We start from the raw sequence: 96118 nt of genomic DNA, 5'->3' as shown, positions 1-96118 counted from the left end.
CGCGTTGATTTTCTGATTGGTGATCGGCTCGTAGTACAGATCGACGGCAAGCAGCACGAAAAGGCGCAGCGTGTATCTGACCGCGCGCACGACGCCGAGCTTATGAAGCGCGGCTATTTCGTGATTCGGGTCGGGTATGCCGAGGTCGTGTACGACTGGAGCACAGTAGAGACGGTAATCTTGGACGCCGTGGCACGCAAACTACACCTTGCGCGCTAACCTCGAAGCAACGCTTCGGGCATCGATCCAGCGTCGAGCATCAGTTATCTCAGATTCTTGATGCTTGACGCGCGATTGATAATTTCGCTTGGTCAAGGAGGTGCTATACCTAGCGAAGAAACAACAAATGCCTCGCTCCGAAGAACGAGGCAGATGTTGAAGTAAAAACTTAGACCATCTTGGTGACCTGGTCGAAGCCGAGCTCGACCGGGGTTTCGCGCTCGAACAGCGACACCAGCACGGTGAGCTTGCCCGATGCGGCGTTGATCTCGCTGATCGTGCCGGGCAGGCCTTCGAAAGAGCCCGACTTGATGGTGATCGTCTCGCCGACCTCGAAGTCGATCTCAATGTTGCCCTGAGCAGCGGCCGTAACTGCTGCCTTGCCCTTGCCCTCGCCTGCGACCTGCTCAAGCTCGACGGTGCTCTTGAGCATCTCGAACGCCTCGTTGATGCGCAGCGGCACCGGGTTGTGAGCGTTGCCCACGAAGCCGGTCACACCGGGGGTGTGACGCACAACCGACCAGGTGGTCTCGTTGAGGTTCATGCGCACCAGAACGTAGCCGGGAATACGCACGCGGGTGACCATCTTGCGCTGGCCGTTCTTGACCTCCATGACATCTTCCATGGGAACCTGAATCTCATAGATGTCATCAACGGCGCCCATGACCTCGCGACGGTTCCACAGGTTCGAGCGAACTTTGCGCTCGTAGCCGGCGTAGGTGTGAATCACAAACCACTTGCCCGGGCGGCGACGCAGGTCCTTCTTGAACGCCTTGTACGGGTCAACCGCCTCAGCCTCTTCTTCGGACTCTTCGTCGACGATTGCGTTAGCGGCCGCGGCTGCCTCTTCTTCGCTGTCGATCACGAGAGCGTCTTCGACGGCCTCGTCGGCTACCGGGTCAGTCGACTGCACCAGCGCGTCAAGGGCCGCGTCGAGGTTGGCCTCTGGGTTGTTGCTGTTCTCGCTGGTCATGGTGCTTTCCTTAGCTCGAGTGAAGACGGACGCGCTGTGCTAGCTAGGAGCCGTTTCCGAAAGTAAATATTGTAACGAAGCCGAAGAGCTGATCGAGGCCCCAAACGAGTGCCATCATGATCACCACGAAGGCGATTACCACGAGCGTGTAGTTGATGAGCTCTTTGCGGGTCGGGGTGACGACCTTCTTCAGCTCTGCAATGACCTGCTGAATGAACAGCGCAATACGACTAAACAGATTGCGCTTTGCAGCACGATCGGAATTGGCGTGATCGACGGGGCCGCTGCCTTCCTCGATTTCAGTGCTGCTCACTCGGGTGTCCTTTCATCTGCCCCACCGGGCACGTCGGACGCCCGGCGGGATCTGGCAGGGCGGACAGGACTCGAACCTGCAACCTGCGGTTTTGGAGACCGCTGCTCTACCAATTGAGCCACCGCCCTTCGGAAATTGACGCATTTCTAAACCGAACAGGCATAGAAAAGTTTGGTAGACGTCAACTACCGAGGTTTACGATACGCGAATCTCGGGCCATTGTCGAACTGGGGGCACCTGAGTCGGTGTGTCCGCGCGTGTCGAGCCCGTGTGCGCGGGCGTAGCGAGCCTTCTACGCCCACGCACACGAGTTCTGATTTCGGTCAGCCTCGTCGCGTTCGACGACGGAGCAGGGCTGCGCCGCTCGCGGCCAGGAGTGACGCTATCACCGCGAGCGTCCACACCCCCGTGGCACCCGTCTCAGCCAGTTCACCTGAGCCTGCCGACGGTCCACCTGCTGCGCTCGACACGTCTGCCGTGCCACTGCCACCATCGTCACCCTTCGGGTTTTCGGTTTCGTCGGTCGCGCCGCCCGAACCACCATCTGCGGTGCTATCATCGCCGCCGCTGTTGGCTTCACCGCCACCCGGCGTCTCGGTTGCCAGTGCTTCAGAGAAGGCTCGGGCGGCGGCGGCGAGGCCACTCTCGGCAGCATCAATAGCAGCCTGGGAGCGGTTCAACTCTCCCAGCAGCGCCAGCGCCTCACGGTGCGCAGAGACCATTGTTTGCGCTTCAGCGAGCGTACTGTCGCTTGCCTTGGCGACCAAGTCGGCGTGCGACTGCACCGCAGCTTGTAGCGCACTCCGATTTACGTCGACCGCGAAACCAGCCAGCCGCGCTGTCGCCTCGTTCAGCGTCTGTGCCGCCGCGTCGATGCTCTCCTGCGTCAAAGCGTCTGAGCTCGCAGCGGGGTTCACAGAGTCGCCCTGTACATGTTCCACGCCTATCGGTGCTGCGGCGATGAGTGCACGTACCTCTGCCACAGCGTCGGAGGCCCCTGCTACGTCTTCGATGAAGAGCGCGTAGTCAGCGGCAACCGCCGGGGTCAGTACGCCGAGCACCCTCTCCACCGTGTTCGCTTGCGTCACGGCCGCGGTAACCGCGGTCACGAGTACCGAGCGATCCAGCACAGACTCTTCGAACTCTTGGAGTGCGGTCGCGAGCCGCTCCGTCGCTGCATCGATGTCGTCCTGTGAGATGTTGAGCGCGCCGAGCATCTGCTTGGCGTCTGCAACTTGCGCTTGCAGCGCTTCGCTCGCGACTTCGGTACCAGCGAGTGCCGCCTCGGCTTCTTCAACAAGGCGCTCCAGAACGGTGCGCTGAACCGGCGTGAAAAGTGAGTTCAGCGATTCCAGTTGCTGCTGCGCCCGCGCAACGGCACGGTCGAGCTGGCTTTGAGCCACATACTCTTGCGCAAACAGGCCGGTGAGCGAAGTTGCAAGTTTCTGAGCCTCAGCAAGGTCTGTGACGTGGACCTGAAAGTCCTGCGGCTGGGCCTGGTCTGGCTCTCCGAGCACACGACTGAGCCGCGCAATCACTGGGCTAGCAAGTTCTGTAACCGCATCAAGCGCGTCGCGTTGTATCTCCATCTGAGCTACAAACGTGAAGCTGCGTGACGGGCTTTTGTTTCCGTACGAATCGTAGGCGACGAGCGTAGCTTCGTAGCGTTGGCCTGCCGTGAGCTTCCGATCAATCGGCTGCCCAACCTTGTTATCTTTACGCACCTGCAACGGCACCTGCAGCGTCGCTTGTCGCGGCGCAAACACATAATCGGCCGAAATTCTGCCGTTGGTCGGCAACAAATTCACTGCCTCACCGGTTTCGACGTCGGTGATCTGCAGCGAGTAGTCCTTCACGTACTGGTCATCGACCGCCTGCGGCAGCACCAGCATCAGCCCGTTTTCAGTCGCATCCACTGATGGTTGTTCAGCTGTCCACTCGGGTGCGACACCATTGCGGTTCTGGGCGGTATAGCGAAACTTTGATTTCGTCTCTTGCGGTGTGTCGCCGCGTTCGATCACCCAGCTTGGTCCGGCGAGAGTTCCCGTAGAAGAGAACGGCGGATTCTGTTGAAAACTCCAGGCGCCCTCGGGTGTGTATGTACGTCCGTGATCGGCCGCATAGTTAATCCGGTCGATCTCGATTCGATCGTCGTACACCTCGACGAGCACCGACTGCGCGGTCGGAATAGTGTGTTCTTTCGCGAGACCGTTGCCAAACGTTTGAAACACGCTGTCGGTTTCTTCGTATGACATTGAGCCCTCGTTGACGGAGGTAAACGTGTCTTGGTGAATCGATCGTTCATCGGTGATGTTGAGGTGCGAGTGCCCCGAGAAGAACACGACCTGCGGAAAATCGTTGAGGTTCGATTTCAATCCCGCGTTTGACGCCTGAGCACCATCCCAGACGGTGTTAGGCAGCGGCTTATGACCAAACACGAAGATCGGCTGTCCCTGTGTGGCGGCATCTTCGGTGAGCTCGGTAAGGCGCTCGTACAGCCACGTCGCTTGGGCGCTCCCCCAGGATTCAGTGTTCACGATGAACGCTGGGAACCCACCAATTGTGGTCTCGTAGTAACCCTTTTCCGATGGAAACCACTCGCGCGGGTAATTCTCAAACATGCGGTTGACCCGGTCATCATGGTTACCAAACGTCATCAACACGTCGGTGCTGTCCATACCGGTACGTGCGAGGTTTGATTCAAACATCGCCCGCGGATACTTGTGATCGCTCGCCGTGTTGTAGTTGTTATCGTTGATCTGATCACCATTCGAAATGATCGCATCGGGGTTCGGCATGATGCTGGTCAGCGTGTCAAAGTACTGCTGCCACTTCTTATCGAGTGCGTCCGTGCTAGAAGACAGGTGAATATCGCTCATAACGGCGAACTGTGCCGCTGGTTCCTCAGCTGTTTTGATAATCAGTCCACGCATCACGGGCTCGCTTTGCGCAGTGCCCATGAACGCCACAGCGGTGAGGTTTACCGAGGCCTCGATCTGGATCGGCGCCTCGTAGAGCGCACTTGCCCGGGTGGGCTCGGTACCGTCGAGGGTGTACCGAATTTCGGTTCCCGCGGGCGCCGTTAGTGTGACGGTTTGGGCGTCCACATACCGACCGCTCTCGAGACTCACTTCGGGGGCGGCAAGGCCAATGTCGCTGGCCCAAGCTTTTACAGTTGTGTCGGCTATCGCCGCTTGCCCGCCGAACAAGATAATCCCGCCGAGCGCTAAAGCGGTAACTCTACGCTTTCGCGTCATGTCTGATGTAGTCCTCTCGAAGAAGTGGTGCCTCTGTGGCACCACTCAACGTTTTCAGCGTCAGGTGACCCACAACAGAGCAATACATTTCGCTGGTCTTAATCTTTTTCATGCGCGGTTCATACTCATTTGTCTGCGCGTCACAGTCTTTGGGGCGTCGGCCGCGCTGCTCCTGCCAGGGCTCTCGAGTAGACTCGTCACGTGACCCAAAACACTCGTCTCTCAAAGAAGATTGCAGCCATCGCTGAGTCCGCCACCCTTAAGGTCGACGGTAAGGCAAAGGCGCTTCAGGCCGAAGGCCGCCCGGTGATTAGCTACGCTGCGGGCGAGCCCGATTTCCCCACGCCCCCGCACATTGTGCAGGCGGCGCGCGAGGCCCTCGATAACCCCAACAACTTCCGCTACACCCCCGCGGTCGGCCTGCCCGTTCTGCGCGAGGCGATCGCCCGTAAGACGAAGCGTGACTCGGGTCTCGATATTGCGCCGAGCCAGGTCATCGTCACCAACGGCGGCAAGCACGCCGTCTACTCGGCGTTTCAGACGATCTTGAACCCCGGCGACGAGGTCATTCTTCCCTCGCCGTTCTGGACAAGCTACCCCGAAGAGATCCAGCTCGCCGACGGCGTCGCCGTAGAGGTCTTCGCCGGCGCTGACCAGGGCTACAAGGTGACGGTCGAGCAGCTCGAGGCCGCTCGCACCGACAAGACCAAGGCGCTGCTGTTCTGCTCGCCCTCAAACCCCACCGGTGCCGTCTACTCCCCCGAGGAGACCAAGGCGATCGGCGAGTGGGCGCTGAAGCACAACCTGTTCGTGGTGAGTGACGAGATCTACCAGAACCTCACTTACGACGGCGTGCGCGCGGTCTCGATCGTCGAGGCGGTGCCCGCCCTCGCCGAGAACACGATCCTCGTCAACGGCGTCGCCAAGACCTTCGCGATGACCGGCTGGCGCATCGGCTGGCTCGCGGGCCCCGCCGACCTCATTAAGGGTGCGGCGAACCTCCAGTCGCACATGACATCAAACATCAACAACGTCGCGCAGATCGCCGCGGCTGCCGCACTCGACGGTGACCAGGCACCGATCGAGGAGATGCGTCTCGCGTTCGACCGCCGCCGCAAGCTGATCGTCGAAGAACTCAACAAGGTGCCGGGCTTCCACTGCCCCACCCCCGAGGGCGCGTTCTACGCGTACGTCGATGTGACGGCCGCACTCGGCAAGGAGATCGCGGGCACGACGCCCACGAGCTCACTCGAGCTCGCCGATCTGATCCTCGAAAAGGCCGAGGTTGCCGCGGTACCCGGTGAGGCGTTTGGCCCCTCGGGCTACCTGCGCTTCAGCTACGCGCTCGGCGACGACGCGCTCGTCGAGGGCATTCGCCGCATTCAGGCACTGCTCGGCGCGTAAATCCGCGCACGCGAGTTCGTGTTCAGCCTCAGGCCGGTCGAGATCATTTTCGGCCGGCCTGTGCTGTGCACGGCCGCTTTCGATCCGGATCATGTTGCCGTGCCGCCGCGCGCCGCGCTCTCGCGCGCGTAGGATTCAGGCATGACAAACACCGTAGTTTCTGGACCCGAGGTTTCGGGGCGGGCGGGCGCCCGCGGCGCGCTCATGCTCGTGCTGAGCAGCGCGATCGGGGCGTGGTTGCTGTTCGTGGCGGGGGTCTACGTCGATTTGCAGGGCGCCGGGGAGCCCGCGCGGTACACGACTGAGCTCGGCCCCACGCCGCTGTCGTTTGCGCGGTTCGTGTTCTTCGCGGCGGTCGCTGTGTTGGGGTTGGGCTCGCTCGTGGCGCTGCGGCGTACATCGGCGATGCGGGCGGCCGCGACCAGCTCGCAGGTGCCACTCACCTCGCTTGCGCGGCCCGTGCAGTTGTTCGCGGCTACCTCCCTGATCGTCGCCACCGCCATCTCGGCGTTCACCTGCATAGGCCTGTTTTTTGGCGGGTTTATTGGCGGCGGCTCGCCCGCGACGCCACTCACGCAGACTGTCAACCTGTATCTGCCGATCGTGTTGCACACGGCGCTCGTGGTGACGCTCGTGCTCGCGGGGTTTGTGTTCACGCCGCGTGCCAACAGTCAACGTGCAGTCGATGTATCGCGCGTTGCCGCCGCCCCTGCCGCTACTCCTGACGAAGGCGACACGCAGCGCACCGCGGCACTCGGGTTTGCGGTGCCGGTGATCACGGCCTCAGCCGCGCTCATCGCGGGGCTCATCGTGGCAGACGTCACCGGCTCTGCCACGCAGGTGTGGCTGTGGGCCATAGTGCTCGCCGTGATCGGTGCTGGCATTGTCGCGGGCACACGGGCAGCGCAGCGTGCTATCGCGCAGCAACCCGATCCGCTGCGCCCGCGCGGCGCAGCCGTCGGTGCGAAGAACCTCAACTTTGTGTTGTCGATCGTGCTCGTGGCCGCGGCGAGCGTCATGTCACTGGGCTACGGCGCATCGGCCGTGGGGTCGCTACGCTCCTCACCGTGGGTATCGGGTGGCGTGTACGACGACGCTTCAGCTGACACCAACACCAGTATGGAGTGGTCGGCGAGCGGCAGCGACCTGCGCGCGGGCAGCACTCTCACCGTCACGCTGCTGCCGGTCGGCACCGACAGTGGCGGCACCGAGCTTGCCACCGGCACCGTAGACCGTGACGGCTGGGGCGACGCCTCGGGCCCGCTCGACCTGCAGGATGCGCCCGGCGACTACACGATTGAGATCACAGCGCTCGCGCGCGACGGCCGTGAGGTCACCTCGCGTGTGCCCTTCACAATTACCGAACGCGGCCTGCTCGAACAAGACGCGAGTGCAGACACGTACACTGACTTTGCCTCGGTGCTGACGCCCGTCACTGCGCGCTGGGTGTTTGCCGACCTCGTGCCGGCTGGGCTGCTGCTCGTCATCGCGGCGGCGGTCGTCGCACTCACGGTGACGCAGCGCGCCCGCGAGTACGACGCCTCTCAGCCTGGAGGCCGCTCGCCCGCGCAGCTCGTCTAGGCCGTCTGCATCACCTGGTCGAGCACCTCGTCGATCGCCTGGTCTGGGTGAAACAGCAACCAGTCGAGCGTGGCGCCCGCGAGCGCACCGAAGAACGCCGCGCCCGCCGTCACAGTGATGCGCTCCGCGTCGCGGGCGCTTACGCCTGCCGCGACGCGGGCGGCGCGCAGCACGTCGCGGTAGCGCACCGCGACCTGGCCGCGCGCGAGCTGCATCGAGTCAGCCCACGCGCGGTCGGTGCGAAACACCTCGGCGGCCATGAGTTTGGCCAGGTCGAGGTTTTCGCGCAGGGTTTCGAGTGTCGCACCGGCGACCGCGCGGGGGGCCGCGGCGGCGTCTGACACGGCCGAGGCCGCATCGATTGCCGCCGCAAGTCGCTCAAAGCCCGCCCGGATCACCTCTTCAAAAATCGCGTCTTTCGATTTGAAGTTGTAATACAGGGAGCCCTTCGCGACCCCCGCCGCCTCGGCGATCTGATCCATTGAGGCACCGCTAATGCCGTGCTGCGCGGCGACCCGCACCGCCGCCTCGGTGATCAGCTGCTTCGTGCTCACTCTTGCCATGTCTCTAGTGTGGCCTAGATCGCGAGCTCGGGGTGCAGGCGCTTAATCGTCCACACCTTCTGGCGGCGCGCGGCGACGGCGCTCACCGCGAGCGATCCGATGAGAATGCCGGCCATCACGAGCAGCGACCCCCAGAATCGAGCATCGATGCCGCCGCCAATGAGCTGCCGCAGCCCGCTCACCACGTACGACGCGGGCATGTACGGGTGTAGCGCCTGGAAGAAACCGGGTGTCGTTTCGACCGGGTACGTGCCGCCCGACGACGACAGCATCAGCATCAGCAGTACGAGGCTCACGACGCGGCCCGCGGCGGTGCCCAGCAGCGCGATGAACATCTGCTGCAGCGCGAGGAATGCGAGCGTGGTGAGCAGCATAAACGCCGTCATGCCCACCCAGTGCACGGGCCGCATGCCGATCGCAAACACGAGCACCGCCATCATGATCGCGACCTGGCCTACGCCAATCAGCGCGGCGGGCCAGAACCCCGCGAGCACCGACCGCAGCCCCGACACGTTCGACGCGAACGGCCGGCGCGGCAGCGGACGCAATATGAGCCAGGTGATGAGCGCGCCCACGAACGACGCGAGCGCGATGAAGAACGGCGCGAAGCCCTCACCAAAGCCCTGCACCTCGTTCGAGGTGGCCTCGTCGAGCTCGACCGGCGCCGCGAGCGTCTCGGCGATCTTGCTTGCCCTGTTGTCGTCAATCTCGGGGGCTTCGGCTGCTCCGGCCGCGAGCTCGGTCGCGAACGTTTTCGCGCCGGATCCGACCTTGCTCGCCCCGTTCGCCAGCTCACCCGACTTCTCGCTCGCCTGCTGCGCGCCGTCGTCGAGTTTCGATGCGCCGGCCGCGAGTTCCCCCGCGCCCGCTGCGAGCTTGTCGGCGCCGGTCTGGGCCGCCTGCGCGCCCTCGGCGAGAGTCGTGCTGCCCGAGGCGACCTCGTGTGCGCCACCGCTCAGCGTCGTGAGGCCCTTCGTCAGCTCGGTGCCGCCGCGGTGCGCGGTTTCGGCGCCCTCGGCGAGTGTGCCCGCGCCAGCAGACACCTTGGCTGAGCCACCCGCGAGGGTGGAGGCGCTTGTCGCGAGCGTGCCCGCCCCGGTCTCGAGCTTGGCTGCTCCTTCTGAGAGCTTGCCCGCCCCCGTCTTGAGCGTAGTAGCACCTTCGTCGACGCTGGCGGCTCCCTCAGCGAGGGTTGCAGCGCTTGTCGCGGCGGCCTCGGCCGACGTATCAAGCGTGGTGAGCCCCGCGGCGAGATCGGTCGCGCCCGTGCTCACACCCGTTGCGCCGTCACGCACCTGCCCTGCCCCTTGTGCGAGGGCTGCGAGCGAACTGCCCTGTGCCTGCAGTGCGGCGTCGAGCTCCGCAAGGGTCATTGCGGGGTTTTGCGTGGCAAGGCCCGCGATCTGCTCGGTGGCGGTGGCGACCTGGCTGGCGCCACCGTTCAGCGATTCTGCGCCGGCCTGCAGGTTGGCGGCTCCGGTTGAAGCGCCTGCGACCCCCGTCGAAAGCAGACCCAGCCCGGTCGACAGCTCGGTCGCGCCGGCCGACAGCGCGGTCGTGCCAGTCGCGAGGGTGTCTGCTCCCGTCGCGAGATCGGCGATGCCGCCTGCGAGGGTGGTGACACTCTCGGCGAGCGTGCCCGCCCCGGTCGACAGTGCTTCGCTGCCGGTCGCGAGCTCGCTTGCGCCGTTCGCGAGGGATCCGGCGCCGAGTTGCAGGTTGCCGAGGCCGTCGCGCAGCTCGCCTGACTTGGTGGCCGCGGTGCCCGCGCCTGAAGCGACGGTGCCCGCGCCTGAGGCGAGCTTCGCGCTGCCGTCACGCACGATCGCAAGTCCCCCCGCGAGATCTGAGGTGCCCTTGGTGAGTTCGGGCGATTTGGCGACGAGCTGCGCCGTGCCGTCGGCGAGTTCGCCGAGGCCCGCCGTGAGCGCTTCGGTGCCGTCGGCGACGGCCTTCGTGCCGTCCTTGAGGGTGCCCGCGGCGTCTGAGGCGTCGCGCGTGCCGTCGGTGAGTTTTTGCACGCCGACGAGCAACTCATCGGCGGCGGTCTGTGTGGCCTGCTGTGCGACGGCTTCGCGCAGCTGCATCATGGCCTGCTTGCCGAGCGTCGAGGCGAGAAACGAGTTGTTGTCGTTGTAGGTGACGCCAATTTGGCCCGCGGCGGGGTTATCTTGCAGCCCCGCGAGCGTTGACGAGAAGTCTTGGGGAATCGTGACCCCAAAGTAGACGTCGCCGTCGGCGATCGCCTGCTCGGCCTCGCTCGCGGTCATCTCGCGCCAGTCGAGCTCTTTGCCGTCGCGCAGTTCTTTAATGACGTCGCTACCCGCGGTGAGTTTGCCACCGCCGGGCTTCTTGGCTGGCTCGTCAAGGTTGGTGATGGCGACGGGCAGCTGGTTCATGTGGTCGGTGGGCGCCCAGAACGCCCACAGGTAGAGTGCGCCGTAAATGAGCGGAATGACGAGCAGCACGACGAGCGCGATCTTGGGCATGGTGCCCTGTTTAAACCGCGAAAGCTCGGTGCCCCGGGTGAGAAATGACATGTTTTGCGTTTCGTTTCGTGAAGTTTGGCGTGGTGACGTGGTGTGTGGTGCGGTTACAGGCTGATGCGCGCGGGCTCGTCGAATAGCGCCGCGTCACGCGCGTCGCTTGTCGCGATGACGACGGGCACAGTGCGCGAGATTTCGCGCAGGCGTGCGGCGACCCGAGCCCGGTCTGCGGGGTCGCGCAGCGCGTCAAGATCGTCGACGACGAGCAGCTCTGGCCGCGCGATGAGCGCGAGCGCGATGCGCACGAGCAGGTCGTCGGCGGGGCCGAGCTCACGACACAGCTGCGAGGCGTCGGGGTGCGGGGCGGCTTCATTGGGCTGACGTGAGCCAAAAGAGGGGCCGAACGCGGGGGCGAGCAGCTCGTGCGCAACCTCGGCGGTGATGCGCGGGGTGCGACGCCACCAGGGCAGCTCCCACGAGAGCCGCTCGCGCAGGGTCGCTGCAAGCGTGACGGCGGGCTCGAGCTCGTCAATGCCCGCAAACCCGGCGATGCCGGTGATGCGCCGAATCTCGCCGGTGCGCGTCTCGCGAAGCACCTCGACCGTGCCGCCCTCAGGTTTCATACGCCCCGCAATGGTGAGTAACAGCGCGGTGCGGCCAGAGCCACTCACACCCGTCACCAGGGTGACCGGTGCTGCGGTAGACGCGTCGAGCGGGCCGAACACTCGGCCGCGCGGGCCGTCTACGCTCGTGCCCGCGAGGCGAAGTACGGGGGCGGTAGCGGTGTCTGCGCCGCTCTGGGCAAGGGTGGGCGTGTGCACGGGGCTCCTCGAGGGACTCAATAACTGAACTGACTAGTCAGTCTAAGTCGAGTTTCTGTGCACGTCAAACTGTGCTGGGGCGCCCATGGCAGCAGGGGCTAACGCGTCGTACCGTGGATTTTTGGAAGGGCGCCACCCGCCGCAGTGTTGCGGTCGGGGCGAAAGCTCGAAAAGTCGAACCCATGCAACCCCTGCACGAGCGCGAGCTGCTCTTCAATGCGCGACGCTTCCCAGTCCTCAGGCCCGACCAACGGTAGCCGCACTCGGGGGCTACCAATCTGCCCCAAACCATGCAGAATGTATTTCACCGCAACAGTTCCCGGCACAAAGTCCATGGCGGCTCTCACCAGGGGCTCGAGCAGCATGTGCTGCCTGGTTGCGGCCGCGAGGTCTGCACGATTAACAGCATCGATCATTTCGCGGTACGGTGCTGGCGCGATGTTTGCCGTCACCCCGATAACCCCTGCGGCACCAATAGCCAAGTGCGGCAAAACATTGGCGTCATCGCCAGAGAAATACATGAGATCGCTCTGATTGAGCACACGGCTTACCTCCGCAAAGTCACCCTTTGCGTCTTTCACCGCGACCACATTGGGGTGGTGAGACAGCCTCATGATCGTTTCGTAGCCGATTGGCACGCCCGCACGACCGGGAATATCATAGAGCACGACCGGCAGGTCGGTGGCGTCAGCAATCAACCGAAAGTGGGTAAGAATGCCCGCCTGTGTGGGCTTGTTGTAATAGGGGGTGACGACCATGATCCCGTCAGCGCCTGCTTTTTCACTCGCCCGATACAGCTGTATTGCGTGCGCGGTTTCGTTCGACCCACCACCTGTGAGAATCTTTGCGCGCCCCGCAGCCACGTCTTTGCCGACTTCTACGAGCCTAATCTTCTCGTCGTCGGTGAGCGTAGAGGTCTCCCCTGTCGTGCCAGTCACAACGATGCCATCGGCGCCATCTGCGATGACCCGGTCTATGTGTGATGCGACCGCGGGCCAGTCCACTTCGCCCGCTGGTGTCATGGGGGTGACAAGCGCGACGAGTACCTGCCCGAAGGGATTTTGCGATGTTGCCATGGTGAGTCTACTTTCTACTGAACTTCATGATGGACGAATGCCGATGGGATCCGGCGTTTGCCTCCGCAGAAGCAAGCACCGGATCCCATCGAGCGCTCAGTGAGAGCGAATGCGCGCGAGCGACTTAGGCGGGCTGTGCGGGCTCCTGCACCCGATCGTCCTCGTGCAACATGCTCTTACCGGCGGTCTCTGGCATCTTGGTAGCGATCACGATGATGAGCGCTACTACCGCGATGGCCATCATGTAAATACCCGGGGCCAGCAACGAACCGGTCTGGGAAATCAGCCAGGTGGCGATCAGCGGGGCGGTTCCACCAAACAGCGTGTACGCCATGTTGTAACTAATCGTCGCGCCGCTGAGACGGTTGCGCGTGGGGAAGAGCTCCACGACAGTAACACCGAAGACGCCCCAATACATTCCGAAGATCACCGCGATCACGAGTTGGCCCAGCATGGCCGTCCACAGGTGACCGGTGCCTACAAGCCAGAACGCTGGCAGGTACAGCACGATGGCGGCAATAATGATGGCGTAGAGCACCGGTCGGCGACCGTATTTGTCAGAGAGCGCGCCACCAGCCCAGAAACACATGAAAGCAATGAATAGTGCGACACCGTTCGTGAGCAGCGCTTCGCTCTCGGGAAGCTTCGCCCCCGTAGTCAAGAACGTGACCATGTAGCCACTGAGAGTGTAAAACCCGAGGCTCGAGAGCGCAGCCAATGCTAGGGTCTGCACGACCGCCTTCGTTGACGATTCCTTCTTCTCGGGCACTGCTGCAGCTGGCAGTGCTTTCTTGGCGTCCTTCGCCTCCTGAGCAGCCTCAAACACAGGCGACTCGTCAACCTTCGCACGGATATAAAAACCAACCAGAGCCATCGGGCCACCGATCAAGAATGCGATGCGCCAACCCCAGGCGTCGTAGACCGGTTCTCCGAGAACGTTGATCAAGAACAGTACGAACAGCGCCGCTACGACCGAGGGCACGGTCGAAAAGCTGTATGTAAAGGCGACGTACAGACCGCGCTTGCTCTTGGGGGCGTGCTCGGCCACGAACGTGTTGGAACCGACGGTCTCACCCGCGGCGGAGAAGCCCTGAATCATACGGCACAGCACCAGCAAGATTGGGGCGAGGATGCCAACAGTCTCGTAGGTGGGCAGCAGACCAATGCCCATCGTGCCGGCGCCCATCATGATGATGACGATCACAAGCAGTGAGCGCCGCCCGATGCGGTCGCCAAGCAAACCGAAAACGATTGCGCCGAGCGGCCGCATCGCGAAGCCGACCGCGTACACTCCAAAGACCGAGAGCACACCGGCTACGGGATCGTCTGTGGGGAAGAAGAGCTTGGCAATGATCGTCGCCGAGTAGGCATAGATGACAAAATCGTACCATTCGACGAACTGGCCGATGGCGGACGACGCGATGACGCGTCGGAGGGAACCGGGGATGATGTTGATGCCGGTGACTGGCGCTTCGTTGCGCGAGGGCTGGCTCATGATTAACCGTTTCTAATCGGTGAAACTTGTGGGGTGCCGCGGGCCTTCAGGTGAGGCCCGCGGCGGTGGCCGGTTAGCGCAGCGTTGTGCTGACCGGAACGGGGTTCGCGATCGTGTCGCGAATCGGTGAGGTGTCCTCTAGCGCGCGTACCAGCTCTTCAAGCTGCTCGCGTGTTGCGTCAGGGCTTTCGATGTCAACGTCGACCGAGATGCCCTTTGCGCCCTTACGAACGTCTGCGTCGATGCCCAGGAAGCCACCGAGGTCGATGTCGAAATCGAGCGACATCGACACCGAGTCAAGCGTGATCCCGCGCATGGCAGCGAGTGACGCGAGCGTCACCGTGTAGCACCCGGCGAGCCCGGTGAGGATGTACTCTGCCGGGCTCACTCCTGTGTCGTTGCCCATCAGCGAGACGGGCTCATCGCTGGTGAGCGTAAACTTGCCCTCGCGTGCCACGTCTGGGGTGCCTGCCTGCACAAGGCTGCCCGTGTGCACGGCGGCCGACAGCCCGCCTGTGGACTGCGCATTCACCTTGAACGTGACGTTACCAAGTGACCTGTTGCCGGCCACCGCTGCTGCTGTCTGTTCGATAAGTTCTTTGTCCGCCGACGCCTGGCGAGAAGTTGCGGTCGTCATTATTTACTCCCTGGAAACGATTAGTGGTGGAGGTTTGAGGCGGTCACGAAGCCGATTCCGGCTCGGGTGAGCGCTTCTGCGGTCTTCTGAATCGAGTCGTGCTTATCCATGTACAGCTGTTCCATCGCTGCCAGGTCGCCGCTCGAGACGAGGTCTTCCTTGCTGCGGAAGTAGTCAAAGAAGTCTGACTGAACATCGCGCTGCATTTCGGTTTCGGGGTCTCCACCCTCGTGCTTTGCCGCAATGTTTGCGACCGTCTGTGCTACCTCGACGATCTCGTCACGACGCAAGTACGGCTGGCGCACCGTGCTCTTGTAGGTTTGGGTGAGGTGATGCTCGATGCGCACCTGGTCGCGGTACCCAAATGTGTCTCGCACTGCGGCGATGTGCCGAATCGTGTCTGCGTTCACTGAGTTGATGATGTTCAGCCCGATGAGTGGCGTGGTGCCATCCGCCGCTTCCATGAGCTTGGCCATCATGAATGTGTACACGGCGCCATAGGCATTCTCGTGGCCGGCAAACCACACGGACACCTTGAACTCGGTGTGAATGCCGAGCTGGTTAAGCCAGTAACCGAGAAGCAGCTGGCCGGGCGTAATGTTGAGCACCTGGCGCACGCCATTAACAGTGTAGTGATGCAGGTACTCATCAACCCATTCGAGCGGCTGTTCGTTGGGCATCTGAATGCCAGCGAAGTAACCAGCGAGCACTTCAGGGCCGCCGATGTTCACGTTCGAACCATCAGTGCCCCGCGTGTTCAGCGTTTCTACGTAGCTCGCCCCGATGATCTGCATCGCGGCCGCGAAGGCGAGCATGTCACCCTGGTCTTCGAGTGACTCGTTCATGTCGCGCACGCGAATAAACCGGCCGGGCATGATCTCGCGCTCCTGAATCGCACGGCGCGCCTCTTCCATGAGCCACGGGAAGAAGTTCATGACGCTAATCTCCAGCGTCACGGCGTTCTCACCGTTACGGATCGGAGTGGCCCCCTCGCCCAGAATGCGCTGCGTGTACTCGTCGAGTCCGACGAATGCGCCGCTGTCTCGCTGCTGCTCGAGCCACTCCAGATCGGCGAGGTACGGTGAGTTCATGTCGGCGAGACGCTGCTTCAGATTCTCAAGCTTGCGTGCCTCGGCAGCCTTCGCGTTGATCTCCTCGGGGGTGCCGTGCTTGGCAACGACCGCGAGGAAATCTTTGACTAGCGGATTCTCGGGATCAGACAGGAAGGTGTTGATATTGTCAACCGCTGCCGGGTTGCACGTCAACACAGTCTGTGCCGTCAGTGTGGGGTTCATCGTATCTCCTTTGATGGATTTGTGTGCCAGCGAAGCTCTATCACGCTTTCGCCGACTGAACTTCCGGTGCATTCATATAGTCCCAGCCACTCACCACTAGTTCGATATGTTTGACCGCCACACTTGCTAAGACCTCATGTGTCAGATCAACATGGGTTCAGCGGGAGATGTGCCCTCCCGGGCAAGAACATCAGTAATTAGTCGAGCAGACCGTGTTCACGCAGACGCCACAGCTGGAGTGCGATATGAATGTCGAGCGCTCTACCACCACGTCGCCAATTCCTACCGAGGATCCCATCAATGCGGTCCAACCGCTGGCGCATCGTGTTGGTATGAATATGGAGCCGTTTCGCTGACTCCGCTTGGGCAGAATCAGCGTCCAAGAACACCCACGCGGTGTACATCAATTCGGTGCCCCGTTTTTGGTCGTACTCCAGAAGCGGGCCCAGCTGTGCAGCAAGCAGGTGCCGCGCAAAGCTTCTGTCTGTACTTCCGAGCAGCATGCCGGCCGTGCCCAGCTTCGGCATGTCTGCGGCCTCACCGTAACGCTCAAGTGCGACCAGCGCATTGTGCACGGCGCGCGCTTCGAGGAAGGACTGTGGAAGATGCGCGAGACCACCATGGGGCGCCGACGCCCCAACCGTTGCGGTAATCCCGTTAGCTTGCAACACATCAATGATCCAGCATCCATCGTCATCACGGCCGGTCTGCGGAACTGGTTCGATCACGCACACCGTATCGGCGTAGGCCGCCACCACCCGGCTCGAAGGAGAAACACTACGCAGCAGCGTCACTGCGCGAGTGCGGTCTACAGACGCCGTTCCGACGACCCGCACGCTGAGTTCGGCTTCAGTATCGACGCCAAAACGACGGGCGCGATCGCGTAGCAAATCTGTGATCTCGGTGCGGGGGCTGAGTAGTTCATCGACGAGTTCACGCTGCATCCGATACTGCGCATCGCGCAGTGTCCGATCAAACAGCATCGCCGCGCTGAGAACGAGCGCGCTGCGCTCGAGAACGGACACCATCGTCGCATCACAGTCTCCCTCGATCACAATGACCGCGAGGTGCTGGTCTGCCGCAATGGCCGACATCACACCGTATGACGCGTTGTTGAGAGAATACGAGACCGGCGTACGCGCCGCACGCGAGGCCGTCGCAGCGTCCCGCAGATCGGCACCGCGAAAATCTCGCGACGCTGGCGCATCGCCGATCGGAGCTCCGCCCGGGTCGAGAATCCATACCTGTGCTCCGAGGGTTTGAGCGATGAGTTGCCGCAGGCTGAGAATAATGTCTTGTGCGGCGAGCGTCTCCATGAGCGACTGGTCGAGTGAGGCGAGCGCTTCGAGCGATCGCACCTGTTCGAGGTTCTCGCGCTGCGCGTCATGGAGTTGGTCGAGCGTTCGCGTCATATCAGTAAACAGGCGCGCATTCTCAAGCGCCACCGCCGCGTGTGCACCGATCGACTCGATCAGGCTAATGTCACTACTGTTGAAGTCATGTGCACGCCGGTCGGCCACCATGAGGGCACCGATAACTCGGCCTTCGGCCCACAGAGGCACTCCCATGATCGCCTTCACGCCCTCACCAATGACAGCAGCATCGCTATCTGGAAAGTGGGTCTTCGTCATATCTTCGGGATAGTTGGCGCTCTGCGCCGGTGCAGCTCCAGTTGCCACGGCGCCCAGCACGCCACCGCCCAGCGGCACCCGAATGTTTCTAAAGGCTGAGGTCGTCGCACCGTCAGTCACCCTGACATACGATTCCCCGCGCTCGTAATCGTTCAAGCTGAGGTACGCAATGTCGGTGCCGATGAGGCTCCGCGTGCGCCGCACAATCGCTTTGAGGATCACCTCGACATCACGAATACCGATGAGGTCGGTAGACGTGTCGTAGAGCAGGCGCAACAGGCCCTCGCTCCGACTCGCGCTGGCGAGCTGCTTCTGCAGGTCGCGCAGCGATGACACTTCGGCGTCGGTCAGTTGGCCTGCAGCCATGGCCGCGGCGGCGTCACGCTCCCAGTCGGCGCCCGGCTGCTGCTGGCCGACCCCCGTCAACAGGCGGCTCAGCGCAGAACGATGCTCTTCTTCGACCATTTGCTCATGCTACTCCGCACGTGCAGCACTCGCGAGCTCCCTCAAGCGCTGCCAGACGGCATCCGCAACATCGATCCCTGCGGTCAAGTTCTTCTCGCGCGTCACCCGCGCCCGATCGCCAGGCACGAGCACAGGATAGTCCGGATCAGCGGGCGCAGTAGCGCGCACGCCCGCAAGATATTTGGTCACGAGCCCCAGCGTGCCCGCGGGCTCCGCCACAATAAACACATCGCCCTTATTGCAGACCTGCGTTGAGTCGAGCGTGCCTGCCACGTCGCGGCCGGTCGCGCTCGCCGTGAGGCTCGCAACGAGTACCTCAAATGCCAGACCCAGTGCGTACCCTTTGGGGCCGCCAAAAGGCGCGATGGCACCGTCCTTGGCCGCCGCAGCGTTGGTCGTGGGCTCACCCTCAGCGTCGAGCGCCCACCCGATGGGAAGCGACTCACCGCGGTGCGCATAGTCGTGCACCTTGCCCATCGAGACGAGCCCCGTCGCCATGTCGAGCACGAACGGATACGGCTCAGCGGGTACACCAATCGTGATCGGATTGGTGCCCACCATCGCGGTTCGACCGCCCCACGGGTGCACGAGAGCCTCACTCGTAGTCAACCCAATCAGCACCTGCCCTCGCCGCGCGATCTGCTCGGCATACAGCGCGAGCATACCAATGTGGTTGCTGTTTGAAATCGTTGCAATTGCAACCCCGGTAGTCCGTGCTCGCTCAGAAATCTCTTCAAGGGCGCGGTGAGCGACCACCTGGCCGATACCGCGCTGCCCGTCAACGCTTAGGTGGGCCTGCGCCGTCCAGGTGTGCGCACCGCTGCTATTGGCATCTGCGACTCCATTGTGGATGCGCTCAACCATGCGTGGCAGTCGAAGCAAGCCGTGGGAGTGCAGGCCGCGCAGCTCTGCCTCGATCAGCGCGTCGACAATGACATCGCGATTGGGCTGCTGTACTCCGGCGCTAGCCAGCGCCGATGCCGCAACCACGCGGGCTTCTTCAACGGAAACGTGCATGATGACTCCTCAAATTCGATGTGTGTGGTGTGTGGTGTGTGCGGCCCGCCACTCCAAATGTATGGGTGTGACAGCCTCGTTCACTAGGCCAGGATCGAACGCTGTGGTTCGGCGGCTTTCACGCTCGCGGCGACGGCTGGCATTACCCGGGGATCCAGCGGGCTTGGAATGATGTACTCGGGTGACAGGTCATCACCGACGAGATCCGCAAGCGCCTGTGCGGCAGCTAGCTTCATTTCTAGCGAGATCTTTGTTGCGCCCGCGTCAAGCGCACCGCGGAAGATGCCGGGAAACGCGAGCACGTTGTTAATCTGGTTGGGGTAGTCGCTGCGGCCCGTTGCAATCACCGATGCAAAGGCTTTTGCTTCAGCCGGGGTGATTTCTGGGTCGGGGTTCGACAGTGCAAACACGATCGCATCAGCCGCCATGTGCCGAGCGTCAGCAGTCGACACTTTTGCAGAAGACAGCCCGATAAACGCGTCTGCGCCCCAAAGCGCCATGCTCATGCCCCCAGAAATCCCTCGCGGATTGGTGCGTGCCGCGAGCGCCGTCTTATGCGGTGAGAGGTCTGCGCGGTCGGCCGAGAGGATACCCTGCGAGTCAAGTACTACGATGTCGTGCGCCCCTGCAGCCAACAACATCTCCGTCACCGCTACCCCGGCCGCGCCAGCCCCCGAGATCACAATGCGCAGCTGCGACAGTTCTTTACCCACCACCCTGATCGCGTTCCACAACGCGGCCAATACGACGATCGCTGTGCCGTGCTGGTCATCATGCATCACCGGTTTCTCAAGCGCCCGGATAAGCCTTTGCTCGATCTCGAAGCAGCGCGGAGCCGAGATGTCTTCAAGATTAACTGCCCCGAAGCTGGGGGCGATCCGTACGATCGTTTCGACGATCTCATCAACGTCTGAGGCATCCAGCACAATGGGAATCGAGTTGAGGTCAGCAAATCGTTTGAACAGCGCGCACTTGCCTTCCATCACGGGCAGGGATGCGCTGGGGCCAATGTCCCCAAGTCCCAGCACCGCGCTGCCGTCAGAGATCACGGCGACCAGCCTCGACGCCCACGTGTGTGTTTCGGCAATAGCCGGGTCTGCGACGATCGCACGGCTGACCTGTGCGACGCCCGGCGTGTAGGCGATCGAGAGGTCACGCTTTGTTTCGAGGTCGTAGGTGAGACTCAGTGAGAGCTTACCCCTCTCATGCTTCGCAAAAATCTCATCTTCGAGAATCGGGGCCTGGTCGGCAGTGTGATTCAGCATGGTGTGTAACGCTTCCTATTTGAGTGCCCGCTACCGGGCTAAATTCTGGGGACTACACGTTGAGTGAGATGTATTGTTCTTCAAGGAACTCCAGGATTCCTTCGGAGCTGCCTTCTCGGCCGAGCCCCGACTGCTTCATGCCACCGAAGGGGGCGGCCGGGTCGCTGACGACACCGCGGTTGACGGCGACCATGCCCGCTTCGAGTTGCTGGGCGACGCCCACGGCTTCCCGTTCATCACCAAAGACGTAGGCCATCAAACCAAACTCGGTGTCGTTGGCAAGCCGTACCGCCTCGTCGGCATCGTGCACACGCACGACTGCCGTTACCGGCCCAAATATTTCACTGGAGTTGATCGTGCTGCCGTGCCGCACGTCGGTGAGCAACGTCGCCGGATAAAAGGCCCCGCTCCCCGCGGGCACTTCACCGCCGAGCCGCACGTTCGCGCCTTCTTCAACCGCGCTGTCAACCAGAGCGGCAACCTTGTCGCGCTCAGCGACCGAGACCATGGCGCCGAGTTCGTTCTGCCGTTCCAAGCCACTGCCGACGGCAACATCGGCAAGACGGGCGTGAAATCGCTCTACAAACGCATCGTGCACGTCGTCATGCACATAGAACCGGTTGGCCGCGGTGCAGGCTGAGCCGCCATTGCGCATCTTTGCGAGAAACGCACCGTCGACTGCTTCATCAAGATCTGCGCCCGGAAGCACGATCACCGGCGCGTTGCCGCCAAGCTCCATCGACGAGCTAACCACCGTATCGGCGGCGGCGTGCAACAGCGCACGGCCGACTTCTGTGGAGCCCGTAAAGGAAAGCTTTCGCACGGCCGGATGCTGCAGCATCTCGTGCACGATCGGGCCCGTCGGAACCGGTGTGACAAGGTTCACGACCCCCCTCGGTACGCCAGCTCGCTCCATCACGTCCACCATGTAGGCAGCAGTGAGAGGCGTCTCACGCGCGGGCTTCAATATGACCGTGCAGCCTGCTGCAAGCGCGGGAGCCATCTTTCGAGTCGCCATAGCCGCAGGAAAATTCCAGGGGGTAATCAGCAGCGACACTCCAATAGGCTGGTGCGTCACCAAGATGCGCTTGTCCCCCGAGGGCGACAGGCGATATTCACCCGGGATGCGCACGGCTTCTTCTGCGAACCAGCGAAAGAACTCCTTGGCGTAATTGGCTTCACCCATTGCGTCGGGCCAGGCCTTGCCGTTCTCGCGCACGATGATCTCGGCAAAAGTTTCGACTTCGTTGGTCAAGATTTCATATGCTCGACGCAGAATTTCGCTTCGCTCTCGGGGCGGGGTCTGTGACCACGTAGGCAAAGCTTGTTCGGCGGCGTTTACCGCCGCCATTGCGTCATCCAATGTTGCGGCCGCGAACTGCGCAATCTCGGACCCGTCATACGGATCAATCACGGGAAAGCTTCGGGCGTCTGAACCAGCTCGCCACACACCATCGATGTAGAGCTGCGAAAAGTAGGACATATCGTGGGTTCTTTCTCTTAGTGGCGAAGCCGAGCTCGGTCGCCGGCTTGTGCTGCCTCGATGATTCGTGTAACCAACGCCAGATCGACGGCAATTGGGGCAATGTTGGTCAGACGCTGTGAGGCAAGGGTGAGCTCGGCGATGCCGGGCACGTCGCTTCTCGCTACACCGATCTCTTGAAGAGATGACGGAATGCCAATGTTCTTTACGATCTCGGCGATCCGGTCAATTGCGCGTGCCGGATCGGCTCCTACACCGAGTGCCGTACCGACCGCGGCGAGACGCTCACCAATGGCGGGCGCACAAGCTTCGAGCACGTATGGCAGCATGAGGCCCGTGCCGAGCCCGTGGGGCGTGTGGGTGAGAGCGCCGATCGGGTACTGAATCGCGTGTGACAAGTGAGTGCCCGTGCTACCAAATGCCATGCCTGCAAGCAGGCTTCCTCGAGACATCGCTGCTCGCGCTCCCCTATCGTCTGGGTGCGCTACTGCCGACTCGAGTGCCCCTCCGATCAGCTGCACGGCTTGAAGCGAGATCGTTTCGGTGAGCGAGTTGCGGCCAATGAAGACGGGCAACTGGACGGCAAACGACGGCTCGAGATCAGCGGCGGTGTACGACTCGATAGCGTGCACTAGGGCGTCTATGCCTGAGTAAGCTGTCACTGACGCGGGCGCACCGAGTGTTAATTCTGGGTCGACAATCGCGACTTGTGGGATCAGGTGTGGGCTTGAGACACCCACTTTCAGTTCCCTGGTCGTGTCAGAAATGACAGCTACCGGTGTCACTTCCGACCCTGTGCCGGCGGTGGTAGGTACGGCAATGAGCGGCAAGACCGGGCCTGGTACAGCGTTTTCACCGTAGTAGTGCGACAGATCACCGCCGTGCGCCACGAGCAGTGCGACAAGTTTTGCCGCATCGAGTGCGCTGCCTCCGCCCCACCCGATGATCACATCGGGGCGAAAACCTGTCGCAATGCTGGCAACTGCGTGGAGCGTTTCAACGGGCAGCTCGGGCTCGATTTCTGTGGAAAGCATGACCGCGATGCCACGATCCCGCAGTTCGCGCTCTACTTCGTGAAAGTGTTTGGTCGTGGCAAGAAATGGGTCGACGATAATGAATGCACGCTGGCCATACATTTGGACCGTGGGAGCGATTGCTGAGCGTGTACCGTAGCCAAAGTTAATGGCTTGAGGCAGTCGCAGTACCCCCGTAGTGGCCGCACTCGTTGAGTTTTGCGGCGACAGCGCCGAGCGCCTCGCAGCGGCGCTAATGCGGTCATTACCAAGTTCGTCGATGAGAGTGTGACTGACATTCATTTCGCAGAATCCTTTGTTCGGCTGGCAGTGGGTACGCCTTAAGCTGCCGCCATCCTCGCAAGCACGCTCAACTCTTTGTATGTACTTGAATGCCATAGTTTCTACGGTTATATGTCACCGATTAGTCAAAGGGGCTACATCATCCCCTTTGCCATTACATGCACATGCATGTAAACTAGGCACATCGGTCCCCAATCCGCAGGAGCACACAACATGGAATTTGGCATCTTCTCGGTCTCAGACGTGACCCGTGACCCCGTCTCGGGGTACACCCCCAGTGAGGCCGAGCGCATTCAGGGGCTCGCCCGCATCGCCACCCACGCCGAAGAAGTGGGCATGGACGTGTTTGCGATCGGCGAGCACCACAACCCCCCGTTCTTTTCGTCCACCCCCACCACGTTTCTCGCGTACATCGCGGCAAAAACGAAGACACTCAAGCTCTCCACCAGCACCACCCTCATCACCACCAACGATCCGGTGCGCATCGCCGAAGAGTACGCGATGCTGCAGCACCTCGCCGGTGGCCGCATGGACTTGATGCTCGGCCGCGGCAACACCGCCCCCGTCTACCCGTGGTTTGGCAAGGACATTCGCAGCGCGCTGCCCCTCGCCCTCGAAAACTACAACCTGCTGCACCGCCTGTGGCGGGAGGACGTCGTCGACCACGAAGGTAACTTTCGCACCCCGCTGCAGGGATTCACGAGCACCCCGCGTCCGCTCGACGACGTCGCACCGTTTGTGTGGCACGGCTCGATCCGGACCCCCGAGATTGCCGAGCAGGCCGCGTACTACGGAGACGGGTTCTTCTCAAACCACATCTTCGCCCCGAGCGAGCACTCGCTGCGGCTCATTAATTTCTACCGCGAGCGCTACGAGCACTACGGTCACGGCAGCGCGAAGCAGGCGATCGTGGGGCTCGGCGGCCAGACGTTCATCGCGAAGAAGTCGCAGGATGCACTCGACGGGTTTCGCCCCTACTTCAACGAGGCGCCCGTGTACGGCCACGGCCCGCGCATGGAAGACTTCATGCGGCAGACACCGCTGTCGGTCGGCAGCCCGCAAGAGGTCATCGACAAGACCCTCAGCTTTCGCGACATCTTTGGCGACTACCAGCGCCAAATGTTCTTGATTGACCACGCCGGCCTCCCCGAGAAGACCGTGCTTGAGCAGCTCGACCTGCTCGGCAGCGAGGTGCTGCCCGTGCTGCGCCGTGAACTCGCCGCACGCCGCGACCCCGAAGTGCCCGAGACGCCCAGTCATGAGACCCTGGTACGTGCAAAGTACGGCGATGCCGAGCCGCGCCAGCCACGGCCAGCCGCCAACCGGGGTGACAACGTCACGGGCGGATCGCCCTATTTAAACCCCGCCGCCAGCAACTAACACCGAAGGACCCACCATGACGAGCCCCACCCGCAACGACGTGCGCCTCGCAAACCAGTCGTGGGAGGCGCTCATGACCGCGCACGCCACGCTCATGGAGCGCTTCGCGGGCGAAAGCATGTGGCACGACGTGAACATGCGCGAGTACGACGTGCTGTACACGCTCGCAAAAGCCGACGAACCCCTGCGCCTGTGCGAGCTGCAAGAGGGCGTGCTGCTGAGCCAGCCAGCACTGTCACGCATGGTCGACCGGCTCATCACGCGGGGCCTCCTGGCACGCGCCCAAGACCCCGCCGATGGGCGCGCGGTGCGCATCTCGCTCACCGCGCTAGGCGCCGAGGTGCAGCGCGACGCGGGCCGCGCGCACGCCCGCAGCATCGCCCGCGATGTGGGCGGTGTGCTCACCACCGAAGAGCTCGGCGAGCTCGAACGCATCTGCAAGAAGCTGGTTTCTTAGGTTCCGGATCGGTTTGCTTGCGGCCGCGTTCGGGGTGGGGTGCCGCCGCTCGCTTAGAGCGGGGGACCCCTCGCGTGTCGCTTCGCGCCACGCGGCCCCGATGCGCTCGCTGGCGGCACCCCACCCCGAACGCTCTACCCGTCCTCAATCTTGAAGGAGCACCGACATGAACGCACCCCTCGATGGCGTCGCCCCTGTTGCAACGCCCGCCTCGATTCCCACCACCAGCACCGTGAATCTCGCGGTGGTGACCGCGGGCACGAGCGACCCCTCGACCACTACAATGCTGGCCCAGCGCGTAGCCGACGCCGTGACGAAGCTCGGCGCCCAGCAGGGCATCACGGTGCAGGTGCGCGTCGTCGACCTGCGGCTTATCGCCGGCGACATCACCGCCGCGCTCGTGTCTCGGCACGAGTCTGAGGCGCTCACAGCGGCGAGCGAGATTCTGCGCGACGCCGACGCCATCGTCGCGGCGACCCCTGTGTACAAAGCTGGTGCGAGCGGACTCTTTACGTCGTTCTTCCAGGTGCTCGACAACGACCTGCTCATCGGCACCCCCGTCGCGCTCGCGGCCACAGCGGGCAGCGCCAGGCATGCCCTCGTAATCGATGACCAGCTGCGCGGCCTTTTCGCCTACCTGCGCACCGTGACAGTACCCACCTCGGTGTTCGCCGAACCCGCCGACTGGACGAGCAACGACCTCGGCAAACGCGCCGATCGCGCCGCCACCGAGCTGCTCGCCCTCGTCACGGGCGGGTTTCGAGGCGCCGTGCGCGGGCAGGCATGGGGCGCCTACCAGCACTCATACGGTAGCGCCGGCGGCACCGAGCTCGGCATCAACCTCGACTCAGACCTGATGCGACTGGCGACCGGCGGTTAAAGGGCGCTATGCCGGGTGCGCGTCTTGCCACTGTGCGGCACGTGCCGACAGCAGGCCGGCCAAGCGTTGCAGCTCGCCAGGCTCCACGCCGTCGGCCGACGCGCGGCCGAGCGCAAGGCCCAGCAGAAACGTGCTGAGCGGTGCGGCCGGTCGCGCGACCGCGTGCGCCACGTCTTTGGCCACGTCAAGCACGACCGGTATCGAGACCTGACCGGGCTCAAGCCCGAGCTGGGCCGCCGCCGCGACGAGCCACTCGTCGAGCGCCTCGGGAGGCAGGTGTGTCGCCATTGTTATGTCCCTTCAATCGGTGGAACCGCTCGAGCGCAGCCGGGCCGCGGCCAGCGACTCAGGCGTATCAATATCGGCGGCGAGCGCCGTTGGTACGCGCAGTTCGCGCAGTTTCATCCCTGCAAGTGCGCGGCGTACGGGCGCATCGACGACCTCGTGTCCCATCCCTGCACAGGCTGCGGCGAGCGCTTGGGCCCGGTAGTTTGCGGCGAGCCACTGCGGTTTGCCCGCGCCGTCGACAAGCAGGGTGCCGTCGGCTTCGCTGTCTGCTCGCGCTTGAGTCTGCGCTAAAGCGTGGTCTTTACCGAGTACGGTGCACACGCGTTCGGGGTATTCGAGGTCACACGCGAGCACCCACACCCACGGTGCGGTCACCTCGGAGATGCCAGCGGCGATACCGGCGAGCGGCCCCGCAAACTCGGGGTTCTCGCGCAGCACGACATCTGCTCCGGTGCCGGCCGTCTGCGGGCCGACAACGATCACGCGCGCGGCGCCTGCGATCCGGCTCGCACGTACGACCCGATCGACGAGGCGTTCGCCCGCGAGCTCCAGGGTTGCCTTGTCGACGCCGCCGAGCCTCGACCCGCGGCCGCCAGCGAGCACGATCGCGTCGAATGTCGCGCCGAACCCGGCATCGTGCGCCTGAGTCTTTTCGTACACTGCAGCCTCCGTTCGGTGGCATAGCCTGAGACCACTATGCCGCATGATCGGCCACTTTGCAGGCATTGATGCCGCGCGTCAGTGTTATTAACGCCGCGCGCCAGCGTTACGGTGTGACCCGCACCACGGTGACGCGATCGCCTCGCCCAACGTCGCCGGTCTCGGGCCCGACGAGCGCGTAGCCCTCGGCAGCACCAAACCCGCCGACCGAGTGTGACACCCGCCCCGCGTGCACGGCGGGCTCGCACCAGAGATCGGCCTGTGTCGCGGTCTCGGCGCCCGGCTCGGCGCCCGGCTCGGCGCCCGGCTCGGCGCCCGGCTCGCTCACCGCCTCAACGAATCGCACGGGTAACACCTGCAGCCTGCCTGCGGCGCCCCGCCATTCCGCCGCGGCGTACGCGGTGAGACGCTGCCTCGCCGTGTCTGCGCACCCCTGCATGGCGCGCAGTGCCGGGCGCACGAAAAGCTCAAAGCTCACGGCGGCGCTCACGGGGTTACCGGGCAGCGCAAACACCATAGCCCCCGCTGCAAGTCGGCCCGTGCACTGCGGCTGCCCGGGTCGCACGGCCACTCGTACGGCACGCACGCCCGGTTCGCTTTCAAGCGCGATGCGCATCACGTCACGGGTGCCGGGGCCGACCCCGCCCGTCGTAATGATCGCGTCGTAGCGCGTCCCCAGATCTTGTAGTCGCGCGCGCACCGCCGCTACGTCATCGACGCTGTGCTCGATGTGCACATCGGCAAACCCCGACTCGGCGAGCAGCCCGCCCACGAGCAGTGAGTTTGACTCGACGATCTGGCCGCGCTCGAGCGCAGTGCCCGCGGGGCGCAACTCGGCCCCGGTTACGAGCACGGCAACGCGCGGTACCGGGCGCACCAGCACGTCCGCGATGCCGGCCGCGGCGATCGCCGACGCCCGGGCGGCCGTGAGGGTTGCGCCTGGTTCTGCCACGAGGTCGCCCGCGGCCAAGTCTTCGCCGGCACTGCGCACGTCTGTGCCCGGGGCGACCTGCGTGGTCACCCGCACCGCGCGGTCGGCCCAGGCGTGCGCGGCACGATCCGGCGCAGCGGTACGGTCACCAGCAGCGGTACGGTCGCCAGCCGCGCGGTCGCCGAGGGTCGCCTCGACCCGCACGACCGCGTCGGCGGCGGTAGGCAGCGGGGCGCCGGTCATGATGCGCACGCACTCGCCAGCGGCGAGCGGCGGGTCCCAGGCCGAGCCCGCCGCGACCTCGCCGAGCACCGTGAGCTGCGCGGGAGCCTCGGCGGTCGCGCCCGAGGTGTCTGCCGCCCGCAGCGCATAGCCGTCCATCGCAGAGTTGGGCCACAGCGGCAGCGCGTGCGCCGCGTGCACCGGCTCAGCGAGCACGCGGCCGAGTGCCGCCGCGAGCGGACGCCGCTCAGTGGGCAGGGGGGTGACCTGCTCGAGGATCCACGCCAGGTGAGTTTCGGGAGAAATTGCCACGCTCGCCGCCTTTCGATCTACTCTTGAAGTATGCCCCGTCGCATCGAGGATTACCGCGGACTCACCCAGCTCAGCCGCGTCAAGCTGATGCATGCCATTCAGCGGCGCCCAGGCCGACTGCTCGCCGAGCTCGCCGAAGAGGTGGGCATTCACATCAACACGGCCCGGGATCATGTGCGCGTGCTCGAAGCCGAGGGGCTCATCACGAGCCGCCCGGTGGCTACCGGCGTGCGCGGTAGACCGCCCGTCGTGTTTGATCCCGTCGAGCGGGCGCACGAGAACCCTGTCGCCGCGCAGCGCACTGAGAGCGCCTGCGCGCAGGGCGACATGCTGCGCAAGATTGCGCCCCACCTCGATCAGACCGCTGAGCTGCCCGCTGCGGCGGCGCACCAGGTCGACACACTATACACGCACCTCGAAGACGTGGGGCTCGAGCCCCAGATCACTGGCGACGGGCTCACAATCGATGTGGCTCCCTGCAAATTCGCGGGCATGCTCGAGGCCGAAAAACGCACCATCTGCAGCGTGCACGCGACGCTCGTGCGCGACCAGCTCACGCACGTCGACGGCCCGCTCAAGCTCGGTCGTTTGAGTCCCTTCGTCACCGAAGATCTGTGCCGGATCGAGCTGTGCCACAAGCTGCCGACTGGCTACCGGCCCACCGGCCGCGCCGCCACCGAGTAGGGGCGGGTGGCAGGGGCTGGGCCCTCGCGGCCCGTACCTCGCGCCAAAATGTTAAGGTGTACCCAATCGGATACGGGGGCATTTATGTTGATTCAACAGCTGCATGCGGCGCGTGAAGCGCACGGAGACACCGTCTCTCAGCTTGCCAAACGGGCAGGAACCTCTCGATCGACGCTATCCAACTATGAGCGGCACGTGAAAATACCGCGTGTTGATACGGCCGAACGTATCGCCGAGGCGCTGGGCCTCGAGTTGATTGCGCTGAAAACCGGGCCAAAACAGGCCTACCTAGATCGTGGTCTCGTGGCACGTTTGGACGCGCTGCACCTCTCACCCGGAGTGGCGGTTCGAACTGCAACACGAGAACTTGCCATGCTTGTTGACGCTGACGTGAACGCTGAGCGCCTCTCACTCTCATGGGGCGCAGTGAAGACACGGGTTGAGGGCACCACCGTGGGGAGCGACGATGATGACCCACTGGAGTTGTACAGGTTAGGCGAGATCGTGCAATCGGCGCAGACCGCAATACAGCAGTCCTCCAATCAGGGCACGCTACCCACACTGGCGGCAAATGGGCGCGTGATTTCTCCATACGAACAGTTGGAGCCCGCGCACCAAGCCCTCGACCTGCTCGTACGCGCGGTGTCTGCAGGCGCTGACCCGACGCTTGCCCGACATCTCATTAATAGCTATCTACTCCATAAAGGGTTTCCCTGGTTGTACGTGCGACACAGCCTCGTGAGCGAATATCGGCAAGCCGTCGTGTCGTGCCTGCGAACGGGCAATGGCGACCGCATGGTAGACGTACTGCTGGTGGGCGCAGAAATGTTCATGTCCAGGGCAACAGTATGAGCGGCTCAGACAACGAACGCCAGGAGTCATGGGAGACGACACTCAGACGTTACCCTTCTCAACAGGGTGAGGTGATTGCAATACCTGAGCCCATTTGGGCTGACCTAAGCAGTGATGTGAAGCACATCACACCAGCGGGTAGGGCCAGAGCGGTTGCTCGTTATAAATTGCGAGAATCTCGCACACTCTATAGCGACGCACGCCTGGAGGGGTTTGCCTTCACCGAGCCCGAGATCATCACGCTCATATCGGGCGGACACGTCGCTGGCCACACGGTCGGAGAAGAGAATCAGGTCGCCGGACTCAAACAGGCCAGTGATTACATGCTGAGTCAGGTCGAAGCCGGTGATCCTATCGAGCCCAACCAAAGCATCTCTGACGACTTACATCTCTTCATCGCGGCGAGCCTAGGCTTGAAATCAATTGCATTTCGTGGAGATCAAACTCAACAATACGAAGGGCCGATGGTACAGCTTCTAACTTGACGGAAACAAGCGCGCAGGGCGTTACACGATGAACTCAGTGCTCATGTCGCACGGGTACGACGCAATATTGGTTCCTGACTCCCTCAAAGCGCAATATGAAGATGCGCTTGTCATTACATATCGAACCGGTGACCTCACTCCGCACATCAGATTTCTGATCGAACGCTACAGCGACGACTAGCAGCTGCGGCCGCTACCGCGTACCGCGCAGCATGCCCGCCACGACGAGCGCGAACGCCCCCACCAGCACCAGCAACCACAGCCCCAGCGAGTACGAATTTGACTCGGGATGATAGGTCGCGCCCATCACGAGCGGCGGAAAGTACCCGCCGAGTCCGCCGGCCGCCGCCACCACACCGCTCACCGCGCCCACTTTCTCGGGCGGCGTGGACGGCCCGATCCAGGCGAACACCGCCCCCATCCCGAGCCCCATAGCTGAGGCCATCAAGATGAACGTCGCGCCCGTGAGCACACCCTCGGGCGGCTGCTGGCCGACAATGTAGGCGAGCGACACGATCGATGCGAGTGAAACGAGCGCCACAATCTTGGGCCCAAACTTGTCTGACAGCACACCACCGATGGGGCGGGCAATGACTGCTGCAACAGCGAACAGTGCGGTGCGCGTACCCGCGCCGACGGGGTCAACTTCGCCCGGGTAAATCGTTACGAGGTACTTCGGCAAAAAGTTTGAGAACGCGACAAACCCACCAAACACGATGCCGTAGAGAAACGCCATCTCCCAAGTAACGGGCAGCTTCAAAGCTCCCCACACTTTGGGAATGAGGGGCTGGCGGCTCGATTTCCATACGGGTGATTCACGCAAAAAGAACCAGACGAGCGCTGCTGTCGCCACCATCAGCACCGCAATGAACACGTGGGTTTCGACATAGCCGAGCTGCCGCAGCAGCCTGGGCGTAAAAAACGCAGAGACAGCGGTGCCGATCATGCCCATACCAAACACACCGTTTGCAAAGCCCCGCCGCTTCGGCTCATACCAGGCGCTCGCAAAGGGTACGCCGACCGCAAAAATCGTGCCCGCTACCCCGAGGTAGGTGCCCGCTACGATGAGCAGCGCAAAACTGCCGATCGACCCCGCGAACGCCACAAGCAGCACGGCCGGCGCCGCCCCGAGCAACACGGCCGTAAACATGATGCGGGCACCGAAGCGGTCAGTGAGCGCTCCCACCACGATGCGGCCGAGCGCGCCCACGAGCACCGGGGCGGCGAGCATCAGCGAAATCTGCCCCTCGTTTAGGCTCATGCCCTCCGCATAAAACCGCTGAATCGGCGAGATCAGCATCCACGCCCAAAACCCGACGGCGCTCGCAAATGTTGCGAGCAGCAGCTGCGGCAATTGCCCACGCAGGCTCTCGCTCTGGTGGGGTTGTACAGCTTGCTCCGGTGGAGTCTTCGTCGTCACGTTGCGCCTCGCGATCTTAGCCGCGAGCGATTTCCACTCGCGTGAATACGCCAAATACGCAGCGACTGTGTGACCCACACCCGTTGCCAAAATTTGGCGTTGCACAGAGAATAACCCGGTCACCCCCACGGGGCTAGCGCAATGACCGTGTTTATTTCATATGATGATCGGGTGTTTTCTCTTTTAGAACAAAAAGATAATAAACACGGTGAAAAGCTTGCATACCTCCCCTTCACAGGGCGATGCTGGAGACATCCGCTACAGATGGGAGCTTTTGTCATGGCCGAAACCCCGCACCCCGCCACTGACGGCGCGCTCGCAGACACACTGCTGAATATGGGGCGGTTTATGCGCCGGGGAGAGACGAGCCCCGACTTGCGCGCCATGTTTCTCGAGGGCGGGCGCAAGGGCGATGTGTTCTACCGCGACCGCTGGTCGCACGACAAGGTGGTGCGTTCGACCCACGGCGTGAACTGCACCGGATCATGCTCATGGAAGGTGTATGTCAAGGACGGCATCATCACGTGGGAGACGCAGCAGACCGACTACCCTTCAGTGGGCCCCGACTCCCCCGAGTACGAGCCGCGCGGCTGCCCCCGCGGCGCGGCGTTTAGCTGGTACACCTACTCCCCCACGCGCGTGCGCTACCCGTACATTCGTGACGTGCTCGCCGAGCTCTACCGCGACGCGAAGGCGCAGCACCCCGACCCCGTCGACGCCTGGGCGTCAATTGTTGAAGACCCGGTGCAGGCGAACCGCTACAAGCGCGCCCGCGGCAAGGGTGGCCTGATTCGCGCCACCTGGGACGAGGCGATGGAGATCGCCGTCGCCGCCCAGGTCTACTCCGTCAAGAAGTATGGGCCCGATCGCATCGCGGGCTTCTCGCCTATTCCGGCCATGTCGATGGTTTCTCACGGCGCCGGATCACGGTATCTCAACCTCGTCGGCGGCACGATGCTCTCGTTCTACGACTGGTATGCCGACCTGCCGGTCGCGAGCCCGCAGGTGTTTGGTGACCAGACCGACGTACCCGAGTCGGCCGACTGGTGGAACGCGGGCTACCTGATCATGTGGGGGTCTAACGTGCCCGTCACGCGCACCCCCGACGCCCACTTCATGACCGAGGCCCGCTACCGCGGCCAAAAGGTCGTGACGGTATCGCCCGACTACACCGACAACACCAAGTTCGCCGACGAGTGGGTGGCCCTGCACCCCGGCACCGACGCCGCGCTCGGCCTCGCCATGGGGCACGTGATCTTGAAGGAGCACTACGTCGAGAAGCGCACCGCACGCTTCGAAGACTACATGCGCCGGTTCACCGATTCGCCGTTTCTCGTAGAGGTCGATGCGCTCGAAGGCGACGCTGCCGCCGCGTTCGACCCCGCCACCGGCAAGCTCGTACCCGGCAAGTTCGTGACCGCGGCCGACCTGGGCGGCGAAGCAGCCGCCGCCACCAACGCCGAGTTCAAACCCGCACTGCTCGACATCTCGGGCGAAGCCCGCGTGCCAAACGGTTCGCTCGGCCACCGCTACGCGCAGTCCGACAAGGGCAAATGGAACCTCGACCTGGGCGACATCACCCCGGCACTATCGGTCGCCGACCTCGCCACATGGCACGGCGAGGCCGTCGAGGTGTCGCTGCCCCGCTTTGACCTCGCGCCCGAGGAGGGGCAGGAGCACGCGGGCGGATCCGGCGTTGTAACAAGGGGCGTGCCGGTGACGCGCGTCGCCGGAAAGCTGGTGACGACGGTCTTCGACCTGATGCTCGCGCAGTACGGTGTGGCGCGCGAGGGCCTGCCGGGCCGGTGGCCCGCGGGCTACGACGACGCCGCGACACCGGGCACCCCGGCGTGGCAAGAGGAGCACACGAGCGTGCCCGCCGAGCAGGCGATACGCATCGCCCGCGAGTTCGCCGACAATGCCGACCGGTCGGGCGGCCGCTCCATGATCTTGATGGGCGCTGGCACCAACCACTGGTTCCACTCAGACACGATCTACCGCACGTTTCTCGCGCTCACGATGATGACGGGCTGCCAGGGCGTGAACGGCGGCGGCTGGGCACACTACGTGGGGCAAGAGAAGGTGCGCCCGCTCACCGGGTACCAGCAGTACGCGGCCGCCGCCGACTGGCAGCGGCCGCCTCGGCACACGATCGGCACCGCGTTTTGGTACCTCGCGACCGACCAGTGGCGCTACGACGGGCTGCCCGCCAACTCGCTCGCCTCACCGCTCGCGCGCGGCCAGTTCGACGACCGCACGACCGCCGATTGCCTCGTCGAATCGGCGAAGCGCGGCTGGATGCCGAGCTACCCGACCTACAACCGCAACCCGCTCGACCTCGCCGACGAGGCAGAGCGGGCGGGCAAGGAGCCTGCCCAGCACGTCGTCGACTCGCTGAGCGACGGCTCGCTCGCCTACGCGTGCGAAGACCCCGATGCGCCCGAGAACTTTCCGCGCGTCGTGCTGATCTGGCGCGCCAACGTCTTGGGCTCGTCGGGCAAGGGCAACGAGTACTTCTTGAAGCACCTGCTCGGCACCGACGCGGCCGTGCGCGCTCCCGAAGCGGGGCCGGGCGAGCGGCCCCGCGACATGGCCTGGCACGATGAAGCACCCGAGGGCAAGCTCGACCTGCTCGCGACCGCCGACTTCAGAATGACGAGCACCACACTGTTCTCTGACATCGTGTTCCCCGCCGCGACCTGGTACGAGAAGTACGACCTGTCGTCGACCGACATGCACCCGTTCATTCACTCGTTCAACCCGGCGATCGCGCCGCCCTGGCAGACGAAGACCGACTTCGAGCTGTTTGGGCTGATGGCGCAGCGCTTTGGCGAGCTCTCTGAAACGCACCTGGGGGTGCGCAAGGACATCGTCGCGACACCGCTGCAGCACGACACCCCCGACGCGATGGCAACCCCCAAGGGTCGCGTGCCAGAGGGCGCGCCGCTCATACCGGGCGTCACGATGCCTAAGCTCACCGTCGTCGAGCGCGACTACCCCGGCATCTTCGATCGCTGGCGGTCACTCGGCCCGCTCACGAGCGAGCTCGGCATGATGACGAAGGGCATCAAATACCAGCCGGATCCCGAGATCGAAGCCCTCGCGCACGTGAACGGCACGGTGCCAAACGGGCCGTGCGAGGGGCGCGTGCGGCTCGACACCGACAAGCGGGCGTGCGAGATGATTCTCGCGTTCTCGGGCACGAGCAACGGGCGCCTCGCAACACAGGGCTTTCGCCAGCTCGAAGAACACACGGGCCAGAAGATGGCGTTCCTGTCTGAAGAGCACGAGGGCTCGCGCATCACATTTCATGACGTGCAGGTGCAGCCGCGCAGCGTGATCACATCGCCCGAGTGGTCGGGGTCTGAGCACGGCGGCCGCAGGTACACCGCGTTTGCGATCAACGTCGAGCATTTGAAGCCCTGGCACACGCTCACCGGCCGCCAGCACTTCTACCTCGACCACGACTGGATGCAAGAGCTCGGCGAGCAGCTGCCCGTCTACCGCCCGCCGCTCGACATGCACCGCCTGTTTGGCGACGCGAAGCTCGGCCGCACGAGCACACACGAGTCGGGTAACGCCGAGGTCGCGGTGCGCTACCTCACCCCGCACTCGAAGTGGTCGATTCACTCTGAGTACCAAGACAACCTGTTTATGTTGTCGCTGTCGCGTGGCGGGCCCACGATCTGGATGAGCCCCGGGGACGCCGACAAAATTGGGGTGCGCGACAACGAGTGGATCGAATCGTACAACCGCAATGGCGTGGTTGTAGCCCGCGCGATCGTGTCACACCGCATGCCCGAGGGCACGGTCTACATGTACCACGCGAAAGATCGCACGATCGACGTGCCGATCGCCGAGACGAGCGGGCTGCGCGGCGGCATACACAACTCGCTCACCCGCATTCTGATGAAGCCCAGCCACCTGATCGGTGGCTACGCGCAGCTCGCGTGGGCGTTCAACTATCTGGGGCCCACGGGCAACCAGCGCGACGAGGTGACGACGATTCGTCGCCGCAGCCAGGAGGTGCAGTACTGATGAAGGTCATGGCGCAGATGTCGATGGTAATGAACCTCGACAAGTGCATCGGTTGTCACACCTGTTCGGTGACGTGCAAGCAGGCGTGGACCAACCGCTCGGGCGTCGAGTACGTCTGGTTCAACAACGTTGAGACCCGGCCGGGCGTCGGCTACCCGCGCGGCTACGAAGACCAAGACAAGTGGCGCGGCGGCTGGGTGCGCGACAAGAAGGGGCGGCTGCGGCTGCGCGACGGCGGCCGGCTGCACAAGCTCAGCCGCATCTTCTCGAACCCTAAGCTGCCCGAGATTCACGACTACTACGAGCCGTGGACCTACGACTACGACATGCTGCTCAACGCACCCAGCGGCGCGCACACCCCCGTCGCGAAACCCAAGAGCTTACTCACCGGGAAGGACATGAAGATCGGGTGGTCTGCGAACTGGGATGACAACCTAGGCGGCTCGATCGAGACGATGCAAGACGACCCGATCCTCAAAAAGATGAGCGAGCAGGTCGAGGCCGAGTACCAAAAGGCCTTCATGTTCTATCTACCGCGCATCTGCGAGCACTGCCTCAACCCGTCGTGTGTCGCATCGTGCCCTTCTGGTGCAATGTACAAGCGTCAAGAGGACGGCATTGTGCTCGTCGACCAAGACGCCTGCCGCGGCTGGCGCATGTGCGTGTCTGGCTGCCCCTATAAGAAGGTGTACTTTAACCACCGCACAGGCAAGGCCGAGAAGTGCACGATGTGTTACCCGCGCATCGAGGTGGGGCTGCCCACTGTGTGCGCCGAGACCTGCGTGGGGCGACTGCGCTATCTGGGGCTCGTGCTCTACGACGCCGACCGTGTCGCCGAGGCCGCGTCTGTTGAGAACGAGCACGACCTGCTCGAAGCACAAAAATCTGTGATTCTCGATCCCTTCGACCCCGAGGTCGTGGCGGGCGCACGCGCCGAGGGGATCCCCGAGGACTGGATCACGGGCGCTCAGAAGAGCCCCATCTACAAGCTCATTAAAGAGTATGAGGTCGCGCTCCCGCTGCACCCCGAGTACCGCACGATGCCCATGGTCTGGTACATTCCGCCGCTGTCGCCCGTCGTCGATGTCGTCACCGGCTCTGGGGCCGACGGCGAAGACGCGCGCACGCTGTTCGCTGCGATCGATAAGCTCCGGATCCCTATTGGGTACCTCGCCGAGATCTTCAGCGCCGGTGACCCCGCTCCCGTCGACCTCGCGCTGCGCAAGCTCGCAGCGATGCGCTCGTTCATGCGGGGCGTGTCAATCGATGATGTGCGTGACGAACGCATCGCAAACGCGGTGGGCATGTCGGGCGCCGCGATCGAAGAGATGTATCGGCTGCTCGCGATCGCAAAGTATGAGGAGCGGTACGTGATTCCGTCGGCCCACGCCGAGCAGGCCCACGACCTCGAAGAGATGGGGTGCTCGCTCGAGTTCGACGGCGGCCCGGGCATGGGCGGCGCGGGCCCCTTCGGCTCGTCGAGCGGTGAGCCCGTCCCCGTAGCGGTCGAGAACTTCAACGCGCTCAAGAACCGGCAGACCGCAGACCGACCGTCGACACCCGGCCGCGTAAACCTGCTCAACTGGGACGGCAACGGCAGCCCCGACGGGCTCTTTCCACCCTCTGGCACCCCCACCACGCTGCCAGAGGGCGACCTCGGGCCCGTGCGCAAAACCGGCAAGCAGGGCCGAGAGCGGGGGCAGGCGTGATCACGAAACTGCTCAATCGTGTCACGCCGAGGCGCCCGCTGCCGGGCACCCTGGCGCCTGTGACGCTTACGCGCGAGGAGCGATCCGGAGCGCACATGCTCGCCTCGCTCTTGCTCGATTACCCGGGCCCCGAGTGGTTCGCGCGCTTAGACACGCTCGAAGCCCACGCGCGCACGCTGCCCCCCGTGCTGTCCCAGCTTTTCACCGAGTTCATCGACCTTGCGCGGGCGGCGGGCCCCACCGAATGGCAGCGGCAGTACGTGGTCACGTTCGACCTGAAACGCAAGTGCAGCCTCTACCTCAGCTACTTCGCGACCGGTGACACCCGCAAGCGCGGCACCGCGCTCGTCACGTTCATCGAAGCGTACCGCGCGGCAGGGTGGGAGATCGCTCCAGACGAGCTGCCCGACTATCTGCCCGCTGTGCTCGAGTTCTCGGCACGCTCGGGCGACCCGATTGCCGAGGCGCTGCTAGCCGCGCACCTCGAGGGCATCGAGGTGCTGCGCGCCGCGCTCGAAGCGATCGACAGCCCGTGGGCGGGCGTCGTGCGCACCGTCACGCTGTCGCTGCCGCAGGTGGACCGCGAAACGCGCGAACGCGTGCTGGCGCTCGTGAGCGAGGGGCCACCCACCGAGACGGTGGGTCTCAGCTTCTTAGGTAACCTACCGCCGTTCAGTCCGAGGGGGGACGTATGAGCACCTTAGACATTTTGTTGTGGGTGGCGCTGCCGTACGCGTGCGCTGCCGTCTTCATTGTCGGCCATATTTGGCGCTATCGCTACGACAAGTTTGGCTGGACCACCCGGTCAAGCCAAACCTACGAGAACCGGCTGTTGCGCTGGGGCTCGCCCATGTTTCACTTTGGTATTTTGATGGTGATCGCGGGCCACGTCGTGGGTCTGCTAATTCCGCGAGAGTGGCTCAACGCGATCGGCATCAACGATCACATGTACCACCTCGGCGCCGTATGGATGGGCTCGTTCGCGGCGGTGCTGACGCTGGCCGGCCTCGCAATCTTGATCTACCGCCGCCGCACCGTTGGCCCCGTGTTTCTTGCGACCACGGTGATGGACAAGGTGATGTACGTGTTCTTGGGCATGACGCTGATCTTTGGCACGCTTTCGACGGTCGTCTACCAAATGTTTGGCGAGGGGTTCACCTATCGCACCACAATCTCGCCGTGGATCAGGCACCTGATCATCTTTCAACCAGAGCCAGAGCTCATGTCGACGGTGCCGCTCTTCTTTCAGCTGCACATCATCTCGGCTTCGCTGCTGTTTGCGCTGTGGCCATTCACGCGGCTGGTACACGTGTGGTCTGCGCCCTTCCCCTACCTGTTTCGCCCGTACATCGTCTATCGATCGCGCGATGCTGGCCCCACCGGTATGCGCCCCGTGAGGCGTGGCTGGGATCCGATCACCGAGCCGCCAGACCCCAAACGCTTGAACCGGCCATAACGATAGGTTACGGTTCGCCATACGTCGGATGCGCGTCGCCATCCCCCCATAAACGACGCGCATCCGCCGACCTATTTACACGCGCCTTCGCAGGTGTAAGTGAAACAGGCTTTGTGACAGTACCACAGCGCGGGGCGCTGCTCTGTCTCTCCACACGATAGCCCCACTGTGCTACAGATGTCTATAGTGCGTTTTGGTGGTCGAGAGTACCGGCTACGGCGTTTGCAGGTCCGCTAGTTCGCGCAGGTCAATGGGATCGGGCACGTTAGGAAACTCGACCGGACGCTGCGAGAGCTCTCGCACGTTGTCAAGTCGGCAAGCGAGTCGCGATGCTCGCGTACCGCTGCACGTTTCGTCGCCGCTGTCGTCAGTGTCGCTGTCGTCAGTGCCGCTGTCGTCAGTGTCGCTCTTCGCGTTCTGCTCCTTGGGGGCGTACTGCCCGATCGCGTCATACTCGCCCGGGAGCACGGGCGCCATGACCGCCCCGCAGGCAAATGACACGATCAGGCAGGCCGCGAGCACGGCCCCCGCCGCGGGCGACCACAGCGCGGGGGGCCGCGTATTGACCAACACGGTTCCTTCAAGCTCGGTGCGAGCCCGCTGCTCGGCGAGCCACACCGTGAACCACCCGACGAGCGGTGAGAGCACCATAGCCGACGTCGACAGCAGCACGATCGCCGCCGCATCGCCCCTGCTCTGTGCCCCTCCAGCCGCGCTATACATTACGCCAAACAGCAGCCACAGCCCCACCGCTTCAAGGCAGCGCAGCCTAATGAGCACCACATGATTGCGCCGAAAAGCAGCCAAGCGTACGACCGTGTCTCGGTCGACAATGCCGCCCTCGACTCGACGCACGCGGGCTAGGTAACCAAGTTGCCACGATAGTGAGCAGGCGAACGCCACGACGACGAGCAAGCACAGCGCCACCACGAGCCAACGCACCACGACCGCATCGCGTGACGTCGCTGCGATCGTGACCGCGGTCGCTCCGATCGCGAGTAAGACGCCAAGAACAGCCCACTCACCCCGCCGGCGGGCGAGGTCGATCGGGCCGGATCCGGCCACGTACGCACGAAAGCTGCGCGGTATGCGTTTGCTGAGCGCCCCAAAGCGCGCCCACTGTATGCCTCCCAAAATGAGCGCGATCACCCACCACACCGCGACGAGTCTGGGATCAGCTGTGCCACCGGCAAAACCGGTCAGCACACCGAGCGCGACGATCGCGGTCAGATACACCGGCGCGTCAATGCGCGTCATGAACCGAAACCAGAGCTGCGCAAACAGCGCGGCACGCGCATTGCGGTGCTGCGGGTCGGCGGCAAGTAGCTTGCCCATCTCAACCGCGTACACGATCTCTTGCTCCATCGCGCCGTGCCCGGTCGCGGGGGTGTTGACCGTGGTGAGTTCAGCGTGCAGCTCGAGCAGTATGGCGTCTTGCGGCGCTTCGGCAAGGCCCAGCTGACATGTTTTAAGCGCGTCATCTACCCGGCCGAGGGCCCACTGTAGGCGGGCGGCGCCAGCCATTACTCCAGGGGTTGCAATTGCCGAGGCAACAGCCTGGTTCACGCGAGCAAGGGCGACACGCTTCAGCTTGCGCCGATCGCGACGCTCAGGCATCGCAGACACCAGGATCTGCGCGCTCTGCAGCAAAAAGTCCGGGTTGTCTGGCTCCGCGGCCAGGCAAATGTCATTCTCGCGTTCGGCCTGCTGGTGCTTGTTCTGCTGTAACAGCGCGTGAGCCAAGAGGTATCGCGCACTGGCCAGATCGGGGTGCGCCCCCAGCAACTGTTCAAGCGTGAACCGTGCCTCATCGACCCGCCACAGCTTGAGCAGCACCCAGGCACGCTCGTGCAGCAGGTAGGGGTTCTGCGGGTCAACCGCGAGACCCGGGCCAAGCGCCTCGAGCGCTTCGGCAAAGCGCCCCTGTGCACCAAGCATTTCGGCGTGTTTGAGGCACAGATCAATCTGCTGCCCCGGGTCGGGTGCGCCCGCACCGGCAGATGCCGCGCGCACCGTCATTTCATGAATTTTTCGCGGGTGAGGTACTGCTGCAGTTCGTCGTAACGGCCGTCGACGTTGCCAAACGTGACAACATTCACGGCGCTGTGCATCCACCCGCCCGTACTCGGCTGCACCTCTGCAAATGCGGCATCAAAATCGGCCATCGTGATGGGGCGCACCTGGCCCGCGGCAATCGAGTCGGCCATCGCCTTCTCAGCGGCGGTCGTCGCGAGGTGTTCAAGGTCGGCCCCCGAGAATTTCTCCGTGCGCTGCGCGAGCCGTGCAAGGTCGATGCCCGCCAGCGGGCGCCCGGCGAGTGCACCGCGCAGAATTTCGATGCGGGCCGGGGCATCGGGCGGAGTGACCAGCACCACCCGGTCGAAGCGGCCCGGGCGCAGAAGGGCGTCGTCCACCTCCCACGGGTGGTTCGTTGCGGCGAGCACAAACACGCCGTCGTTATTGCTGCCCACCCCGTCGAGCTCGGTGAGGAGCTGATTAACTACCCCACGCATCCACGTGGCGCTCGAACTGTACATCGAACGTTTGCCGCCAATCGAGTCGAGCTCGTCAATGAACAGCACACACGGGGCATGCTTACGGGCACGCTCGAACAGGCGCTGCACGTTCTTTTCGCTTTCACCGATAAACGAATTGAGCACGTCAGCGACGGTGACCGTTAGAAACTTCGCGCCGAGCTCGCCGGCGATCGCCTTCGCAATGAAGGTCTTGCCCGTACCGGGAGGGCCGTAGAGCAACAGGCCGCCGCGCAGGCTCTTCTGAAACGCCTTCGCGATTTCGGGGTTGCGCATGGGTTCGAGAAACGCGACGTTCAATCGGTCTTTCACGTGCTGCAGCCCGCCCACATCGGCAAGCGTCACCGCGGGGGTCTCGGGCGGAGCATCGAGCTCGGCCTCGGCAGTGTCACCTGATACGGGCATTGGCTGCGCTGTTTCGGTAGCACCAACGTACTCTGTTGACCCGACGAACGGCGGGTCAATCGCCACGTCGACTTCTTGTTCGAGGCGCTGCCAGTCGATCCCGTCGGCGGCACCGGCTTCGCTGTGGCTCGAGCTATCCCCAGCCTCGGCCTGGCTCTGGGCACTCGGGGCACTCGGGGCACTCGGGGCACTCGGGGCGCTCAACGCCTCGCGCATCAGCTGCTGCGCTCGCGCGTTGCTCGCATCGCGCACGAGCACCTGAGACAACTCGGTCACGGCGCGCGCAGACTCGCCGTTTGCAAGAAGCAGCTCGGCGAGGTGCAATCGTAGCGGCAGCGATTCGGGGTCTGCGGCCACCGCAGTGGCTATCGCTCTGATGAGGTCAGTCATGTCGCCCCTTTCGGCGTGAACGTTTCGGCCCCGAGCGAGGCCCTTTTAGTCTCTCACGGGGCGGGTGGGCAACGTCGCGGCGACGGCCCGCACGAACCGCGTGGCCGGGGCCGCGAGCACCGCATGCACCTCGCCCTGCTGCGCGATACGGCCACGCTCGATGACGATGAGTCGGTGTGCCAGCTCGGCCGCGTCGACCGCCGAGTGCGACACAACTACGGCGGTGGTGCCGGTGCGCTTAAGTTCTTCACGCAACAGCGCACGCATGTCGGCCGCGGCCTCGACATCGAGCGAGGCAAACGGTTCGTCGACGAGCAGCAGCCGTGGGGCCGCCGCGAGCGCGCGGGCGAGTGCGATGCGCTGACGCTGGCCACCCGACAGCTCTGCGGGCAGCTTCGCGGCCACTTCGTCAAGGCCGAGGCGCGTGAGCCACCCGTCTGCTTCGGCGAGCGCCTCGCGTTTGCCTGCTCCGCGTGCGCGGGCGGCGAAGGCGATGTTGCGCGCGGCACTGAGGTGCGGAAACAGCCGCGGTTCTTGCCCGAGTAGCCCCACGCCTCGCGCGTGCGGTGGCACGTGCACGCGTGTCCTCGCATCTGCGAGCACGAGCCCCTGCGCACCACCGAGCACTATGCGGCCCGCGGTGAGGCGCTCAGTGCCGGCAAGCGCGTGCACGATGCTTGACTTACCCGCCCCGCTCGGCCCCATGAGCGCGAGTGTCTCGCCAGCCATTAGCTCGAACGACACGTCAAGTTCAAACCCCGTACGCGGCATACCGATCGCGGCCGAGAGCGCGGCGGGGCTGAGTGGCAATGGCCGCTGCGCGCTGATCCGGCGCCTCATTTGAGCGCCCCGGGCTTCCAGGCGCGCACGCTCACCAGCACCAGCACCGCGGTCGCGAGCAGCAGTAGCGAGAGCGCGACGGCCGGCTCGCGGCCAGACGCGGCGCCGTTGAAGGCCGTGTAGATCGCGAGCGGCATGGTCTGGGTGACGCCCGGAGCGTTACCGGCAAACAGGGCGGTCGCGCCAAACTCCCCGATCGCGCGCGCAAAACACAAGATCACGCCGGCCACGAGTCCCGGGGCCGCGAGCGGCAAGGTCACCCGCGCAAACACCATCCAGGGGCCCGCCCCGAGGGTCGCGGCGGTGCGTTCGTAGGCGGCGCCCGTCGCGCGCAGCGAGCCCTCCACCGACAGCACGAGAAACGGCAGCGCGACGAACGCCTGCGCGAGCACGACCGCGGCGGTCGTGAACGGCAGCGTGACGCCCCACAGCTGCTCGATGACCTGGCCCACGGGGCTCGTGCGACCGAATAAGAACAAGAGCGCGACGCCGCCCACCATGGGCGGCAGCACGAGCGGCACCGCCACGAGCGCCCGCAGCAGCTGCGATGTTTTGGGGCCGGATCGCGCGATGACCAGCGCCAATGGCACGCCGAGCGCGACGCACAGCGCGGTTGCCGCGAGCCCCGTGCCGAGCGACAGCGCGAGCGCCTGCCTGGCGGTTTCGCTCGTGATGTCTTGCCACAGCGTGCTCCATGACGCGCGGCTCACGAGCGCCGCGAGCGGCAGCACGAGCAGTGCGATGCCGAGCACGGCGGGCGCGACCGCGATGCCCGGGGCGTTCGAGCCAGTGCGGGAGGTCTTCATGATGCTGTGGTTCCTGTGTGTTGCTGTGGTTGTGCGGTTCTTCGCGCTACAGCGCCGAGCCGAAGCCGTGGCGCTCGAGCACACCCTGCCCGTCTTTGCCCAGCACGTATGCGACGAACTCGCGCGCCGCAGCGTGCTTCGCGTCGCTCGTGTTGGCGCCTGAGCTGGCCTTGGCGTCGCGCGACTGGGCCGCGAGGGTGAGTGCTGCGATCGGGTACCTATTGACCACGTCTTGGGTGCCCTCGGGGTCGATGCTTTCGACGGCGTCGTCGCCTACCACGTCGGTGCGGTAGACGAGGCCCGCATCTGCCTCGCCCGCGGCAACCTTCGCCAGCACCGCGGTGACGTTTTGTTCGAGGCTCGCGGGGGTCACCTTGACGGCCGCGTTCTTCAGCAGGGTCTCAGATGCTCCGCCGCACGGCACCTCGGGCGCGCACAGCACCGTTACCGCGTCTTGCAGGTCTTTGAGGCCCGTCACCTTAGCCGGGTTGCCCGCGGGCACCGCGATCACGAGCGTGTTCGTTGCGAAGACCTGCGGGTCGCTTGCGAGAGCCTCGTCGACGACGACCTGCATGTTGCGTTCATCGGCAGACGCAAACACGTCGACCGGGGCGCCCTCGACGATCTGTGTCGCGAGCGTTGAAGAGCCGTCGTAGCTGAGGGTGACCTCGACACCGGGGTGCTGGTCTTCAAACTGCTGGGCGATCTCATCGAAGGAGCGCTGTAGCGAGGCCGCGGCCGACACATTGAGGGTGACCGTCTCTTCCTCCGCCGTGTCGCTGACGCTTGAACAGCCCACAAGCCCCATCGCCAACACCGCCACTACAGCGGCGAGCGCGCTGCGCCGACCCGAGCGGCGGTGCTGCTGGTTCGTGAACGGGTGCGGCTTTGTGCTCGGCAGCGGCATGCACGGTCTCCTTGTGGTTCGTCTCACAACTCTCTTGCACCCCCAACGCTATCGAATCAGCCCACCCGGCCCCTCGGGGCTTGCCTCTGCCGTCGCTTTGACGGCCGCGGGTATCGCTGCGGGGTCTGCGTCTGGGTGAAACTCGGGGTGCGTCGTCGAGGCGTAGAGGTTGAGGCCAAGGGCACGCGAGAGGTACGCGCAGGCCCGTTCGCCTCGAACGCTGTTACCGGCAGAGTTGAGCGGTGGTGAGTATGTCGCAAGCGCTCCCTTGCCCGGTGCGATCGCGACGATGCCGCCCGACACACCTGACTTCGCGGGCAACCCGATCTCGAACAGCCACTCCCCCGAACGCTCGTACATGCCGCAGCTCGCAAGCACCGCGAGCGTGTCACGGGCCACGCTTGCAGACACCACCCGCTCACCGGTGATCGGGTTCACCCCGCCGTCTGCGATCGTCGCTCCCATCACCGCGAGATCGTAGGCCGAGACCTTTAGCGCGCACTGTTTCGTGTACACATCGACGGCCTCTTCGGGGTTGCCGTCGATGCGACCGTAGCTGTGCAGCAGCCGGGCGATGCCGCGGTTGCGCGAGTTGGTGCGCGACTCTGATTCGTAGACGGCCTCGTCGATGTCAAGGTCACGCCCCGCAAACCGTGAGAGCCCGGCACGCACGTTCTCCCACCGCTCTTGCGGCGTGCTGCCAGGCACCATGCTCGTCGTTACGATTGCCCCCGCGTTGACCATGGGGTTTTGCGGGCTGCCCTCGTTAAGCTCAAGCGCAATCACCGAGTTAAACGCGAGGCCCGTGTTGTTGACGCCCACGCGCTCGGGCACCGCGCGGTGGCCAATCGCATCGCACACGAGTGCAAACACAAACGCTTTTGAAATCGACTGAATCGAAAACTCTACGGCAGAGTCGCCCACGGTGTGGGTGCTGCCGTTCACGCCCACAAGCGCAAGCCCAAACTCGAGCGGGTCTGCGCTCGCGAGCACTGGAATATAGCTGGCGACCGTGCCGTCGTAGGTGTCGCGGTAGCGCGTGTGCGCTGCGAGTAATAGCTCATCTACTCTGGCCGCTGTGGGTAATTCGCCCGTCGAAACACGCTGTGTAACCTTCAAAACCTCGACTTCTGGCACGGTGGAGCTCCATTCTGCGGCGACGGGCGGGCACCCATCACGCTATCGCGCAGCTCCGCCCCCTGTCACTAGCGTGGACCGGGTTTATTCACGGTGGGCGAACTCGCGCTCCTTGCCTACGGGCCCTAGTGTGGAGATGAAGCTGCGATCCGGATCGGACGCAACAAGATAGGCCCGCACGCTCGCCGCGTGCACGCCGGGTGAGGAGGCGATTCATGGCGCAGATGCTGCCGTCAGCGGGGGTCGCCCCGGGCCTTGCCGACGCACGTAACCGGCCGCTGCGCGATCTGCGCATTTCGGTGACGGATCGCTGCAATTTTCGCTGCGTATACTGCATGCCGAAGGAGATTTTCGGCCGCGACTTTCAGTTTCGTGAGCGCGACGAGCTGCTCACGTTCGAAGAGATCGAGCGGCTGGCGCGCGTCGCCGTGGGCCTCGGTGTACGCAAGCTGCGGCTCACCGGGGGCGAGCCGCTGTTGCGCCGCGGCATCGAGGAGCTCGTGTCTCGGCTCGCCGCGCTGCGCACCCCCGAGGGGGAGCCCGTTGACCTCGCGCTCACCACGAACGGTTCGGCGCTGCCGGTGAAGGCGGCGGCGCTGAAGGCGGCGGGGCTTGGGCGCGTCACGATCTCGCTCGATTCGCTCATCGAGGAGCGGTTTCAAGCGATTAACGACGTGAAATTTCCTGTGGCTCGCGTGTTTGCTGCGATCGATGCGGCCGCCGAGGCGGGACTTGGGCCGGTCAAGATCAACACGGTGCTCAAACGCGGCGTCAATGACGACGAGATTCTGTCGCTCGCCGAGCGTTTTCGCGGTACGGGGCACGTGCTGCGTTTTATCGAGTACATGGATGTGGGCGCGACTAATGGTTGGCGGCTCGACGACGTAGTGCCGTCGGCCGAGGTGGTGGCGCGCATTAGCGAGCGGTACCCGCTCGAGCCCGCGGCCCCCACCCACCCCGGCGAGACGGCGAAGCGCTGGCAGTACGTAGACGGTGCCGGCGAGATCGGTGTGATCTCAAGCGTCACCGGCGCATTTTGCGGCGACTGCTCGCGCGCCCGTGTGTCTGCCGAGGGGCAGCTCTACACGTGCCTGTTTGCGTCGTCGGGCTTCGACTTGCGTGCGCTGTTGCGTGGCGATGACACCCGTTCTCCGCTGACGGACGCAGAGCTCTCTGACGTATTGGCGGGCCGCTGGCGGGTGCGCGACGACAACTACTCTGAGCGCCGCGCAGCCCTCACCCCCGGCAACCGCCGCCGCATCGAAATGTCGTATATCGGCGGTTAGGCCGACGCTGCCTTGTCGAGGGCCGCACGCTTGAGGGTGTCGAACTCCTCTTGCGTGATCGTTTGTTCGTCGAGCAGCTTCTTCGCCTGCGCGATCTGCTCAGCCGGGTGCGGGTGCACGGCGACCGAACGAATGTAGTCGTCTGCGGCGTTCTGTGTTGCCTGCGCCTGCGCGGCAGCGCGCTCGCCCATGCCCCTACCGCGCGCGATCAGGTAGACGATCGCTGTCAAGAACGGCAAGAATACGAGAAAAATCAGCCAGATTGCTTTCGCGACACCGGGCAGCTTCTTGTCACGGAAGAGGTCACTGATGATCGAGAACAGCGCCATGAGGTAGGCGATAAACACGAAGATCGTGACCGCAAACCACAAGAAGTCCCAAATGTTTGCCAAGAAGCCCATGATGTTCCTTTCGCAGGTGAGCAACAGCGCTCCCCGTGGTTTCATCCTGGCATTACCGCGCCCGCGTGCGCCTCACGATGACGAATTGTGATGCGTTCTTCACCCGCACTTTCACCCGGTCGTGAGGCGTGCCCACACAAAAGCGGGGGTGAGGTGCGCTCGGCCCCTCACCCCCGCTCTGTATCACGCGCCTCGCGCCTCGCGGCGCGCACGCGGCTCGCGCTAGCGCGTGTTCACGGTCTTTCGGCGCGCCCGGAGCACCAGCACCGCACCGGCAACCAGTAGCAGCAGCGCCACGCCCCCGCCAATCCCCGCCTGCGCACCAGTGATGCTTAACCCGGGGATCAGTGGCTTGGACGTCGACGCTTCGGGAGTGGTGTGCGTCGTCGTGGCCGGCGGCGGGGTGATCGTTGTACCGCCCGGCGTCGCGGTCGACGACACCGTGTTTTCGATCGTCACCTTGCCCACTTCGTCATGCACCTTCACGCGGTAGGTGACGTCGACGCGCTCGCCAATGTCGAGCGTGCCCTCCCAGGTAAGCGTCGTGCCGTCGAGCTGCGGCGCGGCAGCCCGGGATTCGACGCCCTGGGCATCTACGATCGTAGCGCTCGGCGTGCCCACCAATTCGGTGTTGTCAAGCACAGCCGACAGGTCATCGGTCAGCACCACCGGGTCGAGCACGGTCGCGCCCGTGTTCGTGCCTGTGAGCGTGAACTGGATCAGCTGGCCTGCTTTTACCTCCGTTCCGGATCCGGGATCGCTCGTCTTGGCGAGGGTGTACCCCGGCACCGGGTGCTCCGTCGTAGCGGGGGGCGGCTCAACCGGCGGCTTGCCAGGCGGGGTCGCTGTTGAGACGGCAATATTTTTGAGCGTTTGACCTTCAGCGCCTTCGTTCACGGTGACGCTGTAGTTGATGCTCACGGTCTCCCCGACCTCGAGCTTGCCAGACCAGCTGAGCGACGTTCCGCTCAGATCCGGTGCCGTACCCTCGCGGGCTACACCGTCGGCTCCGGTGATCGTTGCTTCGATGTCACCGTCGAGCGTTGCATGCGCGAGTACCTTCGATAGATCATCGGTAATCTCGACCGGATCGAGTACGGTCTCGCCGCTGTTGCGCCCGGTGAGCGTGTAGGTGATCGACTCGCCCACGGCAACCGGGTTGTCACTCGCCGGGTTCGCGCTCTTCCAGAACGTGTAGCCCGGGGTTGGGTGCTGGGTTTCGACCGTCGGCGGAACGATGGGTGGCTGACCCGGTGGGGTCGCCGTCGACGATGCCCTGTTGTGAATGATCACACCCTCGGTCCCATCGTTGAGCTGTACCGAGTACACCAGCTGCACAGATTCGCCCACTCCCAGCGCACCGGTCCAAGCAAGCGATGTGTCATCAGCGGTCACTGTTCCACCGTCACGGGTGGCCCCCGCGGCGTCAGTGATCGTGACGACGGGGTCACCCATGAGTGCGGCATGTTCGAGCACACCCGACAGGTCGTCGGAGATCTCGACCGGGTCGAGCACGGTGAGCCCCGTGTTCGTGCCCGTCAACGTATATGTGATCGCCTCGCCCGGAAGCACAGTTGTGCCCGAAACAGGGTTGCTCGTCTTCGTGAATTCATAGCCGGGCACAGGCTCAAGCGCCAGGTCCAGGGTGAGGTTCGTGAACTCGTCGGTGGTCAGCGGACTGACACTGAGCGAGCCAACGTTGTCACCGATCGGCTCGTGGCCGATAATCTTCGAACCATCGACACTGGCTGACAGTGTAATCGTGCCGGCGCTGCGCACTCGATCACCGTCGTTGATGGCGTGGTGATCGGCGGTCTCGTTGAGGTCGGTGTCTGCGTCTGTCTTTGAGTTCACGGCGGCGGCTGAGTACCCTGCCAACAGACCCCCACTCGCAAACTCGGCCGCGGGAATCACGGCGTAGTAATCACCCTCGGCGAGGTCGTTGAGAATCCAACGCCCGTCCTCGTTCGTAGTGGCCCGGCCTGCGAGTGTGCCCCCGTCGGCTGCACTGTACACCTCAACGGTTACTCCTGCGGGTGCCGCAAGATCGCGAGCTTCATCGAATTTACCGTCACGATCCTGGTCGATCCAGATCAGGTCGCCCAGGCTAAAGCCGAGCACGCGCACGGTCGTCTGGTTTGAGGTGAGAAGCTGGTAACCTTCCTGTTCCCCTGAGAACGTATCGCTAAACGCGGTAAAGCGGTTCGCGTACAGGTCGCCGGGGTCGTTGTCGCGCTGCTCGGTTTCGAAGGTCAGAATCAAGCCCGACTTCTTCGTGTTTGTACCGGTCTCGAGCTTCGTGTCGCCCACAAATTTGAAGGCGGTCACCTGAGTCCAGTCGGCGGGCGCACCCGGCGCACCGAAGTCGGACTCAGCAAACCAGATGCTCGCGTCATCGTCGTTCAGGTTTTGTGGCACATCTTCTGGCGCTACCGAGGTGTAGTACGTGGTGCCGGCTAGTGCGGTTTCACCTCCGAAGTCGGTTGCCGTCACCGGGCCGGTCAGACCGCTGGTACCCGCGAAGTCAGAAGCCGGCGTACGGTTCACGTTTGCCTGGTTCTTGGCGTCACCGTTATACGGGAGCACCTCGATCACGGTTACCGGCAAGATCGACAGATTCTGACTGAAGTTCTTCACCTTCAGGGTGTAAGCCTGCGTATCGTTTTGCAGGTCAAGCGTCTGATCGACGCTCTTCTGCAGCTGCAGCTTGCCGTCCTGTGCGAGGGTGACAGTGTGATCGTCGGCGTGTGCCTTGAGCGGCACGAGCGTATCGCCGGTAATCTTGGCGCTCGACACCAGGGCGGTGCTCGCGGGTGTCAGCGCGTCAGTGTCGGTGTAGATGATGCGTGACGGCAGTTTCTCGTTGGGCGTCACGTCACCGATCAGCCAGGTGAGGGTCGTCGTTCCGTCGGGGTTCACCACAGCGGTCGTGGCGGGTGTACCGCCCCGAGTAAGCGCCGTCATCTCTGCGTTGTACGTGACGTGCTTGGGCAGCGTCTGTGTAACGACAACGTTCTTCACCAATGCGGGTGTGGCCGAATTCGCTGAGACCCCAGCAACCGTCTCCCATATCACCGGTGTACCAGCGAGGGTGCTTCCTGTTGTGTCGAAGTCGGCTGCACCACCGCCCACACCCTCGACCTCGATGGTGCGCAGGTTGAGCTGTGCCATCGCTCGAGTTACGGTCCAGCGGTCCCCGTCGGTGAGCGCTGACTCAGGCTGCGGCTCATACCGCTGAGCGAATGTCGAGTCGGTGAGCTTCAGACTCCAGCCCGGGCTGAGGGTGTCTGTGGTGACCTGGCCATAGTTCGCTGCCACGGTTCCCACAGGGATCGTCTGCCCCGCATTGGGGCCTCCGTTGAACTCGTCTCGCTGCTCAAACGCGCTCATCAGGTACAGGCTCGTGCCAGTCGAAATCTTTGACCCGTCGGCGGCGACGGCACGGATCGCGTTGACGCTGTCGATTCCACCCGCGACCTTGTTGGGGTCACTGTGCCATTCGGTGGCGGTGTCGGCGCAGCGCGCATTGGCCTGGTTCAGCCAGGAGCCCCCGAAGCGGTTGGTACCCGCGTCGAACACCCCGTTGTTGGCGGTGTCGTTACCAAAGTCGAATGCACCGTACTCGATCGTGTAGTGCTGCTGGTTTGGTTCTTGGCTCGACTTGCGGCCCGGCAGTGAACTGTCATGCACATAGGCGTACAGGTCATTCGCGTACTGCGCCGCGTTCGCCTCGCTCATGCCCGTTACTTGGTTGAGCGGTGCAAGCTTCAGAGTTGTGTTGTCAAATACGTCGCACAATCCCGCTTCAGTCCAGGGGGTACCGCCGTTCACAAGCACCACTTGGGACTGGTGCACTTCGCCGGGCTGGATCGTCGCTGCCCCGTCGTGTGAGCCAGTGGATCCCGGGAGCCTGGTGAGTGTATAGCTCCACGGCGTCAAGTGGTCAAGAAAGCTCTTCGAGAACGAGCCAGGTGACATCTGAATCGATGTGGGACCCGCGACGTTGTTGCTGCGCGTGTTGTCTTCCATCAGGTCACACCTGTTGAAGTCACCTCCCACGCGGCGATCCGCACAGAAGCCGGGCTCGTTGTCGTCGCCAAAGTTGCTGACGCCGCTCAGACCCACGGGGTCAAACCCGGTGATCTGGTTGTACGCGTACAACTGACCAATTCCGTCTCCCTCGACGCCGTTCGCACGGTCAACCTGAGTGAGCGGTATGAACACCGCCACCTCATAGCTGGCGACATAGTAGGGGCCAGCGCTCAGGTCAGCTCCACCGTTCAACTTCGTGGGGTAGTGCTTGCCAGACGTATCGATTCCGTCGAAGGTGAGCGTGTACGGACTCGTGTTGTCGTCGGCGGTGCGCTCAAACGCGCACGTGCCCGAGTCGCTCACGCTTGACGCAGAGTTCGTGTCGCCCTTGTTGACGCCGCCGAGGATCGCCTCTGTCGTTCCATAGTTCGTGGAGGGACGGCAGGCGACGATTTCGTATTCAAGGTCTTTGACCGCAGACGTTCCCACCTCGGCCTTGCGGTCGAGCTGCGCCCAGAAGTCTTCAGTAGCGGTAACGGGCTGTTGGAATGCTTCTACGCCCTGCTTGCGGTCTGTGGAAATGGTGATCGGGTAGTAGATCTGGCGCCCGGGCACCTTCTCACCATTGATCGTGCGGAAGGTCCAGGTGCTCGAGAACGGTGCGTGCTTTGCGAGGTCGTAGCGTGGCTTCGAGGTGATCTCGATCGGGCCCACCGCGACCGGCCCGTCGGGCCGAGCGGTAGCGACGCCCGCGGCGTTCACGCCGTACACACGTGTTACCGAGGTGAAAGTCGAACCGTTGACTGAGTCGGGGCTCGCCCAAACCGCAGTGTCGAGCAGTGTTGCCGCAGTAGCAATGCCTACTTCACCGAGGTTGCAGGTGAGGGTGACGTGGGTGGTACCAGCGGGCGGCGCTGTGCGCTTCTCGATAGGTGTGCCCACCGTGTCATTCGGTGACGAGAACGCCCGAATTTCGCTGGCGGGTGCCGTCCCGTCGCACACCATTGGCACGTTTGTGAAGTTTGCGACTGCTCCGTCGCTGAGCTCAATCGTCTGCTCGAACACCGCCGATGTGAACGCATCGGCGAGCGCCTCCGTGGCGTTTGCGGTGATACTCCAAGTGAACGACGTGACGTCGCCGCTGCGCACCACGTCGTTGTCGGTGCCGGTGTCAGAGCCCGGGCCGTTCTTCGAGTCCCAGGGCGCAGCACCAGTGAACACGGCTTTACCGTCAAGTCCACCTTCTGCGTTGGGGAGCTTCACGTCTAGCTGCCACGTGGGCCACACCAGCGCATCGAGGTTCGCCGGTGCGCTCTCGGCGCTAAACGGCGTGCTACGCGCAACTTGGTTGGCATCGTTGACCGCCGCAAACGCATTGTCTGCGCTCACCGACTTGTGTACCGCATAGACGTCGCCCGCGACGCCGGTCACGTCTACGGTGACGTGCAGCTGGTCGTCTGCGCAGTGAGCCTTCCAGTCGGTGTCAACTGCGAAGCTCCATGCCCCGTTCGCATCGGTCTGCGTTGACCATCCGCCGTGCTCGGCGTCGAGCGGCGTGGCGCACGCGAGTGTGACCGCGGCCTCTGCCACACCCAGGTCGACCTTACCGGCCGTGCCAGATGCATCAAGTGTGTTGTTTTGTGTCGCGTCGGCATACACAGTACCCGCTACGAGCACCGGTTCCGTCGTGCGCTCAGGCGCTGCCGCGGCGGGTGTCTCGTCTTGTATGAGCGAGAGCCCCGACAGCACCATCACTGCGCACAGTGCAGCGCCCAGGAGGCGCCGCCCCGACGCCCGTTTCTTGCGCGTGGCATGATCGCCACGTCGTCGTGTTACAGAAAGTTCTGACACCCCGAAGTCCCTCTTTCAATGCCGCCCCGCCCGCGCAATCGGGCAGCACTCAAAGAGGCACCCCGGCACACAGGTGGTAGCTGCGTTCCCCAAGCAAGATGTCGTGTTGGCGTGGCGTCGTCAGGTTTCACACCTCACCGTTGCTCAACACGTGCTTTGTAAATAAGCAAACCATAGACGACACTAATAACCTAAATCGCCACTTTCGTAGTGGGCCGCGGCTACAGGCCCACCCACTCCGACACGCCTGCGACGAAGTGCTGCCGCTTCCAAATGGGTACCTCGTGCTTAATGCGTTCGACGAGACGTTCAATCGCTTCGAATGCTTCGCGCCGGTGCGCCGATGCTGCGGCCGCCACGAGCGCAGCATCGCCGATCTCGAGCGCTCCCACTCGGTGCACGGCCGCTAAGCGAATACCGGTGCGCGCATGTTCTTCGGCAACGATCCTCGCGAGAAACCGCTCGGCCTCGGGGTGGCACGAATAGTCGAGCGCGCGCACGCTCTCGCCGCCGTCGTGATTGCGAATAATGCCGTGAAACATGACGACGGCCCCCGCGTCGGGCCCGTCAACGGCGGCCCGCACCGCCGCCTCATCGATAACCTCGTCGGTGACTCTCGCCAGCTGCTCGCTCATGCATTCCTCTCGATCAGCTCGGGCGCTACCTGCGCAACCTCGAAGATACCGCCCGTCACCACGCGCGCGTGCACGCCACCGCGAGCAAGCAATTGCGCGGCCCGCACCGACCGCGGGTCGCGCGCGCAGTGTACGAAGAGCGGCGCGCCCTCCCCCGCCGCCCCGATGAGCGCCGCGATCCGCTCAGGCACAGGATCGCCCGCGCCCGCGGCCGCCTCGATCTCGTCGAGTGGCACGCCCCACGAGCCTGCGATGCGCGACTCGCCCCGCTCCTCGGGCGTGCGCACGTCGATCAGGCAGGGCGCAGCTCCGGATCGCAGCATGCGGGCCAGCTCGGTGGCACTGGTGCGCTCGGGCTGCGCATCTTCGCCCGAGCAGAACAGCTCGTAGTCGATGAGTTCGGTGATCGGGCTCGCCTGCGGGTCTCGGCCGTAGCTGATCTCGCGGGTGCGTGCGGCGAGCGCGTCGTATACGAGAACCCGGCCAATGAGCGGGGCCCCAATGCCCGTGATCACTTTGAGCGCCTCGGTTGCGAGCAGCGAACCGACGGTGCCGCACAGGCCGGGGAGCACACCTCCCACCGCGCAGCTCGGCACCGTGCCTGGGGCGGGCGGCGCCGGAAACAGGTCGCGATAGCCCGGCCCGTGTTCGTGCCACGCGACACCAACCTGCCCGTGGTGCTGCAAGATGGCGCCCCACACGAGCGGAATACCGCTGAGCTGCGCCGCATCGTTGGCCAGGTAGCGGGTCGCAAAATTGTCGCTGCCGTCGATGACAAGGTCGTAGCTGTTGAATATTTCGAGGGCGTTGTCTGAGGTGAGACGTAGGGTATGCCGCACCACATTGACCCCCGGGTCGAGGCGGTGCGCGGCCTCTGCCAGGGAGTCGGTTTTGTTGTGCCCGAGGCCCGCGGTCGTGTGTGTTACTTGCCGGTGCAGATTAGAGAGTTCCACGACGTCATCATCGAGAATACCGATCATGCCTGCCCCCGCCCCCACACCGGCGCCGACGAGGTAGGGCACGCTCGCGCTGCCGAGCCCGCCCGCACCGATCACCAGCACGCGGGCAGCCGCGAGTCTGCGCTGAGCGTCTTCATCAAATCCGGGGAGCGTAAGCTGCCGCTCAGCGCGAGCACGCTGCGCTGCAGTGAGGGGTGCCCCCAGCGAGGCGGCGGGGCCGGGGCGAGTTGCGGTCATACTGGGATCCTACGCTTCTGCGGCCGCGCCTTGGGGAGTGGATAACATAGCAGCATGTCGCAAATCACTGTTCGATACTTTGCGGCCGCGGCCGAAGCGGCCGGGCTTGAAGAAGAGCCCTGGGCAGCTACGACGCTGGCCGCACTACGCGCGGGCCTTACCGACAAGTACGGCGAGCCCATGGCACAGGTGCTGCGCGCCGGCAGCTTTCTCGTCGACGGCGTCGTGCGTCGCGACGACGGGCTGATCGCAGCTCCGGCAGACGCAGCAGGCGCCGCGAGCGGGGTGGGCGCCGCTACGCACCGATCCGGCATCACGGTCGACGTGCTGCCCCCGTTCGCCGGAGGATAGGACAGACATGGCCTGCACGCTAGAGAAGCACCGCGACGAGATTGCCGCGCTGCTGCAGCCGCTGCTCGCGCACGTGCGTGAGAACGCCCCCGAGTCCCTGCACGTTGCCGACCCTGCGCTCGCGGGGCGCGTCACAGCGCGCGAGGTGACGGCCCGTCTGCCGATTCCGGCGTTCACGAACTCCCAGATGGACGGTTACGCGGTGCGCGCGGTCGACCTGGCGGCGGCTTCGAAGCAGTCGCCGGTCACGCTGCCCCTCGGGTACGCGGCGGCAGCGGGTGACCCGCAGCTGTGGCACGCGCCGCGCACCGCCACCCCCGTAATGACGGGGGCGCCGGTGCCGCGGGGCGCCGACACGATTGTGCCCGTCGAAGAAAGTACGAGCGGCGAGTTTGCGCCGCTCACGCGCGCCCCGCGAGGCGTGGCGACCGCAACGAACACCGCCACCGCCGAGTTTCACGCGCTGCCGAGCGGCAGCGCGACGTTTACCGCGCCGAGCCCCGAGGGCCGCTTCGTGCGCCCCGCGGGCGAAGACCTCGCGCACGGAGCGGTTGTAGCAGCTGCCGGCGCAGCGCTCACTCCCACCCGCATCGGTGCGCTCGCGGCGAGCGGCGTGACCGAGGTGGCGGTGCGGCGCAGGCTGCGCGTGCTCGTGTGCGCGACAGGCGACGAGCTTGCGCACCCCGGTGAACCGTGGAACGCAGCGCACATTCCCGACGCGAACGGGCCCATGCTGGCTGCGCTGCTGCGGCAGTACGGCGCAGAGGTCGAGCACACGATCGTGCCCGACGACCCGCAGCTGCTCGCCGAGCGGCTACACATGCACGCTGGTCTCGCCGACCTGATCATCACGATGGGCGGCATCAGCATGGGCGCCTTCGAGGTGGTGCGCGAGGCGCTCGCCCCACTGGGCGGCGAGTTTCACGCGGTCGCGATGCAGCCGGGCGGCCCGCAGGGCTTCGCCCGGGTTCAACTCGCGGGCGTGCCAGACACCCCGGTGCTGTGTTTTCCGGGTAACCCTGTGAGCTCGTTCTTGTCTGCCGAACTGTTTCTCGCGCCCATTCTGCGCGAGTTTGCGGGACTGGCCGAGCCTGAGCCCGGCACGCACCCGCTCGCGCACGACGTCAACTCCCCCGCCGCGAAACACCAGGTGCGCCGCGGCATGCTCACCCCCGAGGGCACCGTGCAGGTGCTCGCCCCGGGCTCGCACCTCGTGCACGACCTCGCGAACGCCGACGTGCTCGTGCAGATTCCCGTGGGCGTGACGCACCTCGCCGCGGGCACCCTCGTAGAAACCTGGAGACTCAATGCCTGACCCGGCTGACCCCGCCGCCCCTGCTGTTCCCGCTGTTCCCCCGCAAGAGTCGCGTCTCACGCACCTGCGCGCAGACGGCAGCGCTCACATGGTCGACGTGAGCGACAAGGCCATCACCAAGCGCACCGCCACGGCCGAGGCGTTGTTCGTCACCCGCGCAGACGTGGTGGCGCAGCTCATGGCGGGTGATCTGCCCAAGGGCGAGGCCCTCGGCACCGCCCGCGTCGCCGGCATTATGGCCGCCAAGCGCACTTGGGAGCTCGTGCCACTGTGCCACCCGCTGCCCATCTCGAAGGTTGCCGTCGACTTCGCCGCCGAGGGCGATTGCGTGCGCGTCACGGCCACGGTTACGACGAAGGGTGTGACCGGAGTCGAGATGGAGGCGCTCACCGCCGCGAGCGTCGCCGCGCTCACCCTCTACGACATGACGAAGGCCGTCGACAAGCACGCCGAGATCACGGGCCTGCGCGTGCTCGCCAAGTCGGGCGGCAAGAGCGGCGACTGGAGCCTTGAGGCGCGAAATGGGGCGGGCGATGCCACGCACGACGCATGATCCGAGTCCCGCCGCTTCACCTGGCGAGCCAGGCACCGCGCCCACTGCCGCGGTGGTTGTCGCGTCGACAAGCGCCGCCGCCGGTGAGGCGCCCGATCGTACGGGCCCCGTGATTGCGCAGTGGCTGCGCGAACGCGGATTCTTGGTTGAGGACCCGATCGTCGTGTCGGACGGGCCGCCGGTGGGCGTAGCGCTCGATAGGCTCCTCAACCCGTTGCTATTGCCCGACGCCGTGGACGACCGCAACCCCTGTCTGGCGCCGAGCGTGATCCTCACTACGGGTGGCACTGGTGTCTCTCCCTCAGATCAGACGCCCGAAGAAACCCGCCCGTACCTCGATGTCGAACTGCCCGGCATTATCGAGGCGATCAGGAGCCGCGGTGCAGCAACTGCGCCGCTCGCGGCCCTCACCCGCGGTGTTGCCGGCTTCGCCCGGACGACTCTGATTGTGAACTTTCCGGGCTCCCCCGGCGGGGTGCGCGACGGGCTCGCGGTGCTCGAGCCGCTGCTTACGCACGCGCTCGCGCAGCGGGCGGGCGGGGGCGCGCACGATGCGCGCCCCCGCATCTAGCCCACTTCGAGGTCGTGAGCGCGAAGCTCAGGCACTTTGGGTGTTAGGCACCCCTTTGGCGGCGCCTGGCGGCCACCAGCAGCGTGGCGCCTGCGAGCAGCAGCGAGACCGTGAGGCCTCCGGCGATCGTTTCTGCACCGCCGGTCGTCGCAAGCGACGGCCCCTGCCGCAACGGTGTTGCGGTGGTTGGTTTCTTATGGTCGGGAGTTGGTTTCTTCGGCGGCACATACGCTTCGACGGTCACTGCGAAGTCGGCGGTGGCGGTGTTCTCGGCCGCATCGACCGCGGCGCAGGTCACCGTGGTGACTCCGGCCATCAGTGTGCTCCCTGACATGGGGGCGCACGAGGGCGCGACCGCGCCGTCCACGAGGTCGTTGGCGCTCGCTACATATGTCACCACTGCGCCAGCCGGGCTGCTCGCGGTGGCGCGCATGTCACTCGGTACAGTAATGATCGGCGCCGTGGTGTCGCGCACGGTTACCTCAAAGTCGCCGGAGGCGATGTTGCCCGCGGCATCGCTCACCTCGCACGTGATCGTCGCCGTGCCGAGAGGGAGCTCGGCACCAGAGGCGGGGGTACATGCGGGGACTAGTGCGCCGTCTACGAGGTCTTCTGCGGTGGCCGTGTAATCGATCGTGGCGCCGCCTGGGCCTTCAGCTTCAATCGACAACGCCCCCGGCAGAGTGAGCGCGGGCTCGGTGGTGTCCTCGATGGTCACCGTGAATGAACCGGTCGCAGAGTTGCCCTGCGCGTCGGTAGCTTCGCAGTTGACGGTCGTATCGCCGAGTGCAAACACGGTGCCAGAGGCCGGCGTGCAGCTCGCGGCCACGGACCCCTCAACAAGATCGCTCGCTGTCACAGTGTACGAGACTTCGGCGCCGTCGGGGCCCTCTGCTTCTGCTGTCACCGAGTCGAGGCCTGCGAGCATCGGGGCGGTCGTGTCGACGAGCGATACTACGAAACTCGCGCTGCCGATGTTGCCGGCGTCGTCTTCGGCTGTGCAGGTCACGGTGGTATCGCCGAGAGGAAAGAGTTCTCCCGAGGCGGGGGTGCAGCTCGTCGGGAGGCTCCCGTCGACGGTGTCGCTCGCGGTTGCCGTAAAGGTGACCACGCTTCCCGCCGCACTCTCTGCCTCGGTTGTGACCGCAGCCGGAGTCGACACGGTCGGCTCTGTCGTGTCACTCACCATGATATGGAATGAACCCGTCGCCGTATTCTGTTGCGAGTCGGTTGCCGTGCACGTGACGGTCGTGTCACCGAGCGCGAACAGCGAGCCAGAGGCGGGCGTGCACGTCGCAGTGAGCGCTCCGTCAACCAGGTCGGCCGCGGTTACGGTGAAGTCGACGGTAGCACCGTCTGCACCCGTCGCTTCAGCGGTGCGGCCGTAGATCCCCAACAGAGTCGGTGCGACACTGTCTTGAACCGTCACCGTGAAGCTCTGAGAACCCGTATTACCGGCAGTGTCGATTGCATCGCAGGTAACCGTGGTGACTCCGAGCGGAAAGGTGGACCCCGAAGCGGGGTTACACGACGGTGTGAGTACACCGTCGACCGCGTCATTGGCGGCCGCGGTGAAATTTACGGCGGCACCACCCGGGCCTGTGGCCTCCGCGCTGATGGGCGCAGGTACGCTAACCACGGGCGCTTCCTCATCACTCACGTGCACTGTGAACGTTGCAGTCGAGCTGTTATTGCGGCTATCGCTTGATGTACAGGTGACAGGCGTCGACCCGAGCGGGAATCGGGAACCGGATGCTGGAGAGCAGCTAACCGGGCGTGCCCCCTCGACGAGGTCTGAAGCTGTGACCCAGTAAGTAACGATGGAGCCACTTGCGTCCTCAGCCACGGCGCGGACCGGCCCTTGGGTGGTGATGCGCGGTCCTGTTGTGTCGATTACGTCCACAGTAAAGCTGCCGGTGCCGACGCTGCCCGCCGCGTCCGTCGCCGTACACGTGACCAGGGTGGAGCCGAAAGGAAACCGCGACCCCGAGGCCGGTGAGCATGTAGGCGTGAGCGCGCCGTCGACGTCGTCTGTGGCCGTCGCGCTATAAGACACGCTGGCGCCCGCGGGCCCTTGCGCCTCGGCGATAACGGGTGATTGCGGTACCGTGACGACCGGCGGGGTCGTGTCGATCACTGGGCCCGCCGAGGGCAGAAGCGTCACCTCAATCGGCGTGATCGTGGAGCTCACATCCACTGAAAAATCACCGAGGTCGCTCGCCCCCAGGCCCGAAACCACCAGGTAGAACGTCTGCTCGGTATAGGGGGCAGGCAGCGCATTGATCGGGGTGGTCATCGGAACCGTCGCACCTGCCCCGCTCCCGTTGATCGAGCCCCAGCAGTTCACATGCGGGCCTTCGGGCAGAAACGCTCCCTGGTACAGGCTGATATTCGCCGCGAATCCCACCGGATTTACGGCGATTGTGAGGTTGGTATCTGCCAAACCGCCCACCTTCACCGCGATCACGCGATAATGCGTCGGAATGCTGCCCACAGCGCAGGGGTTTCCTGCAACCGGGTTCAGGTGGGTGTAGGTCGGGTCGGCGGCGGTGATTGTGCCAGACACCGACCCGGAGTCGGCGCGGGCGCCGGGCACCGCGACAAAGGTCACAATGAGCAGCGCCATGATCGCCGTGCCCGCGAGCAGCACAGCACGACTTTTCCCCCACGAAAGTTTCACATTCTGAATTTTAGACACCGTCAAGAGAGCGATCGATCACTTTTTGTTACGGTTTTGTTGCAATTGCGCTGAGGGCCGGCTGTGGCGGGTGGGCACGGCCTGATCCGGCGCGCGAAAATGGGCAGTGAGACCAATAATCCCCCTCTCGAACACGAGAGGGGGATTATTGTTCACTCACCACAGTGACCGGGGCGAACCCCATTTTCGAGCCTTAGGCCCGAAAGCTATTGCGCGCTACGCCGTGACGTAGGAGTCGGCGACGTTCAACGCCTCGTCGATGATGTCGAGGCCCTTGATCAGGTCTTCCTCTGAGATCACGAGCGGCGGTGCGACCTGCAGACGGTTGCCCGCGGCGAACGGCCACAGGCCCGCGGCCTTGCAGGCTCCGACGACGGCGTTGAACGGGGCCGCGGCCTCACCCGACGCGTTGAACGGTACGAGCGGCTCGCGCGTCTCGCGGTTCTTGACGAGCTCGATCGCCCAGAACAGACCCTTGCCGCGCACCTCACCCACGGAGGGGTGCTTCTCGGCCATCGCCTCGAGACGGGGGCGCACGACGCGCTCACCGAGGTCGCGCACGCGCTCGAGGATCTGCTCTTCTTCGAAGATGTCGAAGGTTGCGACGCCCGCGGCGCAGGCGAGCGGGTGGCCCGAGTAGGTGAGCCCGCCGGGGAACGCCTTCTGATCGAACGTGTTGTGAATCGCCTCGCTAATCACGACGCCACCGAGGGGCACGTAGCCCGAGTTGACGCCCTTCGCGAAGGTCACGAGATCCGGGTTAACCCCGAAGCCCTGGAACGCGAACCACTCGCCGGTGCGGCCGAAGCCTGCCATGACCTCATCGCAGATCATCATGATGCCAAACTCGTCGCACAGCGCGCGCACGCCCTCGAGGTAGCCGGGGGTAGGAATCAAGATGCCGTTGGTGCCGGTGACCGACTCGAGGATGATCGCCGCGATGGTGCTGGCACCCTCGAGCTCGATGGTCGCACGCAAGTGTGCGAGCGCCCGCTCGGTCTCCTGCTCCGGGGTCTCGGCGTAGAACGCCGAACGGTAGGGGTAGGGGCCCGTGAAGTGCACAACGCCCGCGTCGAGCGTGCCGTTGGCCCAGCGGCGCGGTTCACCTGTCAGCGTGATCGCGGTGCCGGTTGAGCCGTGGTACGAGCGGTAGCGTGCGAGCACCTTGTGCTTGCCTGTGTGGTGACGGGCCATGCGCACCGCGTACTCGACCGCGTCGGCGCCACCGTTGGTAAAGAACACCGAACGAGCGCCCTCAAACGAGTGCTCAACGATGCGCTTCGCGAGTTCGCCGCGCACGTCGCTGCCGAGCGCGGGCTGAATCGTCGCGAGGCGGCCCGCCTGCTCTTGAATCGCCTTCACAAGGCCGGGGTGCTGGTGACCCAGGTTGAGGTTGACGAGCTGCGACGAGAAGTCGAGGTACTCGGTGCCGTCGTAGTCCCAGAACCGCACGCCCTCGCCCTTGGCGATGGGCAGCGTGTTGAGCGTGCCCTGCGCCGACCACGAGTGGAAGACGTACTGGCGGTCGTTCTCGCGCACCTCGCGCTGCGCCTCGGTGTCGCCAAAGCTCTGCTCGGCACCGTTCAAGTCCGTGTAATCAGCCATGATGTCTGTTCCGCTCGTCCTAGTGGTTGCTCGGGAAGCCCAGGTCGATCTTGGACTGATCCGGCTCAGGCCAGCGCGTCGTGACGACCTTCGAGCGCGTGTAGAAGTTGATCGACTCGGGGCCGTAGATGTGGGTGTCGCCGAACAGCGAGTCCTTCCAACCACCAAACGAGAACGAGCCCACGGGAACGGGGATCGGCACGTTGATGCCCACCATGCCGGCCTCAACATCGAACTCGAACTGGCGCGCCACGCCACCGTCGCGGGTGAAGATGGCAGTGCCGTTGCCGAACTGGTGCGAATTGATGAGCTCGAGGCCCTCTTCGTAGGTCTCGACGCGCACAACTGCGAGTACGGGGCCGAAGATCTCGTCACGGTACACGTCGCTGTCGGTCTTGACGTGGTCGAGCAGGGTGGGACCTGTGAAGAATCCGTTGCCCTCGAACTTGAAGTCGCGGCCGTCAACGACGACGGTAGCGCCCTGAGCGGCGGCCCCTGCGACGTAGCTGTCAACGCGAGCCTTCGCCTCGGGGGTGATGAGCGGGCCCATGTCGGTGCCCTCGGCTGCGCCGTCACCGATCTTCAAGTCAGCGATGCGGCTTACGAGCTCAGGGATGATGCGGTCGGCCATGTCATCGCCCACAGCTACGAGCACCGAGACAGCCATGCAGCGCTCGCCCGCTGCGCCGTACGCGGCCGAGATCGCAGCGTCTGCCGTGACCTTGATGTCGGCGTCGGGCATAACGAGCATGTGGTTCTTTGCGCCACCGAGCGCCTGCACGCGCTTGCCGTTGGCGGCCGCACGCTCGTAGATGTACTTTGCGATGGGGGTCGAGCCGACGAACGAGATCGCCTTCACGTCGGGGGCGTCGATCAGGGTATCGACGGCAACCTTGTCACCGTGTACGACGTTCAGCACGCCATCGGGCAGGCCGGCTTCGCGGAACAGGTCGGCGATGAACACCGAAGCGGAGGGGTCGCGCTCAGACGGCTTCAGCACCACGGTGTTGCCGCAGGCGATGGCCGAGGCGATCATCCACAGCGGCACCATGATCGGAAAGTTGAAGGGGGTGACGCAGGCGACAACGCCTACGGGCTGCTTGATCGAGTGCACGTCAACGCCGGTCGAAACCTGCTCGTCGCGCTCGCCCTTCAGTACGTTGAGCAGGCCAGCGGCGAACTCGACGTTCTCGAGGCCGCGCGAAACCTCGCCCGCGGCGTCTGAGAGCACCTTGCCGTGCTCAGCGGTCACGATCGCCGAGAGCTCGGGGGTGCGCTGCTTGAGCAGCTGGCGCAGGTTGAAGAACACGTTGGCGCGCTTGGTGAGGCTGGTGCGGCGCCAAGCGGGAAGGGCTGCCGCGGCGGCCGCGATTGCTTCTTCAACGGTCGCGACCGATGCGATCGCTACTTCGTGCTGCTCTTCGCCGGTGGCGGGGTTGTAGACCGCCTGGTAGCGCTCTGCTGCGTCGGTCTTTTCGCCGCCGATGACGTGAGGAATGCGAGCCATTCGTGTGCCCTTTCTAACTGGGGTGAGATACTGCGCCGGATCTAACGGGCATACTGTTCGAGGCCGTGCGCCTCGCCACCACCCATGTTGCCACTAGCCTCTGGGCATATCGAGCGACAAACCATCGCAATCTCTGCCCGGTTTCATACAATGTGTATGTGTCTGATTTCAGTGCTGCGAACGCACCCACTATTACCGTCGACGATGTTCTCTCGTTCCCTGAGCTACGCGCGGGCAAAGCAGAGATCGTCGCAGGCAGAAAAGGGCTGTCACGCACGCTGCGCTGGGCACACGTCGTGGCGGGGCAGAGCGCGATCTCACTGCTTGAGGGGGGCGAGTTGGTGCTCACCACGGGTGCTGGCTGGCCGGTGACGGGCCCCGCACTAGACGATCTCGCAGCGCAGCTCGTCGCCTCAGACCCCGCAGGCGTCATTCTCGAGCTCGGCGGGCAGTATGACTCGGCTCCGCCAGAGCTCATTGCCGCCTGCGAGCGGGCCGGTATTGCGCTCGCGGTGCTGCACGGCGAGGTGCGATTCGTGCAGATCACGCAGCGCGTGCACCAGCGCGTGCTCGCCGCGCAGACCGAGGCGCTCGAGGCGCGGGCAGCGGTGCACGCGATGCTCACCGAGCTCGGACTCAATCGCAGCCCCATCGACTACGTGATCGAGCGGTTGGCCGAAACGATTCAGGCGCCCGTCGTGCTTGAGGACTCTGCCGGCCGCGTCGTCGCCTGGGCGGGCGGCGGCGCAGGGAGCGCAGGGAGCGCAAACCCCGAGCTGGTGCTGCGCGGCTTCGGCGAGATTGCGCCCGCAGCAACAACAGCCGCAACAACAACCACAGCCACAGCGACAGCCACTTTCACCGACAACACCGATCATGTGCCGGTCGAGGCACAGGGCAAACGCTTTGGCAGGCTTACGGCGCTGCCCGGCCCCGCGCACCCCGCTGGCCGCCGCACCGTGCTCGAGCTCGGCGCATTCGCTCTCGCGCTCGGCAGGCTCGCCGACCCCGAGGGTGATCAGTGGTTGCAGCTGAGCTCAAAGCAGCTGTTCGACACGCTGCTGAGCGGCAGATTTCGGCGCGACGCCGAGGTGGCGGCGCAGCTGCGCGCCGCAGGCCTGCCCATCGACGGGCGCATGTTGCAGGGCGCTACGCTGCGCGGCACGGGTGACTTTGGCGCGCACGAGTCGCTCGAGCGCGCGGTGCTTGAGACCGCGCTCCGGCGCGCGGTCGCCCCCGAGGGCCGTGTGATCTTGGTGCCAGACCCAGACGACCGCTCCCCCAACCCCGCCCTGCTCGCGCTGCTATCGTTTGCGCCAGGCGACCCGCGCGTGCAGATCGCGCAGACCCCACCGCTCGCTACGCGTCTCGCGCACGAGCTCGACATGCTGCTGCCCTCGACGACACCCCGCCCCTGGCGTGCGCACCTGGGCCTCGGAGCCCCCGGCCGCGGGCTACGTTCGCTCATCACGTCGCTCGAGCGCGTGCGCGCCTCGGGTCACCTCGCCCCCACCGCCAAGACCGGCCGAGTCACGGTGCAGCAGGCCGAGCGCCAGGCGCTCGCGTATCTCATGCGCGGGCTCGCCGCGCTGCCCGAAGTGCAGGAGTTTGCGAGTGACACCCTGGGGCCGCTCATCGATCACGACGAAGCCACCGGCCCCGGCCACTCGGGCGACCTCATCACGGTGCTCGAGGCGTACCTCGCGCACCCCACGAACCGCTCGCTCGCAGCCCAGAACGCCCGGCTCTCGCGCTCGGTGTTCTACCAGCGGCTCGCGCTCATCGAAGAGCTGCTCGCGGTCGATCTCGCCGACGGCGGCACGATCGCCACTCTCGCGGTCGCGCTGCACGCGCGCCGCTAGCGGCCGCGGCAGCTTGGAAAGATCCGGATCATGCCGCGCACTGCGGTGACGGAGTCGCTCGCAGGATCCACGCTGCTAGGGCGTCGCGTTCCAGAGCGCCGGGTAGTCGTACCCGAGCCCTGTGACGAGCCTGCGCAGGGCGGGTAGCGACAGCCCGATCACGGCGCTCGGGGCACCCTCGATGCGCTCAATGAACGCGCCCGCGAGGCCGTCGATCGCGAAGCCGCCGGCGAGCTCGAGCGGTTCGCCTGTGGCGACGTAGGCCGCGAGCTCGGCGTCGGTGACATCGGCGGCGAGCGTCACGCGCGCCGTATCGACTGCGCCGGCCGCACCGCGCTGCTGCCCGCCTGTGTGGTCGATGAGCCAGTGGCCCGAGTGCAGCGAGCCCGTGCGGCCGCGGTGCGCTTTCGAGCGTTCGAGCGCGACCTCGGGCAGGTGCGGCTTGCCGAGGATCTCGTCGCCGAGCAAGAACATGGAGTCACCGCCGAGCACCAGCCCGTCGATCTCGTGGCCGTGGCGTCGCACGACATCTTCGGCTTTGAGCCGGCCGAGATACTCCGTGAGCTCTGGCGCGGTGAGCGGGCGGCCGAGCTCGGCCTCGCGCTGGGCGACCGCGGCGTCTTCGTCGACCTCGGGTGAGAAGCAGATCGGTTCGATACCGGCCCCGCGCAGCACCGAAAGGCGGGCGGGCGAAGTGGAGGCGAGATACAAGCGCATAGCCAAAATACTAGCTATTTGCATGTCTGCGTGCGAAGATGCGCGCATGGGCCACCTCATCTATGCAGCAACCACCGAGTACGCCATTGAAGACCGGGCGCTCGCCCATTTGAAGGCCGCTGTCGGCGTGAAGTTGCGGCTCCACGAAACATTTTTCGTGAGTTGGTCGTTTACGCCCGAGCAGGGCAGCGGGCGCGTTTCGCTGTGGTGCGGGCCTTCGATACCAATGATCTTTCGGTTCTCGGGCAGTCGCCCTGTTGAGCTGAACCCCGTGTGGGTCGAGGTCTTGACTGAGCTCGGTAACTCTTCGCGGGGTATCCAGCTGCTCACCGAACACGAGGCCGAGCGGTATCACGCGGCACATCACGGTTAGTCTCGCTCACTGCCCACGCAAGCTGACGCTAACCCTCTCACTTTACGCCTCATATTTGGTGAGAGCCAGGGGGTGGGATTCGCTCCGTTTGAGGCATACTCTGGCGTCACCATGAGGTTTAGCGCCGCGAGGTGCTTGAGATCGAACGGAGGATCGCCATGTTTACACTCAACGACCAAAGTTCATCGGGCGGGGCCCGGCATGCTTCTGACGAGCCGCAGGGTCTGTCAGAAGATTTGGCGCAAGATGAACCGCTTGAGCCACGTTCTGTTGGAGACGACGCGGCTGCGGCTGCGCGCCCGTCGAAGGAAGCCCCGCATCCCGCGTCTCGCTACGACGCTGGCACAGGGCAGGGCACCCTCTTCAGAATGCCGCAGGGCGATGTCATCGAACACCCCGTGCTTGACGGCGCTACCGAGGGCCGCGCCGCCCAGCGTGCCACAGAGAACCCGTTTAGGGGCCACAGGGACCCTGCGATGGGCGAGTGGAACTACGTGCATCCGCACGATCACGAAGACGAGGTCGCGTACGAGCCCGAGCGTAGACGCGAGCGCGAGGCCGAGGAGGCCGCGCACGCAAACGACCCCGAGCCGCGGCACTGGTACAAGTACGACCCGTTTCGTGAAGAGCGCAACCGCGAAAAGGCCGAGGCGCGGGCGCACGAGGCGCACGAGGAGCACGAGGGCCGCGAGGAGGGCTAGCGCGTTGGCAGCGCGCGATGCTCATAGAACTCGCGGCGCTTTCGGCATTAACGGCACTTACGGCGTGCGCCGCCGCAGCGTAAGCGCCGCGAGTCCTAGCGCGCCAACGGTTACCGCGGCGATCACGATGAGCGGCGCCCCCAGCGTCCAATCGGTGTCGCCCGCTGCCACTGCGTTCACCGCATCAACTACGTAGCTCAGCGGCATCCAGTCAGAGATTGCCTGCAGCACGTCTGGCATGGCGTCGCGCGGCAGCAGCAGCCCACCAATGAGGATCTGCGGAAACACGATGAGCGGCATAAACTGCACCGCCTGAAACTCGGTGCGCGCAAACGCGCTCGCGAGCAGCCCCAACCCTGTGCCGAGCAGCGCATCGAGCACTGCCACAAGTCCCAATAACCACACCGACCCCGTCACCTCGAGCCCGCACACGAGCACCGCAAACGCAACCGTGATCGTCGCTTGCAGCGCGGCGACCAGTCCAAATGCGAGCGCATAGCCCACGATGAAGTCGGCCTGGGTAAGCGGCGTCGTCATGAGCCGCTCGAGGGTGCCAGATCGACGCTCGCGCAGGGTCGTCACGCTCGTCACCACAAACATCAAGATGAACGGAAACAGGGCGAGAATCGGGCCGCCATAGTGGTCAAACGCACCCTTCTGGTCGCTCATTAGCCATGCCAACAGACCCACGAGCAGGCTCGGCGCGGCCAACAGCAACGCCACCGACCGGTGGTCGTGCGACAGCTGCCGCAGCACACGCGCGGCGGTCGCGAGAGTGCGCACGGGGCTCATGAGCTGCTCGCTTTCTCAGCGCGCGCGATAACCTCAAGAAATGCTGCCTCCGGGTCGTTCGTGCCAGTCTCAGCGAGCAGATCACTGGGCGAGGTGTCAGACAGAATGCGGCCGTCACGCATGAGCAGCAGCCGGTCGCAGCGCAGCGCCTCGTCCATCACGTGGCTGCTCACGAGCAGCGTCACCCCCTCGCTCGCGAGCCCGCGAAAAAGGCTCCAGAGCTCAGCACGCAGCACCGGATCAAGGCCCACCGTTGGCTCGTCGAGCACGATCAGCTCTGGCTCGCCGAGCAGCGCCACAGCGAGCGACACGCGCCCCTGCTGGCCACCACTCAGCGTGTGCACGCGGCGGCCCGCCTCGGCACCGAGGCCGACCCGTTCGATCGCACGCTCGGCGGCGCCTGCGCCGAGCCCCCGCACACGGGCAAAGTATCTGAGATTCTGTGCGACTGACAGGTCGTCGTAGACAGACGCCGCCTGCGTGGCGTACGCGACCCTCGTGCGCAGCTGCGCGTTGCCGGCTGGGTATCCCAGTACCGTCAAGTCGCCCCGCACTCGAGCCTGCACCCCTACGATGCTGCGCAAAAGCGTACTCTTGCCACACCCCGAGGGGCCGAGCAATCCGGTGATCTGCCCGACCGGAATATTCAGGTCGAGGCCGTGCAGCACTTCTCGCCCGCCCCGTCGTACGGAGAGGGCCGTGCTCGATATCGCGAAGCCGCCGTGCTTCATGCGCCCATAATAAACCCGCTAGCGCGCGAGCGCGAGGAATCGTGTAACTCTGTTGCGAATACCCGAAGATAAGGGGGTACCCGGTTCTTGTAGAGGATACGATGATGAAGTTCAGGGGCGGTGGAAGCTACGGGTAAATGCGATTCCTGCGCCCTTGTGCCACAGTGGCGCCCCGTATAGTGGCGTAACGGGCCCTAGACAAACCAGCTCCGCTGAAAGACCAGCGTGGCCACCGGGGAACCCTTCGAGGAAACCTGCACATCCCACTCGAAAGGCATCACACCGATCACCACTCCCTCTATTGTCGGCCCTGCCACCCGGGCGCTCTTCCCAAAGATAGCTACTTCCCGCTCCTTAAAACAGGGGGTTTCTCAGTGACTCCGTTATGAAAATCGCGCCATTCTTTGAGCCCGCCTTGCAACAGCGGATCCAAGGGCGTGTCGGCCAAAAGCCATTCCATAAACCCCACCACAATGAAGTTCGGTACCTCAGCTTCGCTTTCAGAAATGCCCTGGTTCAGCACTGCGAGAAACCGCACTACATCATCTGTTCTAGACACCACATTAGTCTCAGCCCACTCAGCTGCAGCACCTAAAAAAAGTATGTGTTGAGGTCCCCATCTTCGTCTTCCAGATTCTTCTCCAAAATCGGAGCGAGCGCAGGAATCTTCACCGCGAGGTTTCTGCAAAAAGCTTTATTTGCTTCGTGGGTTGCATCAAATTCAGTTTCCATTTAGCGCGTCCTTAATCTCTTTCAACACCCTCTGAGCGGTCTCGATATCCGACGGATCAGTATCCTTGTACTTTTTCAGCCAATTGACCAACGAGTTACGAACTCTTCGCCCCTTATCGACATGATCGCTGTTACCGATTTTTTCGCCTGTACGCAACTCGTACCTGATCGCGTCAGCCAAGAAACCATCCCCACCTTTGAGGGGCCTGCTACCTTCTCGCATATAAGCCTGGGTGAGGCGGTTCTGGAGGTCTGAGTCTTTGACTTTTGGGGGTTTCGCAATCGGAGTCGGTCTAGGTTTCGGAGCCTCCCTTCTACTCCTACTGCACTGGTGTCACTTCGTCGCGGAAGATCGAGGCGGCCTGCATGGTCGATGTGGCTTACCTGGTAGTGACTGGCAGCCTTGTCCCTGACCATACCGAACCGTGAGCCAAGTCGGGTGAATAGCGGCCTGAGCTTCAGCCCGGGCAGCACGAAACGCTCCCTCATAGCGGAGCATCGTAGCCGCGGCCCGGTTAAACGCTGCCGGAGCGACCGCCAAGTGCCCGTGCTCCTTCGGCGTGAAAGCACGCCAAGCCTCCCCGGCAGCTCCCTGCCAACTGGGGAGCTGCATCACTTGCCAGGCCTGAGACATCTGCTGCGCTGGCGCTGCGCCGCTGCCAACATTCTCGAGGGCCGCGGCTATCGCACCGGGGCTTCCAGGGATCAGCGCCCCAACACATAAACTTCCCGTGACCATCAGGTGCTCACGATCCCACCGCCAGAGCCATTAGCTCTGGGAATTCCTTTATTGCCTTCGACGCGGCCTGCAACAGCCTACTCAAGCAGATTTCCTATGACGAACATTGTCCAACTGTGAGATCGCCAACTCCACTTCAGTTTCGGTGAAACCAAATCGCGTTTCAAGCTCCCAATCTTCAAGTTCTTCAAGCGAAGCAGTCAACGCAGCGATGCACCAAGAGACCTCCATGGGTTCGATAGCAAGAAGGATCTGGCCAGTCGACAACGGAGTCGAATGTAGTGCTCCTCGACTCGTGGGTAGCGGCTCATCAAATGTCCAGAAAAATTGACCGTCGGCAACTGCATCCTCATGCTCTCTCGATGCGAATTCCACTGAAATCTTACGCAGACAGCTGAGAAGTTCCATTGCATTTTCGCGCAGAGTTCCAACCCGTTCGGCGAAGGCGTCTCCGCGAAGCTCCTCATTCGCTTCCCGGATTCCACTACGAAGCAAACGCAGCCCCTCAGAAGTCGTGAAGAGGCAAATTTCATTGTCCGCCGCCCAGGAATTATCTGAAAGCGCTTCGAATTCCGGCGTGTAAAGCAGAGGGTCAAAACTTAATAGGCGCATATAGCCACTTCTTACTATTCTTGAGGTCCAGAAAGTAATCGTTGCCTTCAATCGGTCTAAAGGCCTTCACCCCCCGTCTGGATTCTTAGGGTCAACTATCACGGTGGTTCCGTCTTTCCAGTAGGCCGATCGGTCCCTCGGAAGGTCGATCTTTTCGCCGTTGGTTATTACGTCGTCGACCAGTCGAGCGAACTGCTCTTGAGAGGTTATTCCTGGAAATTCACCTCGTTTTAACACGTGCTTTTCAAAGGCATGGCCCTTGGAGAGTTTCTCAGCAATCTTGCTTACCTGACCAATATCCCCAACATCTTCTCCGGCTCGTCCGAGCGTCCCGAGTTTCCCGATCTTCGCGAACGCGAGCACGAACAGGCCAAGTTCTCCCAGCACTCGGCCTGCTCCGCGCGCGGGGTTCCCGCTCTGCCAATGCTCGAGACCGATCATGTCCCCTGATTCGCCCCGGGCGTGGGTTTAGTTCCTATCTTCCTGGTTGAAAGATCGGAACTAAACCCACGCCCAGGGCGAATCATTCTCGCTTTGACGGACTTCGTTCCGACTCGATGCTCGTCAAAGAAAACAAGGAAACAGGAACAACTCAACTTGAGAGACCCGGGGGGGGGATGATCAGGCACTCAAGGACTTTGAAGAGCTCACTGTCGGGCTTAAAGTTAGAGTAGACGACAAAGGGGTGCAATACGCGACGTTCTCTGACGGCCGCACTGTCAACGTGCGCGAGTTCAGCTCTGAGGGGCACCCGACACTTGAAGTGTTCGACGCAAGTCAAACCCCTAAATCTCGAACAAAGTTTAGGTATAAAGATTGATCCGAGAGATTTCAGACACCGCAGAGCGCAACGAGGTGTTTCGACGAGCTTACGTGTTCGCAAAGCCCAACGAGAAGCATCTGTCTCACACTTGGTTGAAGCGAGCAGATATATTTTGTGTCGCACAAGAGAATGAGAATCATTCGGTACATCGAGATGGTGCCGCTCTTTCAGGAGCTTTTAGGAGCATGCCTGATTCGAAGTGGTTCCTCGTTGAGGTATCCAATTCCGGGTTAGCTAATCCGGTCGAGCTTGTTCGGCCAGTGGAATCACTATTGGATAGCGATCCTGAGCCTTTCCCCGGGAATTGGGACGTCCTCTCCTTCCTACTGTTCAGTGATACCCATGACGCGGCAATTCTCTATTCAGCTCCCTATGAATACAAGTTAATTGCAGGGTCCGCACAGTTCGTGAGGAAATACATCGAAGGTAGCGAGGACGAGCCCCTGGCGGAACTCCAGAGCTGGTTTGAAGAAGATATCCGCATTCGTCGAGACAAAGGGCAGCTCAAGCAGGCAGAAGAGATCCGTAAGACTCTGAATACGGCTCTCGCTCAGGTGAAACTGCCTCCCAGTTTTGGCTAGGGCATGTCGCCCAGACTGTCACTGTATTTTATGGCATCGTTGATAAGTGTCACGTTTCGCAATTGTCGCGGACTCTCAATGGGTTATGAACGCTCCGCATCTTCCGAGCCCTATGGAGGAGCAAGGTTGAGATGATCAATAGCTCATACAAAGTGGTGCGAGATCCCGAGATTCGGCAGCAAGTATTTGAGCGGGCACGACTGCTTGCCGGGCCTGACGAATATCGCCTCGCTGCTAGCTGGCTTGCTCGCCCAGATGTCTTGGTCATACCGGTAGATAACGAGAATCATGCCGGAGAACAGCACGTTGAGCCACTCCGTCGTGCTTGCGCTGTTTACCCGTCTGCTCGATGGTACACCGTCGCAATTTATTCTGGCGAATTCTCCAATCCCCTAGAAATCATCGCCCCAGCGCGCGCCCTGACTTGGGAGACTGATAAGTCTCAGCCGCTTGGAGCAGCGTATGCGGGCCAGTCGTTCCTTTTCTTCAGCCTCGAGGATTGCTCGGCGATCTTGTTTTCAGAACATGAGTTTGCTCTTATTACTGGAAGCGCTCCTTTTGTAGAGGCCTACTTTGGAGATCTAGATGAGGCATGCCGAGGGTTCGAAAGGGCTCTTGCTGAACAGCGGGTTCTTTGGGCGCGCAGCGCGAAAATGGTTGAGGAATTTGACCGCAGAGAGGCTGTTATTCAAACCCAGATAAAACTACCGAGGTGACCGATAACTGCTGACCAAGATGGGCTCCGATGACTTCAAATTCAAGTAACTATGAGAATTGTGACAGCATGATCACCCTCAATACTTACGACGATGCGCAATTGTTGACGCTGGCCGAGGCTCCCGCAAGTGAATACAATTCAGACTTATGTTTTTCGTTGACGGTGGCATCACCGATGGTTCGCGCCTCTTCACCATTTCAAGTTTCGCAATCTCGACTTTCACTTTTTCTAGGCCAGACTGCCCAAGACGAGGTAACGCTCCATGACGAAAACGGTGACGGGCTCATCAAGGTCCTGAAAGAAGATTCCCTCGGCCACTATCGAATTACCGTTGAAGTCGGAGGCCCGTGGGACGATCAAGCGCGGGTATCATTCAAAACTGATCAGACAGCCATCTCATCTTTCTTCCACTCCCTTACGATCGCGCTCGCCACCAAAAGCCCAGGGTAATTAATCTAGAATTTTGCGACGCAAGCTGGGGTGGCTTCTTATACCTGGAGTAGGCGCGGCCGCACAAAAAACTGACCGGCTCACACGGGCGCACAACCAGCCAGGCTCTGGGAGAATAGACGCATGGTATCTACCCCGCAGAACTCTGCACTCTCCATCGGCGACACCGTCGAACTCGAGGTCACCGGCATCGCTCACGGCGGTATCTGCGTGGCTCGCCACGACGGTCGCGTCGTCTTTGTCTCTGACGCGATTCCCGGCGAGCGCGTGCGCGCCCTCGTCACCGACGCCAAGAAGAAGTCGTTCGCACGCGCGACGACCGTCGAGGTACTCGAGGCTTCCCCGCACCGCCGCGATCACGTCTGGGCCGAAGCGTCGGTCGATCGCGCTCCCGAGGACCGCGTGGGCGGCGCCGAGTTTGGACACATCAATCTTGACCACCAGCGTGCGCTGAAGGCGCAGGTGCTCACCGACTCGATGCGCCGCTTTGGCGGTATTGAGCTCGCCGAGCTGGGCTTCGACCTCGCGCACCCCGAAGAGGGGCGCGTCGAGGCTGCCCCCGGCGATGACGAGCGCAACGGCCTGGGCTACCGCACCCGCGTACGGCTGCACGTTGACGAGGCGACCGGCATGGTCGGCCCCTACGCCGCACGCAGCCGTCGCATCATCGATGTCGAAAGCCTGCCGCTTGCAAACGACGAGATCGGCCAGATCGCGCCGCTCGGCGAAGAAATGCAGGGCGTCGAGTCTGTCGACCTGGTGGCTCCGTCAGGGGACGACCCGCGCATGCTGCTGCGCCTGAGCGGCGAGAAGACGCGCTCGGGTGAAGGCGATGCAGTGGGCGAGCTCGTCGAGGAGCGCGGCTTCGTCGTGCGCGCAGGCGGCTTCTGGCAGGTGCACCGCGAGGCCCCTGCCGTGTTGTTTGCGGCTGTACGCGACGCGGTGCAGGGCCTCATAGAGCAGGGCGTCTTCGACAATAGCGCCGCGAACCTCGACCTCTACGGCGGCGCGGGCTTGCTCGCGGCTGCCATGCTCGAGGCCGCGGGCCCCACGCTCAAGGTGACCACCGTCGAGGCCGACTCAGGCGCAACCGAAGACGCGGGCGAGAACCTCGCCGACTTTGTGGGCGCGCTCGCGATCACCGCACGCGTTGACCGCTACCTGAGTGAGCTCCTCGCTGCTGCTGCTCCCGTGCGCGGGCGTCTTCGCCGCGGCACCGTGGTGCTCGACCCGCCCCGCTCAGGCGCGGGCGGCGACGTCACTAAGCAGCTGGGCGAGCTCGCCCCCGCCAACATCATCTACGTTGCGTGTGACCCCGTGGCGCTCGCCCGCGACACGAAGACGCTGCTTGACGCCGGCTACAAGCTCACGAGCCTGCGCGCGTTCGACATTTTCCCGCACACGCACCACTTCGAGTCGCTCGCGGTGTTTCAGCGCGCATAGGCCGCGCGGCGGTGCATTGCACCGAGGCCCGCCGGGCTGACGCTTTGGGGCCAAGAGTGGTGGTAATGAGCACGCATTACCACCACTCTTGGCCCCAATAGGTGTAGCGAGCGTGCGGCGGCTCCCGTGCCCGCGGCTACAACGCCCGCGCGGCCACGAGCGCACAGCCGTACGCGCCCGCCCAATCGCCCAGCTGCGCGGGCACGATCTCGGGCACACGGTGAAACGTGGCACGCTGCCTGGCCGCACGCGCTGCCTCTGTGACGAGCGTGTGTGGTGGCTGCGCAAGCCCGCCACCGATCACAATGCGCCCCGGATCAACGAGCGCACACAGCGTGAGCAGCGCCTCGCCGAGGGTGTCGGCCGCGCGGTCAACTACCCCGGCCGCAGCCGCATCGCCCGCCGTGTGGGCCGCGAACAGGCCGCGTGTACCGCCCGCTCCGCCGGCCCGTTCCCAGGCCGCCGTTACGGCAGGGGCGCCCAGCACCGTTTCAAGGCAGCCCGTGTTACCGCACGAGCAGAGCGCACCTGTGGGGTCAACGACGACGTGGCCAAGTTCGCCCGCAAAGCCGTGTGCGCCGCCCGCGACCTCACCCGACACCACATGGGCGCCCGCGATGCCGGTGCCCAGGGCGAGCACAAACACGCTCGTCTGGCCGCTACCAGCACCCCACTCGGCCTCGGCGAGCGCCGCCGCCGCGCCGTCATTAACGACCCGTACCGGCACCCCGGTCGCCGCCGCGAGCTGCAGACCCAGGTCGACGCCCGAAAGCTCGGGAATGTTGACACACTGCTCGACCGCACCGCGCTCGGCGTCAACCGTGCCCGGAATCGACACCGCAATCGCTGCCACCGTAAAATCTCGCTGCACTTGTGCGACGATCTCGAGAAGCCCCGCGACGGGACCGGCATGCGGGGTGGGGGCCCGAAACTGCAGCACCGCGTCGGGTTTACCAACGATTACCGCACCAACCGGTGTCGCAAGCACCTTGACGCTCGAACCGCCCACGTCGAGGCCGAGCACGACGGTGCCGCGCTCAGACTCGTGAACCCGGTTCGGCTCCGCCAGCTGCCCGGCGCCGTGCACCGCGTCGCCTTTCACCGCGCCACCCTGCACCGCGGTCACGCCGCTCGGCCCGTGAGCGCCGCGATCACTGCACGCGCGGTGTCCTCGCAGGTGACTTCGTACCCGCCGACCCCGTCGGCGTCGCTCGACCCCATGCTCACGATGGGGCGCTCGACGACGTCGCGCTTCGCTGAGAAGTGCACGGCATCAACGCCGGTAGCCCACAGCTCGGCCACGTTCTGCGCGTTCACACCGCTGCCTGCCATGACCGCGATGCGGCCCGAAGCCGCCGCCACCATGCGCGCGAGCGTCGCGGCGCCTTCGATCGCGCGGGGCGCTCCCCCAGACGTCAGCACGCGCGCCACGCCCAGATCGGCGCGGGCCACAAGCGACGCCACGGTCGCGACCGGATCGGGGGTTACGTCCACTACGCGGTGCAGCGAGAGCTGCGCGTCGCCCGCGGCCTCGCGCATGCGCGCAAGGGCCTCGAGGTCGAGTTCGCCCGAGGCGAGCTGGTTACCCACGACCACGCCGTCGACGCCCGAGCGCACGGCCGCGCGAATGTCTGCGACGATCACGTCGAGCTCGTCGTCCGAGTACACAAAGCCGCCCGAGCGCGGGCGAATCAGGGCGTGGACTTCGACCCGGTGCGTAGGCGTAGCGCTCGCACGCGACGCCGCAACGGCTGCCTCGACGAGGCCGGCGCTCGGTGTGATGCCGCCGAGCGCAAGCCCCTGGCACAGCTCGACGCGCGTCGCACCGAGCCTTGCCGCGAGTCGCACCGCGGCCGGGTCTTGGGCGATGATCTCGTACTCAAACGAACGGGTCATGGGAGCCTCACTTGCTCGCGGCGAGCAACGCGGCACGCGACATACGGCGCTCGCGCTGCGCGGCCGGATCCGGAACAGGAACCGCAGCCAGCAGACGCCGGCTGTAGGCGTGCTGCGGATGCAGCAGCACCTCAGCCGACGAGCCCACCTCGACGAGCTCGCCCTGCAGCATCACAGCGACGCGGTCAGAGAAGCTCTCGACGACAGCGAGGTCGTGGCTGATGAACAGGCACGCGAAGTTGAACTGCTCCTGCAGCCCCTTGAGCACGTCGAGCACCGCGGCCTGCACCGACACGTCGAGGGCGCTCGTGGGTTCGTCGGCGATGATCAGCTCGGGCTCGAGCGCGATCGCACGCGCCAGGCCGATGCGCTGGCGCTGGCCGCCCGACAGCTCGTGCGGGTACCGCGACGCGTAGTTCGCGGGCAGCTCGACAGCCTCGAGCAGCTCGCCCACCTTTTGGGCGCGAGCGGCGGCAGACATCGGGTGCAGCTTCTTGTGCACGATCAGCGGCTCGGCAATCGCCTCACCGATCGACATGCGCGGGTCGAGGCTTGATCCGGGGTCTTGGAAGATCGCGCCGACGCGGCTGCGCAGCGTGCGCTCCTCGCGCCGCGAGCGCTTGGCCGACAGGTCCGTGCCGAGCAGCGACATCGAGCCGCCCGACAGCGGCAGCAGGCCGAGCGCCGCGCGCCCCAGTGTCGACTTGCCCGAGCCCGACTCGCCCACGAGACCCACGATCTCGCCGGGCGCGATCGACAGGCTCACGTCGGTGAGCGCCTGGAAGCTCTTGCCGCCCCGCTTGTAGGTGACGCACGCGCTCGTGAATTCGAGCGCGGGGGTCACAGCGGGTTCTGATGTGTTCAGTGCCGGATCGGTGCCTGCGGCGGCGGCCGCCTCGGGCAGTGCCTCGGGCAGCGCTTCGGGAAGCCTGGGCACGACGCTCAGAAGCTTCTTGGTGTAGTCGTGCTCTGGGCGCATGAGCACCTGCGAGACGTCACCCACCTCAACCATGTCACCACGGAACATCACGGCCACGCGGTCAGCGATGTCGGCGACGACGCCCATGTTGTGGGTCACGAGCAAGAACGCGGTGCCGGTGTCACGAGCGAGCGAGCGAATCAGGTCGAGGATCTCGGCCTGCACGGTCACGTCAAGCGCGGTCGTGGGTTCGTCGGCAATGATCAGCTGCGGGCCGCAGGCGAGCGCAATCGCGATGACCACGCGCTGACGCTGGCCACCCGAAAGCTCGTGCGGGTAGCTCTTGGCGCGAATCGCGGGCTCGGGAATGCCCACCTTGCCCAGCAGCTCGACAGCCTCGTCCCACGCGACCTCGGCGCTCACCTCGCGGTGATTACGAATCGCCTCGGTGATCTGGGCGCCGATGCGCATGCTCGGGTTGAGCGCCGTCATCGGCTCCTGAAACACCATCGAGATCTGCGCGCCGCGCACGCCGTTCATCTCGGACTCGGTGCACGCGAGCAGGTCACGGCCGCCAAACTCGACGCTGCCGGTGATCTGTGCGGTCTTGGGCAGCAGCTGCAGCACCGCCATCGCGGTCACCGACTTGCCCGATCCTGATTCGCCCACGAGCGCGAGCACCTCGCCCGCGCGCACCGACAGGTCGATGCCCTTCACGGCGTGTACGAGGCCGTCTTCGGTCGTAAAGTCGACCTTCAGGTTTTCGATGTTCAGCAGTGCGCCGCTCATGCGTTGCGTCCCTTCACGTCGAAGAAGTCACGGAGGCCGTCGCCGATGCTGTTGAATGCGCACACGGTGAGCACGATGCAGACGCCGGCGGGGAAGATGAGCCACCAGGCTCCCGAGTAGGTGTAGCTCATGCCGCCGGTGAGCATCGCGCCCCAGTCGGTGGCGGGCTTCTGCAGCCCCATACCGAGGAACGAGATGTAGGCGACGAGCAAGATCGCGTCGGCGACCTGGAACGTGGCGTTCACGACGATCGTGCCCACGGCGTTGGGCACGATGTGCTTGCGCACGGCGCGCGCGTGGCTGCCGCCCATGGCGCGCAGCGCCAGCACGTACTCGCGTGACTTGAGCGAGATCGATTCGGCGCGCACGAGGCGGGCGGGCACGAGCCACGAGACGAGGCCGATCACGAGGATCATCAGCGGCACGCTCGGGCGCATCACGGCCGACAGGATCAGCAGCAAAAAGGTCGCGGGGATCGCGATGCCGGCATCAACGATGCGCATCATCACCGAGTCGACCCAGCCGCCCGCGTAACCTGCGACGGCGCCCCAGATCGTGCCGATCAGGGTAGCGAGCACGCCCGCGGCGAGGCCGATGAGAATCGAGACCTGGCCGCCGACCATGAGCCGGCCGAGCACGTCGTAGCCGACGTCATCGGTGCCGAGCAGGTGGCCCTGCTCGCCGGGCTTCAGCATCGCGCTCGTGAGGTCGGTGTGCACCTGATCCGTCTGGTAGAACAGCGGACCCAAGAAGCAGAAGATCAGAAACAGCGCGATCGTGGCGAGGCCAAAGACCGCGAGCTTGTTGCGCATGAAGCGGCGCATGCCGCGTTTGCGCGGCGAAATCGCTGCGGCCTGTGCCGCGGGCGTCGAAGCAGTGGTGGTCATGCTGAGAGCTCTCCTCGCGTGCGGGGATCAAGCAGTGCCTGAATGATGTCGGCGAGCAGCGAACCGATGACCGTGGCGAGCGCGATGATGAGCACGCAGCCCAGCAGCACGGGGTAATCAGAGGTCTGCGCGGACTGCCAGAACAGCAAGCCCATGCCGGGGTAGTTGAAGAGCGACTCGATCACGATCATGCCGCCGAACATGACGGGCAGGTAGTAACCCAGCATCGCGATGACGGGAGTGAGCGAGTTGCGCACGACGTGCTTGGTGACGACGACCGACACGGGCGTGCCTTTGGCGCGCGCGGTACGCACGTAGTCCTCAGAGAGGTTATCGATCGTGGCCGAGCGCATGTAGCGCGAGAACGTGGCGATGATCGCGAGCGACGCGGTGAACACGGGCAGCACGAGCGCCTCGGGCTGCGAGAGCACCGACATGACAGTGTCGCCCTGCGGCGCCTGGGCCGGGAACCAGCCGAGCCACTGCGAGAACACAATCACCAGAATGAGGCCCAGGAAGAACGAGGGCGTCGAGTAGATGATGAAGTTGATCGTCGTGAGCGTGTAGTCGGCCTTCTTGCCGCGGCGCACAGCCTGGAAGATGCCCATGGGAATCGCGACGATGAGGGCGACGATCATCGAGATGAGCGCGAGGATCATGGTCTTGGGCAGACGCATCGCGATCGCTTCGCTCACCGGGCGGTTCAGTTTGAACGAGTCGCCCAGGTCACCCTGCAACAGCTGGGTGAGAAAGTTTAAGTATTGCTGCCACAGGGGCAGATCGAATCCGTTCGCTTTATTGAACGCTTCGATCTGCTCCTGTGTGGCCTGCATACCGAGCACACCGGCGGCCGGGCCATTGGGCATGGCGAGGTGGAGCAACGCGAACACAATCAGCGTCACGAGCAAGATCACCAACAGACCCTGCCCTAAACGTTTCAGAAGGTACCTTCCAAAACCCGAACGACTCTTCGTTCGTTTGCTTGCGCTTGGCGCCGCTTCCACCACACTCATGTGTTACTCCGGTTTGCTTACTTCCAGGACCAGCGCTGCGGCAAGAATGACGCGCCCGGATCCTGGTGATCGATATCGAGGCCGTCACGCACCACCGACACCTGGTACACAGGGTTCGGCATCCACATCACGGGCAGGTCCTTTGCGAGGTACGCCGAGTACTTCTTGGCGATCTCGGGGTCGGTTGAGTAGGCCATCTCTTGGATGATCTCTTCAGCCTCGGGGTTGTCGTACTGGCCAGCGTTCCACTTCGTGTCTTTCGCCCACACGCGCACACCGGTGGCGTACGGCTCGAAGTACCAGCTACCGGCCGAACCGAAGAAGGTCAGCTCCCAGTTACAGGTTGAGCCTTCCTTGCACTCCTGCGCGTCAGCGAGCACGCTGTCGAGCGGCTTCGAGTCGATAATCATCTTGACGCCAGCCTTCGCGAGCGACGACTGAATCTCGGCCATCATGTTGTCGGTCTCTTTCGAGCCGTTCTGCGTGGTGACAACGATCTCGGCCTTCTCGCCCTTTGCGATGCCCTCGCCGCACTGCTTCTCGCCGCTGCCGGCGTCCTCGCACACGAGCACGCCGTCCTTGCCGGCCTTCCAACCGTGGCTGGTGAACAGCTCGGTCGTCTTCTTCAGGTCGAAGGGGTACGGGTTGTTGTTCTGCTCGTCAGAGAGCAGGTCGCTCGCACCCTCGGTCTGCGGGATCGGGCCGTAGCCGGGCGTTGCCGCGCCGTGCCAGATGACGTCTGAGATCGTCTCTTGGTCAACCGCGTGCTGCAGTGCCTGGCGCACGTACAGCTGCTTGTAGAACGCGCCCTTCTCGGGGTTCGCGAAGTTGTACGGCATGTAGGTGACCGACCAGCCAGTCCACGGCACGACCTTGTAGCCCAGGTCAGTGAACTGCTTCTCGTTGGTCAGCTGAGCGGCCGTGATGTAACCGTAGTCAATGTCGCCCGCGCGCACCACGTTCGTCTCGGCGTCGGCCGAGGTGAAGGGCAAGAACTCGACGTTTTTGATGGAGGGCTTGTCGACACCGGTGTAGGTTTCGCTCGCCTCGAGCTCAACGACGCCAGCGTCAGACCAGCTCTTCACGTTGTACGGGCCCGCGGTCACCTTCCACAGCGGGTTGGTGGCGTAGGTCTTCATGTCCTTCGCCTCTGAGAAGAGGTAGTCGAGCACCTGCTGAGCGCCGGCCTCGTCGCGGTCGTGGTCGCCCACTTCGCCATCGGCGCTGGTCTTGTCCCACGCGTGCTGCGGCATCGGCACCATCATGGTGAGCTGGTTGCCGAGCAAGAACTCTTCGTTGTACACCTTGTCCATGGTGAGCGAGAAGGTCTTATCGTCGATCGTCGTGAACTCAACAACGTTCTCGGGCATCATGCCTGCGGTGTAGCCGCCGGTCTTCTCACCGTTGAAGCGCACCAGGTTGTACCAGAATTCCACGTCGCGCGTGGTCATCGGGGTGCCGTCGCTCCAGTCGAGGTCGTTGAGTGTGACAGTGACGGTTTTGCCGTCTTCTGAGAACTCGTAAGACTTCGCGGCCGAAGCCTTCTCATCCCAGCCCATGGTGCCGTCGGCGCCGTTGTATTCAAACAGGCGCGGCCACATGGTCGCCTTGATGGCGCTGTTGTGGGTGGCCATCGTGTCGGGTGACGCGATGGGCAAGATCCAGTTCGGGCCGGTGCCGACCTGAAGCGCAAAGCTCACCGAGTCTTTAGTAGCGGCGGCGTCATCGCCCGCCCCCGTTGAACAACCTGTCATAGCGAGCGCGGCGACCGCGAAAGCACCGATCGGTGCCAGCAGTCGACGACGCAGTGTCTGAGTACGCATCGAACCTCCTTGTCAGGGCCCCGCCGAAGGTGAAGTTACTTCACCAGCGAGGCGTACTTTTTATCTTTACTGGAGTAAGTCGAGGGACAAAATCCATTTGGTTACATTTTGATAACGAGATGCCCGCCCGAAGGTGGGCACACGCCCTACTTCAACAGCGTCGCGGTGAAATCGGGGCTCTCGTCGAAGTTGTCGAACGGAAACATCGGGCGCTCGATGCGGTGGTGCCCGAGGCGCTCGAGGTCCTGGTCAACACCGCCGGGAGTCAGCGCCAGGGTCCAACCGCGCTGCGCGTCATACAGCGTGGGCTCGAGGTAACCAATCTTGGTGACCACGATCTGAGCGGTCGAGGGGTCAAGGCCAATGCGCGTGAAATCGTCGATCGCGTGGTAGGCCTTGCGAAACTCGGTGACGATCGCATAGATGCCACCGACGCGAATCACGGCGATGCCGCCCGCGTCGATGTCGCCCTCGTGCAGACTGTGCAGCACACCGTCAATCTGGGCAGGCCCGTGCGGGCCGTGGTCGACGCCCGCCCCCACTGCGAGCGAAACGCGGTCACCCACGGTGTGCGTGCGCAGGGTCGCCAGGGCCGCAGCGTCGAACACCGAGGCGACGAGCGTGGTCGGCGCGCCCTCAGCGGTGAGCTCGGGCTTCTTCAAGAGCTCGGCGAGGGTCCAGGTCACGTCGCCCGTGCCGCCAGCGCCCGGGTTATCGCCCGAGTCGCTAATGAAGTAGGGGGTGTCGGTAGCGGCAAGGCCGGCCGCGACACCCTCGTCGAGGGTGCCGGGAGGGCCAACGAACTCGAACTCGTCACGCACCGCCCAAAACTCTTCGGCGAGCTCCTTCGCAGCGGCGGCAGCAACGTTAGCATCGTGCCCCATCACGACGACCGTGGCGTGGCAACGGGGCTCGTCGGCCCAGGCGTAGCCGATCCAGATCGAGGCATCGGTGACGCCGTCACGCTCAAGCAGCTCGGGGATCCGGCCGTAGAGGCTCTTTGCGGGCTCGACGCGCGTGCTCGTCTTCTCGCCGGGCAGCAGGATCGGCACACGCACCCAGGCCTTGTGCGGCAGTTCGCCAGTCTCAAGCGCGGTGACGAGGTGACGCAGCGCGCGATCCTTCGTCTCCCATACATCTTCGTGCGGCGCAAGGCGGTAGCAGGTGATGAGGTTGACCTCATTGATCAGCACCGGCGAGACGTTGCCGTGCAGGTCCATGGGCGATGACACGATGACATCGGCGCCGATGACCTCGCGAATCGCTGCGATCAGGTCGCCCTCGGCGTCATCGAGCCCCACAACGCTCATCGCGCCGTGGATATCGAAGTAGAGACCGTCGAGCTTCTGCCCATCTGCCACAAGCTCAGCGAGGCCTGCACAAATGCGCTGCTTGATGGACTCGTACACCTCGGGCAGCACTGCGCCGCCGGGAATCGAGCGGGCGTAGTACACCGGCAGCCACTCAGCCCGGTCGCGCAGCTCGCCGTCGCGAATCGCGGGATAGCGCAGCACCAGCTCATCACCCGTGAGGCGCTGGAAGTCACGCTCACCGGCGCGGTGCGGCGAGAACGTGCTGGATTCGATTGCCATGCCCGCAATCGCGATGCGGGGGCGTGCCTGTGTTGCAGTCATTCCTTCAGAATACGACAGCTTTCGAAGGAACTCGCGCACTTTGCCAAAATACGCGAGTTACTTGCTCCGAAAATAATCTAAAGTCGCTATTCTTCGATCCGGATCACGCCGCTGCGCGGCGGCGTCACCCTACAGCGCAACCCGATGCCCGTGCACCGCCGCATCGATGCTCTGCTCGGTGAGCAGCCGCTCGGTGAGCTCCCACGCCGCACCGCGGGCACTGCCCACCTGGCCCGCGCGTGCAACTGAAATCTCGAGTCGATCGGTCGACATCGGCAGGCACAGCGTAAAGATCGACTGGCGCACGCCCGCCACAAACGCGTCGGCGAGGGCGAGGCTGCCGCCGAGCACGAGCGCGTGCGGGTTGAAGAAGTTGATGATCGTCGACAGCACGGTGCCGAGGCGTGCCCCCGCCTCGCGAAGCGCCCCCATCGCGATGGGATGGGCATCGCCAGCCAGGCCCATCACTTCGTCGAGACTCGACACCATGACGCCCTGGGCACGCAGCGTCGCCACGATCGCTGAGCCACTCGCCACCACGTCGAGGCACCCCGACCTGCCGCAGCTGCACAGCACGCTCTCGCCAGCGCTGATCGCAACATGGCTAATGTCGCCCGCGACACCACCAAAACCGCGGTATACCTCGCCGTCAATGACAATACCTGCGCCAATTCCAGTGCCCGCTTTGACGCTGATGAGCTGCTCAGTCACCCCGTCACGCGCGAGATACTCGCCAAGCGCCATCGCGTTCGCGTCGTTCTCGACGAGCACGGGCAACTCGGTGTGCTGTTGCATGAGCGCGCGTACGTTCACACCGTTCCATCCCGGCATGCGAATCGGCGAGATGAGTCGCTCACCGCTCGCATCGACCGGGCCCGGCACGCTGAGCGTGATCCCCTCGAGTGTGCGCGTGTGCTCGGCCGCTAGCTCGTACGCGAGCACTACAGCGCGGGCCACCACTTCGGCGGGGCTCTCCCCCGGTACAAGGGCCGCGCGTGTCTCAGCGACCACGGCGCCGCTGCGGCTCACGAGCGCGAGAATCAATGCGTCCTCGCCCAGGTCAACCCCCACCACCGCGTGGTTGTTTTCGCTCACTTCAACAAGCCGCGGCCTGCGCCCGCCACTCGAGGCGCCACGCCCCGACTCGGCGAGGTAACCCAGCGTCATGAGCTCCTCAACGCGCTGCGCCACCGTCGACGCTGAGAGCCCCGTGACACGCGCGAGGTCGGCTCGCGACCCGGCCCGGCCCCCGCGCACGAGCGCAAACAGCGCGCCGGGGCTCGTCGCATACACCGACGCCATGCTAGCCTCCCACGACGGTGACGACGCCCGTCATTTCGGGGTGCACCGAGCAGTCATACCCGTACTCGCCCTTTTGCTCGAACACGTGGGTGTAGCTGCCCTCGCGCATCAGTTCAGACACGAAGCTGCCGTCGTCGGCTACGACGTCGTGCTCGGCCGAGCCCGCAAATTCCCAGCGCACGGCCTGCCCGGCCTGCACCTGGACCTTGGCCGGCTCAAACTTGTTGTCGATCGCGCGTACGGTGACCGCGGGCCTGGCGCTCTCGTTCGAGGGCACGAGCTCGGGTTTACCGGGGCGCGCGCAGCCGGCAAGCAGCGCCGCGGCCGCAACGCCGAGTACCCCCACGGCACCGCTCAGCACGCGACGACGCGTGAGGTGGGTGGGCACTACAGATTTCGTCAGCTGCATCATCAGCCTGGTTCTCCTCGTGTGTCGGACCGCGACTAGGCCTTGTGTAGTGCGCGCGCCGCGTCGGTGATCGCGCCAGACATCGACGGGTACACCGCAAAGGCCGAAGCCACCTGGTCAACGGTGAGGCGATGCTCGACCGCGAGGGCCAGCGGAAAGATCAGCTCGCTGGCGCGGTGCGATACGACCACGCCGCCGATCACGGTGCCAGACGCCTCCCACGCAAACAGCTTCACGAAGCCGTCGGTGAAACCGATCATTTTGGCGCGCGGGTTGACGCTCAAAGGAATCGTGTGCGACACGGCCTTCGCAACGTCACTGGCGTCTGCGAGCGAGTGTTCGTTCCAGCCGACCGTCGCGATCTCTGGGTATGTGAACACGTTTGCCGCGACGTTGCGCAGGTCAATGGGTCGCACGAAGTCACCCAGCGCGTGCATGATCGCGGTGCGTCCCTGCATCGACGCGACCGATGCGAGCGGAAAGAAGTTGGTGCAGTCACCAGCGGCGTAGATCGACGGCACGGCCGTGCGCGCCACCTTGTTCACCTCGATGTGACCGCTGTCGGTGAGCGTGATGCCCGCTTCCTCGAGCCCCAGATCTTGCGTGTTGGGAATAGATCCGACCGCCATGAGGCAGTGCGAGCCCTCCACCGTGCGGCCATCTGCAAGCTCAACGATGATGCCGTCTGTAGTGCGGGTCACAGTCTCTGCACGCGACTTTGACATCACGTTCATACCGAGGCGGGTGAACTCGCGTTCAATCACCTTCGCGGCGTCGGGATCCTCGCCGGGCAGCACCTGCTCACGACTCGACACGAGGGTGACCTCGGCGCCGAGCGTGCGGTAAGCGTTGGCAAACTCTGCCCCCGTAACACCCGAGCCGACCACGACCAGGTGCTCAGGGATCGCCTGCAGATCGTACAGCTGCTTCCACGTCAGAATGCGTTCGCCATCGGGCTTCGCGCTGTCAAGCTCGCGCGGGCTGGCGCCCACCGCCACGACAATGGTGTCTGCTTCGATGCGGTCGAAGTCGGTGCCACCAGCGCTCGTCGACACGAGCACAGCGTTCGGGCCGTCGAGTCGCCCTTCGCCCTGCACCACGCGCACACCCGCCTCTTCAAGCGAGTTGAGCATGTCGGTCGACTGCGCCCCCGCCATTGCGAGCAGACGCTTGTTCACGGCGGCAAGGTTCACTGCAATCTCCGGGCGCACCGGCTTGCCGTCACCGCCGGGCACGAACGTCTGCACGCCGAGCTTGCCCGAGTCCCGCACCGCCTGCACACCACCCGCGGTGGCGATGAGACTCTTCGAGGGCACCACGTCAGTGAGCACGGCGGCGCCGCCGACTCCTGCGCGTTCGATCAGGGTGACTTCTGCCCCCTGCTGGGCCCCAGCGAGTGCGGCGTCGTAGCCGCCGGGGCCGCCCCCCAGAACCGCGATCCGGTGCTTGCGTTCAAAGGATTTAGCCATGCGGCCAGTCTAGTCGGCGCGCAGCCTGGGGCAGGCATCGCGGCTGCAGCCGGGCCAGCGCTTCTCGAGCCGACACTCGAAGCGCCGCAGAAACGGAGCGATCGCGGTCTCGGCGTACGCAGCGGTGAACACTTGCACCGCACGCGAACCTGCCGCTTCGACCCATAGCCACTCGGCAAACCAGGCGTCGACGGCCGCGGTGAGTGCTAAGCCTGGGCGTTCACCCGGCCGCAGCCAGGTGATGCCGATGCCCTTCGGAGCGACAAGCATTTCGCGCCCCGCAGCTGTCGCGGTCGCGTTCGCGTTCGCCTCGATGAACACTTGTCCGTAGGCGCTCGCGTCGAGCGCGCCCAGCCACTCGCGCAGTTCGGTCAGGTCAGCGTCCGTCGCGGCCCCAACCACGGGCGCGAGCTCGGCGGGGTCGTCGATCGGGTCGCCCAACGGATACCCGGCAGAACCATGCGTCGCAGAATCAAACATCATCAACGCCCATCTTAGGCCATCCTTACTTACATCGGAAGAACTCTCGGTGAGCGGTCAGCCAAACGGGCAGCGCAGACGATGCCAAGCATCGTACGACCCGGTGAGCGGGACTCCTGTACGCGCCCGGGCATATGGAATGCGCCTATGATCGACGCCAGGGGTACCGAGCACGGTCGAGCGCGAAGCGGTCGACCCTGTCGAACCCCGCGCGCACCAAGCGCGACAACGACGTTGGAAGGACTGCCGCACAGATGACGATGACTGACGCGCCACACTCGCGCCTCCCGCATTCCGCCAGCACGGGCGACGCGCTGCCACAGACCAAGCCAACTCAGGTGATTACTGCGCCGTTACACGCGGCAGTTGACGCCGCCGCAGCGACACCCGCCGCTACGCTCGAGCGAGATCCGGGCATGCCCGCGAGCACCTGGCGGCTGCGCAGTGACGCGTGGGAGTACCTGCGGTTCGCAGTAAAGCGGCTCGCACTCGCGGGCGAGGGCGAAGACGCGCTCGCCCAAGACGGTGAGGTGCAGCGGTCGCTGCGCGCCCTCGAAACGATCGAAATGTACTGGGCCGGGTTTGGCCAGCGCTATGTCGCGGCGATCGGCGAACTACTAGAAGCCGGCGATTACAAGACCGCTCTCGACCGCATCGGTCGGGTCGTTAATCGGCTGCGCGCCGAGGTCGATGACGAGCCGCGCGAAGAGTTCTTAGACGCCGACGAGCGGGCCGAACGCGTAGGCGACGCCGACAAACGCCCGAGATTCGAAGTGCTCGTCGTCGATGAGACCACCGAGGCCGAGCGCGACACGATGCGCGCCGAAGGAGGCCGGTTGCGGTCACCGGCCGACGCGTTCATCTACGACTACGTCATCGTCCCGTCGGCCGACGACGCGGTCGCCGCGATCCTCACGAACCCCAATATTCTCGCGGTCGTCGTGCGCCCCGGGTTCACCGAACGCACTCGCCAGCGGCTGAGCCGCGACCTCTCTGAATCAATCGAGCTCGCGCGCGCAGAGATCGCCCCGGGCCTGGCACCCGAACGTGCGTCGCTCGCGAGCGTGCAGCGCGTGCTCGGCCTCGCCGACACGCTCATCGCGCTGCGCCCCGAACTCGACCTGTACCTCATGGCGGGCGCCCACATCGAGGAGCTCGCGGGCGCCACCACGCGCCGCTTCCGGCGCGTGTTTCGACGCGAAGATCAGCTCGAGCTGCATCTCACACTGCTGCGCCGCGTATCGCACCTCTACGACACACCGTTCTTCACCGCGATTCAGGATCACGCGCGCAGGCCCGTGGGCGTGTTCCACGCGCTACCGGTTGCGCGCGGCGGCTCGGTGATCTCTTCGAAGTGGATACGCGACCTCGGTGACTTCTACGGGCTCAACCTGCTGCTCGCCGAGACAAGTGCCACGTCTGGTGGGCTCGACTCACTGCTCGCGCCCGTGCACACGCTCAAGAAGGCACAAGACCTGGCGGCGCGGGCCTACGGCGCGAAGCACACGTTCTTTGTCACAAACGGCACCTCGACCGCGAACAAGATCGTGCACCAGGCCCTCGTCTCCCCCAACGAAGTGGTGATGGTCGATCGCAACTGTCACAAGTCGCACCACCACGCGGTGATGCTCACGGGCGCGCGCCCCGCCTACCTCGAGGCGTATCCCCTCAACGAGTTCGCGTTCTACGGTGCCGTTCCCATCGACCGCATCAAACAGATGCTGCTCGACTACCGTGCCGCCGGCCGGCTCGACGAGGTGCGCATGCTCACGCTCACCAACAGCACGTTCGACGGCATCGTCTACGACCCCGAGCGGGTGATGGCCGAGTGCCTCGCCATCAAACCCGACCTGGTGTTCTTATGGGACGAGGCGTGGTTTGCGTTTGGCGCGTTTCACCCCGTCACCAGGCGCCGCACGGCGATGGCATCTGCGAAGCGTCTCGAGCAGCAGCTCGCCACCTCGGCGCACGAGGCGGCCTATCGCGCACAGCAGGCGCGCCTGTTTGACGAGAACGGAAACCCTGCGCCCGATGCCAACTGGTTAAGTGAGCGGCTCATCCCCTCACCCGACTCGCGGATTCGTGTCTATGCTACCCAGTCCACCCACAAGACACTTACCGCCTTGCGCCAGGGCTCGATGATTCACGTGTACGACCAGGACTGGGGCCGCGAAGCCGAAGAGCCGTTCCATGAGGCGTACATGACGCACACCTCAACATCACCGAACTACCAGATTCTTGCATCGCTCGACATTGGCCGCCGGCAGGTTGAGCTCGAGGGATACGATCTCGTGCAGCAGCAGCTCGACCTCGCGACGAGCCTGTCGCAGGCGATCAGCCGCCACCCGCTCTTGCGTCGCACGTTTAGGGTATTGACCGCCCACGATCTGATCCCTGAAGCCCACCGTCAGGTGGGCCGTCCCATGCCGCTGCGCGACGGACTATCGACCATGTGGGAAGCCTGGTGCACCGACGAGTTCGTCATCGACCCCAGCCGCATCACCATCGAGATCAGCCGCACGGGCGTCGACGGCGACACGTTCAAGCACGAGCACCTCATGGATCGCTACGGCATTCAGGTCAACAAGACGAGCCGCAACACCGCCCTCTTTATGACCAACATCGGCACCTCTCGCAGTGCAATCGCGTACCTCATTGAGGTGCTCGTGAAGCTCGCCGAGAAGTTCGAGGACGAGCGCGAGCAGCGTGACCCCGATCTCACGCGCGCGATCACCGCCGCGATCGATCTGCCCATGCCACCACTGCCCGATTTCAGCTCGTTCTCTGACCACTACTCGACCGACGGCCAGCTGCCCGATGGTGACATGCGGGCCGCGTTCTATCGCGGCCAGCGGCGCAAGAATATTGAGCATGTGCTGCCGGATCAGTTGCGCGCCCGCGTTGCCGCTGGCGAAAAGCCGGTCTCCGCGGGCTTTGTGACGCCTTACCCACCCGGGTTCCCGGTGCTCGTGCCCGGTCAAGTAATCACGGCCGAGATTCTCGCGTTCATGCGGGTGCTCGATACCCGCGAGATTCACGGGTACGACCCGGTGCGCGGTTACCGCGTGCTGCTCGAGGAGTAGGAGTAGCGCGACGGGGGCGAGCCGGCGTGGCAGGGGTGTGGCGACCGGTCTCGCCACGTCAACCCGCGCGCAGCCCACCACGTCATCCTGCGCGACGAAGGAGACGCAGGATCCACCCCACCTAGATTCTGCGAGTCGGAGATTCAACGGCTACGTACCTTCGTACTACCGCGCTCCCAAAAGCCAGCAGATCGTCTGCTGCAGTAACCTTGGCGCCGCTAGTAGGCTGAACCCGGTGCGCCGGGCGCAAGACGCGCACTACAATCAACGAGGTTTGAGGAGACAGCATTGGGCGCACACATCGAATCAGTCGACGTCGTGGTGATCGGAGCTGGGTTTGCGGGGCTTACCGCGGCGCGCGAGCTCGGGCAGGCGGGACTCAAGGTGCTCACGCTCGAGGCGCGCGACCGCATCGGTGGCCGCACCTGGACCGATTACCGTCTCGGCCACGACCTCGAGATGGGGGCCAACTGGATCCACTGGGTGCAACCTCACGTGTGGGCCGAGGCGACCCGCTACAACCGTGAGATCACGCGCAGCCCCGCCGCCGATGAGGCGTACTGGCACGGCCCCGACGGCACCCCGCGCAAGGGTACCCTCGCTGAGTTCATGGCGCTCATCGAAGACGGTCAGCAGCGCATCATTGACGACGTGCGCACCGCGATTCCGCGCGGCGTGGAGCCGACGGTCGGCACGATCCGGCAGCTCGATCACCTGAGCATTCAAGATCGCTTCGATGAGATCGGCCTTGACCCTGAGGCGCGGGCGGCAAACGAGTCGGTGTGGGTGGGGCACGTGAACGCGCCGCTCGCCGAGACCGGACTGTCGAGCGCGCTGCGCTGGGTCGCGGCGACCGGCGGCCACTGGCAGCTGATGCACGAGGCGTCGGCAACGTACCGCGTCGTAGACGGGATGCGTGGCTTCACCGACGCGATCGCACGCGATGTGCCCGGCGAGATCCGGCTCGGTACGCGGGTGATTTCGGTGACGCAGGAGTCCTCCGAGCTGGGCAGCGAGGCCGTCGTGGTGACTGCAGACGGCGGCCTGATCCGGGCCAAGAAAGTAGTGAGCACGCTGCCCGTCAACGCGATCTCGGGCATTGAGTGGAGCCCCGCGCTGCCCGCGGCCTGGCAGCGGCAAAGCAGCGAGACCGTCGCGTCCCAGGGCACGAAGGTGTGGCTGCGCGCCGAGGGCCACGTGCCGAGATTCTTTGCGTACGCCAGCCAGAGCGACCCGCTCTCGGTGCTCAAGGCCGAGTTCTACTGCAGCGACGAGGCGGGCGACTACACGATTCTGGTCGGCTTCGGCCCCGACCACACGCGCATTGACCAGGACGATCTGGCCGGCGTGCAGGCCGCGGTTGACCGGTTCAGGCCGGGCCTCACGATCACAGAGGTGACCGCGCACGACTGGATGACGGACCCGCTCGCGCGAAACACCTGGATGACTCACCGACCGGGCCAGCTCACCCGCGATCTCGAAGAACTGCGCGAAGCGGCGGGCCACGTGCACTTCGCCACGACCGACAACGCGAACCTGTGGGGCGGGTTCATTGACGGCGCGATCGAGAGCGGCCTGCGCGAGGCCCGCCGCGTCATCGACGCGCTGCAGTAACTCTTCACGACGCCACGCAGATGCCCCAGTTTGTTTGCTTTAGAACACTCCAAAACAAACAAACTGGGGCATCTAAATTCCGATACGGCGGCACACTCGATTTGTTCAAACTCGATTCGTGCGTGCGCTGAGCCTAAAGAGTCGTACCTTGCGGTCATCAGAGATTCGCGTGGAGATGCTCTACGAAGGTGCGAATAGGCTTGTACGCCGGCGCGCTCCACGGGCTGACGGGAATAAACATGACGGTGTCGCGCGTGCGCAGATAGTCGTCGATGTCGAATCGCACTGTGCGCTGGGGGTCATGCTCCGCCCCCTCGATCGCCAAAAGGCAGACACCGTGAGTCACACGAACAAAGTTCTTGACCACGATCGTGATTGTCGATGTTGATTCTTGTGTGACCAGTATCTTGCCACCCAAGGAAGCACCCAATTCAGATGCATCGGCGACGATCTGCATGATCTGCTCGTGGGACTTCGTCGTTCCCCTCACAAAGCTCAGCGCATTCATTTTTTCATCAATGCCAGCCATGTCATTCCCCTTCAGCCTTGCGCTGTTCGATGCGCTGTTCAACATTGCTGCGTTTGGCCGCCTGCACCATCTTCTGCCCAACAAACGCGCCCACCGAGCCCACTACAAGCAAGCCCAAGACGAAAGGAAGTTCGCTGGGGTAGTACCCAATAATCACGGCCCATGCGAGGCCCCAAAGTAGCAGCGCTACCCCACACCACATGATCAGGTACCCGGGTATCAGGGATTTTGTGTTCATGATTTCCTTCTCCAATGTGTTGAATGTGTTGTAAGAATTCGTCTCGTGGCCTCCTGAGTCACAAGACGTCTAAAACGAGGAGCCGTTGACAATCTGCGACGGTCAGTGTTTCCCTCACGGCAACCGCGCTGTAGCTGTTGACCACGGACTGGAGCGATGCGTCAGTGTGCATGTCGCGTATACGCCTGACTCCTCCCAGGCTTGCGGCAATGCCAGCGAGACGACGCAACAGATCCGCAACCTTAATCGATACATAAGATCGGCCATGATCACGATCGATTCGTCGCATGCGAGCCGGAGTCAGCCCGTCCACGGGCCAGCTCACAAGCAAGGTTCCACCCGGCCGAGTCGCCCTGGTTGCTCGCTCGAGTACGCGCTTCGGCTCGGTATGCAGATGCAGCACGTTGGTCACCACCGTGACGTCTGCGGCGTCGTCCTGCAGCGAGATGGTTTCGATGTCGCCCATGGTGGCTTCGTCGACCCTGCCAAACACAACCGCCCGTCTCAGCATCGCCGCTGAAGAATCGACGCCGACGATTCGTGTTCCTGGTACTCGCATGCCTGCAGATACTGCGCCTGTGCCGCAACCGAGGTCGAGGACGACGGCAGCACCGCGCGCCCTCAACGCGACTGCACGCCGCATGCTATCGAGCACCGGTCCGCCACATGCGTGATCATACATTTGCGCATACAGCGCCCAGAACACGTGTGCCCTGGTTACCAGATAACCCATTTTTCGCCTGGCAATACTAGATAGGCACCGTACCCCAGAACGAGCAACTCGAGGTACCAAATATTAGGTGTGATGACGAACAAGATGATCGCGACAATGACGAGTACAACACCGTACACACGCACGAGCACGTTGCCAGTTGCCTCAGCGACACGCTCCACACTGTCTACCGCAGCACCGGCTTTGCCACCGCGATCTGAGATCTCACTCCAGATCCAACCGATGCCGAAAATTCCCGCGATGACGATAATTCCCCACATCCATTCGGGCATGATCCGTCACCTCAGCCGTCAATGTTTCGGATCGGATCAGAGTCTGAGCCCACGGTGCTGCAGTACAGTTTCGCGGACTGCTGGAAAAGAATTACCTTGCCATTGGCCGGGTCTGAATCGCCCTTCTCGTTCTGGAAGTTTCGGATCACCTGCTTTTGATCGTCTGATCCCATTGCAAGATACTCACTGCAAGTTGTGTCGCCGCCGCCGACAGCGGAACCGCTGCAGCCTGCGAGCGTCAGTCCCAGCGCCGCTGCAAACAGGATCCCCATTGCCCGTGCACCAGTTGAAACAGCCATGTCAAAGTCCTTTCCCCTAGTGGGAGCCTCTGTACGTTGACCACCCACAAATTAGATTCAGTTCGAGCCGTTGTAGTTCTTCACGGCTCATCCTCAGCTAAGCAAGCAGAAGCATCCCATGGGTGTGCTTCGTGATCGAAGTAGTGGTTTCAGGAAATTCCGAACAAGAATCCCCCACCCGGGCGCGCTACGCATCGCGTTACGCCCGGGTAGGGGAGCTCACTCGTCTCAAATGATTTGGGGGCACTTCACGCAAATAAGGCGTTGTTACTGTGTAACGCTCGCAAGCCCATTTCGGTCGGCCGTAAAACAGACTCCGCCTGTCTCAACATCGGTGTTGGGAAACTTCTGAATGTCGTCAATTACACCGCTCGCAACGTCATAGCGCTGCATCTCGGTGGCACACGCTTCTTGGTTGACCGCGAGATAGAACGTCGCTGTGCCATCACCGTAGCCTGGGTACCCGTGCTCCTTACTCCACACTTCGGTTGCTCGCACCGCGTCCACTCCCACTACCCTGCTGTCTTGTGCCACATTGGTGTTCAGCACGCCATCGAGTAGCACGGCAACAACTCCGTGATCTGAACGACCAGCGATAGAGGCGGTGTGCTCCCCTCCACGAAGAATCCTGGTGCGAGACAGTTCCTGCGGGTCCGCTGTCGCGCTAATCCCCAGCACATAGGTCACGAACTCGTCCTCGGTGTATCCGCGATAGTGCATGGTGTGCGTCGCCTGCACCACCCCAACGAATAAAGGCTCATCGCCGTCATAGGTGTAGGAGTACTGTTCAGCCGTGATCTTGTAGTTGTCGCGATCAGGTAGTGCTACGAGGTCCGGCCCGGTGCCGAGTAATTGGTTCGCGTCAAGCCTGGCAATCGTGCCATCAGGCAGTTTCACATCACCAGAGCCAGTCATGCCAAAATCGGTGCTCACACGCTCAGGCAGTTCAAAAGGCCCTACTGCTGCCCATTCCGTGGTCGTGCTGGCGTTCGATTCCACCCCACCGGGTTGGTTGTCTGCACATCCTGATATGGAGATCGATTTGTCAAGTGGGCAGGGGAAAACGCCGCCAGACTGGCTGCCTAGCGGCGTTTCATCGTTCATCGATTCCCGGGGCGGGTGCGGCGTGTCTTGTGACGCGTAGTCAGTCTGATATGCGCGGGTTGGTTACCGCAGGACCCTGTTCCGGTGAGAGCAATCGAGCTGGTCTGCGATCGAGCGTGGCCGTTGTGAAACGGTTACTCACAGGATGTTCGCTGGTTTGCTCCTTACGCTGCATGCGTTCCACCCGCGGGGCGATGAACGAGCTTTCAAAGGTCACTCCATAACGGCCAATGACCAACACCATCCCGCGAGTTCGCGGG

Annotated in this window: 86 protein-coding genes and 1 tRNA gene; 28 read left to right on the top strand and 59 right to left on the bottom strand. The window is 64.0% G+C overall.

Annotated features, from left to right (window positions below; genetic code table 11):
- The coding region (locus ACXR2T_RS10695) for a DUF559 domain-containing protein (RefSeq protein ID WP_489945524.1) at positions 1–219 on the top strand (219 nt) is incomplete at its 5' end.
- A gap of 169 nt (positions 220–388) precedes the next feature.
- Here the strand turns inward: ACXR2T_RS10695 and nusG are convergent.
- The 4 genes from nusG to ACXR2T_RS10675 all read right to left on the bottom strand — a co-directional run bounded on the left by nusG (position 389) and on the right by ACXR2T_RS10675 (position 4762).
- Positions 389–1192, bottom strand: coding sequence for a transcription termination/antitermination protein NusG (nusG, locus tag ACXR2T_RS10690; RefSeq protein ID WP_458814379.1), 804 nt, complete (start codon positions 1190–1192; stop codon positions 389–391).
- A gap of 43 nt (positions 1193–1235) precedes the next feature.
- Positions 1236–1505 carry a preprotein translocase subunit SecE gene (gene secE, locus ACXR2T_RS10685; protein ID WP_458814381.1) on the bottom strand — a complete coding sequence of 90 codons (270 nt, stop codon included), beginning with the start codon at positions 1503–1505 and terminating at the stop codon, positions 1236–1238.
- Positions 1506–1557: 52 nt separating this feature from the next.
- Positions 1558–1633, bottom strand: a tRNA-Trp gene (locus tag ACXR2T_RS10680).
- 195 nt (positions 1634–1828) lie between these two features.
- A complete protein-coding gene (locus ACXR2T_RS10675; RefSeq protein WP_458839016.1) occupies positions 1829–4762 on the bottom strand; it encodes a chitobiase/beta-hexosaminidase C-terminal domain-containing protein in 2934 nt (977 codons plus the stop codon).
- Positions 4763–4963: 201 nt separating this feature from the next.
- On the opposite strand from ACXR2T_RS10675, the gene ACXR2T_RS10670 reads away from it, so the two are divergent.
- The gene (locus ACXR2T_RS10670) at positions 4964–6166 is read left to right on the top strand and encodes a pyridoxal phosphate-dependent aminotransferase (RefSeq protein WP_458839015.1); all 1203 of its coding nucleotides are present in this window, start codon (positions 4964–4966) and stop codon (positions 6164–6166) included.
- 141 nt (positions 6167–6307) lie between these two features.
- Positions 6308–7747 (top strand): hypothetical protein, encoded by a 1440-nt coding sequence (locus tag ACXR2T_RS10665; protein ID WP_458839014.1) that lies wholly within the window; start codon positions 6308–6310, stop codon positions 7745–7747.
- Here the strand turns inward: ACXR2T_RS10665 and ACXR2T_RS10660 are convergent.
- The 12 genes from ACXR2T_RS10660 to ACXR2T_RS10605 form a co-directional block, all read right to left on the bottom strand.
- Positions 7744–8310, bottom strand: coding sequence for a TetR/AcrR family transcriptional regulator (locus ACXR2T_RS10660; RefSeq protein ID WP_458839013.1), 567 nt, complete (start codon positions 8308–8310; stop codon positions 7744–7746). The genes ACXR2T_RS10665 and ACXR2T_RS10660 overlap by 4 nt on opposite strands.
- Before the next feature lie 14 nt (positions 8311–8324).
- On the bottom strand, positions 8325–10850 hold the full coding sequence (locus ACXR2T_RS10655; protein ID WP_458839012.1) for a YhgE/Pip family protein: 2526 nt from the start codon (positions 10848–10850) through the stop codon (positions 8325–8327).
- 53 nt (positions 10851–10903) lie between these two features.
- Positions 10904–11617 carry an ATP-binding cassette domain-containing protein gene (locus ACXR2T_RS10650; protein ID WP_458839011.1) on the bottom strand — a complete coding sequence of 238 codons (714 nt, stop codon included), beginning with the start codon at positions 11615–11617 and terminating at the stop codon, positions 10904–10906.
- A 98-nt stretch (positions 11618–11715) separates the two neighbouring features.
- Entirely contained in the window at positions 11716–12693 is a 978-nt protein-coding gene (dapA, locus tag ACXR2T_RS10645; protein ID WP_458839010.1) for a 4-hydroxy-tetrahydrodipicolinate synthase, read from the bottom strand.
- Between the two features lie 124 nt (positions 12694–12817).
- Entirely contained in the window at positions 12818–14188 is a 1371-nt protein-coding gene (locus tag ACXR2T_RS10640; protein WP_458839009.1) for an MFS transporter, read from the bottom strand.
- Positions 14189–14261: 73 nt separating this feature from the next.
- On the bottom strand, positions 14262–14825 hold the full coding sequence (locus ACXR2T_RS10635) for an OsmC family protein (protein WP_458839008.1): 564 nt from the start codon (positions 14823–14825) through the stop codon (positions 14262–14264).
- A 20-nt stretch (positions 14826–14845) separates the two neighbouring features.
- Entirely contained in the window at positions 14846–16120 is a 1275-nt protein-coding gene (locus tag ACXR2T_RS10630; protein ID WP_458839007.1) for a hypothetical protein, read from the bottom strand.
- Between the two features lie 197 nt (positions 16121–16317).
- Complete coding sequence (locus ACXR2T_RS10625) at positions 16318–18216, bottom strand: helix-turn-helix domain-containing protein (RefSeq protein WP_458839006.1); 1899 nt, start codon at positions 18214–18216, stop codon at positions 16318–16320.
- A 9-nt stretch (positions 18217–18225) separates the two neighbouring features.
- On the bottom strand, positions 18226–19233 hold the full coding sequence (locus ACXR2T_RS10620; RefSeq protein WP_458839005.1) for an Ldh family oxidoreductase: 1008 nt from the start codon (positions 19231–19233) through the stop codon (positions 18226–18228).
- A gap of 83 nt (positions 19234–19316) precedes the next feature.
- Entirely contained in the window at positions 19317–20498 is a 1182-nt protein-coding gene (locus ACXR2T_RS10615) for an NAD(P)-dependent malic enzyme (protein ID WP_458839004.1), read from the bottom strand.
- Between the two features lie 52 nt (positions 20499–20550).
- Positions 20551–21981 carry an NAD-dependent succinate-semialdehyde dehydrogenase gene (locus ACXR2T_RS10610; RefSeq protein ID WP_458839003.1) on the bottom strand — a complete coding sequence of 477 codons (1431 nt, stop codon included), beginning with the start codon at positions 21979–21981 and terminating at the stop codon, positions 20551–20553.
- Positions 21982–21998: 17 nt separating this feature from the next.
- Positions 21999–23297, bottom strand: coding sequence for an iron-containing alcohol dehydrogenase (locus ACXR2T_RS10605; RefSeq protein ID WP_458839002.1), 1299 nt, complete (start codon positions 23295–23297; stop codon positions 21999–22001).
- 213 nt (positions 23298–23510) lie between these two features.
- Between ACXR2T_RS10605 and ACXR2T_RS10600 the strand changes: the two genes are divergently transcribed.
- The 3 genes from ACXR2T_RS10600 to ACXR2T_RS10590 all read left to right on the top strand — a co-directional run bounded on the left by ACXR2T_RS10600 (position 23511) and on the right by ACXR2T_RS10590 (position 26014).
- Complete coding sequence (locus ACXR2T_RS10600; RefSeq protein WP_458814393.1) at positions 23511–24677, top strand: CE1758 family FMN-dependent luciferase-like monooxygenase; 1167 nt, start codon at positions 23511–23513, stop codon at positions 24675–24677.
- Positions 24678–24693: 16 nt separating this feature from the next.
- Positions 24694–25134, top strand: coding sequence for a MarR family winged helix-turn-helix transcriptional regulator (locus ACXR2T_RS10595; protein WP_458814395.1), 441 nt, complete (start codon positions 24694–24696; stop codon positions 25132–25134).
- Positions 25135–25300: 166 nt separating this feature from the next.
- Positions 25301–26014 carry a CE1759 family FMN reductase gene (locus ACXR2T_RS10590; protein WP_458814397.1) on the top strand — a complete coding sequence of 238 codons (714 nt, stop codon included), beginning with the start codon at positions 25301–25303 and terminating at the stop codon, positions 26012–26014.
- 6 nt (positions 26015–26020) lie between these two features.
- Here the strand turns inward: ACXR2T_RS10590 and ACXR2T_RS10585 are convergent, their stop codons facing one another.
- The 3 genes from ACXR2T_RS10585 to ACXR2T_RS10575 form a co-directional block, all read right to left on the bottom strand.
- Positions 26021–26302 (bottom strand): DUF6457 domain-containing protein, encoded by a 282-nt coding sequence (locus tag ACXR2T_RS10585; RefSeq protein WP_458838998.1) that lies wholly within the window; start codon positions 26300–26302, stop codon positions 26021–26023.
- 12 nt (positions 26303–26314) lie between these two features.
- A complete protein-coding gene (gene mobA, locus ACXR2T_RS10580; protein ID WP_458838997.1) occupies positions 26315–26962 on the bottom strand; it encodes a molybdenum cofactor guanylyltransferase in 648 nt (215 codons plus the stop codon).
- 106 nt (positions 26963–27068) lie between these two features.
- Positions 27069–28427 (bottom strand): molybdopterin molybdotransferase MoeA, encoded by a 1359-nt coding sequence (locus ACXR2T_RS10575; protein WP_458838996.1) that lies wholly within the window; start codon positions 28425–28427, stop codon positions 27069–27071.
- 30 nt (positions 28428–28457) lie between these two features.
- On the opposite strand from ACXR2T_RS10575, the gene ACXR2T_RS10570 reads away from it, so the two are divergent.
- Genes ACXR2T_RS10570 through ACXR2T_RS10555 form a run of 4 tightly spaced genes read left to right on the top strand, consistent with a single transcriptional unit; the run spans position 28458 to position 30629 of the window.
- A complete protein-coding gene (locus tag ACXR2T_RS10570; protein WP_458814405.1) occupies positions 28458–29111 on the top strand; it encodes a helix-turn-helix domain-containing protein in 654 nt (217 codons plus the stop codon).
- Between the two features lie 48 nt (positions 29112–29159).
- Complete coding sequence (locus tag ACXR2T_RS10565; RefSeq protein ID WP_458839001.1) at positions 29160–29963, top strand: helix-turn-helix domain-containing protein; 804 nt, start codon at positions 29160–29162, stop codon at positions 29961–29963.
- Complete coding sequence (locus ACXR2T_RS10560) at positions 29960–30448, top strand: hypothetical protein (protein ID WP_458814409.1); 489 nt, start codon at positions 29960–29962, stop codon at positions 30446–30448. The genes ACXR2T_RS10565 and ACXR2T_RS10560 overlap by 4 nt, the downstream gene beginning before the upstream one ends.
- Positions 30449–30476: 28 nt before the next feature.
- Positions 30477–30629 (top strand): hypothetical protein, encoded by a 153-nt coding sequence (locus ACXR2T_RS10555; RefSeq protein WP_458814411.1) that lies wholly within the window; start codon positions 30477–30479, stop codon positions 30627–30629.
- A 12-nt stretch (positions 30630–30641) separates the two neighbouring features.
- Here the strand turns inward: ACXR2T_RS10555 and ACXR2T_RS10550 are convergent, their stop codons facing one another.
- Positions 30642–31868: a nitrate/nitrite transporter gene (locus ACXR2T_RS10550; protein ID WP_458838995.1), complete on the bottom strand. Its 1227-nt coding sequence runs from the start codon at positions 31866–31868 to the stop codon at positions 30642–30644.
- A 279-nt stretch (positions 31869–32147) separates the two neighbouring features.
- Here ACXR2T_RS10550 and ACXR2T_RS10545 point away from each other — a divergent pair, with 279 nt between their 5' ends.
- From ACXR2T_RS10545 to narI, 4 genes are read left to right on the top strand one after another with little or no spacing between them, the layout of a single operon-like run.
- A complete protein-coding gene (locus ACXR2T_RS10545; protein WP_458838994.1) occupies positions 32148–35906 on the top strand; it encodes a nitrate reductase subunit alpha in 3759 nt (1252 codons plus the stop codon).
- Positions 35906–37615, top strand: coding sequence for a nitrate reductase subunit beta (gene narH / locus ACXR2T_RS10540; RefSeq protein ID WP_458814417.1), 1710 nt, complete (start codon positions 35906–35908; stop codon positions 37613–37615). Before ACXR2T_RS10545 ends, narH begins: the two co-directional genes overlap by 1 nt.
- Positions 37612–38310 carry a nitrate reductase molybdenum cofactor assembly chaperone gene (narJ, locus tag ACXR2T_RS10535; protein WP_458838993.1) on the top strand — a complete coding sequence of 233 codons (699 nt, stop codon included), beginning with the start codon at positions 37612–37614 and terminating at the stop codon, positions 38308–38310. The genes narH and narJ overlap by 4 nt, the downstream gene beginning before the upstream one ends.
- On the top strand, positions 38307–39071 hold the full coding sequence (gene narI / locus ACXR2T_RS10530; protein WP_458814421.1) for a respiratory nitrate reductase subunit gamma: 765 nt from the start codon (positions 38307–38309) through the stop codon (positions 39069–39071). The genes narJ and narI overlap by 4 nt, the downstream gene beginning before the upstream one ends.
- A 213-nt stretch (positions 39072–39284) precedes the next feature.
- On the opposite strand, the gene ACXR2T_RS10525 is transcribed toward narI, so the two are convergent.
- Genes ACXR2T_RS10525 through glsA form a run of 6 tightly spaced genes read right to left on the bottom strand, consistent with a single transcriptional unit; the run spans position 39285 to position 46090 of the window.
- Positions 39285–41090, bottom strand: coding sequence for a tetratricopeptide repeat protein (locus ACXR2T_RS10525; protein ID WP_458838992.1), 1806 nt, complete (start codon positions 41088–41090; stop codon positions 39285–39287).
- Positions 41087–42400 carry an ATP-binding protein gene (locus ACXR2T_RS10520; protein WP_458838991.1) on the bottom strand — a complete coding sequence of 438 codons (1314 nt, stop codon included), beginning with the start codon at positions 42398–42400 and terminating at the stop codon, positions 41087–41089. The genes ACXR2T_RS10525 and ACXR2T_RS10520 overlap by 4 nt, the downstream gene beginning before the upstream one ends.
- Before the next feature lie 45 nt (positions 42401–42445).
- On the bottom strand, positions 42446–43240 hold the full coding sequence (locus ACXR2T_RS10515) for an ATP-binding cassette domain-containing protein (RefSeq protein ID WP_458838990.1): 795 nt from the start codon (positions 43238–43240) through the stop codon (positions 42446–42448).
- A complete protein-coding gene (locus ACXR2T_RS10510) occupies positions 43237–44046 on the bottom strand; it encodes an ABC transporter permease (protein ID WP_458838989.1) in 810 nt (269 codons plus the stop codon). The genes ACXR2T_RS10515 and ACXR2T_RS10510 overlap by 4 nt, the downstream gene beginning before the upstream one ends.
- A gap of 46 nt (positions 44047–44092) precedes the next feature.
- A complete protein-coding gene (gene modA, locus ACXR2T_RS10505; RefSeq protein WP_458838988.1) occupies positions 44093–44953 on the bottom strand; it encodes a molybdate ABC transporter substrate-binding protein in 861 nt (286 codons plus the stop codon).
- A 48-nt stretch (positions 44954–45001) separates the two neighbouring features.
- A complete protein-coding gene (gene glsA, locus ACXR2T_RS10500; protein WP_458838987.1) occupies positions 45002–46090 on the bottom strand; it encodes a glutaminase A in 1089 nt (362 codons plus the stop codon).
- A 215-nt stretch (positions 46091–46305) separates the two neighbouring features.
- On the opposite strand from glsA, the gene moaA reads away from it, so the two are divergent.
- Positions 46306–47376 (top strand): GTP 3',8-cyclase MoaA, encoded by a 1071-nt coding sequence (gene moaA, locus ACXR2T_RS10495; protein ID WP_458838986.1) that lies wholly within the window; start codon positions 46306–46308, stop codon positions 47374–47376.
- Here the strand turns inward: moaA and ACXR2T_RS10490 are convergent.
- From ACXR2T_RS10490 to ACXR2T_RS10475, 4 genes are all read right to left on the bottom strand, one after another.
- Positions 47373–47777 carry an SHOCT domain-containing protein gene (locus ACXR2T_RS10490; RefSeq protein WP_458814437.1) on the bottom strand — a complete coding sequence of 135 codons (405 nt, stop codon included), beginning with the start codon at positions 47775–47777 and terminating at the stop codon, positions 47373–47375. The genes moaA and ACXR2T_RS10490 overlap by 4 nt on opposite strands.
- Positions 47778–47999: 222 nt before the next feature.
- The gene (locus ACXR2T_RS10485; protein WP_458839000.1) at positions 48000–53561 is read right to left on the bottom strand and encodes a DUF7927 domain-containing protein; all 5562 of its coding nucleotides are present in this window, start codon (positions 53559–53561) and stop codon (positions 48000–48002) included.
- 320 nt (positions 53562–53881) lie between these two features.
- Entirely contained in the window at positions 53882–54295 is a 414-nt protein-coding gene (locus ACXR2T_RS10480) for a molybdenum cofactor biosynthesis protein MoaE (RefSeq protein ID WP_458838985.1), read from the bottom strand.
- Entirely contained in the window at positions 54292–55491 is a 1200-nt protein-coding gene (locus ACXR2T_RS10475; RefSeq protein WP_458838984.1) for a ThiF family adenylyltransferase, read from the bottom strand. Before ACXR2T_RS10475 ends, ACXR2T_RS10480 begins: the two co-directional genes overlap by 4 nt.
- Positions 55492–55545: 54 nt before the next feature.
- Here ACXR2T_RS10475 and ACXR2T_RS10470 point away from each other — a divergent pair, with 54 nt between their 5' ends.
- The 4 genes from ACXR2T_RS10470 to ACXR2T_RS10455 are packed head-to-tail and all read left to right on the top strand — an operon-like array spanning position 55546 to position 58281.
- Positions 55546–55842, top strand: coding sequence for a MoaD/ThiS family protein (locus ACXR2T_RS10470; protein ID WP_458838983.1), 297 nt, complete (start codon positions 55546–55548; stop codon positions 55840–55842).
- Positions 55843–55849: 7 nt separating this feature from the next.
- Positions 55850–57157, top strand: a complete 1308-nt coding sequence (locus ACXR2T_RS10465) for a molybdopterin molybdotransferase MoeA (protein WP_458838982.1) — start codon at positions 55850–55852, stop codon at positions 57155–57157.
- A complete protein-coding gene (gene moaC / locus ACXR2T_RS10460; protein ID WP_458814449.1) occupies positions 57150–57710 on the top strand; it encodes a cyclic pyranopterin monophosphate synthase MoaC in 561 nt (186 codons plus the stop codon). The genes ACXR2T_RS10465 and moaC overlap by 8 nt, the downstream gene beginning before the upstream one ends.
- On the top strand, positions 57691–58281 hold the full coding sequence (locus ACXR2T_RS10455; protein WP_458814451.1) for a MogA/MoaB family molybdenum cofactor biosynthesis protein: 591 nt from the start codon (positions 57691–57693) through the stop codon (positions 58279–58281). Before moaC ends, ACXR2T_RS10455 begins: the two co-directional genes overlap by 20 nt.
- A 43-nt stretch (positions 58282–58324) precedes the next feature.
- Here ACXR2T_RS10455 and ACXR2T_RS10450 read toward each other — a convergent pair whose 3' ends face one another.
- The 3 genes from ACXR2T_RS10450 to ACXR2T_RS10440 form a co-directional block, all read right to left on the bottom strand.
- Complete coding sequence (locus ACXR2T_RS10450; RefSeq protein WP_458814453.1) at positions 58325–60961, bottom strand: HYR domain-containing protein; 2637 nt, start codon at positions 60959–60961, stop codon at positions 58325–58327.
- A gap of 234 nt (positions 60962–61195) precedes the next feature.
- Positions 61196–62584, bottom strand: a complete 1389-nt coding sequence (locus ACXR2T_RS10445) for an aspartate aminotransferase family protein (RefSeq protein ID WP_458814455.1) — start codon at positions 62582–62584, stop codon at positions 61196–61198.
- Positions 62585–62603: 19 nt separating this feature from the next.
- Positions 62604–64091, bottom strand: coding sequence for a CoA-acylating methylmalonate-semialdehyde dehydrogenase (locus ACXR2T_RS10440; RefSeq protein ID WP_458814457.1), 1488 nt, complete (start codon positions 64089–64091; stop codon positions 62604–62606).
- A 158-nt stretch (positions 64092–64249) separates the two neighbouring features.
- On the opposite strand from ACXR2T_RS10440, the gene ACXR2T_RS10435 reads away from it, so the two are divergent.
- Entirely contained in the window at positions 64250–65953 is a 1704-nt protein-coding gene (locus ACXR2T_RS10435) for a PucR family transcriptional regulator (protein WP_458838981.1), read from the top strand.
- Positions 65954–66028: 75 nt separating this feature from the next.
- On the opposite strand, the gene ACXR2T_RS10430 is transcribed toward ACXR2T_RS10435, so the two are convergent.
- On the bottom strand, positions 66029–66670 hold the full coding sequence (locus ACXR2T_RS10430; RefSeq protein ID WP_458838980.1) for a Maf family protein: 642 nt from the start codon (positions 66668–66670) through the stop codon (positions 66029–66031).
- A gap of 22 nt (positions 66671–66692) precedes the next feature.
- On the opposite strand from ACXR2T_RS10430, the gene ACXR2T_RS10425 reads away from it, so the two are divergent.
- Together ACXR2T_RS10425 and ACXR2T_RS10420 are read left to right on the top strand one after the other, a co-directional pair.
- Entirely contained in the window at positions 66693–67043 is a 351-nt protein-coding gene (locus ACXR2T_RS10425; protein WP_458814463.1) for a DUF7882 family protein, read from the top strand.
- Between the two features lie 158 nt (positions 67044–67201).
- Positions 67202–67744, top strand: coding sequence for a hypothetical protein (locus tag ACXR2T_RS10420; protein ID WP_458838979.1), 543 nt, complete (start codon positions 67202–67204; stop codon positions 67742–67744).
- A 57-nt stretch (positions 67745–67801) separates the two neighbouring features.
- Here ACXR2T_RS10420 and ACXR2T_RS10415 read toward each other — a convergent pair whose 3' ends face one another.
- The 7 genes from ACXR2T_RS10415 to ACXR2T_RS10385 all read right to left on the bottom strand — a co-directional run bounded on the left by ACXR2T_RS10415 (position 67802) and on the right by ACXR2T_RS10385 (position 71737).
- Positions 67802–68536, bottom strand: coding sequence for an ABC transporter permease (locus tag ACXR2T_RS10415; RefSeq protein WP_458838978.1), 735 nt, complete (start codon positions 68534–68536; stop codon positions 67802–67804).
- Complete coding sequence (locus tag ACXR2T_RS10410; protein WP_458838977.1) at positions 68533–69267, bottom strand: ABC transporter ATP-binding protein; 735 nt, start codon at positions 69265–69267, stop codon at positions 68533–68535. The genes ACXR2T_RS10415 and ACXR2T_RS10410 overlap by 4 nt, the downstream gene beginning before the upstream one ends.
- A 340-nt stretch (positions 69268–69607) precedes the next feature.
- Positions 69608–69826 carry a hypothetical protein gene (locus ACXR2T_RS10405; protein ID WP_458838976.1) on the bottom strand — a complete coding sequence of 73 codons (219 nt, stop codon included), beginning with the start codon at positions 69824–69826 and terminating at the stop codon, positions 69608–69610.
- Positions 69827–69858: 32 nt separating this feature from the next.
- The gene (locus ACXR2T_RS10400; RefSeq protein WP_458838975.1) at positions 69859–69999 is read right to left on the bottom strand and encodes a hypothetical protein; all 141 of its coding nucleotides are present in this window, start codon (positions 69997–69999) and stop codon (positions 69859–69861) included.
- Between the two features lie 334 nt (positions 70000–70333).
- Positions 70334–70738 (bottom strand): putative T7SS-secreted protein, encoded by a 405-nt coding sequence (locus tag ACXR2T_RS10395; RefSeq protein WP_458838974.1) that lies wholly within the window; start codon positions 70736–70738, stop codon positions 70334–70336.
- A gap of 81 nt (positions 70739–70819) precedes the next feature.
- Entirely contained in the window at positions 70820–71401 is a 582-nt protein-coding gene (locus ACXR2T_RS10390) for a hypothetical protein (RefSeq protein WP_458838973.1), read from the bottom strand.
- 15 nt (positions 71402–71416) lie between these two features.
- The gene (locus ACXR2T_RS10385; protein ID WP_458838972.1) at positions 71417–71737 is read right to left on the bottom strand and encodes a hypothetical protein; all 321 of its coding nucleotides are present in this window, start codon (positions 71735–71737) and stop codon (positions 71417–71419) included.
- A gap of 621 nt (positions 71738–72358) precedes the next feature.
- Here ACXR2T_RS10385 and ACXR2T_RS10380 point away from each other — a divergent pair.
- From ACXR2T_RS10380 to ACXR2T_RS10365, 4 genes are all read left to right on the top strand, one after another.
- A complete protein-coding gene (locus ACXR2T_RS10380) occupies positions 72359–72754 on the top strand; it encodes a hypothetical protein (RefSeq protein WP_458838971.1) in 396 nt (131 codons plus the stop codon).
- Between the two features lie 131 nt (positions 72755–72885).
- Positions 72886–73470 (top strand): hypothetical protein, encoded by a 585-nt coding sequence (locus ACXR2T_RS10375; protein ID WP_458838970.1) that lies wholly within the window; start codon positions 72886–72888, stop codon positions 73468–73470.
- A gap of 68 nt (positions 73471–73538) precedes the next feature.
- Positions 73539–73922, top strand: a complete 384-nt coding sequence (locus ACXR2T_RS10370; protein WP_458838969.1) for a hypothetical protein — start codon at positions 73539–73541, stop codon at positions 73920–73922.
- Positions 73923–74045: 123 nt separating this feature from the next.
- Positions 74046–75365, top strand: coding sequence for a class I SAM-dependent RNA methyltransferase (locus ACXR2T_RS10365; protein WP_458838968.1), 1320 nt, complete (start codon positions 74046–74048; stop codon positions 75363–75365).
- Between the two features lie 136 nt (positions 75366–75501).
- Here the strand turns inward: ACXR2T_RS10365 and ACXR2T_RS10360 are convergent, their stop codons facing one another.
- The 11 genes from ACXR2T_RS10360 to ACXR2T_RS10310 all read right to left on the bottom strand — a co-directional run bounded on the left by ACXR2T_RS10360 (position 75502) and on the right by ACXR2T_RS10310 (position 87989).
- A complete protein-coding gene (locus tag ACXR2T_RS10360) occupies positions 75502–76491 on the bottom strand; it encodes an ROK family protein (RefSeq protein ID WP_458838967.1) in 990 nt (329 codons plus the stop codon).
- Positions 76488–77261: a copper homeostasis protein CutC gene (locus ACXR2T_RS10355; protein ID WP_458838966.1), complete on the bottom strand. Its 774-nt coding sequence runs from the start codon at positions 77259–77261 to the stop codon at positions 76488–76490. The genes ACXR2T_RS10360 and ACXR2T_RS10355 overlap by 4 nt, the downstream gene beginning before the upstream one ends.
- 7 nt (positions 77262–77268) lie before the next feature.
- Complete coding sequence (locus tag ACXR2T_RS10350) at positions 77269–78969, bottom strand: ABC transporter ATP-binding protein (RefSeq protein WP_458838965.1); 1701 nt, start codon at positions 78967–78969, stop codon at positions 77269–77271.
- Positions 78966–79856 (bottom strand): ABC transporter permease, encoded by an 891-nt coding sequence (locus ACXR2T_RS10345; protein ID WP_458814479.1) that lies wholly within the window; start codon positions 79854–79856, stop codon positions 78966–78968. Before ACXR2T_RS10345 ends, ACXR2T_RS10350 begins: the two co-directional genes overlap by 4 nt.
- Positions 79853–80869 (bottom strand): ABC transporter permease, encoded by a 1017-nt coding sequence (locus ACXR2T_RS10340; RefSeq protein ID WP_458814481.1) that lies wholly within the window; start codon positions 80867–80869, stop codon positions 79853–79855. Before ACXR2T_RS10340 ends, ACXR2T_RS10345 begins: the two co-directional genes overlap by 4 nt.
- A 17-nt stretch (positions 80870–80886) precedes the next feature.
- Positions 80887–82692, bottom strand: coding sequence for a peptide ABC transporter substrate-binding protein (locus tag ACXR2T_RS10335; RefSeq protein ID WP_458838964.1), 1806 nt, complete (start codon positions 82690–82692; stop codon positions 80887–80889).
- Between the two features lie 146 nt (positions 82693–82838).
- Positions 82839–84326 carry a M81 family metallopeptidase gene (locus tag ACXR2T_RS10330; protein WP_458838963.1) on the bottom strand — a complete coding sequence of 496 codons (1488 nt, stop codon included), beginning with the start codon at positions 84324–84326 and terminating at the stop codon, positions 82839–82841.
- Between the two features lie 129 nt (positions 84327–84455).
- Positions 84456–85628, bottom strand: coding sequence for an ROK family transcriptional regulator (locus ACXR2T_RS10325; protein ID WP_458838962.1), 1173 nt, complete (start codon positions 85626–85628; stop codon positions 84456–84458).
- A 1-nt stretch (position 85629) separates the two neighbouring features.
- Complete coding sequence (locus ACXR2T_RS10320) at positions 85630–86040, bottom strand: cupredoxin domain-containing protein (protein WP_458838961.1); 411 nt, start codon at positions 86038–86040, stop codon at positions 85630–85632.
- 32 nt (positions 86041–86072) lie between these two features.
- The gene (locus ACXR2T_RS10315) at positions 86073–87506 is read right to left on the bottom strand and encodes an NAD(P)H-quinone dehydrogenase (protein ID WP_458814491.1); all 1434 of its coding nucleotides are present in this window, start codon (positions 87504–87506) and stop codon (positions 86073–86075) included.
- 9 nt (positions 87507–87515) lie between these two features.
- Complete coding sequence (locus tag ACXR2T_RS10310; RefSeq protein WP_458838960.1) at positions 87516–87989, bottom strand: hypothetical protein; 474 nt, start codon at positions 87987–87989, stop codon at positions 87516–87518.
- Between the two features lie 413 nt (positions 87990–88402).
- Between ACXR2T_RS10310 and ACXR2T_RS10305 the strand changes: the two genes are divergently transcribed.
- On the top strand, positions 88403–91069 hold the full coding sequence (locus ACXR2T_RS10305; protein ID WP_458838999.1) for an aminotransferase class I/II-fold pyridoxal phosphate-dependent enzyme: 2667 nt from the start codon (positions 88403–88405) through the stop codon (positions 91067–91069).
- Between the two features lie 288 nt (positions 91070–91357).
- The gene (locus ACXR2T_RS10300; RefSeq protein ID WP_458838959.1) at positions 91358–92683 is read left to right on the top strand and encodes a flavin monoamine oxidase family protein; all 1326 of its coding nucleotides are present in this window, start codon (positions 91358–91360) and stop codon (positions 92681–92683) included.
- Between the two features lie 157 nt (positions 92684–92840).
- On the opposite strand, the gene ACXR2T_RS10295 is transcribed toward ACXR2T_RS10300, so the two are convergent.
- From ACXR2T_RS10295 to ACXR2T_RS10265, 7 genes are all read right to left on the bottom strand, one after another.
- On the bottom strand, positions 92841–93212 hold the full coding sequence (locus ACXR2T_RS10295) for a hypothetical protein (protein WP_458838958.1): 372 nt from the start codon (positions 93210–93212) through the stop codon (positions 92841–92843).
- A 1-nt stretch (position 93213) separates the two neighbouring features.
- The gene (locus ACXR2T_RS10290; RefSeq protein ID WP_458814499.1) at positions 93214–93450 is read right to left on the bottom strand and encodes a hypothetical protein; all 237 of its coding nucleotides are present in this window, start codon (positions 93448–93450) and stop codon (positions 93214–93216) included.
- Positions 93451–93508: 58 nt separating this feature from the next.
- Complete coding sequence (locus ACXR2T_RS10285; RefSeq protein ID WP_458838957.1) at positions 93509–94093, bottom strand: class I SAM-dependent methyltransferase; 585 nt, start codon at positions 94091–94093, stop codon at positions 93509–93511.
- Between the two features lie 74 nt (positions 94094–94167).
- Positions 94168–94455: a hypothetical protein gene (locus ACXR2T_RS10280; protein ID WP_458814503.1), complete on the bottom strand. Its 288-nt coding sequence runs from the start codon at positions 94453–94455 to the stop codon at positions 94168–94170.
- Between the two features lie 11 nt (positions 94456–94466).
- Positions 94467–94754 (bottom strand): hypothetical protein, encoded by a 288-nt coding sequence (locus ACXR2T_RS10275; RefSeq protein WP_458814505.1) that lies wholly within the window; start codon positions 94752–94754, stop codon positions 94467–94469.
- 267 nt (positions 94755–95021) lie between these two features.
- Positions 95022–95687 carry a hypothetical protein gene (locus ACXR2T_RS10270; RefSeq protein ID WP_489945523.1) on the bottom strand — a complete coding sequence of 222 codons (666 nt, stop codon included), beginning with the start codon at positions 95685–95687 and terminating at the stop codon, positions 95022–95024.
- Between the two features lie 211 nt (positions 95688–95898).
- The coding region (locus tag ACXR2T_RS10265) for a hypothetical protein (protein ID WP_489945522.1) at positions 95899–96118 on the bottom strand (220 nt) is incomplete at its 5' end.

Source organism: Leucobacter faecis (genome assembly GCF_054456635.2).
The sequence above is the reverse complement of the archived record's forward strand: the minus strand, read 5'-3'. Positions and strand labels throughout refer to the sequence as shown.

What these genes read in the sequence shown, in the direction of transcription:
- nusG (WP_458814379.1), bottom strand. Translation starts at nt 1,192, where the DNA reads ATGACCAGCGAGAACAGCAACAACCCAGAGGCCAACCTCGACGCGGCC.
- ACXR2T_RS10675 (WP_458839016.1), bottom strand. Translation starts at nt 4,762, where the DNA reads ATGACGCGAAAGCGTAGAGTTACCGCTTTAGCGCTCGGCGGGATTATC.
- ACXR2T_RS10665 (WP_458839014.1), top strand. Translation starts at nt 6,308, where the DNA reads ATGACAAACACCGTAGTTTCTGGACCCGAGGTTTCGGGGCGGGCGGGC.
- ACXR2T_RS10660 (WP_458839013.1), bottom strand. Translation starts at nt 8,310, where the DNA reads ATGGCAAGAGTGAGCACGAAGCAGCTGATCACCGAGGCGGCGGTGCGG.
- ACXR2T_RS10655 (WP_458839012.1), bottom strand. Translation starts at nt 10,850, where the DNA reads ATGTCATTTCTCACCCGGGGCACCGAGCTTTCGCGGTTTAAACAGGGC.
- dapA (WP_458839010.1), bottom strand. Translation starts at nt 12,693, where the DNA reads ATGGCAACATCGCAAAATCCCTTCGGGCAGGTACTCGTCGCGCTTGTC.
- ACXR2T_RS10640 (WP_458839009.1), bottom strand. Translation starts at nt 14,188, where the DNA reads ATGAGCCAGCCCTCGCGCAACGAAGCGCCAGTCACCGGCATCAACATC.
- ACXR2T_RS10635 (WP_458839008.1), bottom strand. Translation starts at nt 14,825, where the DNA reads ATGACGACCGCAACTTCTCGCCAGGCGTCGGCGGACAAAGAACTTATC.
- ACXR2T_RS10630 (WP_458839007.1), bottom strand. Translation starts at nt 16,120, where the DNA reads ATGAACCCCACACTGACGGCACAGACTGTGTTGACGTGCAACCCGGCA.
- ACXR2T_RS10625 (WP_458839006.1), bottom strand. Translation starts at nt 18,216, where the DNA reads ATGGTCGAAGAAGAGCATCGTTCTGCGCTGAGCCGCCTGTTGACGGGG.
- ACXR2T_RS10620 (WP_458839005.1), bottom strand. Translation starts at nt 19,233, where the DNA reads ATGCACGTTTCCGTTGAAGAAGCCCGCGTGGTTGCGGCATCGGCGCTG.
- ACXR2T_RS10615 (WP_458839004.1), bottom strand. Translation starts at nt 20,498, where the DNA reads ATGCTGAATCACACTGCCGACCAGGCCCCGATTCTCGAAGATGAGATT.
- ACXR2T_RS10610 (WP_458839003.1), bottom strand. Translation starts at nt 21,981, where the DNA reads ATGTCCTACTTTTCGCAGCTCTACATCGATGGTGTGTGGCGAGCTGGT.
- ACXR2T_RS10605 (WP_458839002.1), bottom strand. Translation starts at nt 23,297, where the DNA reads ATGAATGTCAGTCACACTCTCATCGACGAACTTGGTAATGACCGCATT.
- ACXR2T_RS10600 (WP_458814393.1), top strand. Translation starts at nt 23,511, where the DNA reads ATGGAATTTGGCATCTTCTCGGTCTCAGACGTGACCCGTGACCCCGTC.
- ACXR2T_RS10595 (WP_458814395.1), top strand. Translation starts at nt 24,694, where the DNA reads ATGACGAGCCCCACCCGCAACGACGTGCGCCTCGCAAACCAGTCGTGG.
- ACXR2T_RS10590 (WP_458814397.1), top strand. Translation starts at nt 25,301, where the DNA reads ATGAACGCACCCCTCGATGGCGTCGCCCCTGTTGCAACGCCCGCCTCG.
- ACXR2T_RS10585 (WP_458838998.1), bottom strand. Translation starts at nt 26,302, where the DNA reads ATGGCGACACACCTGCCTCCCGAGGCGCTCGACGAGTGGCTCGTCGCG.
- ACXR2T_RS10570 (WP_458814405.1), top strand. Translation starts at nt 28,458, where the DNA reads ATGCCCCGTCGCATCGAGGATTACCGCGGACTCACCCAGCTCAGCCGC.
- ACXR2T_RS10565 (WP_458839001.1), top strand. Translation starts at nt 29,160, where the DNA reads ATGTTAAGGTGTACCCAATCGGATACGGGGGCATTTATGTTGATTCAA.
- ACXR2T_RS10560 (WP_458814409.1), top strand. Translation starts at nt 29,960, where the DNA reads ATGAGCGGCTCAGACAACGAACGCCAGGAGTCATGGGAGACGACACTC.
- ACXR2T_RS10555 (WP_458814411.1), top strand. Translation starts at nt 30,477, where the DNA reads ATGAACTCAGTGCTCATGTCGCACGGGTACGACGCAATATTGGTTCCT.
- ACXR2T_RS10545 (WP_458838994.1), top strand. Translation starts at nt 32,148, where the DNA reads ATGGCCGAAACCCCGCACCCCGCCACTGACGGCGCGCTCGCAGACACA.
- narH (WP_458814417.1), top strand. Translation starts at nt 35,906, where the DNA reads ATGAAGGTCATGGCGCAGATGTCGATGGTAATGAACCTCGACAAGTGC.
- narI (WP_458814421.1), top strand. Translation starts at nt 38,307, where the DNA reads ATGAGCACCTTAGACATTTTGTTGTGGGTGGCGCTGCCGTACGCGTGC.
- ACXR2T_RS10525 (WP_458838992.1), bottom strand. Translation starts at nt 41,090, where the DNA reads ATGACGGTGCGCGCGGCATCTGCCGGTGCGGGCGCACCCGACCCGGGG.
- ACXR2T_RS10520 (WP_458838991.1), bottom strand. Translation starts at nt 42,400, where the DNA reads ATGACTGACCTCATCAGAGCGATAGCCACTGCGGTGGCCGCAGACCCC.
- ACXR2T_RS10515 (WP_458838990.1), bottom strand. Translation starts at nt 43,240, where the DNA reads ATGAGGCGCCGGATCAGCGCGCAGCGGCCATTGCCACTCAGCCCCGCC.
- ACXR2T_RS10510 (WP_458838989.1), bottom strand. Translation starts at nt 44,046, where the DNA reads ATGAAGACCTCCCGCACTGGCTCGAACGCCCCGGGCATCGCGGTCGCG.
- modA (WP_458838988.1), bottom strand. Translation starts at nt 44,953, where the DNA reads ATGCCGCTGCCGAGCACAAAGCCGCACCCGTTCACGAACCAGCAGCAC.
- moaA (WP_458838986.1), top strand. Translation starts at nt 46,306, where the DNA reads ATGGCGCAGATGCTGCCGTCAGCGGGGGTCGCCCCGGGCCTTGCCGAC.
- ACXR2T_RS10490 (WP_458814437.1), bottom strand. Translation starts at nt 47,777, where the DNA reads ATGGGCTTCTTGGCAAACATTTGGGACTTCTTGTGGTTTGCGGTCACG.
- ACXR2T_RS10485 (WP_458839000.1), bottom strand. Translation starts at nt 53,561, where the DNA reads ATGGTGCTGTCGGGGCTCTCGCTCATACAAGACGAGACACCCGCCGCG.
- ACXR2T_RS10480 (WP_458838985.1), bottom strand. Translation starts at nt 54,295, where the DNA reads ATGAGCGAGCAGCTGGCGAGAGTCACCGACGAGGTTATCGATGAGGCG.
- ACXR2T_RS10475 (WP_458838984.1), bottom strand. Translation starts at nt 55,491, where the DNA reads ATGACCGCAACTCGCCCCGGCCCCGCCGCCTCGCTGGGGGCACCCCTC.
- ACXR2T_RS10470 (WP_458838983.1), top strand. Translation starts at nt 55,546, where the DNA reads ATGTCGCAAATCACTGTTCGATACTTTGCGGCCGCGGCCGAAGCGGCC.
- ACXR2T_RS10465 (WP_458838982.1), top strand. Translation starts at nt 55,850, where the DNA reads ATGGCCTGCACGCTAGAGAAGCACCGCGACGAGATTGCCGCGCTGCTG.
- moaC (WP_458814449.1), top strand. Translation starts at nt 57,150, where the DNA reads ATGCCTGACCCGGCTGACCCCGCCGCCCCTGCTGTTCCCGCTGTTCCC.
- ACXR2T_RS10455 (WP_458814451.1), top strand. Translation starts at nt 57,691, where the DNA reads ATGCCACGCACGACGCATGATCCGAGTCCCGCCGCTTCACCTGGCGAG.
- ACXR2T_RS10445 (WP_458814455.1), bottom strand. Translation starts at nt 62,584, where the DNA reads ATGGCTGATTACACGGACTTGAACGGTGCCGAGCAGAGCTTTGGCGAC.
- ACXR2T_RS10440 (WP_458814457.1), bottom strand. Translation starts at nt 64,091, where the DNA reads ATGGCTCGCATTCCTCACGTCATCGGCGGCGAAAAGACCGACGCAGCA.
- ACXR2T_RS10430 (WP_458838980.1), bottom strand. Translation starts at nt 66,670, where the DNA reads ATGCGCTTGTATCTCGCCTCCACTTCGCCCGCCCGCCTTTCGGTGCTG.
- ACXR2T_RS10425 (WP_458814463.1), top strand. Translation starts at nt 66,693, where the DNA reads ATGTCTGCGTGCGAAGATGCGCGCATGGGCCACCTCATCTATGCAGCA.
- ACXR2T_RS10420 (WP_458838979.1), top strand. Translation starts at nt 67,202, where the DNA reads ATGTTTACACTCAACGACCAAAGTTCATCGGGCGGGGCCCGGCATGCT.
- ACXR2T_RS10415 (WP_458838978.1), bottom strand. Translation starts at nt 68,536, where the DNA reads ATGAGCCCCGTGCGCACTCTCGCGACCGCCGCGCGTGTGCTGCGGCAG.
- ACXR2T_RS10410 (WP_458838977.1), bottom strand. Translation starts at nt 69,267, where the DNA reads ATGAAGCACGGCGGCTTCGCGATATCGAGCACGGCCCTCTCCGTACGA.
- ACXR2T_RS10400 (WP_458838975.1), bottom strand. Translation starts at nt 69,999, where the DNA reads ATGGAAACTGAATTTGATGCAACCCACGAAGCAAATAAAGCTTTTTGC.
- ACXR2T_RS10395 (WP_458838974.1), bottom strand. Translation starts at nt 70,738, where the DNA reads ATGGTCACGGGAAGTTTATGTGTTGGGGCGCTGATCCCTGGAAGCCCC.
- ACXR2T_RS10380 (WP_458838971.1), top strand. Translation starts at nt 72,359, where the DNA reads ATGCCTGATTCGAAGTGGTTCCTCGTTGAGGTATCCAATTCCGGGTTA.
- ACXR2T_RS10375 (WP_458838970.1), top strand. Translation starts at nt 72,886, where the DNA reads ATGATCAATAGCTCATACAAAGTGGTGCGAGATCCCGAGATTCGGCAG.
- ACXR2T_RS10370 (WP_458838969.1), top strand. Translation starts at nt 73,539, where the DNA reads ATGATCACCCTCAATACTTACGACGATGCGCAATTGTTGACGCTGGCC.
- ACXR2T_RS10365 (WP_458838968.1), top strand. Translation starts at nt 74,046, where the DNA reads ATGGTATCTACCCCGCAGAACTCTGCACTCTCCATCGGCGACACCGTC.
- ACXR2T_RS10355 (WP_458838966.1), bottom strand. Translation starts at nt 77,261, where the DNA reads ATGACCCGTTCGTTTGAGTACGAGATCATCGCCCAAGACCCGGCCGCG.
- ACXR2T_RS10350 (WP_458838965.1), bottom strand. Translation starts at nt 78,969, where the DNA reads ATGAGCGGCGCACTGCTGAACATCGAAAACCTGAAGGTCGACTTTACG.
- ACXR2T_RS10345 (WP_458814479.1), bottom strand. Translation starts at nt 79,856, where the DNA reads ATGACCACCACTGCTTCGACGCCCGCGGCACAGGCCGCAGCGATTTCG.
- ACXR2T_RS10340 (WP_458814481.1), bottom strand. Translation starts at nt 80,869, where the DNA reads ATGAGTGTGGTGGAAGCGGCGCCAAGCGCAAGCAAACGAACGAAGAGT.
- ACXR2T_RS10335 (WP_458838964.1), bottom strand. Translation starts at nt 82,692, where the DNA reads ATGCGTACTCAGACACTGCGTCGTCGACTGCTGGCACCGATCGGTGCT.
- ACXR2T_RS10330 (WP_458838963.1), bottom strand. Translation starts at nt 84,326, where the DNA reads ATGACTGCAACACAGGCACGCCCCCGCATCGCGATTGCGGGCATGGCA.
- ACXR2T_RS10325 (WP_458838962.1), bottom strand. Translation starts at nt 85,628, where the DNA reads ATGGCGTCGGTGTATGCGACGAGCCCCGGCGCGCTGTTTGCGCTCGTG.
- ACXR2T_RS10320 (WP_458838961.1), bottom strand. Translation starts at nt 86,040, where the DNA reads ATGATGCAGCTGACGAAATCTGTAGTGCCCACCCACCTCACGCGTCGT.
- ACXR2T_RS10315 (WP_458814491.1), bottom strand. Translation starts at nt 87,506, where the DNA reads ATGGCTAAATCCTTTGAACGCAAGCACCGGATCGCGGTTCTGGGGGGC.
- ACXR2T_RS10310 (WP_458838960.1), bottom strand. Translation starts at nt 87,989, where the DNA reads ATGATGTTTGATTCTGCGACGCATGGTTCTGCCGGGTATCCGTTGGGC.
- ACXR2T_RS10305 (WP_458838999.1), top strand. Translation starts at nt 88,403, where the DNA reads ATGCCCGCGAGCACCTGGCGGCTGCGCAGTGACGCGTGGGAGTACCTG.
- ACXR2T_RS10295 (WP_458838958.1), bottom strand. Translation starts at nt 93,212, where the DNA reads ATGGCTGGCATTGATGAAAAAATGAATGCGCTGAGCTTTGTGAGGGGA.
- ACXR2T_RS10290 (WP_458814499.1), bottom strand. Translation starts at nt 93,450, where the DNA reads ATGAACACAAAATCCCTGATACCCGGGTACCTGATCATGTGGTGTGGG.
- ACXR2T_RS10285 (WP_458838957.1), bottom strand. Translation starts at nt 94,093, where the DNA reads ATGCGGCGTGCAGTCGCGTTGAGGGCGCGCGGTGCTGCCGTCGTCCTC.
- ACXR2T_RS10280 (WP_458814503.1), bottom strand. Translation starts at nt 94,455, where the DNA reads ATGCCCGAATGGATGTGGGGAATTATCGTCATCGCGGGAATTTTCGGC.
- ACXR2T_RS10275 (WP_458814505.1), bottom strand. Translation starts at nt 94,754, where the DNA reads ATGGCTGTTTCAACTGGTGCACGGGCAATGGGGATCCTGTTTGCAGCG.